The following is a 113776-nucleotide window of genomic DNA, read 5'->3' on the forward strand; positions in this document are numbered from 1 at the left end:
AAGAGACATCGCATGCAATCATGAAGAACGCTGGCGAAATGTGAATTTTATGTTGACACCCTAGAGTCACTCGGCTAGTCTCAACCCATAACGACAAGCTATCGCCACATTTGTTGAGAGCCCTGCTCTCAGCCCGGATGAGGTGTACTAGCTTCCGTGTTGCAGGCAAAACCCTTAGAAAAGAGCAACCCAAAATGCTCGCTAAATTTTGTAGTTAGCCTGTTGTACCTCTGACGATGCAGTCGGAGAAGGTTGTAGAGACCCCCGTCGTGATCTACAGCAGATAAGCAGATACAAACAAACGTTGACGCAGGCAGGAAATGCAGACAAAGGTCCGCACAGCAAGGCTGTCGCTCGATCTTTGAATACGCTTCTCTCGCCGGTTAGCGCTTATTTCTATTCCGTCGCTACGACCTGAACGCACAGGCCGTTAACCCGAAGTGTCTCTGTGACCGACATTGTGATCCGCTGGAGGCCGTATTTATGCATCGCTTCTTAGAAAAAATTGTTCGATTGCTCCCACTCGTTATCTTGCTATGCATTGCATCAGCAGCAGTAGCTCAGTCCAACTATGGCGCGATACGTGGCCTCGTGATGGACAGCCAGGGGGCAGGTATCCCGAAGGCCAGCATCGTTTTGACATCGGAAGCCACAAAAATCACGCGCACCACGGCCACCAATGGGTCGGGAGAGTTTGCGTTCAGTGCTGTGGATCCCGGCAAATATTCCATTGTGATCACAAGCGATGGATTCAAGCGTGTCGAATCCCACGGCATTATCGTGGACGCCGGCAATACGATCGCGCACGACGTCAAACTGGAGCTGGGCTCCACTTCGCAAAGCATCGAAGTGATCGCCCTCGACCCCGTCGTAGACAATACAACGTCTTACGGCGGCCAGATGATCGATGCGCAGAAGCTGCAGAATCTGCCGAATCCAGGCCGCAATCCATTTTTGTTTTCCAAGCTTGACAATGCAGTCACAGCGACCGGCGATCCACGTTTTGTGCGTTTTCAGGACCAGAGCGGCTCATCGACAATCTCGATCGCCGGCGGTCCTATGAGCTCGAATAACTACTCGATCGACGGTGTGCCAATTACCGACTTTGCCAATCGGGCCGTGATCATCCCCAGCATTGAAGCAGTCGAGGAAGTCAAGGTTCAGGCAAACACCTACGACGCCGAGATCGGCCGCACCAGCGGCGGTATGTTCAACACCACACTCCGATCCGGATCGAGTTCTCTCCATGGTGTACTGCAGGGAGAGACGCGTCAGACCAACTGGGGAGCGAATACCTTCTTCAATAATCAAACGGGAACCCCAAGAGGAGCTGCGGAATTTTATTCCTACGTAGGCAGCCTCTCTGGGCCAATTCCGCTTCCCAGATGGCTAGGTGGAAGAGATAAAACCTTCTTCGCTGTTACAGAAGAGGGCTACCGGCAGCGCTCCCCATTTGTTAACCAGACAGGCTTTGTTGTCCCCACGGTACTGCAGCGCACCGGCGACTTCTCCGAGATCGGAACGGTGACACCCTCAGGACAGTGCGCCTCCGGCACTTGCATCAAAAATCTTGCCACTGGTGCCTATTATCCGGGTAACAAAATTACGAACATCAACCCGATCGGCCTGAAGATATTGCAGGCATATCCGGTTCCGAACACCAACATTAGCAGTGTTGGTGTGAACAATTTCAACGGCGGAGATACGTTGGGCGACCGCGCCGACGAGTTCAACGGAAAGCTGACGCATCAGTTCACCTCATGGTGGCTCTCCGACTTCTACTACCTTCACTACGGCAGCAAGGAACCAGGCGGCAATCCGCTGCAAACGCAGGCCAGCTATTCCGGCTCCTACCTTCTCTACCGCAAAGTTGACGCCGTCGGCATTCAGAACACAGTCACCGTGAATCCGACGACTGTATTGACGGTAGGCTTCGGCTTCAACCGTTTCCCGAACAATACACTCGACATCAGCAACGGCTTCGATCAATCCACCCTGGGCTTTCCGAGTTACTACATTAACGCCCAGTCCAAGAAGGCGTTTCCGCGTATTACGACCGATGGGACCACCCTCTCCAACGAAGGCACATCCAACTCCGGCCCTGCCGTCTTCTTCTCTCGCAACTTTGTGGTCGGTGTAGCCAAGACGATGGGGAAGCACAACATCAAGACAGGCTATAACTACCGCGCTATCAGTGTGACCTTCACCAGCTTGAGCGATACATCGGGCTGGTTCAACTTCAACAATCTTTCAGGAACTGCGGCCGCAGACATTCTGCAAGGCTATCCAACCACCGGACAGCTCATTGTTCCGTCGAAGCTTGCGTACACCACGGCCTACCAGGCGGTTTACCTGCAGGACGACTTCAGGCTCACACCCCGTCTCACATTCAACCTGGGTTTCCGCTACGAGTTTGAGCCCGGCATCCATGAGCGGAACAACAATATCTCCGTCGGCTTCGACAGAAATGTCACCTACAACGCCTTCAACAGCGGAGTACAGGCCAAGGGCGGCGTCGAATTCGCAGGCCAGAACGGATACGGCACCAACACCGGCAACATGGGCAGCAAGTACAGCCCGCGCGTAGGTTTCGCGTATTCGGTCGATAACGACACCGTGCTCAAAGGTGGGTATGGACTCTTCTACGCGCCGCTGTACTACAGCAATACCAACACCTACGCACCCGGTTATATCCTGACAAATGCGATTCCCTCACAAAGCGGAACGCCAACGATTAGCCTGAGCAATCCTTACCCGAACATCAAGACAACGCCGACAGGAAACGCGAATGGCCTCAGCACCAACATCGGAACCACGCTGTCTTTGATCGATCAGTACAGGCGTTCACCACTCTTCCAGAGCTATTCTCTGCAACTCGAGCACCAGTTCCCAATGGGGATCGCGCTCAAACTTGGTTACATCGGTGGCCATGGTCGTAATCTTCCGAACAGCCTCAACATTAATCAGCTTCCTGACAATCAATATTCTTTAGGTTCAGCTCTGAACACGAAGGTGGCGAATCCCTATGCTGGGCTTGGTTCATGGGGAACTGGCACCGTCAGCCAGTACCAGACGCTGCTTCCATTCCCGCAGTACCAGGGAATCACAATGGCGCAGAGCACCGGCAAGTCGAGCTACAACTCGCTTGACCTCAAGGTGCAAAAGCGATTTAGCAGAGGCGTCACACTGTTGGCCGCCTATACGTGGTCCTCAAACTGGGACAACATCTGGGGCGCCTATGGCTCATCCAACGCCCTCAATTCCGGCAACAATGGCCCTCAGGATATCTACAACCTCGGTCCGGAGTACGCACGCGCAACAAACAATATCCCAAACCGCGTTTCGTTCGCCGGAACGTACGAGCTTCCCTTCGGCAGAGGCAAGCAGTTCCTCAGCGGTGTCAATCGTTGGATCGATCTGGCTGTAGGCGGATGGAAGTTCAACGACATCACCGTAATCCAGAACGGTGGGCCTCTTGCCATTACGCAATCCAATGGCAACAGCTCTTACGGCAACGGCACGCAGCGGCCCAGTCTGATCCCAGGAATGAACCCCTGCAAATCGGGCAGCCCCGAAGGTCGTTTGAACAATTACTTCAATGCGGCGGCCTACAGCATCACCGCGCCGTATGCCTTTGGAACAGCCCCACGCGCCAGCAACTGCTATGGTCCCGGTTACGTCAACTCGGATCTCTCCCTGAACAAGGACTTCCGCATCACCGAACGGATGCATGCCGAGTTCCGTGCTGAGGCGCTCAACGCCTTCAACACGCCTCAGTTTGCGACCCCGAATCTATCGGTGGGCAGCTACACCAACGGAGCTCCGAAGTACAACTCCGGCGCAGGCCAGATTGGCGGAACTCTGGGCTTCCCGCGTCTGGTCCAACTCGGTGGCAGGTTCTACTTCTAACTGCTGATCGACGGCGGCCCGGAGCACCCTCCCAGGGGGCTCCGGGCCGTCCTGTTTAAATCGCTCACTATTCGGTCGTCATCTCGGTGTGATAAAAAGGCCAGACCGGGCAGTTTTAAGCCCAAATCTCGTCTAACGTCTTCTTGTGCAGATTTACTTCGGTCCCTACGCGAGGGGCGCGATTTTATTGGAGAAAAGTGAATGGCTGACGGTACGTGTGATATCGGTCTGGTAGGTTTGGCTGTCATGGGTCAAAACCTTGTTTTAAATATGAATGACCATGGCTATAAGGTTGCGGTCTTTAATCGCACGACCTCGAAGGTCGACGAGTTCATCAACAACGAGGCCAAAGGAACCCAGGTCGTCGGTGCTCACTCGGCTGAAGAGCTCTGCAAGCTCCTCAAGCGCCCCCGCCGCGTCATGTTGATGGTCAAGGCTGGCGACGTCGTCGATCAGACCATCGACCACATCCTCCCATATCTCGAGAAGGGTGACATCATCATCGACGGCGGCAACTCGCTGTTCACTGACACGAACCGCCGCACCAAGGAGCTCGCCGAAAAAGGCATTCTCTTCGTCGGTACTGGCGTCTCCGGCGGAGAAGAGGGCGCGCGCTTCGGCCCCTCCATCATGCCCGGCGGAAATCCCGCGGCATGGCCGCATGTGAAGGAGATCTTCCAGGCCATCTCCGCCAAAGTCGAAGACGGAACCCCCTGCTGCGACTGGGTCGGCCAGGATGGAGCCGGTCACTACGTCAAGATGGTGCACAACGGCATCGAGTACGGCGACATCCAGCTCATCTGCGAGGCCTACCAACTCATGCACGAGGCCCTCGGCCTCACCGCCGACGAACTCGCCGACATCTTTACCGAGTGGAACAAAGGCGAGCTCGACAGCTACCTCATCGAGATCACCGCCGAAATCTTCTCCAAGAAGGACGACGACGGTAAGCCGCTCATCGACAAGATCCTCGACACCGCCGGCCAGAAGGGAACCGGCAAGTGGACAGCCATCTCCGCTCTCGACCTCGGCCAACCCGTCACTCTCATCGGCGAGAGCGTCTTCGCACGCTGCCTCTCCGCTCTCAAAGACGAGCGTGTCGCCGCCTCAACGGTCCTCCACGGACCCAGGAAGGTGCTCACCGTCTCCGAGAAGAAGGAATTCATCGAGGACGTCCGACGCGCACTCTACTGCTCCAAGATGGTCAGCTACGCGCAGGGCTATATGCTGCTCCGCGCCATCGAGAAGGAGCAGAACTGGGACCTCAACATGGGTGGCATCGCGCTCATGTGGCGTGGCGGCTGCATCATTCGCAGCGTCTTCCTCGGCAATATCAAGGCTGCATTCGACAAGAACCCGAAGCTGCAGAACCTGCTGCTCGACGACTTCTTCTCCGGCGCGCTCAACAAGTACGGCTGGTCCTGGCGTAAAGCCATCATCCATGCCATCGAGATCGGCGTTCCCACCCCGGCCTTCTCGACAGCTCTCGCCTTCTACGACGGCTACCGCACCGAACGCCTTCCCGCAAACCTTCTGCAGGCGCAACGCGACTTCTTCGGTGCGCACACCTACGAGCGTGTAGACAAGCCTCGCGGTGAGTTCTTCCACACGAACTGGACGGGACGCGGAGGCCGTGTCTCCTCCACCACCTACAACGCATAACAAGGATCGCAAAAGAAAAATAAGAAAGGGCGAGCCAGGCGGCTCGCCCTTTCTTATGTCACATACCTGGGGGCTCTGAGGTATTTAAAACAACACAACGTTTATTGCAAACGCTGCCATGCGTCGTAAGTAAAGATGCCGACAATCGCAACGGTCATCGCTGCTGCGGCAACTCCCAGGGCGCGAACGATGGGTTGAATCTGGTTGACTCTGCGTACGATCTCGAGTTGTTCGTGCTGTTCGTTGGATTCGGTGTCGCTCAGGAAGAGCTGATCTTCCTCATAGCGAGTGAGTTGGCCGCGGTATGCGAGTAGTGCGAGAAAACAGGCTGCCACTACTCCCCAGATGATGAGCATCACGGGTATTGCACTCATAACAATGTTCCTCCGCCCTCAATGGGGTCGACAACATTGGGCAACTCCCGCTGGCATTGTTGGCGGGCCGGCAGCAGGCTCGGATGGCAGCGGAGGCCGTCCGGTCCGAATCATACGCCTGTCTGGAAACTCTCGGCTAATCTTTTTCGGCAGGTGGTCACTCCGCTGATCACGGGTGACGAGCCAGTAGATACAACGCAGCCAATGCCACACCCACCACGATCAGAATCACCAGTCCAATCAGGGCCGCGATAAACCGGGCCGACTGCTCCGCTGCCTCCTTGCTGGGCTGCGTAATGCCAAACGTATTAATGAAGGCATTCGCCAAAAAGAGCAGTGGTTTCATAGCATTATCGGTGGGCAGCAAAAACATCCTTGACCGCCTTTGATCCTAACAGGGAAACCGCTCTCTTCTGAATCCGGCCACGAATCGATGCATCTAAACCAAATAGGCGGGAAGCCAGGTGACGTCCCGCCGCGGCTTTGAGCTTGCCGCATCGAAACCGGCGGGCTTACACTTAAGAGGTCTGAAAGAAGGAGATTCGATGTCTACTGCAGCCGTTACCCCTACTCCTGAAGTTGTTACTGGTGCTCCCGCGTCGACGCAGCCAGTAACCCTTACCCCCGCGGCAATCGCCAAGGTCAAAGACATTATGGCGACGCAGGACCCAGTCCCCGCCGGGCTCAGGATCGGTGTGGTCGGCGGCGGTTGTTCCGGCTTCCAGTACTCCATGTCGTTCGAGAACCAGGCCGGCATGATGGATAAGGTCTACAAATTCGACGATCTGAAGGTCTTCGTCGATGCCACCTCCGCCATGTATCTGCTCAACTGCACGGTCGACTATGTCGAAACCCTCGAGGCCGCCGGCTTCAAGTTTGAGAACGCTGCCGTCAAGTCCACCTGCGGATGCGGTTCGAGCTTCAGCGTCTAAGCTCCCGCAAACAAGCTACTTTCAAAAGCCCCGGCACCGTCCGGGGCTTTTGCTGTCTACAAGTAGGAAGCTGCGAATCCGCCGCCGGAACGTCTAAGATTGAACTGAGTCAGGCAAAGGCTGGCGCGCAGGAGTCTTCCGCACCCTTATGAATGAGTTTGTAGTCAGGCTGTCTGATGAACGAGGGCGTGTGCAGGAGCAGACGCACACCGCGGCGACCGCCGAAGAGCTCCGGGCGCGCTTCACGCAGGCCGGTTATTACGTCTACTCCGTCAAGGCGCGCGGAGCCCTGGCCTCCGCCGGACGCAAGAAGGTCAATCTCGAAACCTTTCTGATCTTCAATCAGCAGTTCCTTACCCTCATCCGCGCCGGACTCCCCATCCTGGGCTCGCTCGAGCTCCTCGGCAGACGCCAGAAATCGCCCCACTTCCGCGCCCAGTTGGAGGATGTGGCCACACGCGTCAAAACCGGCGAATCCATCTCGCAGGCCTTCGAGGCCCAGGGCGGATTCCCCGTCGTCTATACCACCACGCTGCTCGCCGGCGAACGCTCAGGCAACCTTGAAGAGGTGCTGGAGCGCTACCTCAACTTCCAGCGTGTCTCTCTGACTTTCCGCAAGAAACTCAAGGCCAGCCTGATCTATCCTGCGCTGCTCATCGTCATGGTGATCGCGCTCTTTATCTTCCTCATCACCTTCGTCGTCCCGCGTTTTGCCCAGCTTTACGAACAGCTCGGTACAGAGCTGCCCGCGTTGACCGTCTTCCTGCTCGACCTCGGCCACAACGCACAGCACTACGGCATCTATGTCGCCGTTGTTCTGGGTGCTCTGCTCTTTCTCTTCTACCGTTGGACAAAGACAGACGCTGGAGCAACCGCAATCGATAAGGTTCGCGTCAGCCTCCCCGTCTTCGGCCCCGTCTGGTTGAAGTACCAGGTCGGCCTCTTCTCACGAACACTCTCGACGCTCCTCACCGGCGGCCTGCCGCTCGTTCCGTCGCTCGAAACCGCCGCCCGCTCCATCGACTCCCGCCAGGTCGCCAATGCCGTCTTTCGGTCCGTCGAAACCGTCCGCGAAGGCAAAGGCCTGGCCCGCAGCCTCGAACAAACGAAGGCCTTCCCCGAGCTCTCCATCGAGATGATCGAGGTCGGCGAATCCACCGGCGCTCTTCCGCAGATGCTCAACTCCGTCGCAGAATTCTTCGAAGAAGACGTCCAGACCAACCTGACCGCCGCGATGAGCCTCATCGAACCGCTCATTCTCGTCGTCATGGGCATCGTCGTCGTCACCATCCTCATCGCGCTCTATCTGCCCATCTTTAGCCTCGGCGCCAACGGCATGACCAACTAAACAACCCATCGCCTCGTACAGCTTTGCGACAGGTCATCCCGGGCGAAAAGCCGAGGAACCGAGCATTTTCCTCGTAGGAAGTGTCAAGCCCCCTCAAATCGTAAACCACACATTCCAAAGCAAATAAACTCAGGAAAAAGTGCCGGTTAGTTTCTGTGACTTTGCTACACTTTAACCAGTAGGCAAAACAAATCCCCAGCGCCATGCTGGGGATTTGTCTTTTGAAATCAATACTTTAGCCGTAACTCACCTGTTTTGAATATTTTACCCTTAAGGTTAGGGCCTAAACCTTATGGAATGAATATTTTGCGAAAAACAGGGGGAGGGGGTCACCGCGCCCGGATCGGATCTCCCTTCAGCTTGTGCATAAACCGATTCGCCGCACGAGCCGGGTTATACGTCATCGACATAAAGACATTCTTCAAGCCATCGCTCAGCGGCGACTCAAAGGGCGGCCGAGGATTGATCTTCAGGAAGCGGCGCAGATAGTGGTTAGCGCGGTAGATGTTCCCACGCTCCGAATCTTTCCATGTAAAGTTCACGCTCAGCGAAACCGAGATATTGTTGTCGTTCTTCAGCCAGTGCGGCCAGTTCACCGGAAGATGAACTCCATTGCCAGGCTCCAGATGGTAGCTCGTCGCATGATCCTGAAGCTCCGGTTTGTAGCGCGGAGCATTGTTGTCGACCGTCCAGAACCGCTCGATCTCTTCCTGCGGCAGCACTTCGCTGTCCTTGCTGTCGAAAATGTGGATCATCTTCGTGCCATGAATCTGCAGCAGAAAATTGCATTCGCGGTCGATATGGTACGTTGTCACGCGATTCGGCGAGGTGATGAAGATCAGCGCATCCTGAACGCGCATCACCTTCTTGAAGTCGACGCCGCTCAGATCTGAGAACTCCGACATGCACTGGTCATAAATCGCGGCATATTCGGGATCGTGCTGCGCCTGGTGAATCGCGATCCACGCGCCATTATGCTCGATGCGCTCCAGCGCATCCTCAAGCGGCGGCGGCGGCGAAAACTCATCCCAGCGAGCGCCGATGGCGACGTCCTTGCCCGCATCGTAGTAGAGATCCTGCTTGTGTGTCCGCTGGGTCTCCTTGGCCAGTTCCATCAGCCGCGGTAGCGTAAACAGAGGATTCTCGGCTAGCTTGTGATGGAACATGAAGGCTTCGCGGTTGAACTTCTTTGGGAAGTCCTCGCTCGGAACGATCGTTTGCGCGGTAGCCTCTGTAAGTACAGGCATAACGTACTCTCCTTGCAGAAATCACGTGCAGAGCCCGGGGAGGTATGTGCAGATACTTTCTCACAGCCGCAGGAGGTTTGTTAAGCCGATTCTCTGCACCGAAAGTCGTGCGATCATGCAGTGACGGCGCGATTAAATGGAACAGAACGTGCTCGAAGGGCCCCGAACCTTCTGGACAAGTGAGGTACTTTGATGACTTTGCAAAGCCGATCCACCCTCTCGGTTTGCTGCGGCTTCCTGTGCGTGCTGCTGCTTGCAGGCTGTACGAAAACGTACTACAAAGCGATGGCGACGCTGGGAAAAGAGAAGCGCGACATTCTCGTCTCGCGCGTAAAGGACTCGAAGAAGGACCAGCAGCAAGCCAAAGAGCAGATTCAAACGACGATGGAAAAATTCCAGGAACTGACCGGTTTTCAAGGTGGTTCGCTCGAAAAGAAGTACAAGGAGCTGAACGGGCAGTACGAAAAGGCCGCAGAAAGTGCGAAGAAGCTCCACGACCGTATCGACTCCATCGATCAGGTCTCATCGGATCTTTTCAAGGAGTGGCAGAAGGAGATCGATGGGATGGAGAACAAAAAGTTGAAGCAGCAGTCGGCCGACATGCTGCGCCAGTCGAGGCTGCAGGAAGCAGGCTATATCAAGTCGATGCGCCAGACCGAGGCGCGCATGACGCCTGTACTCGCGGCCTTTCACGATCAGGTAATCTTCCTGAAACATAACCTCAACGCTCGCGCCATCGGCTCGTTGAAGGGAACATCCACACAGATCTCAACCGATGTCGATGTGCTGCTGACACAGCTCGACGGCTCCATGGCGCAGGCCGATGCGCTCATCAACTCGCTGAACGCGAATGGGCAGTAGTTCGCTTAGAACGCCTTTAGAACCCGCTTTGCCGCCAGCGACAACATCAGGCGTGAAATACCGCTGAAGAGGATGCTGACTCCGACCAGCGTACCGATAGCCCAGACGCTGCTCGATGGCCACGACCGCCAGATCATCAGAGCCAGCAGGAACGTGATCAGTCCATCAAAGAGCAGCCAGCCCGATCCGTCCCGCGGACGAACCTGAAAGTAGAGGACAACCTCGAAAACCGCTTCGGTGAAGAGGTAAATGGCCAGCAGCAGTGTAAGCGTCGTCAGCCCGGCGAGCGGATGCATAAGCAGATAGACGCCGGTGAAAAGATAGATTGCACCGAGCAGCAGCTCCCAGAGGAGGCTTCCCGTGGTGTGAGTCTTGAAGGCGAGGATAAAGTGCGTTACGCCGCTGACAATCAGCGCCCAGCCCACGAAGATGGCAACGCCGATACCGCCGACAAAAGGAATCATCAGCGTAAAGAAGCCGGCGAGAATAAGGAGAATGCTGAGCACGAGAGACCAGTTGGCGGTTTTATGGGCAAAATCGGTGATGGGATTGGCGTTGCTGCTCATGCGGAAGATCCTCCAAAAGATGTAGAAATGATGGGACCCAGGATCAGCAAAAAATAGGTGAGACGAATAGTACGATAGACCTGAGCATCTGGCCAGCGGGAAATCAATCCACACACAGATGCAGTTGTTATTTACTTTGTTGCAGTTACAAAAACACAGGTGTCCTTTTTTGTCGCCGTTCATTTCATGGGCCACTTTGCCGGAGCAAAGCGATCTCACATTTGAGACGGTTCTGGTCGATCAGTAACGGTTAAGCGGTACGGGAGTCTTACGGGTATGGCAAATATTCCACTGGCGATTCCAGTCGGTGAACTGGGTGTCGACGAGGTCGAGCGGGCGCAGACGCTGGCTCGCCGCTATCACGCCGAGTTTGTCGACCTGAAGAACTTCAAGATTCAGCACGAATTGTTCAAGCGCGTGCCGGTGGACATGATGTTCCGCTACAGTTTCGTGCCGCTGGAGCAGGTCGGCTCGCGGCTGGCAATCGCCGTCTCCGACCCCTCGAAGCTGATGGTGCTAGATGAGATTTCCGGTCTCCTCGGAACGCGTCTTGAGACACGTGTAGCAACCCTGTCGCAGATCAATGAGTTGCTCAAGAAGACGGAGCAGTCGCAGCGTGTGCTCGACGAGGCGAGCGAGGGGCTGGCCTTCGATGTCCTCTCCAACGAAGACAACCCGGATGAGAACATCTCTATCGAGCGGCTGACCAGCGAAGACGACATCTCGCCGATCATCCGTCTGGTCGATACAACGATCTTCACCGCACTCGAACGCCGTGCCTCCGACATCCATCTCGAAACCTTCGACGACTCGCTGCTGGTCAAGTACCGTATCGACGGCGTGTTGCAGCAGGCGATGGCTCCCATTGCGCGCGAACATCACCAGACGATCCTTTCACGCATCAAGGTCATGAGCGAGCTCGACATCGCCGAGCGCCGCGTGCCGCAGGACGGACGCTTCCGCGTACGCTACAAAGGCCGCCTGATCGATTTCCGTGTCTCCATCATGCCGACCGTGCATGGTGAGAACGCGGTGCTCCGCGTGCTCGACAAGGAGTCGATGAGCGAGAAATTCAAGAAGCTCTCGCTCGACGTTGTCGGCTTTGCCGAGCGCGACCTTGAGCGCTTCCGCCGTTACATTAAAGAGCCTTACGGCATGGTGCTCGTCACCGGACCGACCGGTTCGGGTAAGACGACAACCCTTTATGCGGCGCTCAACGAGATCAAGAGCGAAGAAGACAAAATCATCACCATCGAAGATCCCGTCGAGTATCAGATTCGCGGCATTACGCAGATTCCGGTAAACGAGAAGAAGGGCCTCACCTTCGCTCGCGGCTTGCGCTCTATTCTGCGTCATGACCCAGACAAAATTCTCGTCGGTGAGATCCGCGACGCCGAAACGGCGCAGATTGCCATCAACTCGGCGCTGACAGGTCATCTCGTCTTCACCACTGTTCACGCCAACAACGTGGTCGACGTGCTGGGCCGCTTTCTCAATATGGGCGTCGAACCCTACAACTTCGTCTCGGCGCTGAACTGTATCCTGGCGCAGCGGCTCGTTCGCCAGATATGCGAGTTCTGCGCACGCGAAGTGTATTACGACGACGCGACGCTGCTTGCCAGCGGCCTCGATGCAGACGAGTGGCGCAGTTTCCGCTTCCGCGAGGGCGCCGGCTGCATGGAGTGCGGCGGCACTGGATATCGCGGCCGTTCGGCGATTCACGAGCTGCTCGAGCTGGACGACGAGATTCGCGAGATGCTGCTGGCCAAGAAGCCCGGAAGCGAGATTCGCAAGAAGGCCCGTGAGAAGGGGATGGCCTTCCTGCGCGATTCTGCGCTGGAACGGGTGAGGGCCGGAATTACGACGCTCAAGGAGATCAACAAGGTTACGTTTATCGAATCGGGACGTTAACCCTTGTGATTGCGAACTGCGCGCGAGATACAGGATAAGCTGGGACGGAATGGAGATTTTGCCGAAAAACCTGGGGACGCGCCCCCGGCTTGCCGTTGAGGTCAGGCCCGAGGGAGTCGTTGCAGCCAGGGCCGAAGATGCGCAGGCGCTGCTTGCTGCTGTGGCCGAGCGTTCGTTGCCCGAGGGCGTTCTTATGCCGGGCCTGAAGGCGGGTAATGTTGTCGATGGAATGCGGCTGGCTGCCGTATTACGCGAGGCGCTGGACGTCGTGGCTGCCCGCGGTGGCGAGCGTACGCGCTATGTCACGCTGGTGATACCCGATGCCGCGACACGGGTTCTCCTGCTGGAGTTCGACGAGATGCCTGCAAAGCCTGCCGAGGCGCTCCCGATCGTGCGTTTCCGGCTGAAAAAGCTTGTGCCTTTCGATCCCGATCATGCAGCGGTGAGCTACCAGGTGATGTCAGCCGAACGAGGCAGCGTGCAGGTGCTGGTGGTTGCGATGCCAAGCGATGTTCTGGCGGAATATGAAGGCGCGGTGACGGCTGCTGGTTATATGCCGGGAGCGGTCCTGCCTTCAACGCTGGCTACGCTGGCTTGTCTCGATGAACAGGAGGCTCCTGTGCTTGTCGCCAATGCAGGACGCGGCGGTGTGACGACAGCCATCGTTCGTCGCGGAGCTTTACTGCTGCATCGCGCGCTGGAGCTGGCTGGCGATCCTACCGATGCACGCTCGCTGGAAACCCTGCAGGCTGCCGGTGTGGTGTACGACCGCATTGAGGCTGAGGCACTGATCGAGACGCAGGTACTGGAGGCTGAAGCGCATGGTTCTGCGCGTGAGGTGGCCCAGTCGGTAAGTGTCGCCGTAGCCTACTTCGAGGACACACTCGCGTCGGTTCCTGATGGGATATTCTCGGCTGGAACGATTGGAGCCGATGGTCTGCAGACAATTTTGGAGGAAAACGGTATTACAGCGCTGAAGGTGCGTGAGATAGTAGGCGCCGATGGACTGACCGCCGGCGCGGCGTCTCGCGTGCCGCGTGGCTGGCTTGCCGGCGTCCGGGGAGCGTTGAGGAACTGATGCGGATCTCCGTCAATCTTGCAACGCGTCCATTTGTCGAGCTGCGTCCGTTGTTCGCGAAGCTGCGCCTTGCCGTTATTGCACTCGCATTGCTGGCCGTGGCGTTTACATTTGCGCTGCGTTCCCTGAACGCCAAAGCTCGTGGTGCTGAAGCGCAGATGAATGCACTGAAGGCGAAGACGCTCCAGTATCGAACGGAGCGTCAGCGCAACGAAGCGCGAATGCGTCAGCCGCAGAACATGGCCGTGCTTGAACGCAGCCAGTTCCTGAATGCATTGTTCGTACGTAAAAGTTTCAGCTGGACGGCCGTTATGATGGACCTCGAACGCGTACTGCCATCCGGTGTGCAGGTGACCAGCATCGAGCCGGTCACCTCGAAGAGCGGCGAGGTGAGTATACGGCTGCGCGTCAGCGGCGATCGCGACCGCGCCGTACAACTGGTGCGTAATCTCGAGCGCGCGCAGCGGTTTATCTCTCCCCGGCTGGCAAGTGAATCAGCACAGGCGCAGGAATCGAACGGCCGCGGTGGTTTTCAGCAGACTGCGTCACCGGGTGCGGTGGAGTTCGACATCCTGAGTGGATATAACCCGTTGTCGGAGCCAGTCAAAGCGACGAAGGAAGAAGCTGCGCCGACTACTCCAGATTCTGCCGATTCGATGCAACAAAGCGACAGATTGCAGGTCCCGCGGCGTGCGCGCGGCGCAAAAGCTGCTCCGCCAAAGCAGCGGCCGTTGATGGGTGGTGTGCGATGACGGCGATGACGCGAGTCGCAGCAGTGGCGCAGGGCATGCAGGGCGCAACCGAGAGGACGCGTCGCATGGTGACACGGCTGAACCTCTATTACACGGCGGTTGCCGCGCTGGCAGTGGTGAATCTGTATCTACTGGTGCAGATGGGCCTCGCATGGCGGGCAGCGAACAGCGAAGATGCCAATGCTCTTGCGCAGCAGACAGTAGCCATGCAGACGGCGGAGATCGCCAAGAAACCTCTCGAGGGGCTGGACGCTAAGCTGACGACAGCGACTGAAGATGCGGATAAGTTCTACGATGCGCGTTTGCCGGTGGCATACTCCGATGTGCTGGCCGAACTTGGCGCGCTAACGAAGAAGCAGGGTGTCAAGCTGGTTCGTGTGGGATATGCGGAGTCGCCGGTGCTGGAAGGCGGCAAAATGCTGACAGAAGTTCGCATGGATGCGAGCCTCAATGGCGATTATCGTCCGCTGGTCCTGTTTATGAACTCGCTGGAGCGGGACAAGATGTTCTTCCTGATCCGCGGCGTGGCTCTTACCGGGCAACAGAGTGGCACTGTGGGCCTCAGACTTGCGCTGACTACATATTTGCGCCCTACGGAGCGTGGAGGCAAACCGGCGAAGGCGGCTGACAGCGCTCTGCCTGCAACGGCAGCGAGCAGGAGCGGCGCGCAATGAATCTGACTCCTGATGTGCAAAAGAAGGCGATCGCCGTGGGTGCGTTTGTGTTGGTAGCTGCAGGCATTCTGTACTACCAGCTGAGCGACAGCAGCCCTGCGCCGAGACCGGTGCAGCCTGTTGTGACGACACAGCCTGCGGCTCCCGCTACAGCGACGGCTTCCAGCGGCACGGCGAAGAGCCTGGGCACAACCTCAGCGCAACTCGATCCGACCTTGAAGATGGGTCCGATGCTGATGACCGAGAAGCTGGTGTATTCCGGCACGGGTCGGAATATCTTCTCGGTAGCTTCAGCGCCGGTTGAGATACCGAAGCCGATTGCCTCGGCTAGACCGAAGACTCCGCCTCCACCTGTTTACACTCCTCCACCTGGACCACCGCCACCGCCTCCAATCGACCTGAAGTTTTTTGGGACAGCGACTGCGGCGGGCGGAAAGCGTCAGGCGCTCCTGCTGCATGGGCAGGATGTGTTTCTTGCGATGGACGGCGATATCGTTCAGCGCCGGTATCGCGTCATAACAGTGTCGGCAAACTCAGTGCTGGTGGAGGACATGGCGAACAACAACCGCCAGACTCTTCCGCTCTCGCATTGAGGAAGTGAATCATGAGTAAGAGAAACAACAGAACGCAGCACGAAGAAGGCTTCATGCTTATTGGAGTCGTTGTGCTGGTGTTTCTGGTTTTGCTGACGCTCAGTATTGCAGCCCCTAAGGTAGCGCGCGCACTGCGGCGTGACCAGGAAGTCGAATCGATTCATCGTGCCAATGAGTATGTCCGCGCGATTCAGCTCTACTATCGCAAGTTCGGGCACTATCCGGGCAACATGGAGCAGCTGGAGAAGTCGAACAACATCCGCTTCCTGCGCCAGAAGTATGTTGATCCCATGACGGGCAAGCCGAACTGGCGGCTGATCCATCAGGGCGAAGCGAAGACGACGGTAAAAGGATTCTTCGGCCAGCCGCTTTCGGGGTTGCCGGGAGGTGCAGGCGGGTTGGGATCAGCGGCTTCAATGGTTTCGCCGGGACAAGGCGGAAGCGCGACGGTTAACGGCAGCAGCCCAACCAGCTCAGGCTCTAGCGGTACGGGCGGAGGCACAGGGCCAACTGGCTCCAGTTTTAGCTTGGGCTCCTCGCCTTTTTCGAGCTCTTCTAACAACTCCGGCAGCCCCAATTCCGGCCCAGGTTCAGGTTTGGGATCATCTACGGGGGCAAATAGCGGAAGCAGCCAACTGAGTTCTATTGGGGGCGCACCGATCGTCGGTGTCGGTAGCTCGAAGACGGGCGATTCGATTTCGATTGTCAATGAGCAGACGACTTACCAGACATGGGAATTTCTGTATGATCCGCGGATCGAGCAGCTCAAGGCCAAGGCAGCCTTGTTGGGAGGAGCCGCTTCGAGCAGCACGAACAGTTTCGGCTTAGGGACAGCGCCGAGTGCCAGTCCTGGATTGAATGCGAATCCTGGGTCAACGACTCCTTCGTCGTCTTCTGGGTCGGCTCCAACGACTCCGCAATAAAGGGCGCTCCGTTATAGGAGCGCCCGGGTGATTCCATACACATAGAACTACTTGCTGCCCGTTGCCTGCCACAAGGCGATTGGTGCTCCCGTCGGATCGACGAGGATTGAGAAGATGCCATGGCCGGGAACGACCTGCTCGCGCATCACAACGGTTGCGCCAAGCGACGCACCCTTGTCTGTAGCGGCCTTCAGATCTTCGACGCCGACGTAAGGTACCCATGCTTTTTCCGTGGGAGTGCCGGGCATGGAAAATATACCTCCGCCGGGGCCCTCCCCGGCCTTGAACATGGAGTATGTGCCTGCAGGGCCCATGTTCTGGTCATCGAAGGTCCAGCCAAAGAGGCCGGAGTAGAATGCCTTTGCTTTTGCTAGATCGGGAGTGTTGAGTTCAAGGTGAACGAAGGGTTGTGACATATTCAGTTCCTTTAGGTGGAATGAGCGAACGGCCCTCATCCTACTCGCTTGAGTCATGGAGTGTGTTGCGGCTGGAGGTAAATTTCCGTCAATTTGTGACGGAAGATCAGGGCCGGGAGGAGGATTTTCGCGACGATTTACGGCTTTTTGCTGTGCGCTGGTTTTTCTCGAGACGGAGGTTATAGGCGGCGCGTAGGGCTCCGGTGAGGATGTCTTCTGTTGCGAGAGTCAGTCGGATGTGCGTCATGCCCATGCGGCCCCAGCCTCCAGCGATGGGGAGAAAGATATCAGGCTGGTCTGTAATGAAAGCCTGCTGCAGCTCCGGGCTGAGCATAAGGTTGCCGTAGCCTTGTTTCTCAGAAGCGAGGGTGGCGAAGATGTGACCGCCGACGCGGAAGTCAGCCGCTCCCATATGGGAGGATTCTTCGGTGCCGTCAAGGGAGAGAGCAATGCGGCGAAAATCGGAGGGCTTCATGGGGGAAAGTATGGCACCGCTTGCAATGCCTGTGCTTGGAGAAATCGGAAGCTACCGGGGCGAAAAAGCGCAAGTGACGGTGTTGTCTATACACCTTAGTGCACGTTGGCGGGACCTTTACCGGGTTTTACCTTCTTGAGCATCCACACAGCGAGAACGCAGGAGAAGCTGAGCAGAGATAGCCAGCGGAAGACGTCGACGAAGGCCCAGCTTGCAGCCTGCCGCTGCAGCTCACCATAGAGCGTCGCATTGGCAGGCCCTGCTGCATTCGCCGGGCCGAAATAGTTCGTGAGTGCTCCGGTGGTGTTACGGACGGCGTTCTGGAACTGCTGGCCCGTGATGGGGACGGAGTTAGTGATGTAATTCTGGTGCGCGGCGGTGCGGCGGGTAAGCAGAGTCTGCGCGACCGAGATGCCGATGCTGCCGCCTACGTTGCGCATCAGGTTGAAGAGTCCGCTGGCGTTGCCGAGCTGTTCGTTTGGCAGAGTCCCATAAGCCGCAGTGGTAATGGGCACGAAGACGAAGCTGAGCCCGAAGCCGGTGATGAGGATCGGAACGAGCAGAGTGGTTGGTGAGATGTCGAGCGTGATCTGTCCGAAGTAGAAGGTCGTCAGTCCGAAGACGACGAAGCCGAAGGTAAGCAGGTACCGTGGGTCGACCTTATTGGAAAGGTACCCGATAACAGGCATGCCGCAAATGGCTCCCAGCCCACGCGGGGCGACGACGACCCCTGCGGTGAAGGCGGTGTAGCCAAGCAGCTCCTGATAGAAGAGCGGCAGCACGGTCACGGTGGAGTAGATGGCGATGCCGAAGAGGAATATCAGCAGGCAGCCGATGGCGAAGTTTCGGTTTTTGAGGACCTTCAGATTGACCAGCGGGTTCTTTCGATGCCAGGAGGTCCAGCACCACCAAAGGAAGGCCGCGATCATGATGGGGAAGGCGATGCAAATCCAGCTAGCTCCGAACCAATCGTCCTCTTGCCCCTTGTCGAGGATGACCTGCAGCAGGCCTGTCCAGACAACGAGAGCGCCGAAGCCCAGGTTGTCGAAGGCCGGGACTTTGGCGTTCTTGATGTACGGCGGGTCGTGGACGAAGCGGGAGATCATGATAACGGCAAGAATGCCGACGGGGATGTTGATGTAGAAGGCGTAGCGCCAGGAATAGGTGTCGGTAAGCCAGCCGCCGAGTGTTGGGCCGAGGACGGGAGCGACGACGACACCGAAGGCGAAGACAGCTGCTGCGGCTCCGCGCTTGGATGGTGGGAAAGATTCAAAGAGGATGGCCTGGGAAAGTGGCTGGAGCGCGCCGCCGCCTGCTCCCTGGACAATGCGGGCCAGCAGCATAATGGGCAGCGTGGGGGCTGCTCCGCAGGCGAAGCTGGCGACGGTGAAGATGATGACGCAGATGATCAGGAAGTTCTTGCGCCCGAAGCGCAGAGAGAACCAGTTGCTGGCGGGCAGGACGATGGCATTCGCGACCAGGTAGCTGGTCAGGACCCAGGTGGCCTCATCATTGGAGGCCGAAAGGGAGCCGGCAATATAGGGGAGCGCGACGGACGCGATGGCGGTGTCGAGCACCTCCATAAAGGTGGCCAGCATGACGGACGCGGCGATGAGCCAGGGATTGACCCCGTGAGTGACTTCGGCGGAGCGGTCCGCTGGTACGGCTGCGGTACTGGACATGAACCTGCCTTTGTCTTCCGGAGAAGAGAGCGTTTATAGAAACTACACCTAATTGGATGTCGATCGCAGTAAGTCGTAGCGACAGGGCAGCATGTTATCGCGGAGATGAGCGATAAACGGCAAAAAAAGCGCGCCGAAGTTGGCGCGCCAAGAGTGGAGGACATCATTCGGGAAAATCGTGTCAGACCTGTGAGTAGGCTGGCCGTCCTATTGACCGTAGCTGCGGGACTCGTAATGGTGGCCCATGGCGTCGATCTCTCCGGCAAGGGCATAGGCTGTGGCGCTGGAATGTACGGGAGAGAACGGCTGGTTCCGATGGAGGCTGGGAGCGTGGCGGATCTCAGGGGTCCGGCGATAATCGAGGTTCTCAAAGCGACGGGTGGCCGTAAGGGTGTCGCCTGAGCGCCAGGTAGAGAAGCGGGCAGCGGCATTAGAAGAGCAACCGGAGAGTAGACCGGCTACCAGTCCAGCTATTCCGAGGGTGGCTACTTTGAGAAGACGGCGGGTGGTACGGCGAGGGTCAGAAGCTTTACGGGGACGCATGGGTGTTTCTCCGCAGGCAGAATTTGTTCAAATTACAGGACTTCAGAGCCTTTCAATGGATGAAGGTTAACTTTGATGGTTCTTTGGAGCAATGACCAAATGGTGGCAGGAGGTGACGAATGGTTTGGCTAAGGAATTGAGTTGGGGGAATTTGTCAAATCTGTGCATCCATATTGCATTATTTAACATCAGATAGATTGACAGTAAGTGACTCAAGGTGTGATGATGCAAAGGTGAGTCAAGCGATCTCAGACCGCACCAGGGCCGTTGTCTGTTTATGAGGAGAGAAGTGATGGGAAAAATTATTGGAATTGACCTCGGAACGACCAATTCGTGCGTCGCCGTTATGGAAGGCGGCGAACCGAAGGTTATTCCGAATGAGGAAGGCGGACGCACTACCCCTTCTATCGTCGCGTTTACCAAAAGTGGTGAGCGTCTGGTGGGCCAGGTGGCCAAGCGTCAGGCGATCACGAACCCGGAGAACACGATTTACTCGATCAAGCGCTTTATGGGGCGCCGCTATGACGAGGTGAGCGATGAGATGAAGATGGTGCCCTACAAGGTTGTGAAGCAGGGCGATCATATTGCCGTCGTAGCACAGGGTAAGGAGTACACCGCGCCGGAGGTCTCGGCGATGATCCTTCAGAAGCTCAAGAAGGCTGCTGAGGACTATCTCGGCACGAGCGTGACCGAGGCTGTCATTACGGTTCCGGCGTACTTCAACGACGCGCAGCGTCAGGCGACCAAGGATGCGGGCAAGATTGCCGGTCTCGAGGTAAAGCGTATCGTAAACGAGCCGACGGCGGCTGCATTGGCTTATGGCCTCGACAAGAAGAAGGACGAGACGATTGCCGTGTATGACTTCGGCGGCGGTACGTTCGATATCTCAATTCTTGAGGTTGGCGAGGGCGTGATTGAGGTGAAGTCGACCAACGGTGATACGCACCTGGGCGGCGACAATCTGGACGAGCGCATCGTCGACTGGCTGATCAAGGAGTTCAAGGATGAGACGGGTCTCGACCTGCGTTCCAAGGGCAACGAGATGGCTCTGCAGCGTCTGAAGGACGCGGCAGAGCGCGCCAAGATCGAGCTTTCAACGGCGCAGGAGACGGAGATCAATCTTCCCTTCATTACTGCCGATGCGAGTGGGCCGAAGCATCTGGTGCGCAAGCTGACACGTGCGAAGCTCGAGCAGCTGGTGGCCGACCTTCTGGAGAAGTCAGTTGGACCCTGCAAGCAGGCGATGAAGGATGCGGGCGTTGACGCCAGCAAGATTGACGAGGTTGTGCTGGTCGGCGGACAGACCCGCATGCCTGCAATCCAGGAACTCGTCAAGAAGCTCTTCGGCAAAGAGCCGCACAAGGGTGTGAACCCGGATGAGGTCGTTGCGATCGGCGCTGCGGTTCAGGCTGGCGTTCTGGCTGGCGATGTGAAGGATCTGCTGCTGCTTGACGTGACTCCGCTGACTCTCTCCATCGAGACGATGGGTGGAGTAGCGACGCCAATGATCCAGCGCAACACGACGATTCCGACGAAGAAGACGGAGACGTTTTCGACGGCGGCTGACAACCAGACTGAGGTTGAAGTCCACGTGCTGCAGGGCGAGCGTCCGATGGCGGCGCAGAACAGGACTCTGGGCAAATTCAAGCTGAGCGGAATTCCTCCGGCTCCGCGTGGCGTGCCCCAGATCGAGGTGACCTTCGACATCGACGCGAACGGTATTCTGAACGTGACGGCGAAGGACAACGCGACGGGCAAAGACCAGAAGATCACGATTACGAGTTCTTCGGGGCTGAGCTCGGAAGAGGTTGAGCGCATGGCCAAGGAAGCCGAGTCGCACGCCGCCGAGGATAAGGAACAGCGCGAGAGGATTGAGGCTCGCAATGGACTGGACTCCCTGGTGTACAACGTCGAGAAGATGCTGCGTGAGTCGGGTGACAAGGTCTCCGGTTCGGACAAGGGCGACGTTGAGTCGGCCTTGGAAGAAGCGAAGAAGACGTTGAGCGGATCGCCGAGCGCAAGTGAGCTGAATTCGGCAAAGGATCGTCTAACATCTGCGAGCCATAAGCTTGCAGAGGCGATGTACAAGGCCAATGCTTCAACGGGACAGCCGGAGCAGGCTGCCCAGGCAACAGCCGAAGAGCCAAAGAAGGACGAAGGTGTTATTGATGCCGAATACGTGGATGTAGACGATAAAAAGTAAGGCGTCTGCACCTGCCAGCAAGGCAAAGATGAAAGAGGTGTAGAGGGGCGTTCGTAAGCGGGTGCCCCTCTCGCTTTATTAGGCCCGATGGATTGTATGGCGTGTAGTATTGTGCGACTTACTCTCAGGAAAGGTGTTGAACGTGAATAGCAGAAGGAGTGAAGAAGAACTCTCCGATCAGTTGTGGTTAGAGAACCTGGAGCTCAATCGATACACAGGAGGCAAGGCGATGACCGAGACGATGTGGAGATGCGATCAGGTTCGTGCAGGCCGGCTCTATAACCGCATGATGTTTGATACGCGGGAGGAAGCGGAGCAGTTTGTACGGAAGATGCAGCAGATGGAGCCCGACCAGATGTTTTCGATTGAAGCGATCGAGGCGAAACAGATCTGGAACTGAACGATTTTCTCTGGTTTGAGAACACAGTTTTTGTGAGTCGTTTTTCTAGAATAGAAGCAGTGAAAATTTCAGGCGACGGTAGTTTTCTGGCTAAGGCCAGTACCGTCGCCCATCGTTTGTCTGGAGGCGTGGAACGATGCCGGAGGGAAATGAGATTCATCGCTGGGCTGCGCGGCACGAGGCAGCATTTGCAGGCAAGCCGGTCCGCGTGGATGGTCCGCAGGGCCGGTTTACCGATGCCGATGTGATCGACGGACGCAAGCTGGAGCGCGTGATGGCCGTTGGTAAGCACCTGGGGTATGACTTCGGCAAGGACAGGATTCTGCATGTGCATCTGGGGCTTCAGGGAGACTTTACCGAAGGCTCTGGGCCGCTGCCGGAGGTGAAGGGCGCGTTGCGTCTGCGGATGTGGAATGCGACGAAGATCAGGAAGCCGGCGATTCCAGGCGAGAGCAAACGTCATGCATGGTACTCGGAGGATGACGGTACAGGGCATCTTGATCCGGAACAGATTGCCTGGGTAGAGCTTCGCGGGCCGATGGACTGCTCGTTATATACGCAGGAAAAGTGGGATGGGCTGGTGAAGAAGCTTGGTCCCGATCCGTTGAATGGTGATGGGCCGGAGAAGATGCTGCCTAAGGTGGCGAAGAGTCGCAAGCCAATCGCCGAGCTACTGATGGACCAGGCGATGTTTGCTGGTGTGGGCAATATCTTCCGCGCTGAACTGTTGTATCGCGCGAGGCTCAGTCCGTTTAAACCGGGCAAAGATGTAGATGAAAAGACCCTGCGGTCGATATGGAAAGATGCGACTGTATTGATGCCGGAGGCGATGGTGGATCGCAGGATTATTACGACAAAACCTGTCGACCGTCCGCATAAGACTGGGCAGGCATTGAAGGAAGAGGCCCATTATGTTTACCGGCGTAATGGGTTACCGTGTTTTATCTGCGGAACCGTGGTGAAGAAGCAGGAGATGGCGGGCAGGAACTTGTTTTGGTGTCCTACGTGCCAGGCAGAGTGATACGAGAATTTTGAAGGTGCGGACAAGCTGAGCTGGTTGCAGAATAGGAAGAGGGCCAGTGAAGTTCGAGAAGAATAGAGATTATGGCGACGACGAAGAATAAAGACTACTACGGAGTGCTTGGGGTCAAGAAAACGGCGACGGCGGATGACATCCGCAAGGCGTTCCGCAAGCAGGCACGGAAGTATCACCCCGATGTAAATCCGGGCGACAAGAAAGCCGAGGAGAAGTTCAAAGAGATCTCCGAAGCGAACGATGTGCTGAGCGACGAGAAGAAGCGAAAGATCTACGACCAGCTGGGCTTCTATTCGGACAACATCGATCCCGCGGCGGCTGAGGCTGCGGCCCGTGGCGGTTATGGCGGCTTTGGTGGGACGCAGGCCGGTCGAGGCGGGGCGCAGGAGGTTCCGTTCGACTTCAGCGGCTTTGACTTCTCAGATTTTACTGGTGAGGGAAGACAACAGGAGCAAGCGGGTGGTGGCGGCTTCCGCGACATCTTCAGCCAGATGTTTACTGGCGGGCGAAATAAGGCATCGCGCGGGCCGCAGCCAGGTACAGATCTCGAGTACCAGATTCATGTGGACTTCTGGACGGCGATCGAAGGTGGCGTGACGCGGTTGGAGATTCAGCGGCAGGAGATCTGTCCGACGTGCAAGGGCAAGGCGACGACGGGTGGGAGTGTGGAGTGCCCGGAGTGCCACGGATCGGGCCAGGTGACGCAAATGGGTGGGCGGATGAAGTTCAACATTCAGTGTCCGCGATGCGGTGGCTCAGGCAAGGTGCAAAATACCTGTCCTACATGCCACGGTGACGGTGTCGTCACAAAGACGGAGCCGCTGGAGTTTCGCATTAAGCCGGGCACACGTGACGGACAGAGAATCCGTTTGGCAGGGAAGGGTAATGCAGGAACGAACGGCGGCCCTGCGGGTGATCTGTATCTGATTATCAAGGTGGGAACGAATCCGGTATTTACGCGAACCGGAGACGATATCTATGTGACAGTGCCGGTGACGGTGTCGGAGGCGGCGCTGGGCGCAAAGATCGACGTCCCGACGATCGATACGCATGACGGCGGTCCGCGGACGCAATTGAAGATTCCGCCGGGAACGCAGACGGGGCAGAAGCTGCGGCTTCGCGAGAAGGGTGTGGCGTCGGCGGTGCATGAAGGCAAGCGCGGCGACCAGATCGTCGAAGTGAAGATCGTGGTGCCCAAGGTTCAGGATGAGCGCTCGAAAGAGATTCTGCGCGAACTGGCCAAACTGAACCCCGAAGACCCGCGTGAGGAGCTTTTCGCGAAGGCCTGAGCAACGGTCTTATTCATCGTTAAATTGCCTCCCAGACATCGGACGTTTGCACAAATACCGGTGCAGCTGTGCTGGAATCACCTTGAGGTATGGAGGTGGTTCCATGCAGCAGCTAGCGGGTGGGCTGGTTTTAGCGGGCGTGTGTCTGATGGGTACACACGCGGTGTGGGCGCAGGATGGACCTTCAGCAGATGCGATTGTCCATGAACTTCAGGTTAGAAATGCGGAGAGGCAGCGGGAACTCGATAGCTATACGGGCGAACGAGCCTACCGCGTGGAATATCACGGCACGGGCGGCGAGCATCATGGCGAGATTGCCGTGCATGTGGAGTATGGGGCTCAGGGTGAAAAGCATCTGACCGTAGTCTCTGAGACAGGCTCGAAGCTGATTTGCGAGCGTGTGCTGCGCAAGATGGTCGAGACGGAGCAAGAAGCTTCGGAGCGGGGAAATCGCGTGCAAACGATGCTTTCGCCGGAGAACTACAGCTTCGAGCTGCTTGGGCAGGAGACGGTAGACGGTGTGCCGGCGTGGATCTTGCGAGTCTCTCCAAAGGTGGACAACAAGCTGACATATCGCGGCCGTATCTGGGTAAACGAGGATGATTATGCGGTTGTGCGAGTGCAGGGCGAGCCGGCGAAGAATCCGTCATGGTGGATCAATCGCGCGAGTTTTGACTGGCGGTATGGCAAACATGGTCGGTTCTGGTTGCCGGAACGCAGCGTCGCGGTGAGCCATGTACGTATCGGCGGCGAAGCGAAATTGACGATTGAGTATGCTGCCTATCGCATCGTTGCTCAAGGGCCGAAGCCGCCGATGACAGATACAGCACAGCTTTCTGAACGCCATTCGGCACAGTAGGTTCGCATGTTGGATGCTGTCGCGCTAGACTTTGAGGAGGAGTCTGGACGAGGTTCTCGCAGCATGGCGACAAAGCGCAAGAGTAAAGGGGCGTACATGATCTCGGCGGTGGCCGAGATGTATCAGATTCATCCGCAGACGCTGCGTCTTTACGAGCGTGAAGGGCTGTTGCGTCCTTCGCGGAGCGAAGGCAATACGCGTCTGTATACCGATGAAGATCTTGAGCGGCTGGAGTTTATTCTGAATCTGGCGCGCGACCTGGGTGTGAATATTGCAGGTATCGGCGTGATTCTGCAGATGCGTGAGCGCATGGAAGAGATGAACCGTCAGATGCAGGGCTTTGTCGACTATGTGCGGACTGAGATGCTGTCGCGGATGCAGCAGCAGCAGTCGTCGGGGACAGGGCTGGTTCCGATGCGTCGGCCGATGGTAGTTTCTGTGAAGGGGACGAAGAAGCGTTGAAAGAGTATGCGTGGGCGATTCTGCTGGTCGCAGGTATCTTTGAGACTGGCTGGGCTGTGGGGTTGAAGTACACCCAGGGATTTACAAGGCTGGGCTGGTCGATTGCCACGGGCGTGATGATCGTCATCAGCATGGGTCTGCTTGGGGTGGCGGCACGGTATCTTCCTTTGGGGACGGCGTACGCAGTGTGGACAGGCATTGGCGCCGTGGGCACGGTGATTCTTGGAATTGTGCTGTTTGGGGAGTCGGCTGCATTCGCTCGGCTGGCCTGCGTAGGGCTGATTATTGCTGGAATCATTGGGCTGAAGTTTCTGAGCCATTGAGCCATTTCAGCGCGGTAGACTGGTCTTCGGCCTGATTTGAGCATGATTTGATCCTGGCTGGCTGAAGGTACGATGAGCTTGTTGCTGCAGATTCTGTTTTGGTGTGCCGTGATCGGCACGGTAACCTCCACAATTTATGTGTTGATGGTCGTAGTTGCGGCGATACGGTTTGGCTTGCGCCGTCGTCGCGATGACAAGCCGGGGGATTTTCTGCCTCCGCTAAGTGTGCTGAAGCCGTTGCACGGACTCGAGCCGGGACTGGAAGAGAATCTTAGGACCTTCTTCGAGCAGGACTATCGCGCATATCAGCCGGAGTTTGAACTGCTGTTTTGCGCGCGATATGAGTCAGACAAGGGGCTGCAGCTCGCCCAAACGATTGGAGCTCGCTACCCACAGGTGCAGGCGCGATATCTCACCTGCGGTGAGCCGCAGTATCCTAACGCGAAGATGTATTCGCTTGGCGTGATGGCGGAAGCGGCGCGTTATGAGCATGTTGTGACGAGCGATGCTGATGCGCGAATCGATCACAGCCTTCTAAGGAGAGTAGTGCAGCCTCTGGCGGATCCGAAGCTGGCATTATCGTCATGTCTCTACCTGGGAACTTCGGATGTGTCTGACCTGACAACGCAGCTCGATGCAGTGGGCAAGAGCGTCGAAATGAGCTCGGGGGTGCTGGTGGCTGACATGGTGGAGGGAGGCACAAAATTCTCTCTGGGTGTGCTGGCAGCTCAACGTAAAAAATCATTTGCCGATGCGGGAGGCTACAACGATCTGGGCCAGTATTACGCAGAGGATTATGTTTTAGGGCACCGGCTGGCAGAGCAGGGGCAGAACGTAATCATGTCCGCATCGATCATCAGGCTGGTGGTGCCTAAGACGCCATTCGTCGTCTCGTTCAAGAATCAGTTGCGCTGGATGCAGAGCACGCGGCGATCGCGTCCGTGGGGCCATCTGGGGACAGGGCTGACGTTTTCCGTCCCGTTTGGTTTACTGGGATTGCTGTGGGGCGTGTTCGCTGACAGGCCCGAGTTAGGGTTGTTGTGGCTGCTGGCGACGTGCGCGAACCGCTGGCTTCAGGCTGGTGTGATGCTGCGTGCATTGGGCGAGCCGAAGTGGATATGGCAGACCTTTATCTATCCGTTGCGCGATTTTCTGGGAGGAGTGCTCTGGCTCTCCAGCTACCTGCCTGGACAGGTTTATTACCACGGGGGCAAGTATTCGATTGATACGGATGGCAAGTATAAGGCGATCAGCTGAGCTACTAGTGGTTGCTGAGAATCGTCTTGCCTCCTGATGAAGCAAGGATGTGGGAGGCACCGTAAGGATCCAGATCATGCTGGCGTACCGCTGGGTTATAAGTAAAGAGGAAGACGCGGCGCGGTCCTGCCCATAGCTGGCGTAGCGAGTCTTCGCTCTCGAAGATGCGTGGAGAGTCAGGCCAGAGGCTTCCGTACCAGAGTCCATTGACGTTGCCGTTGATGAGATGAAGTTGATGCCGGGTGTAGAAGGCAAGCGACGAACCGGAGGTTAATTCACCGTCAAGGATGATCTGGTCCGCGGGTTGCAGGCCGGCGTGATTGATGGCAACGGCAAGTTCTTTTGAGCCGATGATGGGGTAGAAGCGCGTAAGGCCTTCATGCGCTCCGAGCAGCGCAAAGGTCATCGCTACGCCGAGGGTAAGGTTCGCGGCGCAGAGCTGTCCGCGGTGGCGGAGAATGTAGCTGACCGGGCCGACGACGAGCATTGCGAGGGCGACAATTACAAGTGGGCCGCGGAAGAGTCCCATGGCAGCGCCTGTGAGATCAAAGATGTGACCAAGGGAGAGATTGTAGAACTCGGGATTCGCTGCAAGTAGCGACGCGATATCGGTGCCTGGCGCGGGTTTCGGTGCGGTGATCGCGAAGTATCCGCAGACGACCGCAATCAATGTACTGAGCGGCACTAAACACCAGCGCGACCATCGCAAAGCACTATCTCGCGCGGAGGGTAGCCCGGCATCGGCGCGTGCAAGAAGCCCTCCTGCCATGAGCGCAAGTGCGGGGATGGCGGGGAGGTTGTAGTACTCCTGGCGGCTGGAGAGGGTGAAAAATCCAAGCACGAGCCCCGCCCAGAGAAGCAGCGAAAGCGCGGCCTCACAGCGGCGTGCTGTTACTGCAGTGCGCTGGCGCAGGTCGCGGATGTGCGTGACAATCGCGGGCACAAGGAAAGCTGCCCACGGCATCACCCATAGTGCACTCAGTAGCCAGAAGAGCGGGATGGGAACTTGTCCATAGTCATGCGGAATACGTTTGCCGAGGAAGCGGGCGATGTGCTCGTTGTAGAGATAGAACCAGGCCCACCCGCCTCTAGCTGGAAGCCCAAGCCCGGGGGGAAGAGGAATGGCGGGGGTTCGCAGTGCCGCAAGGATATGCCACGGTGCGGCGATCGCAAGAAAGACTGTAGTGCTCGCGAGCAGGTGAAGCTGCGAAAGAAGTCGTATCTGGCGCGTGAGCGCCAGGTATCCAATCACAAAGCCAATGGGAAAGACCAGGCCGATTAACCCTTTGGTAAGGACATTGAGTGCCATGACAGCTGCAAAACCCAGTGCAGGCAAAAGCGCCGAACGATTTTTGCGGATGCGATCCAGTGCGATCAGAAAGAGGTGAACGCCTACCGTCATCCACAGCGTAAGAACAATATCCGGAATATAAAAACGCGTATAGAGATACGGTCCTACGCAGGTCGCCATGGCGAGCGCCGCATAAAAGCCGCCTCTGTCAGGAGTGGAAGCGGGCGAGATGTCGCGAAAGAGACGGCTACCGAGTGCATAGATAGCCAGCAATAGCGCCAGCATCCCCAACGCCAGTGGCAGTCGCGCTGCCCAGTCATACGCTCCGAAGACACGCATACTGGCGGCCGACAACCAGTACATCAGCGGCGGCTTATCAAAGAAGCGGACGCCATTGATGTATGGAGTAATGTAGTCATGACGCACCAGCATCTCACGCGCGATTTCAGTGTAGATGGAATCCACATCATCGAGCAGCCCGGGAGTGAAGAGCCCTCCAATCTGCAAGAGCAGCCACGCAGCGACGATGACGGCTATGGAGCGAAGGTTCCATGTTTGCTTGATGGAGATATCTACCGCAGAGCTCACACGCTCTTGCGCTGCCTCGGCGGCAGTGCTGGGTTGGATTGCTACGAACTGGGTATCGGTCAGGTTCACTGGATGACTACGTTATGCCGGGCAAGAGTATCGAATGAAGATCAGTACGCCGCAAGCGGATGTTGAAAAGCAAAGAGTATGACTAATGATCGAGAGGACGATCGGTGAAGAGAGCCTTACCCGACGTTTCCTTGATGAGAATTTTATGGCTGCCGAGCAGTTTGTCGACGTCATCTCGCTTTTCAAGTGGAACGAAGAGGATTTTGCGTTCGCCTGTTCCCCAAATGTGCAATAAATCGTCCTGAGTGAGGAAGATGCGTGGGGCATCCTGAAAGGTGGAGCCGAAAAGCATAGAAGAGGAGCGCCCATCGACGAGATAGACGATTCGGCCAAGATAGAAGGCGATGGAAGAGCCGTAGGACTGGTCTCCGTAGAGAAGTATCTGTGTGTCCGGAGCGATAGAGCGATTCTGCTCCATCTGTCGAATCGTTCCCGCAAGATTTGCGGAGGAGAGCATAGGGGCAAAGCGGATGAGAGCGATATGCGCCGCAATGAGGAATACACCGCTGGTGAGTGCAATGGTAGTTGTAGAAGCGAGATGTTGACGTTTGCTACGTAGTCGCCATGCGATTACAGGTCCAACAGCCAGGGCAAGCATGGCGAGTGCGGCGGGAAGCCGTAGAGCAGCGAAGCTGGGGCCCGTAAGGTCGAAGAAATGTGACATTGAGAGCGTATAGTCGCCAACGCCGCGATGTGCGAGCATTTCGCCAATATCAGGAACGAAAGGAAGGTTGCGGCTGCTCCACAGGCCATAGGCGAGTGCGATTGCTGCGGCTATGCCGATGGCGGTGTAAGTGGCGTGGGCATAGCCGATCCAGTGTCGCGAGCGCTGGTCTTCGTTGTATGTACTTTCAGCACGCACCAGTGCCGCTGCAATCAGTGCCAGCAGCGGCAAATAAACGGGGAAGGTGTAGTACTCCTGATTGGTGGAAATGGAAAAGAAGACAAGGACAAGTACGGCAAAGACAAGAAATAGTAAAGCCGTACGGGAAGCGAAATTACTATAGGCCCTAAACGTTTGTCGTTGACGCCAACCCTGGAGAATGGCAATGGGAAAGAACAGGCTCCACGGAAATAACCAGACAAGATGCAGGCTCCAGAAGAGATAGCCGGGGAGCTTGTTGTAGTCCTTGGGATAACGCTTGCCGAGGAAGCGCAGGAAATGCTCGTTAATGAAGTAGAACCAGAAGAAACCGTGGCCGTTCATGCCGCCGGTATTTCGAAGCCCGGCCAGAATGTGCCAGGGGGCGGCTATCGCGAAAAAGAGGAGCAGCCCGGAAAAGGGCTTCAGCGCACGCCAGTTCTTATATTCGCCCGTGAGAGCAAGGTAAATAACGGCCGCTCCAAAGAAGAAGACCAATGCGACGAGGCCCTTGGTAAGTACTGCGAGCGCCAACGCTGTCCACATGACGTACGCGTAGGAGCCTTTCGATGATTCAGAGGCCTGCAGCAGACAGTAAAGTGCTGTCGACAAAAAGAGTGATAACAGAACTTCGGGGATATAAATGCGTGTGAAGAGAAAGACTCCGGTCGCCGTCAATATGCTGATGCCAGCGTAGAAGCCTGCGCGGCTGCTCCATGCACGTGTTGCCCAGTGGTATCCGAGCAAAGCCAGCAGCAGGACGCCGATAGCCTCAGGAAGGTGCGCCGCAAAGGTGTTGAACCCGAAGACACGGAAGCTGAGCGCGTCGAGCCAGTAGGGCAGCGGGGCTTTCTCTAGGTAACGGATGCCGTTAACTGTCAGCGTCACCATGTCGCCGGAGAGAGCCATATGACGAGCAGCATTGGCATGTGATGCGTCAGCATCGTCGAGCAGCGGGGGCGCAAAGAGAGCAGCGAAGTAGATCGCCAACCAGAGTCCGACGAGGGTGAACAAGGCCGTGGAGCGCCGCGGTCCATTCCGGATAGATAGAGGCTGGGATATGGATGCTGTGGGAAACGCGCTTAGGGTTGGGCTGGTCATTATCAGGAAAATTGCTCTTTAAAAGAGGATAAATGGGGAAAGGCGATTATCGGCGCTGATATGAAGAGGAATCGCTGAGAATTCTACATCCAGCGGGTTAGAACATCAGAAAGTTACGGCGTGGATGTATCTTGCTTGTGATAGATAATTTCCGTTGAGGTGATGACGAACGCGATGCCGACGTTTGCGGCGATTGATATCGGATCGAACTCCTGCCGGCTGAAGATAGCGACTGCTCACGCGCATCGGCTGAAGACGTTGCATGAGGACCGCGAGGTAACGCGGTTGGGTGAGAGCGTCTTTCAAACCGGGGTCATCTCACCCGAAGCCATGGCCGCGACGATTCGCGCATTGAAGCGCTTTCATAAAGCAGTGCAAATGCACGTCGCCGACAAGGTTCGCGTGGTGGCGACCAGCGCGATGCGCGACGCGCGCAACGCGCAGGCGTTTACGGAGTGGGTGCTTTCAGCAACTGGCTGGAATGTCGAAGTTATCTCCGGGTTGGAGGAGGGCCGGCTGATTCATCTGGGCGTCATCACACATGAAATTGGTGCTCGAGGCCGCTGTGTGCTGATCGATCTCGGTGGTGGAAGCTGCGAGATCACGCTCTCTGATGGCGGGAGAATCAAAGCTATGGCCAGCCTTCCGCTTGGGGCTGTGCGTTTGCAGCAGGAATTTTTGCAGGCGGACCCTCCACAGAAGGAAGACGTTGCCAGGTTGAAGCAGTTTATCGACCGCGAATTGAAGAAGGCGGAACGTCGCATCGGCATGCCTCGTTCTGCTCTGGTGATTGCAACCTCGGGTACCGCAGCCGCGTTGGCCGAAGCGGCCGGGCATGTTCGCAAGAAGAGTTCGGCGGGGAAGAAGACTCTGCAGAAGAAGCGGTTAGAGCATGTTGGTTCGATGACTGCCGAAGTAGCCGAGGTGCGTGCTCTGGCTGACAAGCTGGCGAAGATGCGCGACGAACAGCGAGCCGCCGTGCCGGGTATCGGTCCGCGCCGGTCGGAGATCATCGTTGGCGGCGCGTTTGTGTATGCCAGCCTGATGGAACGCTTCGGGCTGAAATCATTCCGTTACTCGGCACTTGGTCTGCGCGATGGCATTCTGGCACAGATGCTCGGCGATGTGGACCTGCGCGGCTCGGTGCATCAGAAGATCGAGAGCGAACGCTGGGCGGGTGTTCTTGAAGTATGCAATCGTTACAGTATTGAACTGCGACGCGTCGAGCCCATTCGGCAGCACGTCGTTGAGTTATTCGATGCGCTCGCGCGTGTTCATGAGCTTCCGGAGGAATACAAGCTTTGGCTTGAATCGGCGGCGATGATGCAGGATGTCGGCAAGTTTATGAATCACCAGGGACACCATCGCCATGCGCAGTACATCATTGCGAACTCCGAAATCTTTGGCTTCTCCCCGGAGCAGAGAGCTATTGTGAGCGCATTGGCACGTTACCTGGGCAAGACCCGTCCCGATCCGATGGATCGGGTGCTGAGGACGATCCCCGTGGAGGAGCACACAAACCTTGTGCGGGCGATTGTGTTGCTGCGCCTTGCCGTCGCGTTGAACCAGGATCGCGCCAGCGCTGTTGTGCGTCTGCGCACGCACGTGTATCCGAAGAGGGTCTTGCTGGAATTAGTCCCCGGCCGTGGCGGGGCAGAGTTGGAAGCCTGGTCGGTGAAGAAAGAAGCCGCTTACTTCCGCGAGATCTTCCGGCGCGAGCTCTTTGTCGAAGTGGTGTAAAGGGCACGTACCGTGCGGGGGTCGAGCAACCACAGTAGTGTTGCCGGAGCGCGATCGAACGACAACCTGGCCAAAGAACCTTTGCGCAATCGGATACGCGGAAGTGGTGTTGCTAAAGGCGGAACAAGCAGCGTCGCAAGAAACTGAGTGATATTCGGGTTGTGACCGACGACGAGAAGATTCTCGTAGAGTCTGCACTCCGAGAGCATCCTCTGAAAGTCACTGTAGGTAGCTTCGGGTGCCAATGCCTTTGAGATCAGGATCTGGCTCTCGTAGCCGGTTTCAGTTCCAACCAGCGAGGCAGTTTGAATGCTACGCTTCAGGGGGCTGGAGACGATCAGATCAAACTGAACCTTCAGCGCATTGAGCGTATGTGCCAGATGTAAGCAGTGGCGTTTGCCGTCCTTATCAAGTGGGCGTTTGATGTCGAGCAGGGGGTTCGGGCGTCGAACTCCCGCTGATGCGTGCCGAAGGACGAAAAGGTTCATAAGTCAAACTTTATTCTAGTGCATGCGTTGCTTATAGTCGCATCCGGCTTTGGCGGCAGGGCTAACGAAGCTGCTATATCGCTAACTTTGAGGCTTTTGCGGATCGTGACGAAATACGCCGGGATCAGGCTCGTCGAGTGAGGGCACTGATGGTTCAGGAGGAGGAATGGGATCGGAGGTTGGCAGCGGTTTGAGATCCATTAACTGTGGGTGAGCTATCGGATCATCTGGGGAGAGCGGCGCTGGATATAGCGGCGTGAGTGGATCGATGCTGTAGATCATCTCAACGTGTGGATGCTCAGCAGGTGAAGGAGCAGGACGTGCTGGCGGTGGATTTTTGACAGTGATAGGGATCGAGCTTCGATACAGGATCGGGTGTTGCTGTACCAATGAAACTTCTGCTCCTCTCTGCCAGAAACGAGTGAAGAGCATGATTATCATGCCGAGTTGCGCCATCAAAAACATCGGCCACACGCGAGGTTGAGCGAGCATGTGCATCGCTATCCGTGCTGCGAAAAAAGCCGCTACTGCTCCCAGCAGCGCAAGAAACAAAAAAACAAACCATGCACGAAGCAGGTGATGGCGAAGCAAACGCCACGCCGGGCCAAGTGTGCGCCGGATGCGATGGTCAGGCCTTCCATCGGATCGATGTTCTGTCCCAAGCTGCACTGTGTAAGCTTCCACGAGATCAAAGTAAAGCCGCAGCAGAGACGCAACCAGCAAGACGATGAATAATCCGCCAAGTCTAAGCATCAGAGAGGGCATGCCAACAAAGCTGTTATCGACAAACGATGCCCAGCGGTTTTGTAGAAGCATGAGCGGCCCAAGTATGAAAAACGCAGCAATCAAAGTAAGAACGGTAATACGTATAAATCGCCAGAAATGGAGCAATCCCTGGCGAAGCAGTGTGCTGAGCTGAGCATGGGTTCGCGTAAGGTAGCAGAACAACGTTCCTGGAGTGAGTAGAAAGTAAATCAACAGATAGGTCGGCACGGAGCCGTGGCTTGCAAACGCAGCCGCCTGACTGCCGAAGTCTCCATGAATCTGAAACGCAGCCGAGGCCGCAGTGCCAATATCGAAACCCGAGAAAAGTCTCTGCGCAGCCAGCGACTGATCGAGCAGGTTCGACAGCTGCACCTTTAAGGGAAGGCAAAAAAACAAAGCAAGAACAAGGCTGAATAGATAAGTCCACAGAAAGGCGGGTAGACGCCGTAACGCGATACCTAGGCCGTGGATCAAGATGCTACGCTTTTCGATCATACGACGAGTACCTTCCTATATTTCCTGTATACGGCTTAAACGATCCACGCAAGCAATTGTTGTGCGAGTTGATGCAGCTCAAGCCACAGGGTGGCGAGCTTGCGTGCCGGGATTCCGTTCGACTGCATGGTGAAGCTGTTATTGAACGCATTCCTGTCGAGAGGTATTACGTGGTCCGGGTCTATCTCAGCCGAGATGATTTTCGCCTCGCGCATATAAGTAAACTGTGTCCAGCGATCAACGCCGTCCCAGTGCTCGCGTAGCTTTGTTCCGTCGGCAAAGGCAATCTCAGCCGTGACCGGAAGAATGAAGTCACCTTTACGGCGAAGGATCACTGTGGATTGATATTGTGGTTTCCCATTCTTGCCTTTGCTCGCAGGGATCTCGTCGGAGGAGATGCGATCCACAGCGTAGTCCAACATCTGTGTTCCGTAGACAGCTTGATTCAAGAATGGCCGCAGCGTCGAGTTGACTGCAGGAAGAGTCGACGTCTCCGGAGTAGTGAGCGATACGTTTGTTGAGTTGGCTACAGCTTTACCGCGAGCTACCGCAACTTCCTCAATCGTACGCAGAAAATCCTCTGCCGTCGGGTGTGTAAATTTGAAGCGCTGGAAGTAGGTGCGCATTGCCTCATCCATCGTGTCGCGGCCGATGATGCCTTCCAGCGTTTCCAGAAAGGTTGCTGTCTTGCCGTATGTGACTGCGCCATACGAAGTGCTGTTGCGGAACTTCCAAGCAGGACGTGTTACCGGATCGTAGTCAGGGGCCAGGAGATACGTAATACGTTGCAATGCCCGGTCACCCAGATTGGCATAAGGCTGCCCCACGACGGAGGTCTTGGCTCCGTAGATACTGGCAAGCGTTGTGACCTCGGTATAGCTGTTGATGCCTTCGTCCAGCCAAGCCTCTTCAAACTCGTTCGTTGCAACCATCCCATACCAGTACTGATGGCCGAATTCATGATTTGTGGTGAGCTCCGTCAGCCTGAAGATGCCACTCCAGGAACCATCGCCTGTGACAAGTGTCGGATACTCCATCCCTTCCATCTCTGAGCTGGGCTCAGGATCGACGACAGTGATGATCTTGTAAGGGTAAGGCCCATATCGCCGCTCAAACTCAGCCAGCGAGTTGCGTGTGATATCGAGATAGCGTTGAGCAATATGCGGATGGGCCGCCAGCGCTAAGACGTGAATCTGTACAGGCCCAAGCGAGGATAGATAAATTGCGTCCGTGACCTTGAAGTTCGGACTGGCCGCAAAGGCGAAGTCGTGAATGTCTTCGCCTATGAAGCTATAGCTCCGTGTGCCATCTGAGTTCGCCTGTTGCCCCGTGGGTACGCCGCTTGCTCCGATGACATAGTTGCGAGGCACGGTCAGGCGGACATTATAGGTGCCGAAGTCCGAGAAGAACTCCGTCGTCGCGTGATACTGGTGGCAGTTCCACGCGCCGTGCCAGAAGACACCGACTTTAGGAAACCATTGCCCACCCATAATGAAGTCGCGTTTATAACCGTTGCGCGCGACCGAGAGCGGAAATTTGTCGTGAAATGCGAAGTGAAAAGTAACAGACTCGTTCGGAGCCAGAGGGCGCGGCAGAGTAATCTCGGCGACGGTGTGATCCTGCATGTTGCCGTCATCGGGCGCAGTGAACCGCAGTGATGATGTCAGGTCTCCATAACCATCGGCTTCGATGTGAGAAATCGTGATGCCGCCGGTCTTTTCCTTCGGATAGTCGCTGTCACGCAGATTGTCACGGATGCTGCCAGCAAACCTAGTCTCTGCTGTAAAGGTCGACTCAGGACGGAACGCGTTCAGGTAGAGATGAAAGGGAAATGTCGTGAGTGGTTGTCCAGTCAGGTTACGGTACGTTAGGGATTCGGTCGCGTCGAGCGCTTTTTTATTCGTGTCAAGTCGCGCGTCGATCGAATACGCAACAACCCGTTGCGAAAGAGGAAGACCATTCGGCGAGTTGGTGGCAACGCTGAGCTGTGCTACGCCTGCCAGTGGCGAAAGGATCAGGAGTATAGCAAGAAAGTATCGCGGCATAAGCACCTTTACCGAGTTCATTCTTTGTGATGCCAAAACTATAAGCGAAGCTGTCGTCGCAGCTACAAGTTTTGAGAGATATCAGTAGAGTCTTTTCGCCAAAGCTCAGCTTTTAATAGACCTGCAAGAGAGGGGCGGCACGCCAACCTCTCAAAACCAGCTTGCGACAGCGCCGATTTATGATCGGGGAGCTGCGTCGTTCGCAATCCGGTCAAGAGGCGGAACGCAAGATACAGGGAACGCACAAGTAGGCTCGCAGGCAAGCGCAGCCATCCTGTTGGTACGTGAAAATCGGAGACCACCCACAACGCCTGCGGTGATAGATATGGAGCAGTCCGCGCAATAAGTTCTTTAAGTTCAGACTGAGTGAAGCAGTCCAGGAAGAAGTGCGTGACGACGAGATCGTAGGGGGTAAACGATGTAGGCTGGGATTCGAGAGCGTCCACCTGATACGTCTCCAGTCGATCAGCAAAAGCGGCGCATCGCTTATGCAGGAGTTGCAGCATCATGGCGCTGGAGTCGATCGCGGTGGCTCGAATCGCGCCGTTCGTTGCCAATAGCCTTTCTAAAAATCTGCCGTCGCCATCACCAAGCACAAGCGCATTGCGGCACTGCATCAACTCAGGCAGAAATGCCATACGCGTTCGTTCCAGAGCACGGCCCAGAGTGATGTACTCCAGCATGCGGTATGGTCGCGCAATCGTGTCGAAGTTTGGTCGCCGAGCAGTCATAAGAAGCCTGCCAGTAGTGCAGGAGTCAGCAAGGCAAGATCGGCTAGGATACGCAGAGTCGGCTTGTCATAATGGGAGCGGCTGAAATGAACCACGAGCAGCACAGCGCACGAAAGCGTTGTCGCCGTTGCAATGGGCCACGGTACCCTGTGGTCGAAGATGGCAAGCAATGCGGCTATCCCTCCTGCAATCGCAGTGAGCGTAGGAAGGCGCGTCAACATTACGGCTGTTACTGGATGCGGAGGGGGCACCGCTCCCGTTGGATGCTCCCATACAAAGATGAACAGGCAATTCAGACTGCATAATGTGGCGAAGAGAAGTGCCGGTGGCAGTAGCACGGCCCGAAGATCTGGCTCGCGCGCTACCGTAGGAATAAAGACAGCTGCTGCAAAGCAGACGCCAACGGCGATCTCCTTGGGAAGTCGATGTGCGCTCTGCGAGGCATGGATGATCACGAAGTAGCCAAAGACCATGCCCCCAAGTACCAGATAAAGCCGAATAGCTTCAGATGGAATGCTCGGAAGGGTAGCAGCAAGCAGAACGGAAGCTCCGCCGATTCCAACGAGAAATGTAGTGCTGTGGCGATAGTGGAAGTGATGCCGTGCTTCAAGTACATCGGCACTCTCTCCCCTGGTATCAAGGAGCCTGTCTGCCGCATAAAGCATCCACACCGCCGCAGTCATAGCAACGAGCGAACTCGCCGGTAGCGAGACATGATTGGTGCGGGCGATGAACCACGTCCACAGGGTGGCCACCGTGGGAGCATCAAGAGACAGCAGATGCCAATAAAGAAGCGGTGGTTTCAACTTGATGCCCACCGCTCCATTTTAGAAAACTATTCGCGGACAGCTTCAAGTAGAGAATCAGGCTACAGGTTGGGCCGCTGGTAATGGGCTGACTTGTGCCGACGCATCACGAGCCTGCCTGGCGCCAGCCACCCACATTCCGGGGTCGATATGCGGAAACACATTATCACGTCGCTCGATCTCGGCCAGACGAGCGTCTTCAGCCTGGGTGAGATGACCGTTGCTTTCAAATGCCTCCCAGATGGCCTTCACTTCGTTGAACTGATCGTTATGCGTTGTAAACCGAGCTTCCGCGTAATCGCGCGCCGCACCCGTCGTGATGAGGAACTGCCAGTCCGACGATTCAAGTAACAGAAGCTCGCGGCATAGCTGCTGTGCAATCCGCTTGCCCAGCGCCGACTCGCGCCACTTGCCAGCTGTAGCGACTTCGCGTGTGAATAATTCGGCCGGGTAGATATGGGTATATGTCCAGCTTGTGTCTGGATTCATCCAGACCTCATTGTGTCCGCCGGCTCCCCACGAGCCCTCGGGTAACGCAATAAACCCCGCGCGAGGATACTGATCGAGATACTCGCTGCAGCTGATCAACTCAATACCGGTATCGTAGTTGTGCAATACGCGCGCAATTGCCTCCAGCCAGAGCGGCCCTTCAAACCACCAGTGGCCAAAGAGCTCCGCATCGAACGGTGCACAAAGGACGGGCGGGATCGAATCATTGAATCCAGACTTCAGCGCTTCGTATACCAGATGGACGAAGTGCGACGCATGCGACTTTACTCGTTCTGCTGCCTCTTGCGGATAGTAGGGCTGCTTGTCGCCCATATCGACTTTCGCACCCGTCACACGCCAGTAGCGATGACCACCAGGCCAGCGCTTCTTGTGGAAGTCGAGATACACGCCGTCGCCCGGATAGCCCGAATCGCCCGACCAGACCTGAATGCCAGTCCGCGGATCACGCGGGAAAATGGATGTGGCGTAGCGTTTATCGTACGGGCCATCGACATAGTAAGGCTGGTAGAGCGAACGGTGGCCGCCATGCGTCATCGCAACCGTTTGCTCGTCGGTTGGAACTTCGCCGCGCAGCAACTCATAGGGTGAGGGAACACGATGTCCCTCTTCGACCAGATGTGTATCGACGAAGAAGAACTCGATATCCGATTCCGAGAGTGCCTGCTCTACGCCAATGCGATCGAAGCCGGGCGCTGCTGTGCCGTCTGCGAACCGGACCGGGTAGTTCCAGAAGCCTGCCGGACGGTAGCCGCACTCCGGAGCCCATATCCCGCGAGGATGCCGGCCAATATGACGGATGTGTGTGTCTACAGCCGTGCGAATCTGTGCCCGCACACTCTCATCTGTGCCCAGCAATGGCATATAGCCGTGCGTTGCACCGCAGGTGATGATATCGATGAGCCCCGTTTCGTTATGGTGCCGGAAGCCTGCGATGATGTTGCCGTCCAATGCGCGGAAGTCCTCAAGCGCCTGCGAAAAAAAACGGTGCCAGAACCGTGCCGTCTCCGCCAGGTGCGCTTCGCCAGATTGCATGAAGAACGCTTCATCTTCGCGCGCGGCAACGATCTTGCGCGTCAGATACTTCGGGAACTCCGCAATGAATACAGGATGCGATAGTTGCTCCAACAGAATCGGCGAAAGGTTCAGGTTGCACTGAAAGCGGATTCCATCACGCTCCAGATTATTCAGAACGCGCAGTAGAGGAAGGTAGGTCTCGGCGGCAGCCTCATGCAACCACTCCATGCCATGGGGCCATGTGCCGTGATTCACCACGTAAGGCAGATGCGCGTGCAGCGTAAAAGTAAGATACCCAGCAGGCCGTTTTGTCGTGTTATCCGATGCCTTCGTCAAGACCAATACCTCAGACCATTTAGGCCGGTAAGACTGCTCCCAGACTTCCTCGAACGACTCAATATCCACGGCATGTTCGGGGCTGAAGCTGAGTCTAACACCAGCCCTGTTGCAGGAAGCTAAAGAAAGAACGATAAATCAGAGAGCGGCAGGCGTTGAATTGCCTGCCGCTATTTCCCTACTTCTCTGATGCTAAAAATCAGCTTTGTATCAAGTTGTACCAAGTAACTTTGGTTTACTACTGCGGCTGTTGATCGCCCGTCGATGCGTCTGGAGCGGGTGTCATGGGGCGACGGTTGGAGTGGCTTCCGGTTGTGCTCAATGTGCTGCTTGTTGAGGCCCGAACAGCTAGCGTATTTGTGATCTGGAAGTTCACCAGGCTCTCTGCTGGAATCCTGACCTGTTCTCCACGTGTGATGGTGTTGGCTCCGGCACCGACACCAGCGCCGGCTGCGGAGCCGATCGCTGCACCCTTGCCGCCGCCTGCAATCGCTCCGATAATGGCACCGATCGCTGCACCGCCACCTACTTTGGCTGCAGTATTTTTGCCGCGGCCTTTGCCCTCAACACTGTAAGGCTGCGTACTGACCGCAAGAGAGTCGCCGTTACGGCTGATGCTGACCAATTCAACGGTCAGCAAGGAGTTGCCCTTATAGTGCGCAGCCTCTTGAACGGCGGTGACCCGACCCGTTACCGCTGAACCCTGACGAATGGCTACGAGGCCATCCGCCATAATGTCCGTTGCCACTGTTCCCGTGAAGGATTGGCCCTGCTGGGTTGAGGCGCTATCCAGAGTCTGATTGATGCGAACCGGAATCGTCGTGCCTGCAGGAATCGTGACATTCCTAAAGGCCGGCGGTGGGGGAGGTGCAGGCGCAGGAGCTGGAGCTGGGGTAGGCGCTACCGGGACCTGTGCTACCGGCTGTGGCCGCTCGATGGGCGCCGGTCGCGAGGGAGCCACTACGGGCTTTGGTGCAGGAGTCTTGACTTTCTTTGCGGGGGCGGGAGTTGGAACTGGTGCTGGCGCCGGTGCCGTCGCTACGGGCGCCGGTGCCGCGACAGTCAGGTTGTTAACAACCGTCTTGATGCCTGGTATCTGAGAGACGTCGGACGCCGCCAGCGAGCGCGCTGCATCGTTGCTGACCGTGCCATTCAGGGTAACGATCCCATTCTGTACAGAACTCTGGATCGACTCCGTGCTCAGAGCGTTATCTGCCGATAGCTTGCTCTGGACGGCGGAGGTGAGTGTTGCGTCGTCTGTGGCGGGCGCAGGGGTGGAACTCTTGCAACCGCCGATGCTGAGCGCCAGCGCCAGTGCGGTTACAGCAACGAACGTGCGGGGTGATGTCATCGAATGGATATTCATTGGTTGATCTCTCTTCGTGCTGTAGCACTCTGACTCCTCCGCAAATCAATAGCTTGCGGGAGCCGATGTGCGAGTTTATGCGAGTTTAGACGATGCCGTCTACTTTGGAGTTGATTGTGAGATCCACTCCCCCTGTAGAGTATGACGGATAACGAACCGGACAGAGAGCCGCCCACCATGCATGCTCCCTTCATATGATAAGAACCAAAGGGCTTGCCGGGGACCGGGGCAAAAGAGCACAACCAAATGACGAAAGCAGGCATCCACCAGATAAGATAGCCTGCACTTCATGAGTGCAGCAGTGCGGTGGTTTGCCCGCTGTAAGATAGGAAGCGACACAATCGTGCGACTTGCAGCGTTGAGCTACATCTGCAAATCTATGAAAATAGAGTCATAGGGACTCAAATCGGAAGCAATGGGTCGCTTGAACCCGAGGAGGAGAAAAAATGGCTGACAACGATAATGGTGCAAGCGGGCTTGGATGGTTTCTGGCAGGATTGGGTCTTGGTGCGTTGGTGGGTGTGCTCTATGCGCCCAAGGCAGGGAAAGAGACTCGGGAAGATCTGAAGGCAAGCGCGCAAGATGCAAAAGAGCGTGCGGCTGTCCTGGCTCAGCAGGGTCGCGAGCGCGCCGCTGAGTATGCGGCGCAGGGACGCGATCAGTTCAACGAATACGTCGATCGCGGCAGGGAGTACTACGACCGTGGCCGCTCGCAATGGTCGCAGTATGTCGAGAAGGGCAAGAACCTTGTCCAGGACCAGCAGAGCAAGATCACCACGGCAATCGATGCAGGTAAGCAGGCTTATGCGAATGCTACCCAGGAGACCAACTCCTAGCCTTTCTGCAGGAACGCGAGGTCTGGCCCCATGTGCCAGACCTCGCTGCAAATGAGGTATTGGAGGAGAGATTCCTATGATGATCCTGGCCATCTTGCAGGAGCCTGGTTCGCTTTCGGCAGGAAACTCGCGCCTGTTGATGTTCTTCGTCGCCATGGTGGCTGTTGCCATGGCCATTCAGGCGATTGTCGTTGTGGTAGCTGCCATTGGTGCGATCAAAGCGCGTAAGCAGTTTCTTGCGATCGCGCAGGAGTTGCGCGAAAAATCGTTGCCCATCATGGATTCCGCGCAGGGGATGATGCACGAGCTACATCCAAAGGTCCGGACGATCACCGACAATCTCGTCGAGACCAGTCATGTTGTGCGGTCGAAGGCCCAGGAGTTCGATTCCACTCTGACCGACGTCAATCAACGCGCGCGAGCACAAACCGAGCGCGTCGACGATATGGTCTCTACTGTTCTCGATACCACCGCTGGCATCGCATCGACGATCCAGAAAGGCGTGCAGGTTCCAGTGCGTGAGTTTCACGGTGTGATGAGTGGTATTAAGGCTGGAATCGATGTTCTCGTGGGCCGAAGCGGAAATCATCGCAGGCACTATCATGACGACGAGTTCGGCAGCTAAGCGCTTCGCCGATCACACAATCCAGCCGCCGCCCACAACCTCATCTTCCTGATAGAAGACAGCAGATTGGCCAGGCGTGATAGCGCGCTGCGGTTCGTCGAACAGTGCGCGGACCAGATCGCCACCCATTCCCGTAAGCGTTGCCGGTGCAGGCGTATGACGGTGGCGAATCTTCGCAGTCACACGAATCTGCTCGCCCTCCCTCAGCCCAGGGATTGATATCCAGTTCAGCCGGTTCGCTGTCAGCTCACGTGTCAACAGTTCCGCATCCGGGCCGACCGTCACCTGGTGCGAGTCCGGATGAATCGCCAGCACATACAGAGGATTGGGCGAGCTGATACCAAGCCCCTTCCGCTGTCCAACCGTAAAGCTGTGAATGCCCTGGTGATGCCCGATGACCTCGCCTGTGGTCGTCACCAGCTCTCCCGAAAGATCAGGCATCGGCTCGTTCTGCTCATCGAGGTACGCCTTCAGAAACACGCTGTAGTCACCGCCGGGGATAAAGCAGATCTCCTGCGAATCCGGCTTCTGCGCCAATGCCAGACCCGCATCGGCTGCGCGCTCGCGCACCTCGGGCTTCTGCATCTCGCCCAGTGGAAACAGCGTGCGTGCGAGCTGCTCCTGCGTCAGGCCGAAGAGGAAGTATGTCTGGTCCTTCGACTTATCGGCTGGACGCGAGAGAATCCACCGCCCGCGCGCCCCATCGTAATGATTACGAGCATAGTGGCCCGTCGCAATGCGCTCGGCGCCAATCTGACGCGCTGTCAGCAGCAGCTGATCGAATTTCAAATGGTTGTTGCAGAGCGTGCAGGGAATCGGCGTACGACCGGCCAGGTACTCATTCACGAAGGGCCGCACGACGTCTGCTTCAAAGCGCTCCTGCTGGTTGACGACATAGTACGGAATGCCGATCTGCTCGGCAACGGCGCGGGCATCGTAGACATCATCCAGCGAGCAGCAGCGCCCCTGTACCGCTTCAGGCATTCCCTCATGCCCTGAAAGGCGGCGCTGGTTCCACAGCTGCAGAGTCAGCCCTACGATGGAGTGCCCCTCAGCGCGCAGCATCGCCGCAACCGTCGAGGAATCGACTCCGCCGGACATGGCAACCGCAATCGTACTGTTCGTCTCAGCGCTCATAGGCTCTGCTTCTATTTTCTCAGAGTTTGACGATTTTCGAACCATTACCATCTTCGGTTTGGCTTATGCCCATGGAATGAGATAGAAGGAGGTGATGAAGATTCTTACCGCAGAAGAGATGGCCGCCACCGACCGACGCACGGTCGAGGAAGCAGGCATTCCGCTGTCGACGCTGATGGAGGCTGCCGGTGCTGCCGTGGCCGCCTATTGCAGGCGGCGATGCATACGAAGCCTTCCTCGTATGAAAAGGATCGTGGCTCTCTGCGGCAAAGGCAACAATGGCGGAGACGGCATGGTCGCTGCACGCCAGCTCGCACACGACTGGCAGGATGTATGCGTCGTCTTGCTCGGCAGGATGGCTGATGTAAAAGGTGAGGCCGCAACGGCACTTGAACGTCTGCGTGCGGAGGCTCCCGCAGTAAAGATTGTTGAGGTTGAGGATGAAGCCGCTCTTGCAACGGAGTTTACCGGTACAAATGTCCCCGGCTTGGTTCTCGACGCTGTCGTAGGAACCGGCTTCAAGCCGCCACTGCGAGGCTTGGCAGAGACAGCGCGGAGACTGCTCAATACTCTAAGCGTGCCTGTCGTTGCCGTCGACCTCCCCAGTGGGTGGAATGCCGACTCAACCGAGCAGACAGTCGAAGGAGCCTATCGCGCCGATGCGGTCGTCACCTTTACCGCCCCTAAAACAGCACACGTCTTCGGCTATATGACTGCGGGGCCTGTCCTGGTTGCGTCCATCGGTTCGCCTGAAAATATAGTGCAATCGGCAAGCGATCTGATATGGGCCGGATCATCGAAGACCATCGCCGAAAAGCCGCGCGATCCCAACTCAAATAAAGGAAAGTTCGGCCACGTACTGATCGTCGGTGGAAGCTACGGAACAGCAGGCGCGCCATCCATGTCATCGCTCGCGGCGCTGCGGTCCGGTGCAGGACTTGTCACTGCGGCTGTGCCAAAGTCCATCGTGAACCTTGTGGCTGGAGTAGCTCCGGAGTTGATGGTTCGTCCGCTCGATGAAGGCCCTGAAGGCGCAGTCGCAATGACCAGCATCGCAGGAGCCAATCTGGATGCACTGCTCGAGCGCATTACGGTGCTTGCTATCGGTCCGGGGCTCTCGCAGCGAGGTGAGGCCAAGGCAGTTGTGCGTGATTTGATTGCTAGGGCGAAGATACCAATGGTGATCGATGCCGACGGCCTCAATGCCTTTGACGGATGCACTCATCTGCTGGACGGCACCACAAAGACTCTTGTGCTGACGCCGCATCCCGGCGAAATGGCCCGTCTGGCTGGCATGACGGTGAAGGAGGTCGAAGCCGACCGCATTGGGCTTGCGAGAAGATTTGCGACCCAGCACAAGCTAACTCTTGTGCTCAAGGGATGGCGCACGCTCATTGCGCACCCCGATGGACGCATCGCCGTGAATACCTCGGGCAATCCTGCGATGGCCAAGGGGGGGAGCGGAGATATCCTTACCGGCATCGTAGCGGCGATGCTGGCACAGTATCCCGGCGACGTCGCGGCCGCGGTGGAGGCAGCAGTGTATCTCCACGGGCTTGCAGGTGATTTCGCCGCGCACGTGATGGATGAGCACACGGTGCTCGCCACTGATACTGTTGCGCACCTGTCTGACGCTTTCCGCTATCGTACGCACGACGAGGACGGCAGCACATGGCTCTGCGGACTGAGAGTGTAGGCTGAGAGCGTGACCGCATTCATTCGAGAAAAAAGATTTAGGACCCGCAGCGTCGCTGGAACCCTTGCTTTGGGCGAGAAGATCGCGGAGATTCTGTCGCCTACTCCAAAGCTCGCTGTGTTGCGCGGCGAAGTCGGCGCAGGTAAAACCACGCTGGTCAAGGGCATCGCCGAAGCCCTCGGGGCCGCGAGCGAAGAAGACGTTACCAGCCCCACCTTCACGCTGGTGCATGAGTATGTGGGGCCGAAGGTGAAGCTCTATCACCTCGATCTCTATCGACTGGAGACGGAGCGCGAGCTTGCTGCGCTGGGCATCGAAGAGATGGCCGCCGAGTCGAATGCGCTGGTTCTCGTCGAATGGGGCGAGCGATTCGAGAGTCTCGTCTCGCGTATGGACGCTGAGATTGCGATGGAGCATGGCGAAGGAGACGAACGCGCGCTGCTGGTCCGCTGGCGCTAAAGAATAAGGCCCACGCGATTACGTGAGCCGTATTGGTCGAAACTTCGAGTGCCTAGGGTTTGGTCGCGCCGGTGTTGGCGTTGATCACCGCCAGGGTGTCGGAGGGCGGCGTTTGGTCACTGAATGAATAGCCGGTATGAGCGAAGTAGATGGTGCCGCCCTTGCTCACTACGAAAGTGCTGGGGTAGGCCGTCTCGCTAGGGCCGTTCCAGCGCAGGCCGTACTGGTTGACGACCTGATATGTGGGATCGAGGACGATGTGGATGTTGGCGGGCAGAGGAGCCAAGCCAGTCATCTGCAGAGCGTCTGACATCAGGTTCTTGCTGTCAGTGCCGGGATAAACAAACAACACCTGCGCGCCCAGCGCGGCAAACTGCGCAGCGGCTTGCTGATAGAGCTGAAATTGCTGCTGCGAGAACGGGCACTGATAGCCGGGATATCCGCGCAGCACGATCAGGACAACGTTGCCTTGACTGGTCAGCGATGAGAGCGTCAGCGAGTTGCCGCCGGGAGTTGGAAGCGTGAAGTCGGGAGCGCTCTGTCCGACGCCTGGAGTTGCGGCGGAGGCGGCGAGCGAGGCGGCGAGCAGAAGTGCGGGAAGGAAAGACAGTCTGCGCAGGCTCATGGAGCCGATTGTAGGAATGGTGTAATCCTGCGAGGTATACCACTTTGGAGGCAGCGAAAGCTGATTCGATTGGCGTAAGTTTTGCTTGATGAGGGAGTTGCCGCTGATTCTGAAAGCGTTAGCTTTTGCGTCCACGCCCCGTGTAGCGATAGATGGCGCATAGCTCGTCGCCGGTTGAGCCGTACTCGGCCTGCTGGGCGATGGCTTCGAGGTCGGCGGCGTGGTCGTCGGGAGTCATGGGCACGGAGCCTTGCCAGAGCAGCCTGAACGCCGGGTTGCGGTTGAGCGTGGAGCCGTGCTCAGCGTTGACATAAAGGATGTCCAGCTGGCCGGGGCGCGAGGCAAAGGCCGTCTCGACGCGGCGGAGGAAGGCTTTGAGCACGGGCGCTTCGAAGGGATGAAAGAGAAAGACGACGGTCGGCGTCGTGGGCAGCTCGAAGCTGAGCGCGTCTTCGTGTACGACGCGAATGGGAGCGATGGCCGGAGCCGTAGGGTCAGACTTGTGCGCGCTGACCCACAGATCGACGTTCTCCTGTGCGATGCGCGCCATGGTGTCGTTCAGTTCCACGCCGACGATGGAGCGGAAGGGAAGCTCGCTGGCCAGAAGAACCGCACGTCCCTTGCCGGCGCCAACGTCGAGGAAGGTGTAGTCGGTGCTATGGTGCGGCGGCGCGGTGTCGAGCCAGCGGTCGACGAGCGCGCGCAGGATGGAGGGCGCGATGCCATAGTAGGCCGTGACGTGTTCGTCGTTTTCATGGCCGGTGACGAGATCGCGCGCAGGGACCAGGCCGCTGGTATCCGTACCGTGAATCTGGTCGAAGGGGTGGATGGGCGTTGCCGTTGCCTTCAGCAGGTCGCGGGGTCGGATGGGTTGGACAGGCTTTGCATCTGTCTTGTTCTTCGATTTGGCCATCAGCGAATCTGCACCAGACTGGGGTTGCCGTCGAGGCCGAGCGTGCGGCGTCCGGCGGGTGTGATCTGGAGCGGGCTCCATGCGGGTTCGGTAACGATCTCGATTTCCGTCCTGCCTGCTTCTTCGAGGCCCGCGAGACGGTTGGCGATCTGCGCGGAGAGCTGCGAGGCGGCCTCATCTGTGGTGCTCGTAAGGGCAAGCGCGATATGGATGCGGTGTTTCTGCGGGACGCCGGGTATACCCGCTCCGGGAGCTTCGGGGTCGGGCGTGACAGTGATCGAGCGGATGAGGCCGAGATCGACGATGTTGCAGGGAAGCACGGGATCGAAGCAGTCGCGTAGCGCGTCCTGGATATTCAATTCGGTCAGCATCGGCAGGTATCCCCCCTCCCCATCAAAAGTGTGCAAAGTATTCGAAACAGAAGCTTTATTTGAACGGTTACTTTAGTTCGAGATCCTGTTGCCGAGCCGTCCTCAAAAATCGCCGTCTATTTCCCCTATTTCTATTTTAGCGAGTGGAGGATAACTTATCGGCACTCTGCAAGACTTTTGGATTCAAAGACTTGTTGGATACCGGGGCTTGACAGCATTTTCGTCGCAGGACGGAGCTATGTGACTACGATCTGATCGGTATAAATCCAGGCTGGCTGGCCGGCGCGAATATGCCAGGAAGGCATGCGAAGGATGCTTTCTGCGTGCACTTTGATGTAACGGGCTTTGACAGCCGCTTCCAGGTCGGCCCGGAATGACTGGACCGGGATTTTGGCGATGTCCGGATTTTCCTTCGGGTTTGGATTGTGAGGATTGTTGGCCTGGATGATGTCGTTGAAGGTTGTTCCGTCCGTGGACGTGGCGTAGGCGACATAGGCAGGCAGAACCAGGAGGTTCCAGTCGGGCTGAGCCTGTGCATTGAGGAAATCCATTTGGACGGAGTGGATGTCGATGACTTCTCCGAGGTCGAGAACAAAGTCCATGTGCTGGCCCTTGTAAGCTACCCAATTTACGTCCGGGGCACTCCAGGATTCCCACGACCCGAAGATTCCATCGGTGAGTCGCTGGGCTTGAGCTGCTCCGCCTTCCGGGAGAGTGGCGGAGGTGATTTTTTTGCCGAACGACGTGGCACGCTGCGTCGCTGCGACTTTGGTGAAGACCCGGTCATAGGAGGCCTGGTAGTCGTCGGGGGAGGTGGTTCTTTCTCTGACTTTCGTTACGCCATCCTGCTTACATCCATTGGCGAACTGCGCGACGAGCGACTTCATGGCAGGTTTGACGTACACCTTGCCATCGGGCGTATGCGCAAACATGCTTCGCGGTGTATCGGCTGGTTCGTTGCGTCCGATCTGGATGGTTGCGTACATGATAGGCAGGCGCTCGACCTTTACGCGTGTAAGGCGTTGCGGATTGTTTGCCACCGCTTTTTCTGCCCGATCAAAGAGCGCGTTGTAGTCATTCATCCTGTCTGCTGCGAGGTAAGCATCCCTGGCGTCTTCGGGGCTGCCGAAGATATTGAGTTTGAAGCCTGTGCTTAGCAGCGATTCACGCATCGTGTCGATGTATTGGCGGATAAAGGGCGCAGCCTCTCCGTAATAGCCGGTCAGATATTCATCGATTAAGGCGCTGTCGTCGGCATCGGGATTCCACATCAGTTTGGAGATGAGATAAGCCCTCAAGCCTGCCATCTCGCCGCCAAGCTGGCCGTTCGACTGCATGAAGAGCGAGTTGACATTGTGGTCTGTATAGAACCTGATGTTGGGTTTTAAGGTGTGGAGGTTAGGGAAGGGGCTGACGAGATTGGAGAACTGAACGTTGTAATCCCAGATCAGAATATTGTTGGCGAGCTTTCCCCAGGTGATGAGGTCGCGTGAGAATGCAGGATCGGTTTCAAAGACGGGCCGCTGCCGTCGACTTTCAATGTTGCAGAGCATGATGTTGACGTTGGGCTCGGCCTGGATGTTTTGCGGTGGCGTTCTTGTGTACCAGTAGGCGAGTGTGGAGATGATTTTGTCAGGGAATGCTCGGGCGACCTGGTTCACGAAATAAAGGATGGAGCCGCTGGGCACGTTGCCATATTTCGTGTTGAGTGTTGTGCATGGTTCGCAGCGACAGTACTGATCGTTGTCATTCTGGCTGACCGACCAATATGTGGGGGCTGGCTTCTCTGCGATCTTTTCTTTAAGGCTGGCGATCAGCACGTGGAGTACTTCGGGATTCGAGAGGCAGAGTTGTGTCCCCGGCAGCCGCTGGCCGTCGATGAGAGAAAAGTATTCAGGGTGCGTTTTGCCGTACGTTTCAGGAGGAACAAGCGTATTGAAGGTGTGAACGAACAATCCCCAGTCGTCTCGAGAAGAGAGGCTGTGCCAGTTTGTATATTCGGGGTCGCGCGTGTCGGGGTAGGAGACGGTTCGATACTGTATCGGCGGAATGACGATTCGTTCTTCTTTCGGAATGCGGATGGCGTTGGCGTGAGGGATGTCGATGGCTGTAGAGGTGTACATCCTGAAGCCCCACAATTCAAGCAGTCCATAGATGGCGTAGAGGATTCCTTTTCCCGTTCCACCTGCAACGATCAGATTTGTTCCGGCGGGATGATAGGCGTAGCCGTCTTCTTTCAGTTGTTGAAGATCAATCTTCTGCGTCTTCGCATATTGGGTTTGTCCAATGAAGAAGGCAGGGCCATTTTGATATTCCTTCTCATGGCGCAGCACCAGATCCTGACGAGACATCTGAGCGAAATAATGCTGCAGCTTCTTCGCTGCCTGCTGCTCGATGGGGCTGGGCTGGTCAGGCAAAACGATCTGGTAGGCTGCGAGCCGATCGATGTTTATCTGCGTAGTTTCCTGAGAATTCAGAAGAGAAGCGAGTGCGGAGTGGGGCAGAAAGGTGAGGCCTGCGGCAACGTGGCTCGCATGCTTGAGGAAGTCGAGCCGGGTCATGTTTTTGTAGTAGTTCATCGCGGTTTTGGTAAACCAAAATCGTACCAAATGCGCGAGGCTTCCCATCGGGTGTGTTCGGCTAGGCAGAGCCTAAGAGCTATTCGATGCGATCTCGTGCTTCAAGTGAGACGGATGGTGGTTCTATATTGCGGAAGTTGCTGAGGCCTACACCGATGAGGCGGAAGAGACGGTCGGGGCCGAGGTCTACGCTATCGCGGAGGGTGAGGGCGATTTGGGTGAGTTCTTCGAGTGAGGCGGGTGATCTGGGTGGCGTGTGACTGCGAGTGTGGATGTTGAACTCGCGTGTCTTGAGCTTGAGGACGACGGTGCGGGCGATGCGGGTTTCGCGGCGAGAGGCGTTCCAGACTTTTTCGGCGAGGCGGCGGATGAGGTCGTCGGTTTGCGAGAGAGGGATGTCGGTCTCGAAGGTGTCTTCGGCGGAGATGGATTTGGTGGGGCGGTCGGGGGTGACGGGGGAGTGGTCGATGCCGCGGGCGAGCGAGTAGAGGCGTGAGCCGTAGCGGCCGAAGTGAAGCTCGAGTGAGGCGAGGTCGAAGGTCTGGAGGTCGCCGACGGTGTGGATGCCGAGTTGTTTCATGCGTGCCTCGGTGACTTTGCCTACGCCGGGGATGCGGCCGACGGGGAGCGGCGGGAGGAAGGTGGCGAGGTCGCCGGGTTGAATGACGAAGAGGCCGTTGGGCTTGCGCCAGTCGGAGGCGATCTTGGCGAGGAATTTGTTGGGGGCGACTCCGGCGGAGGCGCTGAGGTGGAGCTCGTCGCGGATTTGCTGGCGGATGGCGATGGCGACTTTCGTCGCGGTGGGGAGGCCGGTCTTGTTGATGGTGACGTCGAGGTAGGCCTCGTCGAGCGAGAGGGGTTCAATGAGATCGGTGTGGCGCTGAAAGATTTCCCGGACGGCGCGGGAGACGGCTTTGTAGCGGGTGAAGTCGGGCGGGACGAAGATGGCGTGCGGGCAGAGGCGTTCTGCGGTGACGGCGGGCATGGCGGAGCGGACGCCGAATTGACGGGCCTCGTAGGAGGCGGCGCAGACGACGGAGCGCTTGCCTTTCCAGGCGACGACGACGGGTCGGCCGCGGAGTTCGGGGGCGTCGCGCTGCTCGACGGAGGCGTAGAAGGCGTCCATGTCGACGTGGACGATCTTGCGCAGCGCGGGCTGTGGCGGCTCGAGCAGGCTGGGCGCCATGAGGTGATTGTAAGCGAAGAAGCGGCGAAGAGGATGGCTGGAGTTGTGGCGCTACGGGAAAAATGTGGGGATTCCTCGCTGTGCTCGGAATGACACCTCAAGAGCTAGTGCTTGCGTTCGACGAGGTAGCTGGCGAGGGCCTTAAGCGGGTCGGCGGCGTGGCCGAAGGGCTCGAGGGCGGCGAAGGCGTCGGCGATGAGCTCTTCGGCGTCCTTGATGGATTGGTCGATGCCGAAGACGGCGGGCCAGGTGGCCTTGATGCTGGCGGTGTCCTTGCCGGCGGTCTTGCCGAGCTCTTCGGAGCTTTGCGTCATGTCGAGGACGTCGTCGACGATCTGGAAGGCGAGGCCTGCTTTTTCACCGAAGATGCGGAGACGGCCGATGGTGTCGGCGTGGAACTCGTGGTCGGTATGGGCGAGGCCGAGGATGCCGCCGGAGACGATGCTGGTGGTGATGAGGGCTCCGGTCTTGGCGCGGTGTATAGCTTCGACGAGTTCGGCGGTTGGCTGCTTGCCTTCGGATTCGATGTCAACGACCTGGCCGCCGATCATGCCGGGAGGCAATGGACTATGGGTGCCGACGCCGGTGCCGATGGCGAGGGAGACTTCGCGCAGGATGGAGACAGTGGTCGGAGGAGGCGTGGGAAGCTGTGCGATGGTCTGGAAGGCGAGGGTCTGCAGTGCGTCGCCTGCGAGGATGGCGATGGCTTCGCCGAAGACAACGTGGCAGGTAGGCTTGCCGCGGCGGAGATCGTCGTTGTCGAGTGCAGGCAGATCGTCGTGGATGAGCGAGTAGGTGTGGATCATCTCGATCGCGGCACCGAGCTCGACGGCTCCAGAGGGGATCTCGTCTGTGCCGGAGGTCATGCGTGCGGCTTCCATCGCAAGGATGGGACGGAGACGCTTGCCTCCCGCGAACATGGAATGGCGCATGGCGCGATGGATGGAGTGCGGCTGCGTGTCGGGCGAAGGCAGAAGACGTTCAAGGGCCGCGTCGGTGAGCTGGACGCCGGAGTGGAGCAGATCCTGTACTGAAACTTTCATCTGTATTTGATGATAAATCAGCGGTGCGGGGTAGCAGGCTGGCTGATCGGCGTTGTGATGAAGTGCTTGCGGCTGCGAAGGGAGAGTATCAGCAGCAGGATCGCGGCGAGCGCGCTGACGGTGTAGCCGATGGACTGATCGGGCAGCGTCATCCATGCGACGTCGATGTGGGATGCGCCGGCGGGGAGATGGAAGGCGATGAGTCCGTCGCTGCGATGGAGATGCGTGGCGATCACGGAGCCGTTGCGGGTGATGCGCCATGCAGGATAATCGCGAAGGTTGAGGATGAGAATCTGCGGTGTGGTCAGGGTGAGATCGATGTGCTGCGGCGCTGGCGCTGGAGCTGCATCTTTTGGGGCCAAGGCGCCCGGCGCTGCGGTGAGCCAGTAGCCAGGGTTGGTCTGTGCGAGGGCGTCGTTGTCGGCGGTGATGGGAGTGTATTCGTCGGTGGGGTCTGTGCCGGGGTTGGTGGAGTGGAAGATGGCGAGGCGCTCGGGGAGTGTGTCCTCGGGATAGCAGCGCTGGTTGAATGCGCGATAGGCAGGGATGGTGAAGAGGAGCGTTGCGATGACTGCGACGGATACTGCGTTTGCGGATTTGAGCGGGAAGTGTGCGAGCGCGATGGCGACGGCGAGCGCAAAGACGGCGGCGAGGATCGCGACGAGTCTCCACGGAAATTGCAGGAAGCCGAGTTGTGGCAGGTGATTCCACAGTGGAGCAGAGAGCGGTGTGAGCATCAGCGCGATAACGGTAGCGAGGATGGCAAGTGGGAGGAGGAGGTGTGTTGTCCTGTCCTCGTGGTGCGATGGCGTCTTGCGTTTGTCTGCAATTCGCGCAGCGGCAAGTGCGATGGCCGTGAGGGCAAGGACGATGAGAGAGACGATCGAGGCGATGCGGAGCACGTGGTCGTGATCGGGGTCGGCGGTGTGGTGAAAGAGGAAGTTGCTGGCGATGTCCATGCCAGGAAGGACGGCCATGTCGATCTGGACGAAGCGCCGCTCGTAGGCTGCAGGGATGATGTAGAAGGCGGCGAGACAGAGGCCGAGAAGAGTTCCTGCTGTGGTGTTGAGTGCGAAGCGCAGGCGAGGTAAGGTGCTGTTTGCGCGCAAAGAGAGCGCGAGCCGCACGAGGGCGATCAGTGCAAGTGCGTAGCATCCCATGACGGCTGCAGGAGCGTTGGTGAGCCAGAGCAGCGCGACCGGGATGGCGATGCCGGGAATGGTGACCTGTTCGCGCAGGATGGCGCGGAGAAGCAGCGGAATCCATGCAGCGGCGAGAAGTTCCGCATAGGCTGTGCGCTCGAGTGCCGTGTAGAGCGTATAGGGATTCGCGATGTAGATGGCCGCGGCGATGAGTGCGGCGTTGGGTGAGACGAAGCTACGTGCGCTGCAGTAGAGGGCAAAGCCGGCTGCGGTGAGTGCAAGTCCCGTGTAAACGACGGGTGTCCATGTCCAGGGCAGCAGCAGGCCGAGGAGGGCGCCAAGGGTCCACGAGAGCGGAGGGTAGAAGATGAAGCGCGGCTCGCCAGCGTTCCATGCAGGCGTGTAGGCCCAGTGTGGATGCAGTGCGCCCTGCGCAAGCTGCCTGGCGGCTTCGAACCAGCTGATGATGTGGAAGTCGAAGTCGTGCCCGCAGGAGCAGCCGTGGACAATGAGCGGATGGATGGCGAGGAATGCGGCTATCGGGATGAGGACGATAGGGAGTCGATAGCGCCGCATCTGGTTAGGGTATCGCAGGATGCGGTGCGGATGAATCCGTGGCGCACGGAGAAAAATGCGGTGCTTCTCGTCTATGCGCTTCGCTCGAAATGGACACCCGTCAACCTCACTGTGGCGTGAGCGTCAGGGTGTGCTTTGCCGTTGTGTTTGTGGCTGCGGTGGAGAACGGCATGGAGAAGGTCGTGCCGCTGTACCATGCCGGCCACTGATCGAGGAACCATGGGCTGGCTGGATTACCGGATTCGCCAAGGACAAGGTTCAGCGTGGAGTTATCGAGGTCGGCAAGGTTGGCGGTGAATCGCTCGGAGGGCCCGAAGGTACGGCCTACCTGTTTGATGGTGGTGCCGTCACCGCTTTGCGGGCGGATGCCGGTTCCTGTAGGCAGGCCGATGATACAGCGGAGCAACGGAATCTTGCTGTAGATGGGGTGCTCAATCTCAACCGGATGTTCCGTGCCAAAGCGCCAACGGGTGAGATCGGAGGGCGCATGCTCGTCGCGCAGGCCACGATCGACGATTGCGGTAAGCAACTCGTCCCAGCTGGTGTAGCCGGAGGGAAGCCAGCGTGCGGGTGTGTGCATGATGATCTGCTCGGCGGCGTAGGACTTCTCACCCCAGGTGTAGAGGTCGGGCACGACGGGACGATCGCTGTTCTGCGTGATGGCGGTTGAGGCCGACGTTGGCCCGAGGCGCGGATCGAGAATCAGCTTCCACAGTGCGGCGCGTGCGGCATCGACGATGGTGGGCGCGGCGGCGTCGGCATCGACGGAGCCGTTCCAGTTGCGAAGAATATCTGCGGCTTGATGGAGACGCTTGTCCTGTGTGGAGGAGTGGTCGATGGCATAGGCGAGCCGCTGCGCGATGACGTGGTCGAGGTCGGAGTAGACGTCGGTCTGCAGCTTGAGCATATCGGAGGGCGCGAGGTGATCGCGTGAGGTGAGCACCTTCCAGATGCGTTCGTTGCGATAGGGCGCAGCCCAGTCGAGCGTGATGGAGTAGGGGTAGTTGTCGGGCGTAACGCGCGCGTTAGCGGTAGCCAGAACGCCGCCTGCGGGATCGTAGGCCTGCGGGAGCTGATTGAAGGGAATGTAGCCGGTCCAATCGTAGGTTCCGGCGACGGCATCGACGGGGACAGGGCTGATGGGGCTTGCCTGCAAAGGAGCGGGAGGCGCGGCCGTGGGTGGTGTAGCCGGTAGCTGCGCTGTTGCTGCGCTCTTTGCGGGCGCCTCAGGCTGAAGGATCGCTGGGATGGGGGCGGGCTGGCGTGGATTGCCGCGTACAGGTATCTGGCCGAAGGCGTGGTAGCCGATGTGCCCCTGATCGTCGGCGTAGACGACATTTTGTGCGGGGCCGCCGAAGCTGGAGAGTGCGTTGAGGAAGCTGGTCCAGTCTGTCGCTGCATCGACGTAAAGGAGCGGCGCGGAGAGTGTGGACGGATCGTAGATGGTCCAGCGCAGGGCGAGGTCGCGTTTTTCAGAAGGAAGCAGCGGTGAGATGATGGGCGTCAGCATGTCGCCGTGTTGCGTGGAGGCGACGTCGAGCGTGACGTCGGGCTTGCCGTGGACGTGGATAACTTCTGTTTGATGGAGAACGCGGTGCCAGGACTGGTCGGGTGTCTGGAACTCGGCGGAGTCGCCGGAGCCGCGGATATGTTCGATGTAGACGTCCTGAACGTCGGCTCCAAGATTGGTGAAGCCCCAGGCGATGTGTTCGTTGTGGCCGACGATGATGAAGGGGACACCGGGAAGCGAGACGCCGGCGACGTGAAATGGTCCGAACGGTGCGGGTGCTGCGAGGTCGGCCTGATACCAGATGCCGGGCACACTGAAGCTCAGGTGCATATCGTTGGAGAGCAGCGGGCGACCTGAGACGGTGCGGGTTCCGGCGACAACCCAGTTGTTGGAGCCTGCGCGGCAGGAATCGCAGACGGGTACGAGTGCCTGAGTGAGTGCGAGGAGATCGGCGGTGGATGCCGTGGATTTCGCTGTCGTGGATTTATCGAAGGGCTCGGGTTGGTTGAGTTTTGACTGTGACTCGTCGAGCGGAATGTCGGGGAGCTCCTGCGGTGCAGTGAGATCGACGAGTGGTTGTGCGGGCGGGTGATCGCGCCAGGAGCCGACGGGGTAGAGGTCGGCGAGAAGCTCGGGTGGGAGTTTGGCCGTGATGGCTTCGCGGTTGAGCTTGGTGGGGAAGGTGTTGGTGAGGTCCTGAAACATGACAAGGCCGACCAGGATGGAATCGCGCGGTGTCCAGGGGCGAGGCTCGTAACGAAGAATGCGGAATTCAAGCGGAAGGTGCGAGCGCTGCTGTTCCATGGAGGCGTTGACGCCGCGGGCGTATGCCTCAAGGTAATGAAGCTGCTCTACGGGCAGCGTGCTGACGGCGCGGTCGGCGGTGGCGCGCAGCTGCAATGTGCGCTGGATTCGGTCGTGCTGGAGGAGCGATGGGCCAATGATCTCGGCTAGCTCTCCGGCGGCATGACGACGGAGAAGATCCATCTGGAAGAGTCGATCGCCTGCGGTGATGAAGCCCTGTGCGAAGACGAGATCGTCGAGCGAAGCTGCGCGGATGTGCGGGATACCATGCAGGTCACGCTGGACAGTGACGGGAGCGGAGAGCCCTGCGATGGGCAGCGAACCATCGATCTGCGGAAGCGCTGCGGTGAGGGTGTGCTGCGTCCAGCGACGTGCCGCGACAAAAGCGGTGAGAAGCAGGATGATGAGGATGCAGATGGCGATGGTTGCCGCTTTCAGGAAACGTCCTGACTGGCGTGGACGATTCTTTAGATCGCGTGGGCGGCGCGTGACGAGAGTCGGTTCTGGAGTTGGCTGTTGGAGGCTCATCGCGTTAAACAAAGTCTAAATGTTTGACGGACGAAGAATGATGAGCGCTGTATGACGGTGGCACGGAGCGCAGGAGTTTTGGTTTACTGAAGGCAGAAGGATCGGAGGGCAATTTGGAGTCGGTCGCAAATCTCCATGCAATGGAGAGGATGGTGCTTCTGCTGCTGGTGATGGTCGCGGCATTTGCCGTGATGGCTCACCGATTGAAGGTGCCGTATCCAATTGTGCTGGTGCTGGCTGGGCTGGTGCTCAGCTTTGTGCCGCACATGCCGAAGATCCCGCTTGATCCGAATCTTGTCTTTGTCATCTTTCTGCCTCCATTGCTGTACTCGGCGGCGTGGTCGGTCTCGTGGAGGGACTTCAGGCGCAACCTGCTGATTATTTCGCTGCTGGCTGTGGGCCTGGTGGGCTTCACGGTGTGGGGCGTGGCGGAGTTTTCTGACCGGTTTATTACGGCACTCGATTGGAAGGCAGGATTTCTGCTGGGAGCTGTGCTAGCTACGACGGATGCGATTGCGGCAACGTCGGTGGCGAAGTCGCTGGGGCTGCCACGGAGGATTGTCGACATCCTTGAAGGAGAGAGCCTGCTGAACGATGCGACAGGCCTGTTGGCGCTTGAGTTCGGGCTGCGCCTGCTGGAGCGTGGCGATCTGCCGACAGTGGGTGCGGGGCTGGCGCGTCTGGCGTATCTGATTGTTGGTGGTCTGGGGATTGGTCTGCTGATGGGCGTGCTGGTGGGCTGGTTCGAGCGCTTCGTCGACAATGGGCCTGTGGAGCTGGTGCTGAGCCTGATCGTTCCGTATGCAGCATATCTGGCAGCTGAAGAGGCGAAGGCGTCTGGCGTGCTTGCCGTGGTGGCATGCGGTCTGTATCTGAGTCGCGAGAGTGCTCGGTTCTTCTCGCCCGGCGTGCGCATACAGATATGGTCGGCGTGGGAAGCGATGACGTTTGTATTGAACGGGATTGTCTTCCTGTTGATTGGCCTGCAGATGCCGAATGTGCTGGCGGGCATCCACGGCGACTATCACATTACGACGTTGCTGGAGTACGGTGCGATCTTCAGCGTGACGCTGATTGCGCTGCGTATGATCTGGGTGGCTCCGGCGGTCCGGCTGACGAATTTTGCACGCCGTCTGAAGGGCGATCACGAACGTATCAGTAAGCGTGAGACGTTTGTGATTGGCTGGACGGGGATGCGCGGCGTCATTGCGCTGGCAGCGGCTGTCTCTGTGCCCGAGATGATTAATGGCGTCGAGTTTGGTGCGCGAAACCTGATTATCTTTCTGACGTTTTGCGTGATTCTGGTGACGCTGGTGCTGCAGGGACTGACTCTGCCTACGGTGATTCGCGCACTGGGGTTGGCGGGAAGCAATCAGGGGATGGAGCCTGAAGAGCGCGAGGCGCGAAGGTTGGCGCTGCGGGAAGCACTGACGTATCTGGAAGAAGAGCGCCGTGAGAAAGGCGAGACGTACGCGCACGCATACGACGACCTGATCGATCGTTATGAGCACAGGCTGGCCGAGATTACGGAAGACGGATCGGAGCAGGGCGCGTCGAAGGCGCAGGTGTATCAGGAGCTGCTACGTGCCGGACGTGGTGCACTGGAAGCTGAGCGAAGGACGATCATACGGCTTCGCGATGAAGGTGCGATCTCAGACGATGTGCTGCGCAGGATGGAACGCGTGCTCGATCTGGAGGAGACGAAGCACCTGGTCCACTAGGCTGCGGTGATGCCGGAATCGTGCGCAGGTTCGCGTGGCGGCAGAGGAATTCTTGTGGCATAGCTTTGTGGACCTGCGGGCTGTGTGTAATGGATGGTGGCCGCCAGCGCGACGAGGATGACGAGGCAGAAGATGCTGCCTTCAGGGCCAGTGGTTCCTCCGCTGAGCAGCGGTGAGCCTGCGGGGTGGGTTGCGAGAAGGCGGTGACCGAAGAGAGCACCGCTATCGGCGACTCCGTAAATAAAGGACTGGCCGTAGTCCCATGCGGTGTGCAGCCCGACCGCCCACCAGAGTGAGCCGGTGCGCCAGAGGCTGAAGCAGAAGACGAGCGAGGCGAATCCTGCCGTGAAGAGACCGAGTGGGCTTTCCCCGGGGTTGGAGCCGTGTATCGCGCCGAAGCCAAAGGAGACGAGGATGGCGGCGCTCCAGAAGCCAACGGTGCGAGGGTCGAGCCGCGGTGCGATGCGAGTGGCGATGCCGGCGAATCCGCGGGTGATGGTGTATTGCATGTAGCCGCGGAAGAAGTACTCCTCGAAGAGGCCGATAGCGAGAAAGCCGGGAATCCAGAGAAGCGCATAACGGGGAATATCAGAGCCGGCCAGAAGACGCTGATCGATGATGAGGAAGCCGGCTTTGTCGAGCAGGAGGACGAGCAGAGAGATGGCGATAAGCCCGATGACGGCTCCGGTGAGCGCGTTGGAGAGTTTTCGTGAGCCGCCGAGGCCATAGACAGCGATGGGGCGGCGCTCGATCTTCGACATGATCCAGGTGACGAGTGCGATGACGAGGAATGCGTTTCCTTCAGAAAGAAAAATAGGAAGCGGCCCCGGTGTGTGTTCCATCGCGTGTGGCGGAATCAGATGCGTCGCGTGCAGCATGGCATTCGTGCCATAGAAGATCAGGAAAAAAATAGCCGTAGCGACGAGCAGGCCCCAACCTGCGCGCAGGCCATTGGAGCCGAAGAGGATAGTGGAGGCAGTGCTGCGCGGTATGGAAAGAGCTGGATCGGGGTGAAGGTTATCTTGCAACGCGGGCCTCGTTAGAAATGTTCCTGTGAGGATATACGAGTTGATGCGGAGTTCGTTCCTGCTTGGCGCAAAGGAGTGGTGCGGATATGCTAAAGGCTTCGAGCGCGGCAGCCAGAACGCTCGTCGAAGGGGTTTTCGGTTTGGAGTGTAAGGTTTTTTATCACGATAAGTGCTTCGATGGGGCGTGTTCGGCCTCGGTGTTTACGCGGTTTCATCGGGAGTGCGTGAAGTCGGTGTCGGCGTATTCGTACCAGGGACTGGTACACAGGGCTGGCGCGTTGTTTGATGAGCGAGAGTTTAGCGACGGCGAAAACGCGATCGTCGACTTTAAGTACTCGACGTCGAAGAAGGTGACTTGGTGGTTCGATCATCACCTGAGTGCATTTCTGACCCCCGAGGATCAGGCAGACTATGAGCGCGGTCAGGCGGATGGCTCGGCGACGATGCGGAAGTTTTATGACCCGAACTATACGTCGTGCACGGGGTTGATTCTCGACGTGGCAGCGAACAAGTTCGGCTTCAGCACGAAGGGGCTGGAAGAGCTGCGTTATTGGGCCGATATCGTTGACGGTGCGAAGTACGAGAGTGCAAAGGCTGCGGTGGAGATGGCCGCTCCAGCAATGAAGCTGACGATGGTGATCGAGAGCACGCAGGATGAGACGCTGGTGAAACGGCTGATTCCTCTGCTGACGGAGATGCCGCTGCAGCAGGTGCTGGATCAGCCGTTTGTGCAGGCGTTGCTTGGGCCGCTGATGGAGCGGCACTGGGCCGGGCTGGAGCTGATTCGCTCGCGGGCGACGATGGAGCGTGGAGTGATTACGTTCGACATCACCGATCATCCGACGGAGGGCTATAACAAGTTCATCCCTTACTACCTGTTCCCGGAGGGGACATACAACGTGGGGTTGAGCAAATCGAGCTTCCGCACGAAGGTGGCTGTAGGAACAAATCCATGGACGACTCTGCCTGCGGAGAAGCTGGCGAATATAGCGGATATCTGTGAGCGCTACGGTGGCGGTGGACATGCGCGCGTGGGAGCGGTAAGCTTTCCGCCGGACTGTGAAGATGAAGCTCGCAAAGCGGCTGCTGAGATTGTGGCGGAGCTAAGGGGCAGGGAAGTTACGGACTGATTTCACCGTACTTCCAGTCAGCGGGCAACCGCAGCGCGGTTCGTAGACCTCTGAACGATAGGGAGGGTGCGATGAATCCTGTGATCTGGGGCGGTGTTGTCGTTCTTTTGCTGATCTTCGTCGTAGTTGTGACGATGGGCAAGACAAGGTGGGGGCGTTCTGAGTTGGACCAAAGAGCTAGCGTCCCCGGAAGTAAGGGCCGTGTGAGTGGCGGCGACGATTAGTGCGTAGAAATAAGAAGCGGTCAGTGGAGGATCTCCGCTGACCGCTTTGAGTTGATGTGTGCTTTGCTGAGCTATGGCTTGAGCCGTGTAAACAGATTCAGCTTGCTGATGTCATTGAAGATGACCAGCGCGGCAAAGACCAGGATGCAGACGAAGGCGACTTGATAGACGCGCTCCTTGAGCTGCTGGTTGAGGTCGCGGCGCAGGAGCGATTCGACGAGGAGGAAGAGGATCATGCCTCCGTCGAGGATCGGGATCGGCAGCAGGTTGAAGATGCCGAGATTGATGGAGATGTAGGACATCAACCCAACCAGGGGCATCCAGCCAGGCATCGAAGCGGCCTGGTGAATCTGCTGGCCGATGCCGATGGGGCCTGAAAGCGAGCGCACCGAAACCTGACGGGTGAACATGCGCTTGACGACCTCAACAATCAGCAGCGAGTTCTTCTTGTTGTAGTCCCACGAGGCGACGACGGCCTTATCGAAGGGCAGCCGCTCGACTTTGACGGGAGGAGCTACGGGACGGAATCCGATGCGATAGTCCTTGGTGCCGTCGCCAACTTCAGCAAGCTCGGGAGTCAGCTGTACAGGAATATTGCGGCCGTCGCGAAGCACAACCAGCGAGGCGGGCTTACCGGCCTGATCCTGCAGGTAAGAGAGCAGAGCAAGAACCGAATGAAAGTGGAACCCGTCGATGGTGACGATCTGGTCGTGGGGCTGTAGCCCTGCGCGCATGGCAGGCATGTTGGGCTCGAGAGTATCGATCTGGACCGGGGCATCCTGCATTTTGGGGATGAGTCCGATGCGGTCGAGTGAGAAGTTCTCGGCGCCGCCCTTGGCTTCGACGAAAAGCTTGGTATCAACGCGCTGTCCGTCGTGCATGTAGGAGAAGGCGATGGTCTGGTTGAGGTTCAGCAGCGAACGAATCGCGACCTGGTCCCAGGTGGGGTTTTCGACGGTGTCGTAGTGAACGATGAGATCGCCGGAACGGATGCCGGTATGTTCAGCCGGAGTGTTGGGCGAAATGTAGTCCGCCTGGGCCGGGGCTGAGAGATACTCCTGCACCTCGTTGTGCAGCATGTAGACACCGGTCATCAGCGCCAGCGCCAGGATGAAGTTGGCAAAGGGGCCTGCAAGTGCGACGAGGATGCGCTGCCAGCGCGGATGCGCGTTAAAGTCGCCAGGATCGGTCGGTGCTTCGCCGGGGTTGTCGCCCGCCATCTTGACGTACCCGCCGAGGGGAAGCAGCGAGACACGGTAGTCGGTATCGCCGCGGCGGAAGCCGAAGAGGCGTTTGCCGAAGCCGATGGAGAAGGTCTCGACGCGGATACCGCAGAGTTTGGCCACGGCAAAGTGGCCAAACTCATGCACAAGAACCATGATGCCGAGCACGATGCCTAGCTGAATAATTGTCGACATAAGAGAGAGTAGGGGACCTCGTTCGGGACGCTTTGCGCTTTATCGTACACCGGCAAGCTGGTTGGCGATCACTTCCCGCGCCGTGACCCGGGCCTGAAGATCGGCTTCGAGCACATGAGAGATAGACGCAGGATGCCCCCCCGGCGTTTGCAGCAGCACCTGCTCTATTGTACGCGGAATGCCAAGGAAGGGGATACGTCCTTCGAGGAAGGCAGCGACGGCGATTTCGTCGGCGGCGTTGAGGGCGATGCAGGCATTGCCGCCGGTTTCGGCAGCTTCGTAGGCGAGGCGGAGACAGGGGAAGCGATTGAGGTCGGGTGCGGAAAAGTCCAACTGGCTCAACTTAGCCAGGTCGAATTTGAGCCCTGGTGCAGGGGTGGCGTCGACGCGTTCGGGGTAAGCCAGAGCATAGAGGATAGGCAGCCGCATATCGGTGACGGAGATCTGCGCAAGGATGCTGCCGTCGATGAACTCAACCATCGAGTGGACAGTTGACTGCGGATGGATGGTGACGCGAACCTGCGCAGGGGGCAGGGAGAAGAGTCGGCAGGCTTCGATGACCTCAAAGCCTTTATTCATCATCGTCGCCGAGTCGATGGTGATGCGCTGGCCCATGACCCAGGTAGGGTGCTTGAGTGCCTGGGCCGGGGTAATGTGCTCAAAGTCAGCTAGCGGGGTATTGCGGAAGGGGCCTCCGGAGGCGGTAAGCCACACCTGCTGAACCTCACGCGGAGTACCGCCGCTCATGCATTGGTGGACGGCGTTGTGTTCGGAGTCGATGGGCAGCAGGGCAACGTTGTGCTCTTTGGCTGCTGCCATGATGAGCTCGCCCGCAGCGACGAGGCACTCCTTGTTGGCGAGGCCGATGGTCTTACCTGCCTTGACGGCGGCATAGGTAGCTTCAAGACCGGCGACACCGACGATGGCCGAGACGACAAAATCGACTGCAGGCAACGTGGCGATGTGAACCGTTCCAGCGGTGCCGTGGACGACCTCAATACCAGTGATGCCCGCGCTCTTCAGACGCTGCTGCAGTTGTCCGGCAAGCTCTTCGGTAGCGATGGAGATCACCTGCGGACGCCAACGCTCGCATTGCGCGAAGGCCACATCGAGGTTTTGCCCAGCGGCAAGAGCGATGGGCTGGTAGCGGTCAGGGAAGGATTCGCAGATGGAGAGCGTGGAGGTACCGATGGAGCCGGTCGAGCCGAGGATGGCGAGCTTTTTCACGTGGTCTATTTTCTCAGATCGGGGCTGGCAGAAGGCTTAGAACCGTCCCAGGTTGAAGCGGTCTTTGAGCAGCAGGGCGAGCCAGAGCACGGGGGCGGCGACCAGCAGTGCGTCTATGCGATCGAGGATGCCTCCGTGGCCGGGCAGCATGGTGCCGGAGTCCTTGACGCCTGCACCGCGCTTGACGGCGGATTCAAGCAGATCGCCGACCTGCGCCGCAACATTGAGCACGGCGGCAAGCAACAGCGTCTGCCAGATGGGTTCCGTGATGTGGAGGATGAGGTTGCCCCGCGCGGTGAGGAAATCGCCGATCCAGATGACGAGTCCTGCGGCGGCCAGGCTACCGGCGATGGAAGCGATGGAGCCCTCCCAGGTTTTGCCGGGGCTGAGTCGCGGGGCCAGCTTGTGCTTGCCAAAGGCCTTGCCGACGTAAAGTGCGGCGATGTCCCCAGCCCAGACGCAAACCATCAGGAAGACGACAAGCGCAGGGCCGTCCTCCTGCTTCCAGAGTAGAGGGACGAGCGTGAGCGGATAGGCGATCCAGATAAGTCCGAAGAGGCCCTGCGCCGTATCCGGCAGGACCTGAACGAGGGGTGCCCGGAAGCCGTTCCAGGCAAAGAGCAGCAGCGCAAGGGCGCTAAGGACGGGGAGCTGGGCTTCGACGGGGAAGTTAGGCAGGGTGACGACGAAGGCCATGGCCGTGGCGATCGCCATCCACCAGACGGGAATGCGGAGATGCGCGCCATGAGCTTCGGCACCGACAGAGGCCAGCTTGAGGTATTCGTAGGCGGCCAGTTCTGCGACGATGGCGGCGGCCAGGGTGATCATCCAGAGCTGGCCGAAGAAGAGAAGGGCGAAGACGGCGAGGATGAGAACGGTCGCGGTAAGGATTCGTTTCATTGGCGATCCTGACAAGTATATCCATCATTGAAAACAAAACACTTTAGAATTATCTTGACATATAAAGATATATCTTGATATGTTCTGGATTAGATGGAGGTACATCTTATGTTTCATACAAATTTCAAAGGCTTTCGTGGTGGATGCGATCCCCATGAGGCCAAGCAGCAATTTTTTGAGAGGATGCACGAAGCGCGCGAACGTTTCGGCGCCGGTTTTGGCGAGTTTGGCCGTGGACGTCACGGCCGCGGTCGCGGTTTTGGTGGCCCCTGGGGAGGCCGGATGTTCGGCGGGCAGGACCTGCGTTATGTGATCCTGCAGCTGATCTCCGAGAAGCCCAGTTACGGCTACGAGATCATCAAGTCGATCCAGGACAAGCTGGGTGGCACCTACGCTCCAAGCCCGGGGATCGTCTATCCGATGTTGACGATGCTCGAAGAGATGGGCTGGGCAAGCGTCGCTCAGGAGGGCGCACGGAAGCTCTACTCGATTACCGAGGAGGGAGCCAAGGCGCTGGCCGCGAACAGAGCGATGGTCGATGCGCTGTTCGCCCGGATGGACCATACGCGCAGCGAATATGCCAGGCAGCGTCCGCAGCAGATTGAACGTGCCGTCGAAAATCTGCGTATGGCGCTGCGGATGAAGATGTCGTCGCTGACGGCGGAGCAGATCAACGCGGTTACCGACATTATCGATGCGGCAGCCAAGCAGATTGAGAGAGTGTGAGATGAGTCGCTATCGCTACCGGATCACGGTAGAGAAGCTTGCTGATGCGAAAGGTGAGGCTGTGCGTGGCCAGAGCCTCACCTTTTATGCAGTCAACCACGATGACATCCTGGAGATTGTGGAGAAGCTGGAATCGCGGCTGCCGTTTGATGCCGGAACCGCGGCCTCGCTTGGTGTGGGGCTGAAGCTCTTCAGCGGGGTTACGCTGACGTACCGCAATCACCCGATCTTCACGGACATTCACCCTGCACTCAGCGAGTTTATCCAGCAGCTAAAACGGCAGCCGGAGATACAGCCGGCAAGTTAGCGGCGAGTCAGCTCGCGGGGTGGGGCGAGTTCGTTGGCAATTTCGTTTTCGAGCTCGGAGACAGGCTGCAGCGAGTCAATCTTCTCGTCAGAGTTGTCGTTGAGTCCCCCGAAACGCCGGTCGCGACGCTGGTAGTCGGCGATGGCCTCAAGCAGGTGGACGCCGCGGAAGTCGGGCCAGAGACGATCGGTAATGAAGATCTCGGAGTAGGCGATCTGCCAGAGCAGGAAATTGGAGATACGCTGCTCGCCCGAAGTACGGACGATCAGGTCGGGGTCGGGCATGTCGGCCGTGTAGAGCGCACGGGAGATGGTGGACTCCTCGAGCGAATCCAGAGCGCCGGCGCCGAGCAGATCTTCCACGGAGCAGCCGCGTGTGTGGGCTTCGGTGGTGAGGTCGGTCAGGATACGACGGACGGCGTCAACAATCTCTGAGCGCGCGCCATAGTTGAGCGCCAGCGTGAGGGTGGTGCCGCTGTTCTTCGCTGTGGATTCCATGGCCCACTGCATCGTCTCCTGGACCTCTTGCGGCAGATCGTAGGTGCGGCCGATATAGTTCATGCGGACGTTGTTGTCGTTCATCCGCTTGACGTTGCCGATGAGATAGTTCTTCAGCAGCTTCATCAGGAAGGTGACTTCGGACTTAGGCCGCTTGAGATTGTTCTCCAGCGAGAAAGCATAGAGGGTGAGGAAGGGAAGATTGATGCGCGAGGCGGTTTCGACGACATACTGCACGCTCTCAGCGCCCTGCTGATGGCCCAGAAAACGCTTGAGCGCACGCTTACCCGCCCAGCGGCCATTGCCATCCATGATGATGGCGATGTGCTGCGGGAGACGTGAGGGATCGAGCTGCCGGTAGACGGCCTGCTCTTCAGAAGAGAGCTCGTGCACGCGGCTGGGGGAAGTGGGGGGCAAATCTACCTCTCAAAGGTTGACGCTAGCACACCGGAGTGGGCTTCGCAACGAACTGGAGGCGTAATACCAGACAAAAGGACGGAGGGTGCCGCACCCTTCCATGGAAAGACAGTCAGATGCGGCACGGAGGTATGTTTCTACGGTGCTTCTCTTGCTCTAGGCCGTGCGGCGACGGCCAGCGGCCAGCTCGCGTACGTGATTGAGGAAGATGGAGCGCTGCAGGGAATCGAGCTGCGAGACGTAGGCTGCGATCTCGGCCAGGAACGGATCGTTCATCAGCACGGCGGTCTCGTCGCGATGACGCGTGCTGGGATCGCGCAGCAGGGTGGAGATGTCCACCTGCAGGGCCTTCGCCAGACGATCGAGCGAGGAGAGGGTCGGCATCGCCTTGCCATTCTCGATCTTCGAGATATACGTACGCGGCACGTTCATGCGAGCCGCAAGCTGACGCTGCGACAGGTTACGAACATGACGCAGATCACGAACCGCAGTAGCGACCTGAAGGCCTTCTGCTGCTGGCGTGGATTGTGGAACGATGGACAGCGGGGCTGCAACCGGCTCAGGCTCTTCGACCTCGAGCGATTTGTGGCAGCGGCGGCACAGTGAATTTGCTGTACGAAACTGCACCAGGCTGCAGTGGTCACAGCGCAATACCTCGCGCTGCTCGACGGGTGCCATCATAGTTGCCATAAGTTGTCTTAACGCGGGCGGACCCAGAGCAAGGAACCGCAGCGCATGTCCGATAACGGAGCAGTGCGATGTGCCTAGATTGACACCGGGTTACTGGATAGTCAAGAGAAACCCGTTGATTATTAGCATAAAAACCGGTAAAAACCGGAAAGGAACCAAAGTAGTAACTTGGATCGAGAAGGCAAGTTGTGGTGTGAGCTGCAGGAGAGCGCATGGGATTTGGCAGGCAAGAGGCGCAGGCGTTGCTCGAGGAGTGGACGAAAGGCGAGTCGTTGCGCAAGCATGGGCTGGCCGTTTCGGTGTGTACAGAGTCTTATGGCCGCCGTGAGGCAGCGCGTCTCGGAATAAGCGGCGCAGAGGCAGATGCCTTTGCCGAGCCGTATGCCTGTGCTGGGCTACTACATGACATGGACTATGAGCGGCACCCTTCGCTCGAGGAGCACCCCTTTGTCGGCGTGAAGTATCTGCGCGAGCAGGGATGGCCGGAGCCGGTGCTGCGTGCCATTCTGGCTCATGCTGACTACTCGGGTGTGCCACGAGAGTCGCATCTGGAAAAGGCGCTCTTCGCCTGCGACGAGCTTGCAGGGTTCCTGACAGCCTGCGCGTTGGTCAAGCCGACGAAGTCGATCCACGATGTCGAGGTGGCAGGCGTGAAGAAGAAGATGAAGGACAAAGCCTTCGCCCGTGCAGTGAAGCGAGAAGACATTACGGGAGGAGCGGAGCTGCTGGGGATCCCGCTGGAGGAGCATCTGGGGAATTGTCTGAGGGCGATGCAGGAGCGGGCGGGAGAGTTGGGGCTGGCGGGGAGTGAGGCGACAACTTAGCGAGTGAGCAAATCAGTAGTAGAGGAGATGCGGCTGATATGGTTGCTGGCTAGAGCGTTGCTTGTTTCCTCAACGGAACCGGGCAATTCTACTGCCCGCGTTGCGTCCTCAATCACAACGCACTCAAACCCAGCCGTCGTCCCATCAACTGCTGAGTACCGCACACAGAAGTCATAAGCCAGTCCGCAGAGGAATAGCCGTTTCAGTCCACGTTCGCGAAGATAGCCTGCCAGGCCGGTCGGTGTCTTGTGGTCGTCTTCCAGAAAAGCAGAGTAGCTGTCGATCTCGCGGCGAAAGCCTTTGCGCAGGATGAGCTCGGCATGAGGGATGCTGAGTCCGGGGTGCAGCTCGGCTCCTGGAGTCCCCTGCACGCAGTGATCGGGCCAAAGGGTCTGCTTGCCGTACGCGACATCAACCGTGGTGAAGGGAGCAGCGCCAGGATGGCTGGAGGCGAAGGAGATGTGGCCGTGCGGGTGCCAGTCCTGCGTGAGGACGACGTGCTCAAAGCGCCGCGCCAGCTGGTTGATGACGGGGACAACCTGATCTCCGCCCGCGACAGCGAGGGCTCCACCGGGGCAGAAATCGTTCTGCATATCGATGACGAGTAGTACGTCTGTAGGGACGAGTTGCATCTGCCTAAAGTCTGGCATATCCGAGGGGGTTCATTGAAAGAAATTCTCGAGACATCCTCTAGACCTCTGCGAGTTGCTGCGATGTAATTCTGCTATGCAGACAGTAGAGAGGTTCACTGCGCAGCAGCCTACAGACAGGCTGTTGAAGCGGTTATTCTGGCCCCGAATCGCGACCCGGCGCGATGTTGACCTGATCGGTCAGCAGGGCTTCTGGATCTGCGTCGTCGTGGCTTCGGTCTGGACGGTTGGCTCATTCTTCACAGCGCATGTAGTGCTTGGTCTACTGGTGGGTGCGACGTATTTTCTGGCCGCGATCGGCGTAAGAGTACATAGCATTCCCGCTGCATGGCTTGCGTTTTTCTGTCTGTTTCTCGATCGTGTCGCCACGGTTGAGGCCTGGGCACTTGGAGTGCCTGGAGGCGGCAGGCCAACGGTGGGCATTCTCGCAACGATCCTGCTCCTGATGAATATTCGCGCGACGATTCTTGCCCGGCGGTGGTTGTCTGTAGCAGTCGAATCGGTCGACGCGCAATCTTCGGCGACGTTTCTCGGAAAATTTGTGAATGAGTGGCCGGTATTGCTGTGGCCGCGGGTGCGTTATGTGTTTTACCCACTTGCGAGCATAGTAATCCTGACCTCGGTGACGGCGATCTTCTGGCTGCCGCGAATGAAAGGACTATGAGGACAACGGCATTACTTGCCCGCAGTATTCTGGATGGTTTTGATTCTGATATCGCTCTGCGTGCACGCCTTATCTTTGCAGATGCCTGCAATCCAGATTTCGCCTGAGCCAAGCATCGCTCCCCGGTAGTTGACGAAGAGGTTCTCGTACTTCTGCTTCTCAATCACATCGGCGATGTGGGGCGTCACGATCTTGTCGTAGCTGGCTACGAAAGCTTTGGGTGTGGCTATTCGCATCATGGTTTTTGTATGCGGATTGATGGTGATGGGAAAGCTCACCATCGCGGCGACGGCTTGTGTGTCGTGCTTGTCGACAGCCTGTTGGAGCGCGGTAAACATCTGCTGAAATTTAGCTGGATCGCCGACGTTGGTCTTGATGGACTGGTCTATGTCGGCGCGGCTTTGCGCGCGGATAGGTCCGGCCAGTGCAATCACGAGTTCAAGAGTTGTACAAAAACGTGCGAACGTCATGCATTCTCCTTTGCCGCAGCAATCTTGCAGCAATAGAGTACACGCCACTGGCTGGGGTTGAAGCGCGCATAAAGCCGAAGATGCTATGCTGACGAGTCTTATGGTGATGGGATGGTGCAATGGCTGAAGTGGTGAAGTCGGAGGCGGTTCTGGAGTCGAAGCTGGATACAAAGTCGTCACGGTTTACTACGAACCGCGCCGCGCTGCTGGCGCTGTTAGGAGGGATCGGCGAGCAGGAGGCCGCGATTCGACAGGGCGGAGGCGCCAAAGCCGCCGAAGCACAGCGCGCCAAGGGCCGCCTGACGGTGCGTGAGCGGCTGACGCTGCTGCTGGATGAAGGCACGCAGTTGACCGAACTGGGCCTTTGGGCTGCGCACGGTATGTATGAGGAATTCGGCGGTGCCCCCGGCGCAGGCGTTGTCACTGGGTTAGGCCGTGTAAGCGGACGGCTTTGCATGATCGTCGCGAATGACGCAACGGTGAAGGCGGGCGCGTTCTTTCCCATGACGGCGAAGAAGGTGCTGCGCGCGCAGACGATTGCGCTTGAAAACCGAATTCCAACGCTCTACCTCGTTGACTCCGCCGGCGTCTTTCTCCCGCTGCAGGAGGATGTTTTTCCGGACCAGGATGATTTTGGACGCGTCTTTCGCAATAACGCCGTGATGAGCGCGCTCGGCGTTCCGCAGATTACGGCGATCATGGGTATGTGCGTCGCGGGTGGGGCCTATCTGCCGGTTATGACCGATACGGTGCTGATGACCGAGGGCTCTGGCCTCTTTCTCGCTGGGCCGTCGCTGGTGCAGGCGGCGATCGGCCAGAAGACCGGCGCCGAAGAGTTGGGAGGCGCGACGATGCATGCAGAGATTTCAGGCACGGTCGACTTCAAGGAGCCGAATGATCATCTCTGCATCGCGCGGTTGCGCTCCCTGGTCTCAAAGATCGGTGAGCGCCCGGGAGCTCCGTTCAGCGTCATGCCATACGATGCGGCGAAGGACGCACCGCGATATGCGGCGGACGATCTCTACGGCTTGATTGATCCCGATCCTGCAAAGGCAGCGACCAACGTCTACGACATGCACGATATCATTGCGCGCCTTGTCGACCGCTCGGAGTTCGATGAGTACAAGGCCGACTTTGGCCGCACGGTGCTGTGCGGGTATGCGCGTATCGGCGGCCGTGCCGTGGGCATTGTTGCCAACCAGAAGATGCATCAGCAGCAGACGGTGGCGATGGGGCCGCAGGCAGGCACTAAGCGCACGGAGTTCGGCGGCGTGATCTACACAGAGAGCGCGCAGAAGGCTGCCCGCTTCATCATGGACTGCAACCAGAACCTGATCCCTCTCATCTTCCTGCACGACGTCAACGGCTTTATGGTGGGCAAGGACGCAGAGTGGAGCGGCATCATCCGCGCCGGAGCGAAGATGGTCTCGGCCGTAAGTACAAGCGTGGTGCCGAAGATTACGGTTATCGTCGGCGGCAGTTTTGGCGCAGGGCACTATGCAATGTGCGGCAAGGCATACGATCCGCGTTTCATCCTCGCGTGGCCCACGGCTCGCTACGCGGTGATGAGTGGCGCTTCGGCGGCCAATACGCTGGTTGAGGTGCGAGTGAAGCAGATGGAGCGCGGCGGCAAACATCTATCCGAAGACGAGAAGAAAGCAATCTACGAAGAAATTAAAGCAACGTACGACGCGCAGGCCGATCCGCGCTATGGGGCAGCAAGAATGTGGGTGGATGCGATCATCGATCCCGTCAAGACACGCGAGGTGCTGATGACTGCGCTTGAGTCATGTGCGTTGAATCCGGATGTTGCAAAATTTAATCCGGGGGTCCTGCAGACGTGATGCTCAATCCGGCGTAGAGATTCGCTGTTTTAGTTCGTCAACTAGTCGATCCGCAGATTTTATAGTTTCCTTTTCCCGATTTTTTTCGAGGCGCGCCAAGCGTCGATGGTCAGTAGTTGACCACAACAATTCTTTACTATGCGCATCCATGACGCTCAAAATGAGTTGTGGGTCAGTAACGTCGTAGCTATATACGGTCGTCTGTTTTGTGTACGAGTTATATGCTGAGCCGGTATGCTGCCCTTTATCTTCGATTACATATTTAAGCTCAATTACCAGGTCGGCTTGATCAGGGGATGGGGCAAGCGCAAATTTCCCCAACGTTTCATCTCTGCATAAAATTCATCGAATGCGAGAGACGTTCCACTACCTCCAGCATTGGTGAGAAACACAATTCTCGCATTTCGTATTACTGGGGGTAATGGTGCTTTGGGTACCTCTTTCTTTTTAAAGGAAAAGGCAGGAGTAGCTAAAACAATGAAAGTCGCACATGCAAAGGCCTTGTTTATTAAACGCATTAAAATCCTCTATTAGAGCTTCCCTATTGAACTAGCATTTAGGCTTAGATCGAGTAAATACGACATAAGTGTGGCATACAGTTGTTGGAGTTAGAAGTGATCAAGATCATTGAATGTCCGCGAGACGCATGGCAGGCCCTTCCAGTTCATATTCCCGCTGAGATCAAGGCGGACTATCTTCGTGTGTTGATCGCCGCGGGCTTCAAGCACATCGATGCAGTCAGCTTTGTCTCTGCTGGAGCCGTGCCGCAGATGGCGGACTCGGAGAAGGTTCTCGAATACCTCGATCCACCTGACGATACGGAGATCATTGGCATCGTGGTCAACGCGAAAGGGGCCGAGCGTGCAATCAAGACCGAAGCCGTGCAGACGCTGGGATTCCCCTATTCCATCTCGCCAGGCTTTCTGCAGCGCAATCAGAGTCAGACTCCTGAAGAAGCACTGGAGGCGCTGGAGCACGTGGGTGAAATGGCCTATAAAGCGAACCTCGATGTGGTGGCGTATATTTCGATGGCCTTCGGCAACCCGTATGGCGATGCGTGGTCGATCGATGAAGTGGTCGATGCCTGCGACCTGCTGATCGACTCGGGTGTGAAACAGATCTCGCTCGCAGATACGGTTGGCGTTGCGACGCCGAAGCTTGTTGCCGATGTTGTCAGTGACGTGCTGGCCGTGCACGATGAGATCGAGATCGGCGTTCACCTGCATGCGCGCTATGACGGCGCACGTGAACTGGTGCGCGCTGCCTACAATGCTGGGTGCCGCCGCTTCGATGCAGCAATAGGTGGCCTTGGAGGCTGTCCATTTGCACAGGATGTGCTGGTGGGCAATCTGCCGACGGAGATGGTGTTGGAAGAATTGCGCGCGTTAGGGGCAGAGTTGCCGCCGATGCGGCCACTGGATGGCCTGCAGTCGGCGAGCGCAGAGATCGCACGCAAATACGGAGCGAAAGCGCAGTAATCGTGGCAGCATCGGCAGGAGGCGTTGTGAGTTTCAATACGATTCTGGTGAGTGAAGACGATGGTGTGAGGACGATCACGCTGAATCGCCCGGAGCGCCGCAATGCGATGACTCCCGAAATGCAGGACGAATTGATCGCCGCATTGTATGCCGCTGCATCGGACGATTGCCGCGTTGTGGTGCTTGCGGGAGCTGGCGAATCCTTTTGCGCAGGACTTGATCTGGAGCACCTGAAGACGTTCGCGGACAAGTCAACGGAAGAGCACACAGCGGATGCGCAACGAATTGCGAGGCTCTTTCGCGCACTCTACGAGCTGCCCAAGCCTACCATCGCCGCAGTGCATGGAGCGGCTGTGGCTGGTGGCACCGGTCTTGCGACAATCTGCGACTTCACGCTTGCGGTGCCGGGCGCAAAGTTCGGCTATACCGAGGTCAGGATCGGCTTCGTGCCTGCGCTGGTTTCAGCGTTTCTTGCGCTGCAGGTTGGCGACAAGCGCGCGCGTGACATCCTGCTGACGGGCCGGCTCTTCACAGCGGAGGAAGCAGAACGATGGGGACTCGTCAACGAGGTGGTCTCTGCCGAAGAGTTGGCGAATCGAGTCAACACAATGGCGAATCAACTGAAGGCCAACAGTCCGCAATCGATGGCTGCGACCAAGAAGCTGCTGGCTGCACAAAACAACGCATGGCTTGAGGTGGCGATAGATCGAGCGATGGCTGCAAATGCAGAGGCCCGCGCAACGCATGATTTTCGTGAGGGAGTTACGTCCTTTCTCGAGAAGCGTAAGCCGGTCTGGGGAAAATAGCTGTCCCTCGCGTGCCGAACCTGCTTCGATACACTGAAAAGATGAGTGAGGCATTAGGAACAACGGGAAAGATTGTAGGGTCGCGCGTACGCGTGCGTTATGCGGAGACCGATCAGATGGGCGTGGTCTATCACGCCAATTACCTCGTCTGGTTTGAGGTTGGCCGCGTGGAGTTTATTCGCAGCCTGGGGATGGACTACCGGTCGATGGAGCGCGAAGATGGCATCGGCATTGCGGTCGTCGATGTTTCGGCACGCTACAAATCTCCTGCCCGTTATGACGACGAACTGATTATTGAAACGAGGCTGAATGCTGCACGTGGCGCAGTCATCAAATTCGGTTACAGGATTGTTAGAGCTGCGGATAGCACACTCTTGTGCGAAGGCGAAACCGTGCATGTTGTGGTCGGCAAAGATATGAAGAAGCGCGCATTGCCGGAAAAATACGCGAAACGTTTTGCCGAGGTCCTCATCTCATAGTCATCAACATAATGCATGATTGCAGAAGGCAATCAAATGGGAAGGTGGCATTCGGATGAGCACAGCGAAAAAAGTTGCACTGATTTCAGGCGCGAATAAGGGAATTGGTCTTGAAACAGCACGCCAGCTTGGGCGGCAGGGGATCACGGTTATTCTTGGCGCACGCGATCTTGCCAAGGGCGAAGCAGCGGCGGAGCAGTTGAAAAAAGAAGGCATCGACGCGAGCGCAATCCGGTTTGATGTCGTCAACGAAGCCGATATTAAAGCAGCGGTCGATAAGATCGAGAAGGACTATGGCAAGTTGGACATCCTCATTAACAATGCGGGTGTCATGTTGGAACCGATCGGTGGAAACAACACGACCACGGTTTCCGAAGACATTCTCCGTAAAACCTTCGAAACGAACTTCTTTTCTGCCATTGCCGTTACAAATGCTTTTCTGCCGTTGCTCAAGAAAAGCGAAGCGGGTCGCATTGTGAATGTATCGAGCATTCTGGGCTCGCTCACTCTGCATGCCGCCGAAGGCTCGCCGATCTATGAAGCGAAGGCGCTGGCCTACGACTCCTCAAAGACGGCGCTGAATGCCTATACCATTCACCTGGCGCACGCGCTCAAGGGAACGAAGATCAAGGTGAACTCGGCACATCCCGGTTGGGTGAAGACCGATATGGGGACCGATGCGGCGCCGATGGATGTTGTGGATGGTGCGAAGACTGAAGTAGAGCTGGCCACCCTTGGCCCGGATGGACCGACAGGCGGCTACTTCCATCTGGGCGAGGCGCTTAGCTGGTAAGTAAACCGCGTAGCTTTACGTTATCGCGGATAAATTGAACGGTTGTCTCAAGCGGTGTTCCCGGCCCAAAAATGGCCGCGACGCCGCTTTCTTTCAGCCGCGAAAAATCTTCCTCAGGAATCGTCCCGCCAAGCACCAGCAGGATGTCCTCGGCTTTTTGTTCACGTAGCAGGGCAGCGATACGTGGCACGATCACGTTATGCGCGCCAGACAGGATCGACAACCCAATACAGTCGACGTCCTCCTGGATGGCCGCATGGACGATCATCTCCGGAGTCTGTCGCAATCCGGTGTAGATGACTTCCATGCCGGCATCACGCAGCGCACGAGCAATCACTTTGGCTCCACGATCGTGACCATCGAGGCCAGGTTTGGCGACAAGAACGCGAATCGGCGGCTTCGTCATGCGCAGCGAGTATACGTTGTCCCGCAGCGAGCCGTCACTGCTCAGGTGCGACAGGCGCGCCCGCTGCGATAAAAGGGATCGTCTCGTTGGAATCAGCCAGATCTGCGACAGACCGGAAGACAAGCCTCACGATGCGCGTCGTTTTGGGATAATTGATGCGGTCGGCCGAATCGTTTTCGGTGTGATAGTCAGGATGCAGCCCGGTCTGAAACTCAACCTGCGGAATATGCATCGTCGCAAACCAAAAATGATCGCTGCGCGACCACAGCGAATCCGGATCAACGGCATCCATCTTGTAGTCGAGCTTTAGTTTCTCAGTCTTATTTTCGCGGTCGATAACGCGGCGCAGCGCCGGGTTGTAGCGCGTTCCCAGTACATTCACCATATTGCTGTTGTGATCCACAGGAGTCGGCCAGTTGGCGTCGTTCTCATCGCGCCCAATCATATCGAGGTTCACGGTTGCTACGGTCTGGTTGATCGGAACTACTGGATGCGTCACATAAAAATACGATCCGAGGAAGATGCGCTCTTCCGCGTCGTAAGAGATAAACAGCACGCTGCGCTTTGGGCGGATATTGCCATGCACAAGCGCACGGGCTACGCCGAGAATCCCGGCAACGCCAGAGGCGTTATCGTCGGCACCGTGGTAGATGTGCCCATCGGATACCCCCATGTGATCGTGATGCGCCGTCACGATGATGGTCTGCGATTTAAGCTTCGGGTTGGAGCCCTCAAGCAGCGCAATAACGTTTCGTCCTTGACGGGTTTCGAGTCCCGTTAAAGCTTTCGTCATGCAGACAGAACTTTGAGGAATCTCAAGCGAGGCAGGTTGCAGCGTGCGATCGATGGCCGCCTGTAGATCATCCGTTTTCTTACCGCTCGGTGCCAGCAGTTGATCTGCGATCTCACGCTTCACCAGAAATGCAGGGATGTCCCACATTTCGCCGGCCAGAGCGTAGGACGTCGTCGAAGCAGGACGAGGGGATGTCGGCGGAATCGGTTTGATCACGCGAGGTAGGCGATCCTGGACCAACAGGATTCCCGCTGCACCGCGTTTGCGAAGCTCCTCAAGCTTTTGCCACTGAAAGGCATGGTAGGTGTCGAGTGCACCCATGAACTTCGAAGCCGCATCGTTCGCCTGAGGCTCACGAATAAAAATCAGAGCGATCTTGCCCTTTACATCGATATTTGCGAAGTCGTTGTAGCCATACTCCGGTGCATCGATGCCGTATCCGGCGAAGACGACGGGGCCGCAGACCTTGCCTGGGCGCAGGCTCTGGCGCACCCACTGGAAATCCTGACTGAACTGGTAGCGATGATCTGCGCCATCGATGGTTGCCGTCATCGCCGTGTTCTCTTTATCCACCTCGCCCGAGACGATATCCATGTTCTGAAAGTAAGTGCCGTTGTCGCCCATAGGCTTCAGGCCAAGACGCATGAACTCGGCAGCAATGTATTCGGTGGCGATACGGTCTTCGCGGCTCGTCGTATTGCGGCCAGCCAACTCGTCAGAGGCGAGGAAGGTAATGTCGGCGCGAATATCCTGTTCACGGATCAGCGCGGCAGCGCGGTCGATGCTCTGGCTATATACCGGAGCTGCAATCAGGCTCAGCGATAGAAAGGAAGCGGTTGCCGTTTGAAATAGGCGCATACCGCATCCTACCGCTTACGAGCGATCTGCCAGGCCTTGGAGTATTTCCAACTCGTATACGTCGAGTGGTAAAGGTGCAGCAGCAGGCCTTCACGACCATCGCGAAATCCTCCGCGGAAAAAGAAGTTCCAGATGAAGGTCGCCGAAGGGATCACAAAGATATTGTGAAAGAAGGCGTAGAGCGATTTGCCGGTCTTGCCCTTTTCGAGAAGAATCTGCGCCCCAAGCGTGCTGTAGCGATCCATGTGCTCGAGATAGCTCTCGATCGTGGGGTAGGCGTGGTGGATCAGGTCGTGCTCCAGTGTCTCCAGATTGCCGTCGAAGGCAATCGTTTCGTGCACGGGCCGCTCGGTGAAGCGAGCCGGCGGAGCAAAATTCGCCGAGTGCTTGCGAAAAAGCCGCAGTTTGGGATCGGGATAGTAGCCGCCATGCTTCATCCATCGCCCCAGAAACAGATTGCGTCGACGCACCATGTACGCATCCGCCGAAGGCTTGCCGAGCAGCAAAGCCGCAATCTCGCGCTGCAGCTCAATCGTTACTTCCTCATCCGCATCGAGCGACAGCACCCACGTTCCCGAGCATTTTTCAATCGCTGAATTTTTCTGTTGCGCGAACCCCTTCCACGGCTCGCTGATGACCTTCGCGCCAAACTCGCGTGCGATCTCCAGCGTGCGGTCCGTCGAGCCAGAGTCCAGCACGATCACCTCATCGGCGAATCGCACACTCGCCAACGTACGCGCCAGATTCTCTTCTTCGTTGAGAGTGATGATGGCGACCGATAACGTTGGCTGCATAGCTTCTGTGGAGAACTCTACTGATCCGATATGTTGAGCAGGGAATGATGCGATACAGGGATTGTGACACATTCCATCCGGTTACCGGTCACGTGATGCAAGCATTTATCGCCGATTTACGAGAGCGTAATGCTCTCATCGCCCAGATGCTCACGCAACAGCCGCTGTGTCAGGGTGCGCAGGTCCTCGCCGGTCTTTGGCAGACGGAAGGCCTGAGCCTCTTCCACCCAATCCAGTTTGAAACTGGTCGTCAGCGCCGAGATCCATATCTGCCGCACAGGCGTATTCGGCGTAAAGACAAACTTGCTGCCATCATGTTCGAACAGTACGTTCAGCACGCCGTTTTTCTCTTCCGTCTCAAACGGAATCTCGTCGGATTCACTCTCTTCTTCCGCACGGATCAGGGACTGTTTCAACGCTTCAAGGGCGCGGTCGGACTCACGGCGAAAGCTGTTTTCATCGAGCATAGGGTTAGTGTAGCGTTGCGGCCGCCCTCTCACCAGCACTTCAGTCCGGTAAAATGAAAGCAGGGCAACGGGCACAAGTATCCGGCCAGTCGTACGAGAAGAAGCAACGGGATAGAAGGAGCATTTTTTGCGCAGCACTCTATTTCTGTTGACCGTACTCGGACTCTTTCCACTCGCAGCTACAGCCGAGAGCAATCCGAAACGCGATCCCGTAACCGAATTTGCGGCCAATTGGCAGGCGCGTGCCTCGAAGACGCAGGCTGAGCAGCCTAAATGGGCCGTCCCCATGTACTCGCCGTTTCCCATGCTTGCGCAGGTCTTCCGCCTCGACTTCACGCGTCAGCGCTCGTCGACCGGTGCAGATACCTGGAACATCGGTGGCGGCAAGGGTTTCAACTTCATTCCCTTTGAAAAGACACAGGTTGACGTCTTCTTCCCGGGCTACCTGATCCACACCGATGGGGCGCAGGATGGCTTTGGCGATATGACCCTCGTGGGCAAATACCGGTTCCTCTCCGCGCCGGAAAAGAAAGGGAACTATGTCGTCAGCGGAGCGCTCGGCATCTCCATCCCGACCGGCAGCTACAAAAATGGAGCAGCCAGTACAGCGCTGACGCCCACGCTGCTTACAGGCAAAGGCTTCGGAAAGCTGGCGCTGATGAGCAGCCTCGGCGGAACGCTGCCAACCTCGAACACGGCCACGACAGGCCGTACCATCCATTGGAACACCGTCGCACAGTACAAGATTGGCAAATACTTTTCGCCCGAAGTGGAGCTGAACTCCAACACCTGGGTCGGCGGTACGCGCGACGGCAAGACGCAGATGTTTATCTCGCCGGGCCTCATCGTGGGCCGCCTGCCCTTCCGTCCTGCCGATCCACACAGCCGCATCGGCCTCACCGTCGGAGCAGCATTTCAGACGGCAGTCACCAGCTATCACACCTACAACCATGCGCTGGCAACAACCGTGCGATTCGTCTTTTGATCAGCGAGTGGAGTACTTGAGGTGGCCCTCGCGCCACGGCACGGCAGTACGCGCATCCAGGTCGAAGACGACGCGTCCGTTGCGAATCGTCATCTCCGGCACAATGCGTTCCGTGCCGTTTACCTTGCCGCCCGCAAGGTCGGAATATCCAAACTGCCCGTGGTCGACGCGTAGCACCGCGATGTCGGCCACGGAGCCGACTGCGATCTGGCCCAGCTCAGGATGTCCAATCTCCGTCGCAGGATTCGTCGTCGATTCGCGAATAACCTCGGCGAACGGAATCCCCAGCGCAAGCATCTTGCTCATCACATTCGGCAGGTTCAGCATCACGCCGGTAGCCGAGCCGACGTGCAGGTCGGTCGAGATCGAATCCGGAAAGAATCCACCCTTCACCATGGGCTCCGCCAGGGCAAAGTTGAACGAGCCGCCGCCATGCCCCACATCGAACTTGATGCCGCGTCTGCGTGCATCGAGCATGTAGGGCGCCGGCTTGCCATCCGGTCCCAGCAGCGGAGCAGGCATACGGAAGACGTGCGTGCTGATGTCGCCCGGCCGCAGGATCGTCGCGATCATCTCTTCGTACGATTTGTTGTCGAACCAGCCGAAGTCCACCATCACCGGCAGATGGTTGCGCGTGCCAGCTTCCACGGCCTTTCGCACCGAAATGAAGTTCGGCTGCTGCCAATGAGCTGTCTTGATACCGACGACGACATCCCGGTTCTCTGCGATCACCTTCGATAGCGCGTCGAGATCCATATCGTGCTCGTTCTGTTCGGCCGCATCGTCGTTATTGGCCATGCCCGCACCCACGATGTTGACGAAGGCGAACAGGCGCGTCTTCGATGTGTCGAGTACCCGGCGACGGAACTCAGCAAAATCGCGCCAGCCCGAAGATCCCGCGTCAGCCGCTGTCGTTACGCCGTTGGGAATGCACATCACATCGGCCGGAACCGACAGATCCCCATTGCCCCATGCATTATGACGAAGTCCGGTAAAGACGTGGACGTGAATATCGACAAGTCCCGGTGTCAGATAAAGTCCCGCGATATCGACCGACTGTTTCGCCGCACTTGCTGGAATCGATGGCTCAATGGCAGCGATCTTGCCATCGCGTATTGCTACATCCAGCTTGGCGTCCACATTGTTCTTTGGGTCGATAACGTACCCATTGCGAAGAACCAGATCATATTGCTGCGCATGTGCAGCCAGAGAGCAGGCAAGAAGGCCGGCGGCCAGTAGTCGAAACATAGTTCGGAGTATAGCGAAGCGATCGAAAGCCACGAATTCATCGACGAAAAGGAAACGAGGAAAGCCCAGCCGGACTCTCCTCGTCTCGTCGATCGTAAGTAAAGCTAGAAAGGAATGTCGTCGTCTGTGATGCCCTGGTCGGCATAGTCGTTCTGCGAAGCGGGTGTGCGCTGATCGAAGCTCGCTGTGCTGGAGCGCGACGAATAACCGCCAGTGCTGCCTTCGCTGCCACCGCGTCCCTGTCCTCCGCCCAGCAGGCTCATCTCGTTCACAAGAATCTCGGTGCGGTACTTCTTCTGTCCGCTCTCTTTGTCGTCCCACGAACGCGTCTGAATCTTGCCCTCGATGTAGAGCTGCGTGCCCTTCTTCACATAGTCGCGCACGATCTCGGCGGTGCGGTTAAAAGCGACCAGGTTATGCCATTCCGTGCGGTCCTGCCAGGTGCCCTGCTGGTCCTTGACGCGGTCAGCTGTAGCTAGCGAAAAGCTTGCGACGGTGGTGCCTCCGGTCGTGGAACGGATCTCGGGGTCCTTGCCCACGTTGCCGAGAAGAATAACTTTATTGACGCCCTTTGCCATTGCAGTTGCTCCAGTTGTTTCGTACAGGTTTAGAAGGTTGAGTCTAGCAGACTTGAGCTACTTGCGGCGGTCGGCAAACAGCTTCATCAGAGCCAGAATCAGCGTCAGCGAACCTGTCGGCAGGCAACCCATTGCGAGCACCAGCGCCAGCCAGCCCGAGTTGGTATGCGGCCCCATGCGTCCGATTCCGCCAAAGACTGTTTCCGCTGCCGTAGCGGACAGTACCCCTGTGCCAAAGATCGCCAGCCCCGTACGTAATAATTTTCGTGTATCTGGTTGCATCTCTAAGAACGTGCCCCACAGCAGGGTTAGTGGATTGCAGACTGCATCCAGTAGACGATGACTCCCGTAATCGAGACATAAAGCCAGATCGGGTAGGTATAGCGTGCCAACCGCCGGTGAGCAGGGAAGCGCCCCGTTAGCGACAGAAAAAAGGTGATCAGAATCATGGGTAGCGCAAACACCGACAGAACAATATGCGAAGCCAGCAGCTTCCAGTAGAACGGCCACCATGCGCTCAGCCGGTTAAACTTTGTCTCGCCGTGCAGTGCGAAGTTCACCAGATACGAGACCAGGAAGATCGACGAAAAGAAGAACGCCGTAAACATCGCTGTTCTGTGTGCCGCAACATTTCTTGCCTTGATAAAGCGGTAGCCCGTCAGCAATGCCACCGTCGAGCAGGCATTCAGCACCGCATTCACCAGCGGCAGCGAGCGAAGCTGCGTTCCTGCAACATCCGTCGGCGTGTGAAAGTAAACCAGCCAGCAGATAAATGCGCTGGCCGCCGCGCTGACAGCAATAATTCCCGCAATAATCGCAGGTGGGGTGCGTAGCGGTGTAGCTGCAGAATGATTCGTCATCAAAAGAGCAGACGTCCTTTCGCGTCAAGCATCATGGCTGCCATCAGCAGCGGAAGATAAATCACCGAAGCCTTCAACAGATCGCGCGCATAGTTCCTCGACGCTTGCGCATTCGGAGACTGCGTAATCCGCGCAAAACGAATGGTGTACCACAGGTATGCCAGCGACAGGACCGCGGCCACCACCTCATACACCCGGCCCGTAACCCCAAGCCACGTCGGCCACAGGCTTACCGGAACCATCAGCACGGCATAAAACAGAGACTGGATCACCGTCGAGCGCGCTGCAAAATTCACATCCGGCTGGGTCGGCGTCAGACGGATCCCCGCTGCCGCATAATCGTCGCGATACATCCATCCGATTGCCATAAAGTGCGGAAACTGCCACACGAAGAGAATTGCAAACAGAGCAACCGCGGGCCACTCAATCACGCCGCGCACCGCCGTCCAGCCAATCAGTGGAGGCAGAGCACCCGGAAACGCACCGATAAACGTATTCACCACTGTGATCCGCTTCAGCGGTGTATAGATGCCCACATACCCGACCGCCGTCAGCAGCGTCAGCGTGCCCGTCAGCAGGTTCGTCGTCTGCGCCAGATACAGCGACCCCAAAAAGATCGCTGCAAAGCCCAGCAACAGCCCATGCGCCAGCGAGATGCGCCCCGCCGCCATCGGCCGGTTCGACGTGCGCCGCATCAGCGCATCCGTACGGCGCTCCAGAGCCTGGTTCAGCGCGCTCGATCCACAGGTCACCACCGCGATTCCCGCCAGCGCCTGCAACATCCCCGCATGAAACGGGCTAATCCCGCTGGCCAGCGACCCAAGGTAAAACCCTGCCCCGGCCGTGATGACGACCATTACCGAGACGCGTAGCTTAAACAGCGTCGCGTAGTCGGCAAAAAGCCCAGGCTCTGCCACAGCCTTCTTAGCAGGGATCGCCGTCGGAGTTGTCGCGGATTGCGCCACGTATCAAGAATATCGCGACTTTGCCTATGGGCGCTTATCGACGTGGACGCATCTGTTTCAGCAGAGCCTCAGCCGTCGGCCGCGTATTCAGCACATCGCCAGCCGTCAACCATGCCCGCCGCAGCTGCGTAATGCCATATCGAATCTGGTCCAGCTCTGCGATCGAATGCGCGTCCGTGTTCACCACAATCTTGCAGCCATGCTGCTTTGCCTGCCGAAGATGCAGGTCTGTCAGGTCCGAGCGCGCAGGATTCGAGTTGTGCTCAACGGCCACGCCCAGTTCTGCAGCGCGCTTGAGAATGGCATCCATGTGAAGCGCATAGGGATCACGCTTCAGCACTTTGCGTCCCGTCGGATGCCCCAGAATGCGCACGTAAGGATTTTCAAGAGCTTGCAGAATCCGCGCCGTCATTTGCTCGGCCGTCTGGTCGAAGCGGCTGTGAACGCTCGCGACCACGATATCCATCTCCGCCAGCGTTTCATCGGCAAGGTCCAGCTCACCTTCGGCCAGGATGTCGACCTCGATGCCGGCCAACACCCGAATGCGATCCTTCAGCTCCGCATCGACTTCGCGGATACGCTTCACGTGCGCCAGCGCACGCTTGTCGTCCATACCATTCGTCATTGCGAGGTTCTTCGAGTGGTCGGTGATCGCAATGTACTTCAGACCGCGATCCGCCGCAGCCTCCGCCATCTCACGAATTGTATTCGTTCCGTCCGTCTCGTTCGTGTGCATGTGCAGATCGCCGCGAATATCCGTCAGCGCAATCAACTCCGGCAGAGCATGCGTAGCGGCTGCTTCAATCTCGCCGCCGTTCTCACGCAATTCCGGTGGAATGTAGTCGAGGTCCAGGGCGCGATAGATCGCCTCTTCCGTTGCCGCAGCGACAATCGTATTGTCCTCCACGCGCAGCAGGGCATATTCGTTCAGCGTCAGCCCACGCTTGATCGCCCTCTGGCGTAGAGCAACATTGTGCATCTTCGACCCGGTGAAATACTGCAGAGCCGCGCCATAGCTCGCTCGCGGCAGCAGACGCACATCCACCTGCAGATTATTCCGTAGCGTAAAGCTCACCTTGTTTTGCCCGCGAGCCAGCAGCTTGTCGATCAGTGGCAGCGACGCCACATGCTCCACCGCCGCGGCCACGACATCCGGCTCGCACGCCGGCCCTGTCACCAGCAGGTCAAGATCGCCCACCGTCTCGCGCCCGCGACGCAGCGAGCCCGCAGGCGTGATCTCCTCAATCCCCGGAAACGCGCGGATCAGTTCGCTGATGCGTTCCGCATGCTCGCGTGCCTGGTCGATTCTGAATCGACTGGAATTCTTCCTGTAATCTTCAATCCCCTTCAGCAGCTTGGCCGTGAACTTCTCGCCCATGCGCGGCAGCTCGTTCAGGCGTCCCGCCTTGGCCGCCTCTTCCAGCGCATCGATGTCGCCGACCTCAAGCGCAGACCATACCAGCGCCACGGTCTTCGGCCCCATGCCCGGAAGACGCAGCAGCTCCAGCATGGTCGGTTTATATTTCTGTAGGAGATCTTCGCGCAGAGGCATCGTGCCCGTATTCACCAGGTCCACGATGTTCGCCGCCATGCCTTTGCCGATGCCCGCAATAGCCAGCAGCTGCTTCGGCTCCGCCACCATATCCGCAAGGCGCGAGGTCTGTTGCTCCACCGCTTCAGCGGCACGGCGATACGAGCGAATGCGGAATGGGTCGGCTCCATCGATCTCAAGCAGGGAAGCCGTCTCATCCAGCAGTCGTGCGATTGAAATGTTGTCCATGGGCAGAACACTCGGGGAGAAGCGCAAAGGCTGTCATCATCCCTGAGCCAGTATGCAGCACAGCAGGATTTTTTGCAGAATCTGAGACGTCCAGGGGAGGCTCCGCAAATCCCCTGGAGCCGCAGCTTTATTTAGGCTATTTCTTTCAGACGGAAGACCTGATCCGCCTGGGGCCCCTTCGCCCCCTGGATAATGTCGAACTCGACCTCGTCGCCTTCTTTCAGGCTCTTGTATCCATCACGCTGTATCGAGGTATAGTGCACAAAAACATCTGCACCGCCATCCCGGCCTAAAAAGCCGTAGCCCTTTGCGTTGTTAAACCACTTCACCGTTCCTCTGTACTGTGCCAAGATCCTTACTCCTTGCCGATCAATTCAAGTTCGTTTCAGTCGCCTGATCGAAAGAAATGCAAAGCGGCAAAACGAACATACATCCTTCTGACGCCAACTCTGCGAGCCGGGTTTTCTCTCTGGGATGAACAGAAGTTTGCGTAACCTGTGGTGCTGCACAAGTAAGCAGCGCCATCCGCGAAGTGATTGGTTCCAAAAGACAAGAGAGAGTGCAGGCCATGACGACGGCCCACCACTCCCTCCTGCAGTTCCTTCTATTTCGTTTTTATTTTGTTCTGCGCAGCCTGTCGTACAGCATCAGGCCAATCAGCGTCTTGCCGTCATGAATCTTATTGGCGGTGGCCAGTTGCAGAGCCTCCGACAAAGGCATCCGCACAATCTCGATCTTCTCGTCCTCTTCGGGCTGCGCCTCACCCGCGCGAATATCCCGAGCCAGATAGATCTGCATCCACTCGCCCAGAAATCCCGGGCTGGCAAAGTACTTCGTCAGCAGCGACCATTTCTTCGCGCGATAGCCCGTCTCTTCGATCATCTCGCGCTTGGCCGCTGCCAGCGTCGATTCGCCTGGCTCCACGCGCCCTGCCGGAAGCTCCAGAAGAAACTGCCCCGCCGCATGTCTGTACTGCCGCTCCAGAATCACTTCGGGATCATGCGGGTTCTTCGACTCATCCACCGCCAGCACCACCACCGAGCCGTTATGCCGGATCACCTCGCGCACATTCTCATGCCCGCCCGGCTCAATCACCTCGTCCCGGTACACCGAGAACACCCGGCCCTTGAAGGCCACCTTCGACGACACCACCCGGGGCTTCTTCCCGCCCGAGCTCATCCCGCCCTGCGGCTTCGCCTTCGTCACTTTTCTTGCCGGCTTCGTCTTCTGTACCGTCTTGTTCGTCTTCTGTACCATAGCCCTACGGTATCATCCTGCATCGGGAGCGCCCGGTGCTGCATCCAACACCGGAAGCAGGAACATCAAATGATCTGGACCGCGCTACGAGGCACGGTCGCTCGCGGAGCCCTCCAGCAGGGTCTGCGGTATCACGAACGACTTGAGGACGAAGGCCCGCGATGAGCGTTGAGTGTTACCCGATCACCATATTGCCCCACATGTCGCAGCTCTACCGCGACTATCTGGCGATGGGCGATAGCGCGCCTGACTCCCCCGTTCGCACCTGGTACGGTTCCGGCAACTCCGGCGGTCCTTTTGCCGGAGGCTGGATGCGCTCCAGTCTCCCGGCTGTTGCTGACCCCAATCGCCTCGCCGACGAGCTCCTTCGCCAGAACCAGTCCTTCGGCGCAAGCCCCGAGACTCTCGCCAACATCGAGCACCTCCGCAACGGAGCACGCGCCGTCATCACCGGCCAGCAGGTTGTCCTCTTCGGTGGCCCGCTTCTCACGCTGCTCAAGGCAGCGACCGCCATCTCCCGCGCCAACGAGGCCACCCGCATCACCGGCATCCGCCACGTCCCCATCTTCTGGATGGCGACCGAAGACCACGACCTCGCCGAGGTCGATCAGGCTGCGCTTCTCACCAAGACCACCGTCGAAATTCTGCGCGCCGGACTCCGCGTTCCATACTCCGTCGAAGTCGGCAATATTCAGCTCAACCCGGAAACCGCGCCGCTGCTCGAGCAAGCCATCCAGCAGGCCACCGAGCTGCTCGCCTACGCGCCCATCGCCGACACCCTCCGCGAGGCCTACCTCCCCAGCGAAGCCAATCCGAGTCCCACGCTGGCCAGCGCCTTCGGCCGCCTCATCGCACACATCTTTGCCTCACAGGGACTCATCGTCGTCGATGCCTCCAGCCGCGAGTTCCACGCCATGGGCGCCTCCACGCTGCGATACGCCATCGAGAACGCCGACCAGCTCCACGCAGCACTGCTCGCCCGCACCGCCGAGCTGACCGCCAGCAACTACCACGCGCAGGTGCTCGTCTCCGACTCCTCCTCGCTCCTCTTCCTCCTCGACGAGTCCACCGGCGAGCGTGTCGCCCTCCGCCGCGTCTCCGACCCCGCAACCTCCGAGCTCCAGTGGCGAGCCTTCTCGCACATCTACACCACGGCGCAGCTGCTCGACATCCTCGACCGCACCCCCGAGCGCCTCAGCCCCAACGCGCTCCTGCGGCCCGTCTTTCAGGACACCGTCTTTCCCACCGCCGCCTACATCGGCGGCCCTGCAGAGATCGCCTACTTCGCGCAAAGCGCCGTGCTCTACCAGCAGATCCTCGGACGCCTCACCCCCGTACTGCCGCGCCTCTCCGCCACGCTGATCGAGCCCGCCATCGCCACCATCATGGAGAAGGATGAAGTCCAGCTTCCCGACGCCATGACCACCGCGCAGGAGCTCGCGCAACGCCTCGGAGCACGCGCCATGCCCATCGAGCTCAAGCGCAAGCTCGCCGCGGTTGGCAATGCTCTTGAGACCGAGCTCGACCTCCTCACCGAGTATCTTCGCGGCATCGACGCTTCGCTCGGCACCGGAGCCGAAACCTCCGGCTCCAAGATGCGCTACCAGATGGACCGCCTCCGCCGCATGGCCGCGACCTACGAGCTGCAGAAAGAAGCCTCGCTTACCAAGCATGCCCAGGCCATCACGCTCAACATCTTTCCCGACGGCCATCCGCAGGAGCGCCTCCTTGCCGGTGTGTGGTTCCTCGCGCGTTATGGCGAAGGACTCATCGACCGCATCGTGCAGGTCGCCGGCAATCAATGTCCGGGCCACGTCGTCGTCCGGCTCTAAAATTTGTAAATGGTATCTTTTTACTAAGGGCTTGTGTCTAAAGATTGTCTGAGAGGAAGCGGTGACCTGCGTTATCCCGAACTCCGGAGCGACACATCGGCGGCTTCAGTGGCTGTTCGCCTCCGCTCTGCTCTTCTTCGGCATCTTCGTAGCCAGTACCGCCAGCCCAATCCCTTCGCATATTCCGCAGTGTGCAGGCGCTCGTGCGATCGGAGCACGTACCAGCCTCGCCTCGGTTGCTCGTGAATCCAAACCGGCCAGCACGACCTCGGCTGCGCCTCCGGTGCTCTTCGCCGCCGTCATCCTCCTCGCGCCGTTGCTGGCTCCAAGGCTCAGGCTTGAGCGCATGACCGCTCCGGCCGTTCGGCTTATCGTCCGCTCCAGTCTCTTCAGGCCGTCTCTCCTCTTCCGGCCTCCCCCCGCTGTCTCCCTCGCGTAGCTGTGTCTTTCATCGTGCTTCCGCACGGTGAGTCCGCTTTCTCTTACGCGTTCAAAGGAGACAATCCAATGCTTTCCTCCACACATTCTGCCCCGGCCCTTCCATTTGCCGGCATCATCGACGATCCCGAGCGTACCGCTCGACGCCGTAACGAGCTGACCTCCCTCGTCCTTTCCGAGAAGAGCTACTTCATCCGTACCGCCAACGCTATCCTGCGTAATTCAGCCGATGCCGAAGACGCCGTACACTCTGCCTTCTGCTCCGCCTGGAAGGCGGTTGGAGCCTTTCGCGGTGACTCCTCGCTCAAGACCTGGTTCACTCGCATCGTCACCAACAACGCCCTCATGGCTCTGCGCAGCGGCAAGACCAACCGCACCGTCTTCCTCGAAGACAACCCCGAGTATCTGCAGACCTTCGAGCGTTCCACCTGCTCGCGTGTCGAAGATCCCGAGCGCACCGCCACCCGCCACGAGCTTCTCTCCCTCGTCGAGCAGCAGATCGAGAAGCTGCCACCTGAAACCCGCACCGTCATCCGGCTGCATTTCTCCAACGACTGCTCCATCGAAACCATCGCCCGTATGCGTGGCAAATCCCGACCCTCCATCGTCGCGCATCTCCACCGTGGCAAGGCCATCCTGCGTAAGAAGGTGAAGCGCCTCTCCGCATCAGGGCCCAGCCTCAAAGCCGTAACGCTTCACTGAACCCTCCGGCGTGGGCAGAAGCCAATGCAGGCTTCGCCCGCGCCACCAGTTCTGCTTGCACAGCCCACTGCTTTAGAATGGCTGGTCGAGAGGATTGTTTTATGGGACTGAGCGACCAGCCGTTTGAAGTGATGTGCCCCGATTGCGGAGCGATGCTGAAGATCGACCCCGTCACCCGAGCCATCATCGCCCACAAATCCGCGCCCAGGAAGAAGACGTTCGAAGACTTCGGCGAGGCCGCCAAAGCTCTCCGCGAGGCCGACGCACGCCGCGACTCCATCTTCCAGCAGTCCGTCGAAGCCCAGAAGAACAAGGACGATGTCCTTGCCAAAAAATTCGCCGAAGCCGTCAAAAAAGCCAAGGAAACCCCGCTCACCGACCGCCCCCTGCGCGACTTTGACCTCGATTGATCGTGATATAAAACGGACTCTGCATAAAAACCAGGGGAGTTCGTCATGAATCAAGAGACCGGTGCTGTCCCGAGCACAACCGCCGTCCCACCTCCGCCACCTCCTCACTACGGTTCGTTCCCATCGGTGGCCTCTCAGCCTCCCGCCACAAATCGCCGCATGTGGCTGTGGATTGGCCTTGGTGTTTTCCTTATGGGAGCTGGGATCGCATGGTTTGCTCATATGATGGTCGGCGGCTATCGTCAGACCTCAGCTCTTATCGCGACATTGCACAACCAGATGTCACGGCAGGATTGGGATGCTATCTACAACGAGGCCGCATCAGGCTATCGTGAGGAGCTTACAGCAGACCAGAATCGCCAGATATTTGAGGGGATTGAAAGAAAGCTTGGTTCGCCAGTGTCGACGAAACAAAAAAGTTTCTTTATCAACACGAATAACGGTGTAACCGTTGTGACCGCAAGTTTTGAAACAACCTTTTCTGGCAACGCTACGGCAACAGAGACGATCGTTTGGAGATCGTACGGGGGTTCGTTTCGGCTTTACTCATACAACATCAATTCGATAGATCTAATCACGCGATGATCTGGCAGCGGGCATAGGATCACCACTCAGTTTTATTTGCCAGATACGGGTTTCGACGCCACGGCCAGCCGGAGCGAAAATCCTGTCAAGCCCCCAAAAATCACAACCCATTCATTCCAAAGCAAATAAACTCCCAAGAAGTTGCCGATTAGTTTCCTCCCTTTAGCTACACTTAAATCAGTAAGTAAATCAGGGAAAAAAGCCCCGGCCTGACAGCCGGGGCTAACTCTTTACGAATCAATATTTTGACCTATAAACCCTTTGTCTTGAATATTTTGCCCTGTGCAAAACGCGTATCCTATTCAAATAAAATGGTTTACACGAAACATGGGGAGGGGGTGGGGTACCCGTTAAACTAGCTCTATGCCACCCATCCTGAACGCGCAGGGCCTGTCCAAGAGCTTCGGCGCCACGCCGCTCTTCCGTGACATCGCCTTCACCGTCTCCGACGGTGACCGTATTGGCCTCATCGGGCCTAACGGAGCAGGCAAATCCACCCTGCTCAAGGTCCTCGCTGCTGAGGAAGACGCCGATTCCGGAGACGTCGCCGTCCGCAAGCGCGCTCGCATCGGCTACGTTCGCCAGGAATCGCACTTCGCTTCTGGACTTACCGTTCGCGATGTCCTCGAAGCCGCTCTCAAAGCCGGCAACGTCGCCGAAGCCGAGCGTGAAGGCAAGCTCCGCGAAACCAGCGGACGCATCGGCTTGCCCGACCTCAACGCCGCGGCCGCAAAGCTCAGCGGCGGCTGGCGCAAGCGCCTCGCCATCGCCGAAGCCGTCGTTGCCGCACCCGATGTTCTGCTCCTCGACGAGCCGACCAACCACCTCGACCTCGCCGGAATCGCCTGGCTCGAAGACCTGCTCAGCGCAGGCGACTTCGCCTCCGTCATCATCACGCACGACCGCTACTTTCTCGAGAATGTAGCGACCCAGATCGTCGAGCTCAATCGCATCTACGCCGACGGCCTGCTGCGCGTCGAAGGAACCTACTCAAAGTTCCTCGAAGCCCGCGAAGCGTACCTGGAGTCGCAGGCGCGCCTCGAAGAATCGCTCCGCAACCGCGTGCGCACCGAAATCGACTGGCTTCGCCGCGGCCCCAAAGCCCGAGCAACCAAAGCCAAAGCGCGCATCGACAACGCGCATCAGCTCATCGGTCAGCTCAAAGAAGTCTCCTCGCGCTCGCAGACTGCAACAGCAAGCATCGACTTCGCCGCCACCGATCGCCAGACCAAGCGTCTCGTCGAACTGAACGACATCTCCATCCAACTCGGCGACCGAACCATCGTCGAACACCTCAACTTCCTGATCGCCAACGGAACAAGAATCGGTCTCGTCGGCCCAAATGGAAGCGGCAAAACCACGATTCTGCGCCTGCTCACCGGCGAGCTTCAGCCCTCCGCAGGAACCATCAATGAGGCTGCATCGCTCCGCATCGTCTACTTCAGCCAGATGCGCGAGCTTCCCGAAGGCGTCACGCTGCGCCGCGCTCTCGCGCCGGACTCCGACTCTGTCGTCTATCAGGATCGCGTCATTCACGTCGCCAGTTACGCACAGAAGTTCCTCTTCTCCGGCGATCAGCTCAATCAACCCGTCGAACGTCTCAGCGGAGGCGAACGCGCTCGTGTCCTCATCGCGCGACTGATGCTCGAGCCCGCCGATCTGCTCCTGCTCGACGAGCCGACCAACGATCTCGACATCACAACACTCGAAGTCCTCGAAGAGAGCCTGCTTGAGTACAAAGGCGCGCTCGTCCTCGTTACACACGACCGTTACATGCTCGACCGTGTCTCCACAACCGTCCTCGGACTCGACGGAAAGGGAAGCGCAGCGACCTTCGCCGACTACGCGCAGTGGGAGCAATGGTTCCTCGAGCAGCAATCCGAGCGTCCGCAGGAAGATACGCCCGCAAAGCCCGTGCAATCGGCGCAAGCAGCTCCGGCGAAGAAGAAACTCTCCTACCTCGAAGCTCGCGAGTTCGCCGGGATCGAAGAGCGCGTCGAAGCTGCCGACGCCAGACTGGAAGCAGCAAAGTCCCTCGTCGCGGATCCCGCAGTCGCCGTCGACGCAGCCAGGCTGACCGAAGCTCTCGCCGCTCTCGAAGCCGCGCAGGTGGAAGTCGATACGCTCTACGCGCGCTGGGCCGAGCTGACGGAAAAAGCAGGCTGACCGCATCTGCGGCATAGTTCAAAGCAAGATGAAGGGCGGCGCTGTCCATCGCCGCCCATGATTTGCAGAACTATTTGGGGGACCACTGCTCGTCGGCGGAAGGGCCATACAGAGCAGGCACCGGAATACCGTTCAGGCGTAGGTAGACGCCAAGCTGTGCTGTATGGTGCACGAGATGATTGAAGAAAAGCTGCCGGAAGGTCAGAGAGCGAGGGTTGTTGGAGATCAGATGCTCGCCGAAAGAGAACTTCCATAACTGAGACATGTGTTCATCCGAGGCGGCAGCGAGCGCGGCGCGGCATTGGGCGGCGGCTTCGTCTAGTTGCTTTAGCGCAGCCTCACTCGTGGTGAACTCCAGCGGAACGTGAGGGCGCTTCGGCGCGGCGAGATCCATACTGTCGTCCTCGAGCAGGTAATAGCCGAAGAGAGGAAGCGAGGCGCAGTGCATGGCCAGCGTGCCCAGCTTCATCGATTTGTCATGACACTTCCAGTCGTTTTTGCCTTCAGGAACGCGCTCAAGCGTGCGGCGTGTGTTGGAGATTTCGATGTCATAGTCCTGAAGAAGAAGCTCTGAAATTTTCATTTTGTGTTCCTTTCCTATCGGTGGTGTGCAGCGATCAAGCCTCAAATTCAGGCAGGAGAAGAATAGCCATGTGCTACTGACATCATCCTGTCAGCAGTCACATGGCTGGTCAGCAGATATTTCTGCATGGTGTCTTATAGGCCGGTTACGTTGTAACCGCAGTCGACGAAGGTGATTTCGCCGGTAATGCCGCTGGCCAGATCGCTTGAGAGGAAGAGTGCCGTGTTGCCGACCTCGGCTGTTTCGACGTTGCGATGCAGTGGCCCACGCTGCTCGACGGCGGTAAGGATTGTGGTGAAGTCGCTGATGCCACGCGCTGCCAGTGTCTTGATGGGGCCCGCGGAGATGGCATTGACGCGAATTTTCTTAGGGCCAAGATCGGCAGCGAGGTAGCGCACGATCGACTCAAGCGCAGCCTTGGCTGGTCCCATGATGTTGTAGTTTGGGAAGACCTTGTCGGAACCGTAATAGGTGAGGGTAAGGATGGAACCACCCTCGGCCATCAACGGCTCGGCGGCGCGGGCAAGGGCGATCAGAGAATACGCGCTGATATCGAAAGCGACGCGGAAGTCCTCGCGTGCGGTCTGCAGCACCGTGTTCTTGATGTTGGGAGCGAAGCCGATGGAGTGGACGATGATATCGAGCTTGCCGTAGGCGCTTTTGAGTTGATCAAAAACGTTGTCGATATCGGTGTCGATGGAAACATCGCACTGGAAGGTCTTCGATCCGGGAAGTTCGGCGGCCAGCGCATCGGCGTCGCGCTGCAGGCGCTCGTTCTGATAGCAGATGGCAAGCGTGGCGCCCGCCTCGGAGAGCTTCTGGGCGATGGCCCAGGCGATGCTACGCTTATTGGCTAATCCAAAGACGACGGCGACTTTGCCCTTGAGATCGATCATGGTTCTTCGGTTGTTCTCCTATTAATTTCCGTTGCTAAGAATAGCAGCGCAGGGAGGGGAAAGCGCGGTCGCCCTGTGAAATCCATGAAAACAATAGGCGATAGAACGGCGTTCCTTTAGAAGCCAAGGCGCGTAAGGTACGAGCCTGTGGATAACCAGACTTATTAGATGATAATTTTTATCATCTATTTGCGGTACACTCAGATTGGCGCTTCAATCGCGATTTTAACGTGTCGCGAAGCTACGAAATTGATAACAACCAACCCTGAGAGGAGCACCCTGACTATGCTGCAAATCGGTGAAAAGTTTCCTGAGTTTGAGTTGACGGCCACCATTTCGACCGAGAAGGACGAGGCTAAAGCTTTCAAGACCATCACCGGCGACACCTATGCCGGTAAGTGGAAGCTGTATTTCTTCTGGCCGAAGGATTTTACCTTCGTCTGCCCGACCGAGATTGCTGCTTTCGGCAAACTGAACAGCGAGTTCGCGGATCGTGATTGTCAGGTTCTTGGCGCGAGCACGGATAACGAGTACGTTCACGCGGCATGGCGTACACATCACGCGGACCTGAAGGACCTGCCCTTCCCGATGCTGTCGGATATCAAGCGCGACCTGAGCGGCCAGCTTGGCATTCTCGATGAGAAGGCCGGAGTTGCGCAGCGTGCCACCTTCCTGGTCGATCCGGATAACATCATCCGCTTCATCTATGTCACCGACCTGTCGGTGGGTCGCAATCCGCAGGAGGTCCTGCGTGTGCTCGATGCGTTGCAGACGGACGAGCTGTGTCCCTGCAATTGGCAGAAGGGCGAAGCGACACTGAACTAGCAACCAGGTAGCGTGATGCGGGCGCGGCTGCTTCGAGTGGTCGCGCCCGGCCTGTTGAGGGAGAGAGGAAGGGAAGAATAGATGGCCATGGAAGATCTGATCGGCGGTTTGCCGACTTATGCGAAAGACCTGAAATTAAACTATTCGTCGCTGGTGAAGCAGAATACGGAACTGACCCCGCAGCAGCTTTGGGGGACTGTAGTTGCAACGGCGATTGCTACGCGAAATCCTGAATTGACGGCAGCAGCGATTGCCGAGGCCGAGGCTGGTGGACTGAACGCCGATACGATCGACGCGGTAAAGGCTGCTGCGGCGATCATGGGGATGAACAACATCTACTATCGCTTCCATCACCTGACCAAAAATGAAAAGTATGCGACGCTGCCTTCGCGTCTGCGCATGAACGCGTTGCGTGGGCACAAGGTGGACCATGTGGACTTCGAGTTGTGGTGCCTGGTGGTGAGCGCGGTAAACGCATGCGACAAATGTGTTGACTCACACGAGCGTGTTCTGCGAGAAAAGGGCGCGACCGAAGAATTGATCAACGCGGCGATTCGTGTGACGGCGGTGATTCACGCGATTGGTGTTGTTCTGGATTCAGAGAAGGCTGCGCCGACTCCTGTTGCAGCTCTTGCGTAGATAGAGGCAGTCAGCGTTCACGAGAAGAGGCGCGGATATCCGCGCCTCTTCTCGTTTTGTGGGGAGCACTAGTGGCTCATGGACGGAGGATTCGTCTGTGGATTGCCCCCTGGATTCCATGTGGGTTTAAAGTCCGAGTTGGCAAGCCATCGGATAGGCTCCACGACCGAGTTGATGGCGTTGGCCATGTGGGTGAAGTCAATCGTGCGGATCTCGTCGGAGACCTGGTGGTAGTCCTTGTGAAGCCCGAAGCTGGAGATGGTTTGAGCGATGATGCCCTGGCGGGCGAGGGCGTAGTTGTCTGAGCGCTGGAAGAAGTGTTCTTTGGGATGTGGGTCATCCACGATATGAGCGCCGTGTTTGGCAAGCTCAGGGCCGAGGTTTGAGCGGTCGTAGCCTGTCAGCCAGAGCGTTCCCGCAGCCACGGCAGAGTCCGGGCGTCCAATCATCTCGAATTCGAGGTTGGCAACGATCTCGGAGAGCGGGACCGGCGGATGTGCAAGGAACGCGCGGTTACCGAAGCCTCCGATCTCTTCAGTTCCGAAGAGGGCGAAGACGACGGTGCGCTTTGGACGAGGGCCGGATGCCAGCATGTGAGCGAGCGTAAGAACAGCGGTTGTTCCCGATGCATCGTCGTCCGCCCCGTTGTAGATTCTGTCGCCGCTTCCAGCTGCTGCGACACCGAGATGGTCAAGGTGTGCAGTCAGCAGGAGGACCTCGTCCGGCCTGGAGCTGCCGCGCAAGATACCAATGGCATTCCAGGTCTCCTTGCGGGGACTGTTTTCGTACTTGGAGAGATACTGTTGCAGGCGTTCGGGCAGCGGATCGGGCAGGGCGGCCTTCTGAATGAAAGAGCCATTGTCTCCACCGGGTTCCAGGCCGAGCGACTGAAACTGTGAAGCAACATAGAGTGCAGCGATGTGTTCGTCGCGAGTCCCTGAACCTCGTCCATGCATCTCGTCAGAAGCAAGGAAGTTCATATCAGCTCGAATTTCATTTTCGAGTGACGAGGTGGCCGGTGCCGTTTTTGTCTGCGGAGAGTCGAATGAATGGGCTGGTTCGGGCGCGATGACCGATACAGTAAATAGGGCAGCAAAGCCCAAAAGATACAACTGTTTGCCTGTGAGCATGCCGCCGATTATAGATGAGGTTATGGTTGAGATGGCCGAGGTATTCGTGGGAGAGTCGAGAAGCAGCAACGGAAGGAAGAGGCAAGGGGGAAGGATCGCTCTGCTGGCGTCTGTAGTTTTGGCCGCCGCGTTAGTTGGGTGCGGAGATTTTTTTATCCCACCGAATAGTGGCGGAGGCGGAAGCACGACGAACAACTACGTCTATGTCACGAACTCCACCACGAGCTCTCTGGCTGGATTTGCTATTGGAACCGGGAAGCTCACAACCATCTCGGGGTTGCCGCTCTCATTAGGCTACGTGCCGGTAGCTGCCGTAGTAACGCCGAATAACAATTTTATCTACATTGCTGGGCCAGGTGCGATTTACAGATATAACGTTAGTTCCAACGGGACGCTGACGACGCCCAGCGGCGGAGCAACCGTGGCCGCGGCTAGCGTCGTCTCGCTCGACGTATCACCTGACGGCCAATGGCTCTTTGGGTTGGATAATACGCAGACGCAGCTTGATGAATTTCAGATTAACTCATCGACAGGAGCACTTTCTGTAATAGCGGCGACGCCTTATTCCGTTCAAAGCGGTAAGGTCGTTCCTAAGGCAGTAAAAGTCTCTCCGGCGGGCAATCTGATCTTTGCCGCGCTTGGAACAGGCGGAGATGTCGTTTTTACGCTTAATACGTCAACCGGCGCTGTTGCCAGCAGCCAAACGCTTCCGCCTGTGACCACGACAACAAGTGACAATGCGCTGGCGATCAACAGCGGCGGATCGTATTTGTACATTGCTCGGAGTGGAACCAATGGAGGCGTAGGCGTCTATACGATCGGTTCTGGTGGAGTACTGAACTCGATTTCAGGATCGCCCTTTAGCGCGGGCACTTCTCCTGCGTCGGTCGTCATCGATTCGACGGGGAAGTATCTCTACGTCGCGAATAATGGTGATGGCACGATCTCGGGATATTCCATTGGGACCGGATCGGCTCTTACCGCGTTGAGCGGCTCGCCGTATAGCAGCGGATCGTCGGTGACATCGCTTGGTGTGGATAAGAGCGGCAAGTATCTGCTCGCCGGCGCGAACGGCGGAAATCCGGATCTGACAATGTACAGCTTCGATGCGGCAACGCCCGGCAAGCTCGATCAGGCAACCAGCGTGGCAACCGATACGGATCCGGCGGGCGTGACGTCTATAGCCCTAACGCATTGATGTGGGAATCAGGGAGATAACGCAGGCATAGCTCTTCAGAGGGTAAAAGATCGGCTAAATGCCCGGTAAGATGATGGAGAGGCCTTCTCAAAAGGCGGCGGAGTTCAGGGTCATTCCATCTTTCCGACAGATCGAGAAGAATAGTGCAAGTCGTAGCCTGACCGCGCTGGTTCGGATGGCGGTCTTAGGAGCGTGCCTCCTCGCTGCTCTGTCGGGGTGCTCTAAGCTCCGGCCCAAACCCGCTGAGCAGTTCGTCTATGTCACCGCCAAGCAGACTTATCTGCGTGATCGTGTTGCAGCGGTCTCCAACCGCACCGGCACGGTGAACAACGGCGATAAACTCCTTATCCTTGAGAAGGGGCGTCGCTTTTATCGCGTACAGACCTCGAAAGGGGAGCAGGGCTGGATCGACGAGAAGGCAGTTGCTACACAGGATATCTTCGATCACTTTGAGGCTCTAAGGCAGCAACACCAGAACGATCCTACTGCAGCGAACGCTGTGGTACGTGATGATGTCTACCTGCATTCCAGTCCGGGGCGCGACACGGAGCGGCTCTTCCGATTGTCGGAAGGCGAGAAGCTGAAGCTTCTTCGACGTGCAACTCTGCCGAAGCCCCTTTCTCCGGGACAACGCGTTCCCAAGCCAGCAACATCGACCGAGAATGCCAAGCCTGGAACCAAAGATGTGGCACAGCCCGATATGCCTGAGCCGCCGGTGATGGAAGACTGGTGGCTTGTACGTGATTCGAAGGGTGATACAGGCTGGCTCTACAGCCGCATGATGGATGTAGAGGTGCCGGATGCGATCGGTCGCTACTCCGAAGGGCAACGTATTGTTGGCGCATATGTCCTGACGACGGTCAATGATCCGGAAGCGCAGCAGGACGAAAAGAATATTCCCATCTATGTCACGGTGCTAAGCCCATACAAGGCAGGTTTGCCGTATGACTTCGATCAGGTGCGCGTCTTTACGTGGAACATCAAGAAGCATCGTTACGAGACAGGCTTCCGCGAGAGAAATATTGAAGGGTATCTTCCTGTTGAGATCAAGATGGCAGCCGATCCCAATAGCAAAACTCCTACAGGTATGGTGGCCGCTCCGACGTTCAGTTATCGGGTTCTTTCAGCAGATGCTCCAGTCGTGGTACCCGATCCTGTTACCGGCGCGGTGGTTCCTGGCAAGACCAACCTGAAAGTGTATCGGCTGGAAGGAAATCTGGTACGACGTGTTATCGCGCCGGGAACAGCTGCTCCTCAAGATGCTCATCCTGAGCCGGTGGCCGATAAGAGTAAGAAGAAAAAGCTGGAGTCGAAGAAGAGGCGGCGCTAGGCTCCGGCTTTTATCGCTGCTCAGGCGTAAAAGCTGCGAATCGCATCGACGACGGTCTCCTGCTCGTCTTCGCGCAGCTCCGGATACATAGGCAGCGATAGTACCTCGTGAGCAGCAAGCTCTGTGACGGGGAAGTCACCCTTGCTGTAACCGAGATTCGACAGACTGGTCTGCATGTGAAGCGGAAGCGGGTAGTAGATCTCGCTCCCGATTTTGCGCGCAGTGAGGTGTTCTCGAAGCGCATCGCGGCGCGGCGCACGGATCGTGTACTGATGGAAAACGTGAACCGCGCGGGGATCTGTAATCGGCAACACAATCCCTTCGGCCGTGTTCGTCGCTGTGAGCCCGGCACTGCGGAAGAGCTCGTCATAGCGGCTGGCCAGGGTACGCCTGCGCTCGTTCCACTCAGGGAGATAGCGCAGTTTGACTTCCAGAACGGCGGCCTGGATGGCGTCGATACGAGAGTTCCAGCCGACTTCGTCATGGAAGTAACGGCGGCGCATGCCATGAGCGCGCAGCATACGGGCGCGCTCATCCAGCTCTGCGGAGCGTGTCGTCAAAAGGCCGGCATCGCCGATGGCGCTGAGGTTTTTCGTCGGATAGAAACTGAAGGCGGCCATATCGCCTAGCGCTCCGGCAGGAGTGGCCTTCCACGATGCTCCAAAGGCCTGAGCCGCGTCTTCGATCAGCAGGATGTTGTGTCTCTGCTTGAGGGCTTCAAAGGCGTCCCAGTTGGCACATTGGCCGTACAGGTGAACTGGCAGGACGGCCTTAATACGCGATCCGCGATGCTGTCGGATTGTCTCTTCGACTGCATCTGCGGAGAGGTTGAAGGTGGCTGGATCGATATCGGCCAGCAATGGCTGAGCGCCTGCCCGCAGGATGGAGCTGACTGTTGCGAAGAAGCTGAATGGAGTTGTAATGACCGCGTCGCCGGGGCCGATCTCGGCGGCGGCCAGAGCCAGCCAGAGAGCCTCTGTTCCGCTGGAGCAGCCTGCTGCATAGGGAACCTGGCAGGCCAGCGCGGCTGCCTTCTCGAAAGATTCGACGGCAGGGCCGAGGATGAACTGCTGCGACTCGCAGACCTTTGCAATTGCAGTCAGAATCTCTTCGCGCAGTTGGGCAAACTGGCGGTTGAAGTCAAGCATTTGAACGGGTTGTAGGTTGTTCGGCACATTTTTCATGGTAAATCGCCAGGCAGGAAAGATCAGCGAGCCTTTTAACCGGTAAGCTGCGTCTAAGTAACAACAGTGACTCGCGCAGTGAAGATCTGGGTGTGCGAGTTGAAAATTGCCACGGATGCTCGTATCGTTGACCTCTTAGCTTCGGAAGCCGTGATGAGTTCATGGCCGCTCGACTGAAGTGCATGCGGTACGGCAATAGCGTATTTATTAGCGACTTTTACAAAGGAGATCGGCACCATGGAATCAAAGCCGGCACAGAACATTCAGGACACTTTTCTTAACACGGTCCGCAAAGACAAGAGCCCGATCACGATCTATCTGGTGAGTGGGGTGAAGCTGACCGGTAAGATCCGCTCATTCGACAAATATTCCGTACTGCTGGAAAACAACAGCCAGGAACAGCTGATCTTCAAACATACGATCTCAACCGTTGTAAGCGGTCGCATGGGAGGCCATGAGACAAAGGGCGAGTTCCGCTCGGCTCAGTCCGTTGGCTCCTCTGCTCCTGCGGCTGTCTCGGCGCATGCTGCCGAGGTTGCGGCAGTACCGGGCAGATAGCTTCTGCGGGTGCAAACGGGTTTCACGAAGGAACTAAAGAACGCTTCAGTGACGACCTCTAAAACCTCCAAACAAATGTTGGTCGAAGCACAACAAGCTTCGCTCCTTGAGAGTAGTCGTGTATCCACTCCCAAGGAGCGTGCTGTTCTTGTTGCGGTTGAGTTTACGGCCAACCGGAAGAAGCTGACGGCAACAGTGCTGCAGGCGCGCAAAGCCGCGGCTGTGACGGCCGCCTCAGAGGAACAGGTAGACTTGGCTCCAGCTGAGTCGCCCGATCTCGATTTTGATGCCTCGCTAGAGGAGTTCCAGGAGTTGGCCCGGAGCGCCGGTGCTGAGATTGCTGCGACGCTGATTCAGCGACGTCCCAGGCCGGATGCGGCCACCTTGGTCGGGCAGGGCAAACTCGATGAGATTGCCGGCGTCGTTGCATCGACGAGCGCGGATCTGGTGTTATTCGACCACGATCTTACACCGTCGCAGCTGCGTAATTTGGAAGCGAAGCTGGATGTACGTGTAATCGATCGCACGCAGCTGATCCTCGATATCTTTGCCCGTCACGCCCGTACACGTGAAGGGCAACTTCAGGTGGAGCTGGCGCAGCTCGAATACCAACTCCCACGATTGGCCGGTCGAGGCAAGGCGATGAGCCAGCTGGGAGGCGGTATCGGAACCCGCGGCCCCGGCGAGACTCAGCTAGAGACGGACCGCCGCAAGATCAATCTGCGGATCAACCACGTGAAGCAGCAGCTGGAGTCGGTACGTCGGATTCGTCGACAACAGCGACAGCGTCGCGAGGCCGTGCCGGTTCCCGTGGTAGCGCTGGTGGGTTACACCAATGCCGGAAAGAGCACTCTCTTCAACGCACTGACGAAAGCTGGTGTGCTGGAATCGTCGCGCATGTTTGCCACGCTCGATCCGAAGCTCAAGCAACTGCAGCTTCCTTCACGTCGGAAGATTCTGCTGTCGGACACGGTAGGCTTCATCCGCAATCTGCCTCACACGCTGGTGACCAGCTTCCGGGCGACGCTGGAGGAGGTTGAGCGAGCCGAGTTGTTGCTGCATGTGCGTGATGCATCCAGTCACATGCTGGATGAGCAGAAGGCCCAGGTCGAACGCGTGTTGGGCGAGCTGAATGTGACCGGTAAGCCTGTCGTTGAGGTAATGAATAAGATCGACCTGCTCCCGGAGGCCGAGCGTCCCGCGCTGGAAGGAAGTGGACGTGTCGCGGTCTCGGGGTTGGCTGGTCTGGGGCTCGACAAACTGTTGGAGGCGATCGATGCGGCCCTGGTAGCTGATCCTGTCGTGCAGACGAGCTACAGGCTGCCGCAGTCGGAAGGGGCGATCCTCGCCGCCCTCGAAGCCGGAGCCATTCTGCTGGACAAAAAATTCAATGGAAATTTGGTCTATGTAACGGCGCGCGGTCCAGCCTCGTTACTGAACAGGTATAGACGGTTTCAAATCTCTGAGAGGGAGGCGGCAATACCCTGAATGCGCCCGTTTTCCTTACTTAACTAGCATAGGTCGCCTGATGGGGAGCGGAGGTGGTGTCCCCTACCACGCGACCTATGTGACCCAGATAATAGGGTCCGGGTGGTATCAATAAGTGTACGATTTTTCGGGCGAAAGTCAAAGATTGACTGCCGGTTCACGTCATGCGCGAAGATCGGCCTAAGTGTGCGATTATCGCCGTATCCTCGTTTGACACTCCCTCGAACGCTTTGCTAAAACAAGATGTACCGCAATCTACAAATAGGCCAAAACCGGAACGCTTCGTGTGAAATAAACCTGCTGAAAGCCCCCTGAAGGCAGTACACCGGAACGGTCACTCAGGCCAACCCTTGCATGGACGTGATACTCAAACAACTCGGTGAACTTGTGCTCGGCGCTGTGCCGACCATGGTTCTGTTTATTTTGCTGGTCATTGCTTACGGAGTACTGGTGCGCCGTCCGCTGGTGCATGCACTTGCGGATCGCCGGGCACGTACTGTCGGAGCTGTTGAACAAGCTAAGGGTGCGATTGCTGCGGCCGAAGCCGAGACCAGCGCCTATGAAGAGAAACTGCGCAAGGCTAAGGCCGAGATTTTCGAGGCCCGGGAGCGGAAGCTCAAGCAATGGAACGACGAGCGTGATGCTGCTCTTGAGCAGGCACGCCAAGCTTCACAGGAAAAGGTACGGGCTGCGAAGCAGGGGATTGACCAAAGTGTCTCCGACGCTCGCGCTCATATCGAGTCTTCCAGCGCAGACCTGAGCTCGCGTGTACTGTCTGCGGTTCTTCCGGCTGGTGTGGCTGCGGCGGAGGTGGCGCAGTGAGGTCAGTCCGTAAAATATTCGCTTTCGTTGTGATGGCTTTGTTGTTTGCTGCTGTGCCTCAGGTCCGTGCTTTTGCTCAGGAGTCACCGGCTGCCCAGGCCAGGGTAGAAAAAGAGCCGGCTGGTAGCGCTGAAGGTGCTGAGAAAGAAAAAAAGGCCGAGGACGAGAACGATGCTTATCGTCACTCCGCTGCGGTGAAGGCGCTTGGCGCGAAGCTGGGGATGAACCCTGAGCAGGCAGCCAATGCGTTCACAATTGCAAATTTAATTGTCCTCGTTGCACTGGTTGGCTGGTTCCTGGCGAAGAGCCTCCCAAAGGCCTTCCGTACACGAAATGAGGCAATTCAGAAGCATCTGGTTGAGGCGCGTGCTGCTTCTCAGGAAGCCAGCAGTCGTCTGAGTAGCGTTGAGGCGCGCCTGGGTAAGTTGGACGAGCAGATTACCGCTCTTCGTACGCAGGCTGAAAAAGATGCTGCCCTGGATGAGCAGCGCATCAAGGCCTCCGTCGAAGAGGAGAAGCAGAAGATTCTGCTTGCGGCCGAACAGGAGATCTCTGCTGCTGCTGCTAATGCACGCCGGTCGATTCAGAAGTATGCAGCCGATCTGGCCATCGACCAGGCGGCGAAGAAGCTGGTAGTGACGGCCGAGACAGATCGTCTGCTGGTCCAGGATTTTGCTCGTCGCTTGGTTGGTGAAGGTGCAAAGGAAGGGCAGAACTAAATGTCCACTATCTCGCTTCGCTATGCGCATGCTTTTGCAGCAGTCGTCGCTGCGCAGCATCTGGATGCTGACATGGCTTGTCAGCAGTTGAGCGATTTCAATGCAACCTTTCAAGGAAGCCACGAGTTGCGCGAGGTTCTGATGAATCCCGCAATCACCGGCGATCAGAAGTTGAAGGTTCTGGATGCGATTGCTGCCAGGATCGGCATGTTGCCGCAGGTTCGTAACTTTCTCGCGGTTGTCATGGATCATCATCGCTTCGGTGAGTTGAGCGAGATCATTGATGAGTATCATGTAGTCGCCGACGGAAACGCCGGCTTTACCGATGCCGAGATTACCAGCGCTCGTGCATTGGATGACGCGGGACGCACGCAGCTCGAAGAGCAGGTGTCGAAGCTTATTGGTGGCCGTGTCCGCGCTACCTATAAGGAAGATCCGACGCTTCTGGGCGGCGCGGTCGTTCGCGTTGGCTCGACCGTCTATGACGGCTCTATTCGAGCCCAGCTTGAGCAGTTGAAGCAAAAACTCGTTAGCGCGTAGATGTTGCGCTGAGATCGAACTAAAGATTGATACGAAGTACCGCAGAAGGAAGACATGGCACAGATCAACGCAGGTGAGATAACAGAGCTGCTTCGCCAGCAGATTGAGAACTACGAGCAGAAGATCCAAGTCGACGAGGTCGGCACCATCATCTCGCTCGGCGACGGTATCGCACGCGTGCACGGCCTGGATAAAGTTATGGCCGGCGAGCTGATTGAGTTTTCGCATAACGTGGCCGGTCTCGCGATGAACCTGGAAGAAGACCAGGTCGGCGCCGTTTTGCTTGGTGACTATACCGAGCTAAAAGAAGGCCAGCAGGTCAAGCGTACAGGCCGCATCATGTCGGTTCCGGTCGGTGAAGCGCTGATTGGCCGCGTCGTGAACGCGCTGGGTCAGCCTATCGACGACAAGGGGCCGATCAACACGAGTACCTATCTGCCGGTCGAGCGTCTCGCTCCCGGCGTCATCGCGCGTCAATCGGTGCGCGAGCCGATGGCAACCGGCATCAAGGCTATCGATACGATGATCCCGATCGGCCGCGGCCAGCGTGAGCTGATCATCGGTGACCGCCAGACGGGCAAGACCGCTATTGCGCTCGACACGATCATCAATTCGGCGAAGAATAACCTGATCTGCATCTACTGCGCGATCGGGCAGAAGCGTTCGTCGGTTGCTCAGGTTGTGCAAACCCTCGAAGAGAACGGTGCGTTGCCCTACACCATCATCGTCGCCGCTACCGCTTCTGAGCCTGCTCCGATGCAGTACTTGGCTCCGTTCGCTGCGACCGCTATTGGCGAATACTTCCGCGACAACGGCAAGCACGCTCTGGTGATCTACGACGATCTTTCGAAGCACGCTGCATCCTATCGCGAGATCTCGCTGCTCCTCCGTCGTCCGCCAGGACGTGAAGCGTACCCCGGCGATGTCTTCTATCTGCACTCGCGCTTGCTTGAGCGTAGTTCGAAGCTCTCTGACGCCTTGGGTGGCGGTTCGCTGACCGCTCTGCCGATCATCGAGACGCAGGCCGGTGACGTGTCGGCGTACATTCCGACCAACGTGATCTCAATCACCGACGGTCAGATCTTCCTTGAAACTGACCTCTTCAACTCGGGTGTTCGTCCCGCTGTCAACGTCGGTCTCTCGGTTTCGCGTGTAGGCTTCTCGGCTGCAATCAAAGCGACCAAGCAGGTTGGTGCAACACTGAAGCTCGACCTCGCGCAGTATCGCGAACTTGCGGCTTTCGCGCAGTTCGGTTCGGACCTCGATCCAGTTACGCAGCGTCAGCTCAATCGCGGTCAGCGTCTGACCGAGCTGTTGAAGCAGCCTCAGTTCCAGCCGCTTCCGTTTGAGAAGCAGGTTGCAATTATCTTCGCCGGAACCAACGGTTTACTGGACGATGTTGCTGTCAGTGACCTTCGTGCCTTTGAGGATGGCCTGTATCCGTATCTTGAATCCTCGGGGTCGGTACTTGCCGATATCGTTGCGAAGAAACAGCTCGATGACGATATCAAGGGCCGCCTGACGCAGGGAATCAAGGACTATAAGGCGAACTTCCTGGTGTCGCGCAAGGAGAAAGAGGCGGCTGCGGCCAAGTAAACCATGGCAAACGTACTCGATCTACGGCGTCGTATCCGCAGCGTGAAGAACACGCGCCAGATCACCAAGGCCATGAAGATGGTCTCGGCGGCGAGACTGCGTCGTGCGCAGGAGCGTGCGATGCAGGCACGTCCGTATGCGCAGATGATCTCAAACGTGCTTGAGTCGCTGGTGCGCCGCACTGATTCGACCGAAGTCATGCATCCGCTTCTGGTTGAACGCGAAGAGAAGAATGTTCTTGTCGTCGTCGTTGCCGGTGATAAGGGGTTTGCAGGCGCCTTCAACTCAAACATCACCAAAGCTGCGCAGACGTTCATCAACGAGCGCCGCGCAGCGGGTCAAAACATCGACATCGAGCCGGTCGGACGCAAGGCGCGTGATCTGGTGTCAAAGAAGTATCCGGCTGCGGTCTACGAGAAGAAGGAAGAGCACTACGACAACGATCTCGCTACACACTACGAGGTCATCCGTCATCGGGCCAATCCGATTGAAGTAACCGGCACCCATGACAGCCTGCTGCATCATCTCAACATCGATGATGTTCGTGTCCTGTCGCATTCGATTGTAGATCGTTATACGCACGCCGAGATCGATGCAGTCTACATCGTCTATAACGAGTTCAAGTCTGTGATTGCACAGCGCGTCGTCGTTGAAAAATTGCTTCCGATCCGCAAGCTGGGCTCGCATGAGATTACTGTCGCCGAGGAGATGTCCGAGGAGCAGAAGGAAGCTGCAGCACATGCTGCGAAGACCTCCGGTGTCAGCATTGCGGAGCCGGAAGAATCGGTTGTGGAGTCTGAGGCGAAAAAGTTCGGTACAGCCGAGGTCGATTACATCTTCGACCAGAGCCCGGAGCGCCTGTTCCGCCATCTGATGCCGCGATATGTCACTACGCAGATCTTCCATGCTCTGCTGGAGTCGGCAGCATCGGAGCATGCGGCGCGTATGACAGCGATGGATGCGGCGACCAATAATGCAGGCGACATGATTGACGCGTACACGTTGCAGATGAACCGCGTACGTCAGGCAGCGATTACAAAGGAAATTATCGAGATTGTGAGCGGAGCAGCCGCGCTGTAAGCAACCGGCGATCGCTCAAAGAGAAAGAGACCTATGGCAGAGAACATTGGCAAAGTAATTTCGATCAGCGGTCCGGCCGTCGACATTCAGTTCGAAGAGTCGAGGATGCCGGCCATTTATCAGGCCGTGCGTATTGTGAGCGAGGGGTTCAACGTTCCTGCTCCGATGGACGTGGTCGTTGAGGTGCAGCAGCACCTGGGCGAGGGCCGCGTGCGCTGCATCGCCATGGTGGCCACCGAGGGGCTGGTGCGCGGCATGAAGGCGATCGACACTGGCGCTCCGATCTCAGTTCCCGTGGGCCGCGAGACGCTGGGTCGCGTGCTCAACGTGCTGGGAGAGCCTGTGGACGAGCTTGGCCCTGTCCATGCGAAGAAATACATGCCGATTCATCGGCAGGCACCTGCGTTCGACGAGCAGTCGACCTCGGAAGAGATGTTCGAGACCGGCATCAAGGTCGTTGACCTGATTCTGCCCTTCTTGAAAGGCGGTAAGATCGGTCTCTTCGGCGGCGCTGGTGTCGGCAAGACCGTCGTGATTCAGGAACTCATCAACAACGTTGCGTCGAAGCACGGTGGTTTCTCGGTGTTTGCCGGCGTCGGCGAGCGTACTCGTGAGGGCAACGACCTCTGGCACGAGTTCCAGGAGTCGGGCGTTATCGATCCCAAGGACTACAACAAGTCCAAAGCCGCGTTGATCTACGGCCAGATGACTGAGCCGCCGGGAGCCCGTCTCCGCGTCGCACTGACCGGTCTTACCGTCGCTGAGCACTTCCGCGACGAAGAAGGCGCAGACACGCTGCTCTTCATCGACAATATCTTCCGTTTCACGCAGGCAGGCTCTGAGGTTTCGACGCTGCTTGGCCGTATGCCTTCGGCTGTGGGTTATCAGCCGAACCTCGCTACTGAAATGGGCGAATTGCAGGAGCGCATTACTTCGACCAAAAAGGGTTCGGTCACCTCGGTACAGGCTGTGTACGTGCCTGCCGATGACATTACCGACCCGGCTCCCGCGACAACCTTCGCTCACCTCGATGCGACGATGCTTCTCTCGCGTCCGCTGTCTGAGCTTGGTATCTACCCGGCTGTCGATCCGCTCACGTCCACCTCGCGTATCCTTTCGGCGCGTGTGGTTGGTCAGGAGCACTATGACGTTGCCCAGGGCGTGAAGAAGATTCTGCAGCGCTACAAGGATCTGCAGGACATCATCGCCATCCTCGGTATCGACGAGCTCTCGGAAGAGGACAAGATCACAGTCGCCCGCGCCCGCAAGGTGCAGCGCTTCCTGTCGCAGCCCTTCCACGTAGCCGAAATCTTCACCGGTATCCCCGGCGCGTACGTCAAGGTTGAGGACACGGTCCGCTCCTTCAAGGAGATCATCGAGGGCAAGCACGACGATATCCCGGAGCAGGCTTTCTACCTGAAGGGCGGGATTGAGGATGTTCTCGCTGCTGCTGAGAAGATGAAGCAGACCGTATAAGACGATGGCAGAGACTACTTCCAATTCGGGTCTGTTGACGGTGCGTCTGGTTACGCCGGATCGTGTCCTGCTCGATGCGACCGCTGAAGCTGTCGAGCTTCCGTCGATGTCGGGCTACCTTGAAGCGCTTTACGGCCATGCACCGCTGCTGGCGGAGCTTGGCGCTGGCGAGGTGCGTCTGCATGGAGGAAGCTCAGGCAACCAGAAGTTCTTCGTTGCATGGGGATTTGTCGAGGTATTGCCGGAACGGGTGACGATTCTCGCCGAGACCGCTATGCACCCCAACGAGATCGATGTGGCTGAGGCGAAGCAGGAGCTCGCCGAAGGCGAGAAGCTGTGGAGCGAGGCTGGAGACGATGGCGAGAAGTACGATGAAGCTAACGCCATCACCCGCCAGGCAGAAGAGAAGATTGCTTCCGCAGAGGGCAAGAGCCACTAGATTTCCCTGTTACCCTTTGTTGATCAGAGCCGCCATGAATAGGCGGCTCTTTTTTGCTTTAGAGATCGCTGGCTCAAGTCGGCGTTGCTGAGTGCCGATAGTTCGCGGTAGGCGATCTCTTTTATGAAAACTCAATCCTGGCTTGCAGGCACACTTGCTATTACCATCTCGATATTTCCATCTCATCTTGCGCTGTCGCAGATGCGAAGCGAGGTGAATCCGATTATTGCATCAAGCTCTTCGGTCTCCTCACTGGATACCCCTGAGATGTCTGGCCGCGGAATAGCGGAAGGCATGATACGTCCCGTGCCTGTTCCAGCAAAACCTCAGAGGCAAAAGCCTTTCATGGGGCTGGCGGTAGGCTGGCATGCAGGTGTCAATGGTGCAGGCTTTGATATCGCCTCTCCTCTGGCCCAAAAGATGAATCTTAAGGTGGGAGCCGATTTCTTCAGCTATTCATTCGCCTTTCAGGAGCAGGGCGCGGATATCAACGCCGCATTTCGACTGCGATCCGGGCATGCGGCGCTGGACTGGTTCCCTTTCGGAGGGAGATTCCGGGTTAGCCCATTGATGGTATTTGCAAACAGTAACCAGGTTCGCGCAACGGCGCTGATTCCAGCAGGAAGCACTCTATCGCTGAATGGCCAGGAGTACATCAGCAGCTATACAGACCCTCTCCATGGCTCAGGTTCTGTGGGATTCCGCAAGGTATCTCCAGGCATCAGCATAGGGTTTGGCAATATGATCCCCCGCTCCAGAAGCCGGGTCAGCTTCCCCATCGAAGCAGGCTTTTACTACGTCGGCCAGCCCACGCTCAAGGTGAATTTCTTGGGCAGTGCCTGCGATCCGCAGTATCCCGCTTCGGTTGGATGCCAACCCGTCATGCAGGATGCAGGGTTCCAGAAGGATCTCGCAGCTTTCGTTGTGCGCAATAATCACAATCTCAGCTACGCATCCTTCTTCCCGATCCTTTCAGTAGGCTTCAGCTACTCATTCGGCAATCGGCAGGGAAGGATTCAATAGCTAGGAAGCCTTCTTTGCCTTCGATGCTTTGGCCGGGGTTTTTACGGTTGCGGGAACCTCGGCTGCCGCAGCTTCGGCCTGCTGTCGCAAAGCGTGAATAACTACACGCAGCATCTCTTCCTCCGGAGCTGGCTTGCCGGTCCATATTTCGAACTGGCGCGCACCCTGCTGAACGAACATCTCGACACCTGTAATGAAAGGGATATTCAGCTGTCGAGCAAGGCGGATCAAAGGAGTCTCAATAGGGTTGTAGACCAGATCGAAGACAAGCTTCGTGTTGGCCAGATCTTTGGCATCCAGCAGAGGAGTGGTTTTGATCCCCGCCATACCGATAGGCGTAGCGTTGATGACGACATCGAAAGCGGTCTTAGCGACAGCATCCTTCTTGATCGTCTTAGAGCCAGACTGCCTGGCGAGCCTCTGTGCTGTCTCTGATGTGCGGTTGAGAATGAAGACCTCGGCTCCGCGATCGCGGAGACCGAAGACAGCTGCGCGCGCGGCACCGCCTGCCCCAAGCACAAGGGCTTTGGCCCCGCGAAGCGAGATGCGCTTCTCCAGTGGGCCAACGATGCCCGCAACATCCGTATTGAAGCCGTAGAGCTTGCCGTCCTGAGCGCGGAGAATCGTATTACAGGCGCCGATCTTGGCCGAGAGCGGATCGGTATTCTCCAGATGCGCCATGATCTCCTGCTTGTGCGGCATCGTGATCGAAAGGCCCTGGATGGGGATCTCCGCCACCAGCTTGAGCAGATCGCTGACCTTGGTGGCCTGCAGCGCCAGATAGACTGCATTGACCGTCTCACGTCGAAAAGCTGTGTTCATCATCACAGGCGAGAGCGAGCTCTTGATAGGGTTACCAGCCACACCATACACCTTGGTAGCGGCATCCACCTGATCGATGCGGTAGGTCTCAATCAAGGTACGAGCAGCGATCTGGCCGGGGCCTGTCTCTTCGCCCTGTGTCGCCGCAGCGAAGGTAAAGACCGAGCCCGCTCGAAGCCCAAGGACTCGGGAGATGATGCCCGCGTCGCCCATGCAGATGCCGATGATATTGGCGTTCTCATTCATGCGCTCAATAAAGCGCATCAGCGTCACATTGTCAGTGAGCATCTTGGCCGTGGGCACAATCTTGAAGAAGTCCGGTTGGAAGGGCGCGATGCGCTCGTAAATCTTGTCCAGATCTTTCGTCGAGGAGAAGTCGTGGTGGCTGATGATCAGGGCAATACCGGTGTCGCGAAGCTTCTGGAGCTCACCCTTCTTGAGAGCTTCTGCGGACTCCAGCTCGAGATCGACAAGGTGGAAGCCAGCACCAGCTGCCTTGGAGAGGATCTCCATCTCAGCAGCGATCGAGCCGGAAAATTTTCCACCATTCGCCGAGCGACGACAGGTGGCGATACCGGTGGCGGCGGTATTTTCCGCAAAGAACTGCTTGAGCTTCGGCAGGGCGTTCAGGGGCTTTTCGAGATAATCCAGCCGGAACTCAAGGAAAGGAGTTTCCTTGACGACGGCATTGGCCTTTTCGATCATCTCAGCCGCGGTGGAGCCGATAATGGCAACACAAACCTTACCGATACGGGTGCGAAGAAGCTGCGACGTTGCGCTTGGAGTGGGCACGTTCATTCTCATGTCTACAATCGGGGTATCTTACAGACCACAGGGTTTAGATGCAAATTTTTGTTGAAAGATAAAGGAGTTAGCGTCCGATCATCGACATGGGACATCTTTTCACAAAGACGGGCGCAAGAGGAAAAAGTTACCGTGCAAATCGATCTTAGAATGAGTAAATGATGGGTGGAGTCGAGATAGTCAAAATCCCCGGCTGGGAGAAGTTTCGCTGGCTGCGTCACGGATTTAGCACGCGAAGTGGTGGCGTATCTGATGCTTATGGGGATAAGACATTGAATCTGGGCTGGACGAAGGAGGACGATCCTGCAAATGTGGCGGCAAACCGCAAGAAGTTTGTCCAGAGCGTAACCGGGATGACAGCGATGCGGCTGGTGACGATCCGGCAAGTCCACTCCGGCCTCGTGAAAGTGGTTGGCGCGGAGGCTCTCAACGGCAGCCTGGAGACCGACGAAGGTAAAGCTGTTCTCGAGGGGGATGGACTTGTTACGAATGTGCCTGGAGTCCTGGTTGCGGCAGGCACGGCAGACTGCGTCCCCGTCCTTGTTGTTGATCCGGTACGAAGGGCGGTAGGGGCCTTCCATGCCGGCTGGCGCGGCACAGTGGCGCGGATTGTCGAGCAAGGGGTTGCGGTCATGCGACGGGAGTATGGCTCCGAGTCCGCCGATCTGGAAGCGGCAGTAGGACCCGCAATAGGCGCTTGCTGCTATGCCGTGGGAGAAGATGTCCACGAGAGGTTTACGGCAGAGTTCGGCTATACCTCAGAACTGTTCCAGCGTCCCGCGGGAGATGGGCAATTGTTCGTCGACCTGTGGGAGGCAAACCGCAGACAGTTAATTGCCGCCGGACTGACAGCGGAGAAGATCGTTGTGGTCGGTGAATGTACAGCCTGTGCGCGGGCCGCATTGGGAGGAAGAAAATATTTTTCGCATCGTGCCGAGAGCGGAGTGGCTGGCAGGATGTTGAATGCAATTGGGGTCAGTGAGTATGATTGAGACTGATCGGTCTTTCTATGTGCGCGACTACAAATAAAGGCGAAGAAACCCGGCAGCGGATCATTGCTGCGGCTGCCCCTCTGTTCAACCAGAGGGGTTACGCCGGATGTGTACTAAGTGACATTATGGCAGCGACAGGACTCGAAAAAGGCGGAATCTATCGCCATTTCGAGAGCAAGGAAGAGATTGCCGCTGAGGCGTTC

General features: G+C 57.7%; 111 protein-coding genes (1 of these 111 cut by a window edge). 59 read left to right on the forward strand and 52 right to left on the reverse strand.

Annotation, left to right across the window (positions count from 1 at the left end; genetic code table 11):
- The first annotated feature begins 483 nt into the window (after positions 1-483).
- Positions 484-3909 carry a TonB-dependent receptor gene (locus tag KFE13_RS15790; RefSeq protein ID WP_260704209.1) on the forward strand — a complete coding sequence of 1142 codons (3426 nt, stop codon included), beginning with the start codon at positions 484-486 and terminating at the stop codon, positions 3907-3909.
- 201 nt (positions 3910-4110) lie between these two features.
- A complete protein-coding gene (gene gnd, locus KFE13_RS15795) occupies positions 4111-5571 on the forward strand; it encodes a decarboxylating NADP(+)-dependent phosphogluconate dehydrogenase (protein WP_260704211.1) in 1461 nt (486 codons plus the stop codon).
- Positions 5572-5672: 101 nt separating this feature from the next.
- Here gnd and KFE13_RS15800 read toward each other — a convergent pair whose 3' ends face one another.
- Positions 5673-5945, reverse strand: a complete 273-nt coding sequence (locus KFE13_RS15800) for a hypothetical protein (protein ID WP_260704214.1) — start codon at positions 5943-5945, stop codon at positions 5673-5675.
- Positions 5946-6114: 169 nt separating this feature from the next.
- The gene (locus KFE13_RS15805) at positions 6115-6291 is read right to left on the reverse strand and encodes a hypothetical protein (protein ID WP_260704216.1); all 177 of its coding nucleotides are present in this window, start codon (positions 6289-6291) and stop codon (positions 6115-6117) included.
- A 199-nt stretch (positions 6292-6490) separates the two neighbouring features.
- Between KFE13_RS15805 and KFE13_RS15810 the strand changes: the two genes are divergently transcribed.
- Positions 6491-6877, forward strand: a complete 387-nt coding sequence (locus KFE13_RS15810) for a HesB/IscA family protein (RefSeq protein ID WP_260704218.1) — start codon at positions 6491-6493, stop codon at positions 6875-6877.
- Positions 6878-7025: 148 nt separating this feature from the next.
- Positions 7026-8225 (forward strand): type II secretion system F family protein, encoded by a 1200-nt coding sequence (locus KFE13_RS15815; protein WP_260704220.1) that lies wholly within the window; start codon positions 7026-7028, stop codon positions 8223-8225.
- Positions 8226-8554: 329 nt separating this feature from the next.
- Here KFE13_RS15815 and KFE13_RS15820 read toward each other — a convergent pair whose 3' ends face one another.
- A complete protein-coding gene (locus KFE13_RS15820) occupies positions 8555-9472 on the reverse strand; it encodes a cupin-like domain-containing protein (RefSeq protein ID WP_260704221.1) in 918 nt (305 codons plus the stop codon).
- A gap of 192 nt (positions 9473-9664) precedes the next feature.
- Here KFE13_RS15820 and KFE13_RS15825 point away from each other — a divergent pair, with 192 nt between their 5' ends.
- Entirely contained in the window at positions 9665-10333 is a 669-nt protein-coding gene (locus tag KFE13_RS15825; protein WP_260704223.1) for a DUF2959 domain-containing protein, read from the forward strand.
- Between the two features lie 5 nt (positions 10334-10338).
- On the opposite strand, the gene KFE13_RS15830 is transcribed toward KFE13_RS15825, so the two are convergent.
- A complete protein-coding gene (locus tag KFE13_RS15830) occupies positions 10339-10899 on the reverse strand; it encodes an HdeD family acid-resistance protein (RefSeq protein ID WP_260704225.1) in 561 nt (186 codons plus the stop codon).
- Between the two features lie 276 nt (positions 10900-11175).
- Between KFE13_RS15830 and KFE13_RS15835 the strand changes: the two genes are divergently transcribed.
- The 6 genes from KFE13_RS15835 to KFE13_RS15860 are packed head-to-tail and all read left to right on the forward strand — an operon-like array spanning position 11176 to position 16830.
- Complete coding sequence (locus KFE13_RS15835; RefSeq protein ID WP_260704226.1) at positions 11176-12810, forward strand: GspE/PulE family protein; 1635 nt, start codon at positions 11176-11178, stop codon at positions 12808-12810.
- 49 nt (positions 12811-12859) lie between these two features.
- Entirely contained in the window at positions 12860-13888 is a 1029-nt protein-coding gene (locus KFE13_RS15840; RefSeq protein WP_260704228.1) for a type IV pilus biogenesis protein PilM, read from the forward strand.
- The gene (locus KFE13_RS15845) at positions 13888-14640 is read left to right on the forward strand and encodes a PilN domain-containing protein (protein WP_260704230.1); all 753 of its coding nucleotides are present in this window, start codon (positions 13888-13890) and stop codon (positions 14638-14640) included. Before KFE13_RS15840 ends, KFE13_RS15845 begins: the two co-directional genes overlap by 1 nt.
- Positions 14637-15314, forward strand: a complete 678-nt coding sequence (locus KFE13_RS15850; RefSeq protein ID WP_260704232.1) for a hypothetical protein — start codon at positions 14637-14639, stop codon at positions 15312-15314. The genes KFE13_RS15845 and KFE13_RS15850 overlap by 4 nt, the downstream gene beginning before the upstream one ends.
- Positions 15311-15907: a hypothetical protein gene (locus KFE13_RS18625; RefSeq protein WP_313900655.1), complete on the forward strand. Its 597-nt coding sequence runs from the start codon at positions 15311-15313 to the stop codon at positions 15905-15907. Before KFE13_RS15850 ends, KFE13_RS18625 begins: the two co-directional genes overlap by 4 nt.
- An 11-nt stretch (positions 15908-15918) precedes the next feature.
- On the forward strand, positions 15919-16830 hold the full coding sequence (locus KFE13_RS15860; protein WP_260704234.1) for a type II secretion system protein: 912 nt from the start codon (positions 15919-15921) through the stop codon (positions 16828-16830).
- 47 nt (positions 16831-16877) lie between these two features.
- On the opposite strand, the gene KFE13_RS15865 is transcribed toward KFE13_RS15860, so the two are convergent.
- The 4 genes from KFE13_RS15865 to KFE13_RS15880 form a co-directional block, all read right to left on the reverse strand.
- Positions 16878-17246 (reverse strand): VOC family protein, encoded by a 369-nt coding sequence (locus KFE13_RS15865; protein WP_260704236.1) that lies wholly within the window; start codon positions 17244-17246, stop codon positions 16878-16880.
- A gap of 106 nt (positions 17247-17352) precedes the next feature.
- Complete coding sequence (locus tag KFE13_RS15870) at positions 17353-17721, reverse strand: MmcQ/YjbR family DNA-binding protein (protein ID WP_260704238.1); 369 nt, start codon at positions 17719-17721, stop codon at positions 17353-17355.
- A 95-nt stretch (positions 17722-17816) separates the two neighbouring features.
- Complete coding sequence (locus KFE13_RS15875; RefSeq protein WP_260704240.1) at positions 17817-19403, reverse strand: DHA2 family efflux MFS transporter permease subunit; 1587 nt, start codon at positions 19401-19403, stop codon at positions 17817-17819.
- A gap of 207 nt (positions 19404-19610) precedes the next feature.
- Positions 19611-19946 carry a hypothetical protein gene (locus KFE13_RS15880; protein ID WP_260704242.1) on the reverse strand — a complete coding sequence of 112 codons (336 nt, stop codon included), beginning with the start codon at positions 19944-19946 and terminating at the stop codon, positions 19611-19613.
- Between the two features lie 292 nt (positions 19947-20238).
- Here KFE13_RS15880 and dnaK point away from each other — a divergent pair, with 292 nt between their 5' ends.
- The 8 genes from dnaK to KFE13_RS15920 all read left to right on the forward strand — a co-directional run bounded on the left by dnaK (position 20239) and on the right by KFE13_RS15920 (position 27775).
- A complete protein-coding gene (gene dnaK, locus KFE13_RS15885) occupies positions 20239-22149 on the forward strand; it encodes a molecular chaperone DnaK (RefSeq protein ID WP_260704256.1) in 1911 nt (636 codons plus the stop codon).
- A 229-nt stretch (positions 22150-22378) separates the two neighbouring features.
- Complete coding sequence (locus tag KFE13_RS15890; RefSeq protein WP_260704259.1) at positions 22379-22549, forward strand: hypothetical protein; 171 nt, start codon at positions 22379-22381, stop codon at positions 22547-22549.
- A 136-nt stretch (positions 22550-22685) separates the two neighbouring features.
- A complete protein-coding gene (locus tag KFE13_RS15895; protein WP_260704261.1) occupies positions 22686-23570 on the forward strand; it encodes an Fpg/Nei family DNA glycosylase in 885 nt (294 codons plus the stop codon).
- Positions 23571-23653: 83 nt separating this feature from the next.
- Positions 23654-24874: a J domain-containing protein gene (locus tag KFE13_RS15900; protein WP_260704263.1), complete on the forward strand. Its 1221-nt coding sequence runs from the start codon at positions 23654-23656 to the stop codon at positions 24872-24874.
- A 103-nt stretch (positions 24875-24977) separates the two neighbouring features.
- A complete protein-coding gene (locus tag KFE13_RS15905; RefSeq protein ID WP_260704266.1) occupies positions 24978-25733 on the forward strand; it encodes a LolA-like protein in 756 nt (251 codons plus the stop codon).
- 63 nt (positions 25734-25796) lie between these two features.
- Positions 25797-26195 carry a MerR family transcriptional regulator gene (locus KFE13_RS15910; protein WP_260704267.1) on the forward strand — a complete coding sequence of 133 codons (399 nt, stop codon included), beginning with the start codon at positions 25797-25799 and terminating at the stop codon, positions 26193-26195.
- Positions 26192-26518, forward strand: coding sequence for a quaternary ammonium compound efflux SMR transporter SugE (gene sugE / locus KFE13_RS15915; RefSeq protein ID WP_260704275.1), 327 nt, complete (start codon positions 26192-26194; stop codon positions 26516-26518). The genes KFE13_RS15910 and sugE overlap by 4 nt, the downstream gene beginning before the upstream one ends.
- 72 nt (positions 26519-26590) lie before the next feature.
- Positions 26591-27775, forward strand: coding sequence for a glycosyltransferase (locus KFE13_RS15920; protein ID WP_260704285.1), 1185 nt, complete (start codon positions 26591-26593; stop codon positions 27773-27775).
- Positions 27776-27779: 4 nt separating this feature from the next.
- Here the strand turns inward: KFE13_RS15920 and KFE13_RS15925 are convergent, their stop codons facing one another.
- Positions 27780-29723, reverse strand: a complete 1944-nt coding sequence (locus KFE13_RS15925) for an ArnT family glycosyltransferase (RefSeq protein WP_260704287.1) — start codon at positions 29721-29723, stop codon at positions 27780-27782.
- An 82-nt stretch (positions 29724-29805) separates the two neighbouring features.
- Positions 29806-31686, reverse strand: coding sequence for an ArnT family glycosyltransferase (locus tag KFE13_RS15930; protein WP_260704288.1), 1881 nt, complete (start codon positions 31684-31686; stop codon positions 29806-29808).
- A 174-nt stretch (positions 31687-31860) separates the two neighbouring features.
- On the opposite strand from KFE13_RS15930, the gene KFE13_RS15935 reads away from it, so the two are divergent.
- Positions 31861-33426, forward strand: coding sequence for a Ppx/GppA phosphatase family protein (locus tag KFE13_RS15935; protein ID WP_260706983.1), 1566 nt, complete (start codon positions 31861-31863; stop codon positions 33424-33426).
- Here the strand turns inward: KFE13_RS15935 and KFE13_RS15940 are convergent.
- The 7 genes from KFE13_RS15940 to KFE13_RS18630 all read right to left on the reverse strand — a co-directional run bounded on the left by KFE13_RS15940 (position 33378) and on the right by KFE13_RS18630 (position 41982).
- Positions 33378-33914, reverse strand: a complete 537-nt coding sequence (locus KFE13_RS15940) for a SixA phosphatase family protein (protein ID WP_260704291.1) — start codon at positions 33912-33914, stop codon at positions 33378-33380. The genes KFE13_RS15935 and KFE13_RS15940 overlap by 49 nt on opposite strands.
- An 81-nt stretch (positions 33915-33995) precedes the next feature.
- A complete protein-coding gene (locus KFE13_RS15945; protein ID WP_260704293.1) occupies positions 33996-34907 on the reverse strand; it encodes a hypothetical protein in 912 nt (303 codons plus the stop codon).
- Positions 34908-35209: 302 nt separating this feature from the next.
- The gene (locus KFE13_RS15950) at positions 35210-37219 is read right to left on the reverse strand and encodes a M1 family metallopeptidase (RefSeq protein ID WP_260704295.1); all 2010 of its coding nucleotides are present in this window, start codon (positions 37217-37219) and stop codon (positions 35210-35212) included.
- A 62-nt stretch (positions 37220-37281) separates the two neighbouring features.
- Positions 37282-37857 (reverse strand): class I SAM-dependent methyltransferase, encoded by a 576-nt coding sequence (locus tag KFE13_RS15955; protein WP_260704297.1) that lies wholly within the window; start codon positions 37855-37857, stop codon positions 37282-37284.
- An 89-nt stretch (positions 37858-37946) separates the two neighbouring features.
- On the reverse strand, positions 37947-38768 hold the full coding sequence (locus KFE13_RS15960; RefSeq protein WP_260704299.1) for a hypothetical protein: 822 nt from the start codon (positions 38766-38768) through the stop codon (positions 37947-37949).
- Positions 38769-38813: 45 nt separating this feature from the next.
- Complete coding sequence (locus KFE13_RS15965; protein WP_260704302.1) at positions 38814-40616, reverse strand: glycoside hydrolase family 57 protein; 1803 nt, start codon at positions 40614-40616, stop codon at positions 38814-38816.
- Positions 40617-40854: 238 nt separating this feature from the next.
- The gene (locus tag KFE13_RS18630) at positions 40855-41982 is read right to left on the reverse strand and encodes a BON domain-containing protein (protein WP_313900656.1); all 1128 of its coding nucleotides are present in this window, start codon (positions 41980-41982) and stop codon (positions 40855-40857) included.
- A gap of 446 nt (positions 41983-42428) precedes the next feature.
- Here KFE13_RS18630 and KFE13_RS15975 point away from each other — a divergent pair, with 446 nt between their 5' ends.
- Positions 42429-42818, forward strand: a complete 390-nt coding sequence (locus KFE13_RS15975) for a YtxH domain-containing protein (protein WP_260704304.1) — start codon at positions 42429-42431, stop codon at positions 42816-42818.
- A gap of 76 nt (positions 42819-42894) precedes the next feature.
- Entirely contained in the window at positions 42895-43443 is a 549-nt protein-coding gene (locus tag KFE13_RS15980; protein ID WP_260704306.1) for a hypothetical protein, read from the forward strand.
- Positions 43444-43455: 12 nt separating this feature from the next.
- On the opposite strand, the gene mnmA is transcribed toward KFE13_RS15980, so the two are convergent.
- Entirely contained in the window at positions 43456-44580 is a 1125-nt protein-coding gene (mnmA, locus tag KFE13_RS15985; protein WP_260704308.1) for a tRNA 2-thiouridine(34) synthase MnmA, read from the reverse strand.
- Between the two features lie 94 nt (positions 44581-44674).
- Here mnmA and KFE13_RS15990 point away from each other — a divergent pair, with 94 nt between their 5' ends.
- Both KFE13_RS15990 and tsaE read left to right on the forward strand, forming a co-directional pair.
- Positions 44675-46276 carry an NAD(P)H-hydrate dehydratase gene (locus KFE13_RS15990; protein ID WP_260704310.1) on the forward strand — a complete coding sequence of 534 codons (1602 nt, stop codon included), beginning with the start codon at positions 44675-44677 and terminating at the stop codon, positions 46274-46276.
- 69 nt (positions 46277-46345) lie between these two features.
- Positions 46346-46735, forward strand: a complete 390-nt coding sequence (gene tsaE, locus KFE13_RS15995; protein WP_260704317.1) for a tRNA (adenosine(37)-N6)-threonylcarbamoyltransferase complex ATPase subunit type 1 TsaE — start codon at positions 46346-46348, stop codon at positions 46733-46735.
- A 52-nt stretch (positions 46736-46787) separates the two neighbouring features.
- On the opposite strand, the gene KFE13_RS16000 is transcribed toward tsaE, so the two are convergent.
- The 8 genes from KFE13_RS16000 to KFE13_RS16035 form a co-directional block, all read right to left on the reverse strand.
- A complete protein-coding gene (locus KFE13_RS16000; RefSeq protein ID WP_260704319.1) occupies positions 46788-47495 on the reverse strand; it encodes a redoxin domain-containing protein in 708 nt (235 codons plus the stop codon).
- Positions 47479-48273, reverse strand: coding sequence for a class I SAM-dependent methyltransferase (locus KFE13_RS16005; protein WP_260704322.1), 795 nt, complete (start codon positions 48271-48273; stop codon positions 47479-47481). The genes KFE13_RS16000 and KFE13_RS16005 overlap by 17 nt, the downstream gene beginning before the upstream one ends.
- Positions 48273-48644, reverse strand: a complete 372-nt coding sequence (locus KFE13_RS16010) for a metal-sulfur cluster assembly factor (RefSeq protein ID WP_260704330.1) — start codon at positions 48642-48644, stop codon at positions 48273-48275. Before KFE13_RS16010 ends, KFE13_RS16005 begins: the two co-directional genes overlap by 1 nt.
- A gap of 236 nt (positions 48645-48880) precedes the next feature.
- Positions 48881-51223: a DUF4838 domain-containing protein gene (locus KFE13_RS16015; RefSeq protein ID WP_260704331.1), complete on the reverse strand. Its 2343-nt coding sequence runs from the start codon at positions 51221-51223 to the stop codon at positions 48881-48883.
- A gap of 79 nt (positions 51224-51302) precedes the next feature.
- Positions 51303-52409 (reverse strand): DNA polymerase IV, encoded by a 1107-nt coding sequence (dinB, locus tag KFE13_RS16020; RefSeq protein ID WP_260704340.1) that lies wholly within the window; start codon positions 52407-52409, stop codon positions 51303-51305.
- Between the two features lie 104 nt (positions 52410-52513).
- A complete protein-coding gene (locus tag KFE13_RS16025) occupies positions 52514-53452 on the reverse strand; it encodes a polyprenyl synthetase family protein (protein WP_260704342.1) in 939 nt (312 codons plus the stop codon).
- A 17-nt stretch (positions 53453-53469) separates the two neighbouring features.
- On the reverse strand, positions 53470-55170 hold the full coding sequence (locus KFE13_RS16030; RefSeq protein ID WP_260704344.1) for a 6-pyruvoyl-tetrahydropterin synthase-related protein: 1701 nt from the start codon (positions 55168-55170) through the stop codon (positions 53470-53472).
- Positions 55171-55276: 106 nt separating this feature from the next.
- Complete coding sequence (locus KFE13_RS16035) at positions 55277-58012, reverse strand: penicillin acylase family protein (RefSeq protein WP_260704346.1); 2736 nt, start codon at positions 58010-58012, stop codon at positions 55277-55279.
- A 113-nt stretch (positions 58013-58125) separates the two neighbouring features.
- Here KFE13_RS16035 and KFE13_RS16040 point away from each other — a divergent pair, with 113 nt between their 5' ends.
- Entirely contained in the window at positions 58126-59733 is a 1608-nt protein-coding gene (locus KFE13_RS16040; RefSeq protein WP_260704348.1) for a Na+/H+ antiporter, read from the forward strand.
- Here KFE13_RS16040 and KFE13_RS16045 read toward each other — a convergent pair.
- The gene (locus KFE13_RS16045; protein WP_260704350.1) at positions 59730-60761 is read right to left on the reverse strand and encodes a CPBP family intramembrane glutamic endopeptidase; all 1032 of its coding nucleotides are present in this window, start codon (positions 60759-60761) and stop codon (positions 59730-59732) included. The genes KFE13_RS16040 and KFE13_RS16045 overlap by 4 nt on opposite strands.
- 140 nt (positions 60762-60901) lie before the next feature.
- Here KFE13_RS16045 and KFE13_RS16050 point away from each other — a divergent pair, with 140 nt between their 5' ends.
- Both KFE13_RS16050 and KFE13_RS16055 read left to right on the forward strand, forming a co-directional pair.
- Positions 60902-61891 carry a DHH family phosphoesterase gene (locus KFE13_RS16050; RefSeq protein ID WP_260706984.1) on the forward strand — a complete coding sequence of 330 codons (990 nt, stop codon included), beginning with the start codon at positions 60902-60904 and terminating at the stop codon, positions 61889-61891.
- A gap of 71 nt (positions 61892-61962) precedes the next feature.
- Positions 61963-62115, forward strand: coding sequence for a hypothetical protein (locus KFE13_RS16055; protein ID WP_260704354.1), 153 nt, complete (start codon positions 61963-61965; stop codon positions 62113-62115).
- 71 nt (positions 62116-62186) lie between these two features.
- Here the strand turns inward: KFE13_RS16055 and rseP are convergent, their stop codons facing one another.
- Genes rseP through KFE13_RS16070 form a run of 3 tightly spaced genes read right to left on the reverse strand, consistent with a single transcriptional unit; the run spans position 62187 to position 65660 of the window.
- A complete protein-coding gene (rseP, locus tag KFE13_RS16060; RefSeq protein ID WP_260704365.1) occupies positions 62187-63533 on the reverse strand; it encodes an RIP metalloprotease RseP in 1347 nt (448 codons plus the stop codon).
- Between the two features lie 39 nt (positions 63534-63572).
- Positions 63573-64760, reverse strand: a complete 1188-nt coding sequence (locus tag KFE13_RS16065; RefSeq protein ID WP_260704367.1) for a 1-deoxy-D-xylulose-5-phosphate reductoisomerase — start codon at positions 64758-64760, stop codon at positions 63573-63575.
- Between the two features lie 36 nt (positions 64761-64796).
- Positions 64797-65660: a phosphatidate cytidylyltransferase gene (locus KFE13_RS16070; protein WP_260704369.1), complete on the reverse strand. Its 864-nt coding sequence runs from the start codon at positions 65658-65660 to the stop codon at positions 64797-64799.
- A gap of 108 nt (positions 65661-65768) precedes the next feature.
- Here KFE13_RS16070 and KFE13_RS16075 point away from each other — a divergent pair, with 108 nt between their 5' ends.
- Together KFE13_RS16075 and KFE13_RS16080 are read left to right on the forward strand one after the other, a co-directional pair.
- Positions 65769-66386: a PadR family transcriptional regulator gene (locus KFE13_RS16075; protein WP_260704372.1), complete on the forward strand. Its 618-nt coding sequence runs from the start codon at positions 65769-65771 to the stop codon at positions 66384-66386.
- 1 nt (position 66387) lies between these two features.
- Entirely contained in the window at positions 66388-66693 is a 306-nt protein-coding gene (locus KFE13_RS16080) for a DUF3861 domain-containing protein (RefSeq protein WP_260704375.1), read from the forward strand.
- On the opposite strand, the gene KFE13_RS16085 is transcribed toward KFE13_RS16080, so the two are convergent.
- Both KFE13_RS16085 and KFE13_RS16090 read right to left on the reverse strand, forming a co-directional pair.
- Positions 66690-67607 (reverse strand): isoprenyl transferase, encoded by a 918-nt coding sequence (locus KFE13_RS16085; RefSeq protein WP_260704377.1) that lies wholly within the window; start codon positions 67605-67607, stop codon positions 66690-66692. The genes KFE13_RS16080 and KFE13_RS16085 overlap by 4 nt on opposite strands.
- A gap of 156 nt (positions 67608-67763) precedes the next feature.
- Positions 67764-68297 carry a helix-turn-helix domain-containing protein gene (locus KFE13_RS16090; protein WP_260704379.1) on the reverse strand — a complete coding sequence of 178 codons (534 nt, stop codon included), beginning with the start codon at positions 68295-68297 and terminating at the stop codon, positions 67764-67766.
- Positions 68298-68509: 212 nt separating this feature from the next.
- On the opposite strand from KFE13_RS16090, the gene KFE13_RS16095 reads away from it, so the two are divergent.
- Positions 68510-69121 carry an HD domain-containing protein gene (locus KFE13_RS16095; RefSeq protein ID WP_260704381.1) on the forward strand — a complete coding sequence of 204 codons (612 nt, stop codon included), beginning with the start codon at positions 68510-68512 and terminating at the stop codon, positions 69119-69121.
- Here KFE13_RS16095 and pncA read toward each other — a convergent pair.
- On the reverse strand, positions 69118-69771 hold the full coding sequence (gene pncA / locus KFE13_RS16100) for a bifunctional nicotinamidase/pyrazinamidase (RefSeq protein WP_260704385.1): 654 nt from the start codon (positions 69769-69771) through the stop codon (positions 69118-69120). The genes KFE13_RS16095 and pncA overlap by 4 nt on opposite strands.
- Positions 69772-69847: 76 nt before the next feature.
- Here pncA and KFE13_RS16105 point away from each other — a divergent pair, with 76 nt between their 5' ends.
- A complete protein-coding gene (locus KFE13_RS16105) occupies positions 69848-70435 on the forward strand; it encodes a hypothetical protein (protein WP_260704390.1) in 588 nt (195 codons plus the stop codon).
- Between the two features lie 11 nt (positions 70436-70446).
- Here KFE13_RS16105 and KFE13_RS16110 read toward each other — a convergent pair whose 3' ends face one another.
- Positions 70447-70905 (reverse strand): hypothetical protein, encoded by a 459-nt coding sequence (locus KFE13_RS16110; protein ID WP_260704394.1) that lies wholly within the window; start codon positions 70903-70905, stop codon positions 70447-70449.
- A gap of 119 nt (positions 70906-71024) precedes the next feature.
- Here KFE13_RS16110 and KFE13_RS16115 point away from each other — a divergent pair, with 119 nt between their 5' ends.
- Complete coding sequence (locus KFE13_RS16115; RefSeq protein ID WP_260704396.1) at positions 71025-72749, forward strand: acyl-CoA carboxylase subunit beta; 1725 nt, start codon at positions 71025-71027, stop codon at positions 72747-72749.
- A 3-nt stretch (positions 72750-72752) separates the two neighbouring features.
- On the opposite strand, the gene KFE13_RS18720 is transcribed toward KFE13_RS16115, so the two are convergent.
- Positions 72753-73070 carry a DUF4136 domain-containing protein gene (locus KFE13_RS18720; RefSeq protein ID WP_390891587.1) on the reverse strand — a complete coding sequence of 106 codons (318 nt, stop codon included), beginning with the start codon at positions 73068-73070 and terminating at the stop codon, positions 72753-72755.
- Positions 73071-73363: 293 nt separating this feature from the next.
- Between KFE13_RS18720 and KFE13_RS16120 the strand changes: the two genes are divergently transcribed.
- The 4 genes from KFE13_RS16120 to KFE13_RS16135 are packed head-to-tail and all read left to right on the forward strand — an operon-like array spanning position 73364 to position 76305.
- A complete protein-coding gene (locus KFE13_RS16120) occupies positions 73364-74227 on the forward strand; it encodes a beta/alpha barrel domain-containing protein (protein ID WP_260704398.1) in 864 nt (287 codons plus the stop codon).
- A 26-nt stretch (positions 74228-74253) separates the two neighbouring features.
- Entirely contained in the window at positions 74254-75033 is a 780-nt protein-coding gene (locus KFE13_RS16125; RefSeq protein WP_260704399.1) for an enoyl-CoA hydratase/isomerase family protein, read from the forward strand.
- A 41-nt stretch (positions 75034-75074) separates the two neighbouring features.
- A complete protein-coding gene (locus tag KFE13_RS16130) occupies positions 75075-75512 on the forward strand; it encodes an acyl-CoA thioesterase (protein WP_260704401.1) in 438 nt (145 codons plus the stop codon).
- Between the two features lie 55 nt (positions 75513-75567).
- Positions 75568-76305: an SDR family oxidoreductase gene (locus tag KFE13_RS16135; protein WP_260704409.1), complete on the forward strand. Its 738-nt coding sequence runs from the start codon at positions 75568-75570 to the stop codon at positions 76303-76305.
- Here the strand turns inward: KFE13_RS16135 and KFE13_RS16140 are convergent.
- The 4 genes from KFE13_RS16140 to cyaY all read right to left on the reverse strand — a co-directional run bounded on the left by KFE13_RS16140 (position 76295) and on the right by cyaY (position 79623).
- Positions 76295-76711: a cobalamin B12-binding domain-containing protein gene (locus tag KFE13_RS16140; protein ID WP_260704411.1), complete on the reverse strand. Its 417-nt coding sequence runs from the start codon at positions 76709-76711 to the stop codon at positions 76295-76297. The genes KFE13_RS16135 and KFE13_RS16140 overlap by 11 nt on opposite strands.
- A gap of 34 nt (positions 76712-76745) precedes the next feature.
- Complete coding sequence (locus tag KFE13_RS16145) at positions 76746-78362, reverse strand: M28 family peptidase (RefSeq protein ID WP_260704414.1); 1617 nt, start codon at positions 78360-78362, stop codon at positions 76746-76748.
- Between the two features lie 8 nt (positions 78363-78370).
- Positions 78371-79156 (reverse strand): glycosyltransferase family 2 protein, encoded by a 786-nt coding sequence (locus tag KFE13_RS16150; protein WP_260704416.1) that lies wholly within the window; start codon positions 79154-79156, stop codon positions 78371-78373.
- Positions 79157-79272: 116 nt separating this feature from the next.
- Positions 79273-79623, reverse strand: a complete 351-nt coding sequence (gene cyaY, locus KFE13_RS16155; protein ID WP_260704419.1) for an iron donor protein CyaY — start codon at positions 79621-79623, stop codon at positions 79273-79275.
- A gap of 127 nt (positions 79624-79750) precedes the next feature.
- Between cyaY and KFE13_RS16160 the strand changes: the two genes are divergently transcribed.
- On the forward strand, positions 79751-80608 hold the full coding sequence (locus KFE13_RS16160) for a transporter (protein ID WP_260704421.1): 858 nt from the start codon (positions 79751-79753) through the stop codon (positions 80606-80608).
- Here the strand turns inward: KFE13_RS16160 and KFE13_RS16165 are convergent, their stop codons facing one another.
- The 8 genes from KFE13_RS16165 to KFE13_RS16200 form a co-directional block, all read right to left on the reverse strand.
- Positions 80609-81856 (reverse strand): amidohydrolase/deacetylase family metallohydrolase, encoded by a 1248-nt coding sequence (locus KFE13_RS16165; RefSeq protein WP_260704423.1) that lies wholly within the window; start codon positions 81854-81856, stop codon positions 80609-80611. It lies immediately after the preceding gene.
- A gap of 104 nt (positions 81857-81960) precedes the next feature.
- Positions 81961-82434, reverse strand: a complete 474-nt coding sequence (locus tag KFE13_RS16170; RefSeq protein WP_260704425.1) for a single-stranded DNA-binding protein — start codon at positions 82432-82434, stop codon at positions 81961-81963.
- A 57-nt stretch (positions 82435-82491) separates the two neighbouring features.
- Positions 82492-82716: a hypothetical protein gene (locus KFE13_RS16175; RefSeq protein WP_260704427.1), complete on the reverse strand. Its 225-nt coding sequence runs from the start codon at positions 82714-82716 to the stop codon at positions 82492-82494.
- A 26-nt stretch (positions 82717-82742) separates the two neighbouring features.
- Positions 82743-83294 carry a DUF420 domain-containing protein gene (locus tag KFE13_RS16180; protein WP_260704434.1) on the reverse strand — a complete coding sequence of 184 codons (552 nt, stop codon included), beginning with the start codon at positions 83292-83294 and terminating at the stop codon, positions 82743-82745.
- Positions 83294-84259, reverse strand: coding sequence for a heme o synthase (cyoE, locus tag KFE13_RS16185; protein ID WP_260704443.1), 966 nt, complete (start codon positions 84257-84259; stop codon positions 83294-83296). Before cyoE ends, KFE13_RS16180 begins: the two co-directional genes overlap by 1 nt.
- A 34-nt stretch (positions 84260-84293) precedes the next feature.
- Positions 84294-86039, reverse strand: a complete 1746-nt coding sequence (gene polX, locus KFE13_RS16190; protein ID WP_260704445.1) for a DNA polymerase/3'-5' exonuclease PolX — start codon at positions 86037-86039, stop codon at positions 84294-84296.
- Positions 86040-86170: 131 nt separating this feature from the next.
- Entirely contained in the window at positions 86171-86389 is a 219-nt protein-coding gene (locus tag KFE13_RS16195; RefSeq protein WP_260704447.1) for a cold shock domain-containing protein, read from the reverse strand.
- Positions 86390-86654: 265 nt separating this feature from the next.
- Positions 86655-87296: an NUDIX hydrolase gene (locus tag KFE13_RS16200; RefSeq protein ID WP_260704449.1), complete on the reverse strand. Its 642-nt coding sequence runs from the start codon at positions 87294-87296 to the stop codon at positions 86655-86657.
- A 161-nt stretch (positions 87297-87457) separates the two neighbouring features.
- Between KFE13_RS16200 and bshC the strand changes: the two genes are divergently transcribed.
- The 6 genes from bshC (at position 87458) to KFE13_RS16230 (ending at position 93429) form a co-directional block, all read left to right on the forward strand.
- Positions 87458-89128: a bacillithiol biosynthesis cysteine-adding enzyme BshC gene (bshC, locus tag KFE13_RS16205; RefSeq protein WP_260704451.1), complete on the forward strand. Its 1671-nt coding sequence runs from the start codon at positions 87458-87460 to the stop codon at positions 89126-89128.
- A gap of 61 nt (positions 89129-89189) precedes the next feature.
- Positions 89190-89567: a hypothetical protein gene (locus KFE13_RS16210; RefSeq protein WP_260704453.1), complete on the forward strand. Its 378-nt coding sequence runs from the start codon at positions 89190-89192 to the stop codon at positions 89565-89567.
- 68 nt (positions 89568-89635) lie between these two features.
- Positions 89636-90268: an RNA polymerase sigma factor gene (locus KFE13_RS16215; RefSeq protein WP_260704456.1), complete on the forward strand. Its 633-nt coding sequence runs from the start codon at positions 89636-89638 to the stop codon at positions 90266-90268.
- Between the two features lie 101 nt (positions 90269-90369).
- Positions 90370-90678, forward strand: coding sequence for a hypothetical protein (locus KFE13_RS16220; protein ID WP_260704465.1), 309 nt, complete (start codon positions 90370-90372; stop codon positions 90676-90678).
- A 159-nt stretch (positions 90679-90837) separates the two neighbouring features.
- The gene (locus KFE13_RS16225) at positions 90838-91263 is read left to right on the forward strand and encodes a DUF4019 domain-containing protein (protein WP_260704468.1); all 426 of its coding nucleotides are present in this window, start codon (positions 90838-90840) and stop codon (positions 91261-91263) included.
- A 363-nt stretch (positions 91264-91626) separates the two neighbouring features.
- Positions 91627-93429, forward strand: coding sequence for an ABC-F family ATP-binding cassette domain-containing protein (locus tag KFE13_RS16230; RefSeq protein ID WP_260704470.1), 1803 nt, complete (start codon positions 91627-91629; stop codon positions 93427-93429).
- Positions 93430-93499: 70 nt separating this feature from the next.
- Here the strand turns inward: KFE13_RS16230 and KFE13_RS16235 are convergent, their stop codons facing one another.
- Together KFE13_RS16235 and KFE13_RS16240 are read right to left on the reverse strand one after the other, a co-directional pair.
- The gene (locus KFE13_RS16235; RefSeq protein ID WP_260704471.1) at positions 93500-94012 is read right to left on the reverse strand and encodes a DinB family protein; all 513 of its coding nucleotides are present in this window, start codon (positions 94010-94012) and stop codon (positions 93500-93502) included.
- A gap of 134 nt (positions 94013-94146) precedes the next feature.
- On the reverse strand, positions 94147-94908 hold the full coding sequence (locus KFE13_RS16240; RefSeq protein WP_260704474.1) for an enoyl-ACP reductase FabI: 762 nt from the start codon (positions 94906-94908) through the stop codon (positions 94147-94149).
- 285 nt (positions 94909-95193) lie between these two features.
- Between KFE13_RS16240 and KFE13_RS16245 the strand changes: the two genes are divergently transcribed.
- On the forward strand, positions 95194-95733 hold the full coding sequence (locus KFE13_RS16245; protein ID WP_313900657.1) for a peroxiredoxin: 540 nt from the start codon (positions 95194-95196) through the stop codon (positions 95731-95733).
- A gap of 87 nt (positions 95734-95820) precedes the next feature.
- A complete protein-coding gene (locus KFE13_RS16250; protein WP_260704481.1) occupies positions 95821-96372 on the forward strand; it encodes a carboxymuconolactone decarboxylase family protein in 552 nt (183 codons plus the stop codon).
- Positions 96373-96440: 68 nt separating this feature from the next.
- Here the strand turns inward: KFE13_RS16250 and KFE13_RS16255 are convergent, their stop codons facing one another.
- Positions 96441-97352 carry a M20/M25/M40 family metallo-hydrolase gene (locus tag KFE13_RS16255; protein ID WP_260704489.1) on the reverse strand — a complete coding sequence of 304 codons (912 nt, stop codon included), beginning with the start codon at positions 97350-97352 and terminating at the stop codon, positions 96441-96443.
- 181 nt (positions 97353-97533) lie between these two features.
- Between KFE13_RS16255 and KFE13_RS16260 the strand changes: the two genes are divergently transcribed.
- Positions 97534-98700, forward strand: coding sequence for a lactonase family protein (locus KFE13_RS16260; RefSeq protein WP_260704490.1), 1167 nt, complete (start codon positions 97534-97536; stop codon positions 98698-98700).
- 58 nt (positions 98701-98758) lie between these two features.
- Positions 98759-100030 carry an SH3 domain-containing protein gene (locus tag KFE13_RS16265; RefSeq protein WP_260704493.1) on the forward strand — a complete coding sequence of 424 codons (1272 nt, stop codon included), beginning with the start codon at positions 98759-98761 and terminating at the stop codon, positions 100028-100030.
- A gap of 20 nt (positions 100031-100050) precedes the next feature.
- On the opposite strand, the gene KFE13_RS16270 is transcribed toward KFE13_RS16265, so the two are convergent.
- Positions 100051-101214: a DegT/DnrJ/EryC1/StrS family aminotransferase gene (locus KFE13_RS16270; RefSeq protein ID WP_260704495.1), complete on the reverse strand. Its 1164-nt coding sequence runs from the start codon at positions 101212-101214 to the stop codon at positions 100051-100053.
- A 237-nt stretch (positions 101215-101451) separates the two neighbouring features.
- Here KFE13_RS16270 and hfq point away from each other — a divergent pair, with 237 nt between their 5' ends.
- The 10 genes from hfq to KFE13_RS16320 all read left to right on the forward strand — a co-directional run bounded on the left by hfq (position 101452) and on the right by KFE13_RS16320 (position 110955).
- Positions 101452-101772 carry an RNA chaperone Hfq gene (gene hfq / locus KFE13_RS16275; protein ID WP_260704497.1) on the forward strand — a complete coding sequence of 107 codons (321 nt, stop codon included), beginning with the start codon at positions 101452-101454 and terminating at the stop codon, positions 101770-101772.
- Between the two features lie 75 nt (positions 101773-101847).
- Entirely contained in the window at positions 101848-103260 is a 1413-nt protein-coding gene (gene hflX / locus KFE13_RS16280) for a GTPase HflX (protein ID WP_260706986.1), read from the forward strand.
- Positions 103261-103614: 354 nt separating this feature from the next.
- Entirely contained in the window at positions 103615-104082 is a 468-nt protein-coding gene (locus KFE13_RS16285; RefSeq protein WP_260704500.1) for a F0F1 ATP synthase subunit B family protein, read from the forward strand.
- Positions 104079-104801: an ATP synthase F0 subunit B gene (locus tag KFE13_RS16290; RefSeq protein WP_260704502.1), complete on the forward strand. Its 723-nt coding sequence runs from the start codon at positions 104079-104081 to the stop codon at positions 104799-104801. The genes KFE13_RS16285 and KFE13_RS16290 overlap by 4 nt, the downstream gene beginning before the upstream one ends.
- A complete protein-coding gene (atpH, locus tag KFE13_RS16295) occupies positions 104802-105341 on the forward strand; it encodes an ATP synthase F1 subunit delta (RefSeq protein ID WP_260704504.1) in 540 nt (179 codons plus the stop codon).
- A gap of 54 nt (positions 105342-105395) precedes the next feature.
- Entirely contained in the window at positions 105396-106937 is a 1542-nt protein-coding gene (gene atpA / locus KFE13_RS16300; RefSeq protein ID WP_260704506.1) for a F0F1 ATP synthase subunit alpha, read from the forward strand.
- A gap of 3 nt (positions 106938-106940) precedes the next feature.
- Positions 106941-108017, forward strand: a complete 1077-nt coding sequence (locus KFE13_RS16305) for a F0F1 ATP synthase subunit gamma (RefSeq protein WP_260704508.1) — start codon at positions 106941-106943, stop codon at positions 108015-108017.
- 33 nt (positions 108018-108050) lie between these two features.
- A complete protein-coding gene (gene atpD / locus KFE13_RS16310) occupies positions 108051-109493 on the forward strand; it encodes a F0F1 ATP synthase subunit beta (protein ID WP_260704510.1) in 1443 nt (480 codons plus the stop codon).
- Between the two features lie 4 nt (positions 109494-109497).
- A complete protein-coding gene (gene atpC, locus KFE13_RS16315) occupies positions 109498-109932 on the forward strand; it encodes an ATP synthase F1 subunit epsilon (protein ID WP_260704512.1) in 435 nt (144 codons plus the stop codon).
- Positions 109933-110055: 123 nt separating this feature from the next.
- Positions 110056-110955, forward strand: coding sequence for a hypothetical protein (locus tag KFE13_RS16320; protein ID WP_260704514.1), 900 nt, complete (start codon positions 110056-110058; stop codon positions 110953-110955).
- Here KFE13_RS16320 and aroE read toward each other — a convergent pair whose 3' ends face one another.
- Positions 110956-112575 (reverse strand): shikimate dehydrogenase, encoded by a 1620-nt coding sequence (aroE, locus tag KFE13_RS16325; RefSeq protein WP_390891624.1) that lies wholly within the window; start codon positions 112573-112575, stop codon positions 110956-110958.
- A 164-nt stretch (positions 112576-112739) separates the two neighbouring features.
- Between aroE and pgeF the strand changes: the two genes are divergently transcribed.
- Both pgeF and KFE13_RS16335 read left to right on the forward strand, forming a co-directional pair.
- Positions 112740-113573, forward strand: coding sequence for a peptidoglycan editing factor PgeF (gene pgeF / locus KFE13_RS16330; RefSeq protein WP_260704524.1), 834 nt, complete (start codon positions 112740-112742; stop codon positions 113571-113573).
- 17 nt (positions 113574-113590) lie between these two features.
- On the forward strand, positions 113591-113776 hold the 5' end (the start) of the coding sequence (locus KFE13_RS16335; RefSeq protein WP_260704526.1) for a TetR/AcrR family transcriptional regulator. It continues 417 nt past the right edge of the window; the window shows 186 of its 603 coding nt (coding positions 1-186); it begins with the start codon at positions 113591-113593; its stop codon lies off the right edge, out of view.

Source organism: Edaphobacter flagellatus (assembly GCF_025264665.1).
GTDB lineage: Bacteria > Acidobacteriota > Terriglobia > Terriglobales > Acidobacteriaceae > Edaphobacter > Edaphobacter flagellatus.

Coding starts and splice junctions, on each gene's coding strand:
- KFE13_RS16145 (WP_260704414.1), bottom strand. CDS start 78,362: ATGCGCCTATTTCAAACGGCAACCGCTTCCTTTCTATCGCTGAGCCTG.
- KFE13_RS16135 (WP_260704409.1), top strand. CDS start 75,568: ATGAGCACAGCGAAAAAAGTTGCACTGATTTCAGGCGCGAATAAGGGA.
- KFE13_RS15990 (WP_260704310.1), top strand. CDS start 44,675: ATGAAGATTCTTACCGCAGAAGAGATGGCCGCCACCGACCGACGCACG.
- KFE13_RS16055 (WP_260704354.1), top strand. CDS start 61,963: ATGAATCCTGTGATCTGGGGCGGTGTTGTCGTTCTTTTGCTGATCTTC.
- KFE13_RS15790 (WP_260704209.1), top strand. CDS start 484: ATGCATCGCTTCTTAGAAAAAATTGTTCGATTGCTCCCACTCGTTATC.
- KFE13_RS16075 (WP_260704372.1), top strand. CDS start 65,769: ATGTTTCATACAAATTTCAAAGGCTTTCGTGGTGGATGCGATCCCCAT.
- KFE13_RS15940 (WP_260704291.1), bottom strand. CDS start 33,914: ATGAACCTTTTCGTCCTTCGGCACGCATCAGCGGGAGTTCGACGCCCG.
- atpD (WP_260704510.1), top strand. CDS start 108,051: ATGGCAGAGAACATTGGCAAAGTAATTTCGATCAGCGGTCCGGCCGTC.
- KFE13_RS15875 (WP_260704240.1), bottom strand. CDS start 19,403: ATGTCCAGTACCGCAGCCGTACCAGCGGACCGCTCCGCCGAAGTCACT.
- KFE13_RS16200 (WP_260704449.1), bottom strand. CDS start 87,296: ATGGTACAGAAGACGAACAAGACGGTACAGAAGACGAAGCCGGCAAGA.
- KFE13_RS15935 (WP_260706983.1), top strand. CDS start 31,861: ATGCCGACGTTTGCGGCGATTGATATCGGATCGAACTCCTGCCGGCTG.
- dnaK (WP_260704256.1), top strand. CDS start 20,239: ATGGGAAAAATTATTGGAATTGACCTCGGAACGACCAATTCGTGCGTC.
- hflX (WP_260706986.1), top strand. CDS start 101,848: ATGTTGGTCGAAGCACAACAAGCTTCGCTCCTTGAGAGTAGTCGTGTA.
- KFE13_RS18630 (WP_313900656.1), bottom strand. CDS start 41,982: ATGAATATCCATTCGATGACATCACCCCGCACGTTCGTTGCTGTAACC.
- KFE13_RS16265 (WP_260704493.1), top strand. CDS start 98,759: ATGCCCGGTAAGATGATGGAGAGGCCTTCTCAAAAGGCGGCGGAGTTC.
- KFE13_RS15850 (WP_260704232.1), top strand. CDS start 14,637: ATGACGGCGATGACGCGAGTCGCAGCAGTGGCGCAGGGCATGCAGGGC.
- KFE13_RS15860 (WP_260704234.1), top strand. CDS start 15,919: ATGAGTAAGAGAAACAACAGAACGCAGCACGAAGAAGGCTTCATGCTT.
- hfq (WP_260704497.1), top strand. CDS start 101,452: ATGGAATCAAAGCCGGCACAGAACATTCAGGACACTTTTCTTAACACG.
- KFE13_RS15880 (WP_260704242.1), bottom strand. CDS start 19,946: ATGCGTCCCCGTAAAGCTTCTGACCCTCGCCGTACCACCCGCCGTCTT.
- dinB (WP_260704340.1), bottom strand. CDS start 52,409: ATGGCGCCCAGCCTGCTCGAGCCGCCACAGCCCGCGCTGCGCAAGATC.
- KFE13_RS15815 (WP_260704220.1), top strand. CDS start 7,026: ATGAATGAGTTTGTAGTCAGGCTGTCTGATGAACGAGGGCGTGTGCAG.
- mnmA (WP_260704308.1), bottom strand. CDS start 44,580: ATGAGCGCTGAGACGAACAGTACGATTGCGGTTGCCATGTCCGGCGGA.
- KFE13_RS16180 (WP_260704434.1), bottom strand. CDS start 83,294: ATGACGAATCATTCTGCAGCTACACCGCTACGCACCCCACCTGCGATT.
- KFE13_RS16215 (WP_260704456.1), top strand. CDS start 89,636: ATGCTTTCCTCCACACATTCTGCCCCGGCCCTTCCATTTGCCGGCATC.
- KFE13_RS15910 (WP_260704267.1), top strand. CDS start 25,797: ATGGCGACAAAGCGCAAGAGTAAAGGGGCGTACATGATCTCGGCGGTG.
- KFE13_RS16230 (WP_260704470.1), top strand. CDS start 91,627: ATGCCACCCATCCTGAACGCGCAGGGCCTGTCCAAGAGCTTCGGCGCC.
- KFE13_RS15975 (WP_260704304.1), top strand. CDS start 42,429: ATGGCTGACAACGATAATGGTGCAAGCGGGCTTGGATGGTTTCTGGCA.
- KFE13_RS15825 (WP_260704223.1), top strand. CDS start 9,665: ATGACTTTGCAAAGCCGATCCACCCTCTCGGTTTGCTGCGGCTTCCTG.
- KFE13_RS16030 (WP_260704344.1), bottom strand. CDS start 55,170: ATGCGGCGCTATCGACTCCCTATCGTCCTCATCCCGATAGCCGCATTC.
- KFE13_RS15845 (WP_260704230.1), top strand. CDS start 13,888: ATGCGGATCTCCGTCAATCTTGCAACGCGTCCATTTGTCGAGCTGCGT.
- KFE13_RS15895 (WP_260704261.1), top strand. CDS start 22,686: ATGCCGGAGGGAAATGAGATTCATCGCTGGGCTGCGCGGCACGAGGCA.
- KFE13_RS15930 (WP_260704288.1), bottom strand. CDS start 31,686: ATGACCAGCCCAACCCTAAGCGCGTTTCCCACAGCATCCATATCCCAG.
- KFE13_RS16115 (WP_260704396.1), top strand. CDS start 71,025: ATGGCTGAAGTGGTGAAGTCGGAGGCGGTTCTGGAGTCGAAGCTGGAT.
- rseP (WP_260704365.1), bottom strand. CDS start 63,533: ATGTCGACAATTATTCAGCTAGGCATCGTGCTCGGCATCATGGTTCTT.
- KFE13_RS15865 (WP_260704236.1), bottom strand. CDS start 17,246: ATGTCACAACCCTTCGTTCACCTTGAACTCAACACTCCCGATCTAGCA.
- KFE13_RS16175 (WP_260704427.1), bottom strand. CDS start 82,716: ATGCAACCAGATACACGAAAATTATTACGTACGGGGCTGGCGATCTTT.
- KFE13_RS15820 (WP_260704221.1), bottom strand. CDS start 9,472: ATGCCTGTACTTACAGAGGCTACCGCGCAAACGATCGTTCCGAGCGAG.
- KFE13_RS15830 (WP_260704225.1), bottom strand. CDS start 10,899: ATGAGCAGCAACGCCAATCCCATCACCGATTTTGCCCATAAAACCGCC.
- KFE13_RS15870 (WP_260704238.1), bottom strand. CDS start 17,721: ATGAAGCCCTCCGATTTTCGCCGCATTGCTCTCTCCCTTGACGGCACC.
- KFE13_RS16270 (WP_260704495.1), bottom strand. CDS start 101,214: ATGAAAAATGTGCCGAACAACCTACAACCCGTTCAAATGCTTGACTTC.
- KFE13_RS15890 (WP_260704259.1), top strand. CDS start 22,379: ATGACCGAGACGATGTGGAGATGCGATCAGGTTCGTGCAGGCCGGCTC.
- aroE (WP_390891624.1), bottom strand. CDS start 112,575: ATGAACGTGCCCACTCCAAGCGCAACGTCGCAGCTTCTTCGCACCCGT.
- KFE13_RS16285 (WP_260704500.1), top strand. CDS start 103,615: ATGGACGTGATACTCAAACAACTCGGTGAACTTGTGCTCGGCGCTGTG.
- atpC (WP_260704512.1), top strand. CDS start 109,498: ATGGCAGAGACTACTTCCAATTCGGGTCTGTTGACGGTGCGTCTGGTT.
- KFE13_RS15900 (WP_260704263.1), top strand. CDS start 23,654: ATGGCGACGACGAAGAATAAAGACTACTACGGAGTGCTTGGGGTCAAG.
- KFE13_RS16005 (WP_260704322.1), bottom strand. CDS start 48,273: ATGGCCAAATCGAAGAACAAGACAGATGCAAAGCCTGTCCAACCCATC.
- gnd (WP_260704211.1), top strand. CDS start 4,111: ATGGCTGACGGTACGTGTGATATCGGTCTGGTAGGTTTGGCTGTCATG.
- cyaY (WP_260704419.1), bottom strand. CDS start 79,623: ATGCTCGATGAAAACAGCTTTCGCCGTGAGTCCGACCGCGCCCTTGAA.
- atpA (WP_260704506.1), top strand. CDS start 105,396: ATGGCACAGATCAACGCAGGTGAGATAACAGAGCTGCTTCGCCAGCAG.
- KFE13_RS15810 (WP_260704218.1), top strand. CDS start 6,491: ATGTCTACTGCAGCCGTTACCCCTACTCCTGAAGTTGTTACTGGTGCT.
- KFE13_RS16105 (WP_260704390.1), top strand. CDS start 69,848: ATGCAGACAGTAGAGAGGTTCACTGCGCAGCAGCCTACAGACAGGCTG.
- KFE13_RS16245 (WP_313900657.1), top strand. CDS start 95,194: ATGCTGCAAATCGGTGAAAAGTTTCCTGAGTTTGAGTTGACGGCCACC.
- KFE13_RS16225 (WP_260704468.1), top strand. CDS start 90,838: ATGTGGCTGTGGATTGGCCTTGGTGTTTTCCTTATGGGAGCTGGGATC.
- KFE13_RS18625 (WP_313900655.1), top strand. CDS start 15,311: ATGAATCTGACTCCTGATGTGCAAAAGAAGGCGATCGCCGTGGGTGCG.
- KFE13_RS16035 (WP_260704346.1), bottom strand. CDS start 58,012: ATGAGCCTCCAACAGCCAACTCCAGAACCGACTCTCGTCACGCGCCGC.
- KFE13_RS16240 (WP_260704474.1), bottom strand. CDS start 94,908: ATGATCGATCTCAAGGGCAAAGTCGCCGTCGTCTTTGGATTAGCCAAT.
- KFE13_RS16305 (WP_260704508.1), top strand. CDS start 106,941: ATGGCAAACGTACTCGATCTACGGCGTCGTATCCGCAGCGTGAAGAAC.
- KFE13_RS16255 (WP_260704489.1), bottom strand. CDS start 97,352: ATGAACTTCCTTGCTTCTGACGAGATGCATGGACGAGGTTCAGGGACT.
- KFE13_RS15980 (WP_260704306.1), top strand. CDS start 42,895: ATGATGATCCTGGCCATCTTGCAGGAGCCTGGTTCGCTTTCGGCAGGA.
- KFE13_RS16140 (WP_260704411.1), bottom strand. CDS start 76,711: ATGACGAAGCCGCCGATTCGCGTTCTTGTCGCCAAACCTGGCCTCGAT.
- KFE13_RS16260 (WP_260704490.1), top strand. CDS start 97,534: ATGGCCGAGGTATTCGTGGGAGAGTCGAGAAGCAGCAACGGAAGGAAG.
- KFE13_RS15840 (WP_260704228.1), top strand. CDS start 12,860: ATGGAGATTTTGCCGAAAAACCTGGGGACGCGCCCCCGGCTTGCCGTT.
- KFE13_RS16110 (WP_260704394.1), bottom strand. CDS start 70,905: ATGACGTTCGCACGTTTTTGTACAACTCTTGAACTCGTGATTGCACTG.
- polX (WP_260704445.1), bottom strand. CDS start 86,039: ATGGACAACATTTCAATCGCACGACTGCTGGATGAGACGGCTTCCCTG.
- KFE13_RS16080 (WP_260704375.1), top strand. CDS start 66,388: ATGAGTCGCTATCGCTACCGGATCACGGTAGAGAAGCTTGCTGATGCG.
- pncA (WP_260704385.1), bottom strand. CDS start 69,771: ATGCCAGACTTTAGGCAGATGCAACTCGTCCCTACAGACGTACTACTC.
- KFE13_RS15905 (WP_260704266.1), top strand. CDS start 24,978: ATGCAGCAGCTAGCGGGTGGGCTGGTTTTAGCGGGCGTGTGTCTGATG.
- KFE13_RS16025 (WP_260704342.1), bottom strand. CDS start 53,452: ATGAAAGTTTCAGTACAGGATCTGCTCCACTCCGGCGTCCAGCTCACC.
- KFE13_RS16150 (WP_260704416.1), bottom strand. CDS start 79,156: ATGCAGCCAACGTTATCGGTCGCCATCATCACTCTCAACGAAGAAGAG.
- KFE13_RS16015 (WP_260704331.1), bottom strand. CDS start 51,223: ATGAACTACTACAAAAACATGACCCGGCTCGACTTCCTCAAGCATGCG.
- KFE13_RS16070 (WP_260704369.1), bottom strand. CDS start 65,660: ATGAAACGAATCCTTACCGCGACCGTTCTCATCCTCGCCGTCTTCGCC.
- KFE13_RS16165 (WP_260704423.1), bottom strand. CDS start 81,856: ATGTTTCGACTACTGGCCGCCGGCCTTCTTGCCTGCTCTCTGGCTGCA.
- KFE13_RS16095 (WP_260704381.1), top strand. CDS start 68,510: ATGGGATTTGGCAGGCAAGAGGCGCAGGCGTTGCTCGAGGAGTGGACG.
- KFE13_RS16220 (WP_260704465.1), top strand. CDS start 90,370: ATGGGACTGAGCGACCAGCCGTTTGAAGTGATGTGCCCCGATTGCGGA.
- pgeF (WP_260704524.1), top strand. CDS start 112,740: ATGATGGGTGGAGTCGAGATAGTCAAAATCCCCGGCTGGGAGAAGTTT.
- KFE13_RS15805 (WP_260704216.1), bottom strand. CDS start 6,291: ATGAAACCACTGCTCTTTTTGGCGAATGCCTTCATTAATACGTTTGGC.
- KFE13_RS15920 (WP_260704285.1), top strand. CDS start 26,591: ATGAGCTTGTTGCTGCAGATTCTGTTTTGGTGTGCCGTGATCGGCACG.
- KFE13_RS16320 (WP_260704514.1), top strand. CDS start 110,056: ATGAAAACTCAATCCTGGCTTGCAGGCACACTTGCTATTACCATCTCG.
- KFE13_RS15800 (WP_260704214.1), bottom strand. CDS start 5,945: ATGAGTGCAATACCCGTGATGCTCATCATCTGGGGAGTAGTGGCAGCC.
- KFE13_RS15835 (WP_260704226.1), top strand. CDS start 11,176: ATGGCAAATATTCCACTGGCGATTCCAGTCGGTGAACTGGGTGTCGAC.
- atpH (WP_260704504.1), top strand. CDS start 104,802: ATGTCCACTATCTCGCTTCGCTATGCGCATGCTTTTGCAGCAGTCGTC.
- KFE13_RS16010 (WP_260704330.1), bottom strand. CDS start 48,644: ATGCTGACCGAATTGAATATCCAGGACGCGCTACGCGACTGCTTCGAT.
- KFE13_RS15950 (WP_260704295.1), bottom strand. CDS start 37,219: ATGCCGCGATACTTTCTTGCTATACTCCTGATCCTTTCGCCACTGGCA.
- KFE13_RS16130 (WP_260704401.1), top strand. CDS start 75,075: ATGAGTGAGGCATTAGGAACAACGGGAAAGATTGTAGGGTCGCGCGTA.
- bshC (WP_260704451.1), top strand. CDS start 87,458: ATGAGCGTTGAGTGTTACCCGATCACCATATTGCCCCACATGTCGCAG.
- KFE13_RS16250 (WP_260704481.1), top strand. CDS start 95,821: ATGGAAGATCTGATCGGCGGTTTGCCGACTTATGCGAAAGACCTGAAA.
- KFE13_RS15955 (WP_260704297.1), bottom strand. CDS start 37,857: ATGGCATTTCTGCCTGAGTTGATGCAGTGCCGCAATGCGCTTGTGCTT.
- KFE13_RS16170 (WP_260704425.1), bottom strand. CDS start 82,434: ATGGCAAAGGGCGTCAATAAAGTTATTCTTCTCGGCAACGTGGGCAAG.
- KFE13_RS16235 (WP_260704471.1), bottom strand. CDS start 94,012: ATGAAAATTTCAGAGCTTCTTCTTCAGGACTATGACATCGAAATCTCC.
- KFE13_RS16090 (WP_260704379.1), bottom strand. CDS start 68,297: ATGGCAACTATGATGGCACCCGTCGAGCAGCGCGAGGTATTGCGCTGT.